The sequence below is a fragment of the Kribbella sp. NPDC051770 genome (assembly GCF_040681455.1).
Taxonomy (GTDB): Bacteria; Actinomycetota; Actinomycetes; order Propionibacteriales; family Kribbellaceae; genus Kribbella.
The window spans coordinates 360,666-470,727 of record NZ_JBFAYT010000004.1 but is presented as its reverse complement, the minus strand read 5'-3'; the positions used below and the strand labels follow the sequence as shown (position 1 = coordinate 470,727).

General features: G+C 70.4%; 116 protein-coding genes and 1 riboswitch (1 of these 117 running past the window's edge). Of the genes, 63 read left to right on the top strand and 53 right to left on the bottom strand.

All coding sequences use genetic code 11. The features are described from left to right. Positions 1-206 carry the 3' portion of a hypothetical protein gene (locus tag AB0M01_RS17105; protein WP_363670307.1) on the top strand. It extends 196 nt beyond the left edge of the window, so the window shows 206 of its 402 coding nt (coding positions 197-402); its start codon lies beyond the left edge, outside the window; it ends in the stop codon at positions 204-206. Here the strand turns inward: AB0M01_RS17105 and AB0M01_RS17100 are convergent. Further along, complete coding sequence (locus AB0M01_RS17100) at positions 203-1,165, bottom strand: YafY family protein (protein WP_363670305.1); 963 nt, start codon at positions 1,163-1,165, stop codon at positions 203-205. The genes AB0M01_RS17105 and AB0M01_RS17100 overlap by 4 nt on opposite strands. Positions 1,166-1,229: 64 nt before the next feature. Here AB0M01_RS17100 and AB0M01_RS17095 point away from each other — a divergent pair, with 64 nt between their 5' ends. Continuing rightward, entirely contained in the window at positions 1,230-2,543 is a 1,314-nt protein-coding gene (locus AB0M01_RS17095; protein ID WP_363670303.1) for an FAD-binding oxidoreductase, read from the top strand. Here AB0M01_RS17095 and AB0M01_RS17090 read toward each other — a convergent pair. Then, a complete protein-coding gene (locus AB0M01_RS17090; RefSeq protein ID WP_363670301.1) occupies positions 2,482-3,030 on the bottom strand; it encodes a GrpB family protein in 549 nt (182 codons plus the stop codon). The genes AB0M01_RS17095 and AB0M01_RS17090 overlap by 62 nt on opposite strands. After that, positions 3,027-3,422 carry a RidA family protein gene (locus tag AB0M01_RS17085; RefSeq protein WP_363670298.1) on the bottom strand — a complete coding sequence of 132 codons (396 nt, stop codon included), beginning with the start codon at positions 3,420-3,422 and terminating at the stop codon, positions 3,027-3,029. The genes AB0M01_RS17090 and AB0M01_RS17085 overlap by 4 nt, the downstream gene beginning before the upstream one ends. 48 nt (positions 3,423-3,470) lie before the next feature. On the opposite strand from AB0M01_RS17085, the gene AB0M01_RS17080 reads away from it, so the two are divergent. Next, entirely contained in the window at positions 3,471-4,280 is an 810-nt protein-coding gene (locus AB0M01_RS17080; protein WP_363670296.1) for a helix-turn-helix transcriptional regulator, read from the top strand. Here AB0M01_RS17080 and AB0M01_RS17075 read toward each other — a convergent pair. The 3 genes from AB0M01_RS17075 to AB0M01_RS17065 form a co-directional block, all read right to left on the bottom strand. Continuing rightward, complete coding sequence (locus AB0M01_RS17075; protein ID WP_363670294.1) at positions 4,256-4,681, bottom strand: protein phosphatase; 426 nt, start codon at positions 4,679-4,681, stop codon at positions 4,256-4,258. The genes AB0M01_RS17080 and AB0M01_RS17075 overlap by 25 nt on opposite strands. 108 nt (positions 4,682-4,789) lie before the next feature. Beyond that, the gene (gene ugpC, locus AB0M01_RS17070; RefSeq protein WP_363670292.1) at positions 4,790-5,869 is read right to left on the bottom strand and encodes a sn-glycerol-3-phosphate ABC transporter ATP-binding protein UgpC; all 1,080 of its coding nucleotides are present in this window, start codon (positions 5,867-5,869) and stop codon (positions 4,790-4,792) included. Between the two features lie 133 nt (positions 5,870-6,002). Next, on the bottom strand, positions 6,003-6,902 hold the full coding sequence (locus tag AB0M01_RS17065) for a LysR family transcriptional regulator (RefSeq protein WP_363670290.1): 900 nt from the start codon (positions 6,900-6,902) through the stop codon (positions 6,003-6,005). An 81-nt stretch (positions 6,903-6,983) separates the two neighbouring features. On the opposite strand from AB0M01_RS17065, the gene AB0M01_RS17060 reads away from it, so the two are divergent. Then, positions 6,984-8,219 carry an MFS transporter gene (locus AB0M01_RS17060; protein ID WP_363670287.1) on the top strand — a complete coding sequence of 412 codons (1,236 nt, stop codon included), beginning with the start codon at positions 6,984-6,986 and terminating at the stop codon, positions 8,217-8,219. 13 nt (positions 8,220-8,232) lie between these two features. Continuing rightward, on the top strand, positions 8,233-8,928 hold the full coding sequence (locus AB0M01_RS17055) for a dienelactone hydrolase family protein (RefSeq protein ID WP_363670285.1): 696 nt from the start codon (positions 8,233-8,235) through the stop codon (positions 8,926-8,928). Here the strand turns inward: AB0M01_RS17055 and AB0M01_RS17050 are convergent. After that, positions 8,925-9,866, bottom strand: a complete 942-nt coding sequence (locus AB0M01_RS17050; RefSeq protein ID WP_363670282.1) for an AraC family transcriptional regulator — start codon at positions 9,864-9,866, stop codon at positions 8,925-8,927. The two genes, AB0M01_RS17055 and AB0M01_RS17050, sit on opposite strands and share 4 nt — an antisense overlap. Before the next feature lie 86 nt (positions 9,867-9,952). Here AB0M01_RS17050 and AB0M01_RS17045 point away from each other — a divergent pair, with 86 nt between their 5' ends. The 5 genes from AB0M01_RS17045 (at position 9,953) to AB0M01_RS17025 (ending at position 14,026) form a co-directional block, all read left to right on the top strand. Then, positions 9,953-10,801, top strand: coding sequence for an NAD(P)H-binding protein (locus AB0M01_RS17045; RefSeq protein WP_363670280.1), 849 nt, complete (start codon positions 9,953-9,955; stop codon positions 10,799-10,801). Beyond that, complete coding sequence (locus tag AB0M01_RS17040; protein WP_363670278.1) at positions 10,798-11,250, top strand: anthrone oxygenase family protein; 453 nt, start codon at positions 10,798-10,800, stop codon at positions 11,248-11,250. The genes AB0M01_RS17045 and AB0M01_RS17040 overlap by 4 nt, the downstream gene beginning before the upstream one ends. A 9-nt stretch (positions 11,251-11,259) precedes the next feature. Beyond that, positions 11,260-12,105, top strand: coding sequence for an alpha/beta hydrolase (locus tag AB0M01_RS17035; protein WP_363670276.1), 846 nt, complete (start codon positions 11,260-11,262; stop codon positions 12,103-12,105). A gap of 40 nt (positions 12,106-12,145) precedes the next feature. Next, a complete protein-coding gene (locus AB0M01_RS17030; protein ID WP_363670274.1) occupies positions 12,146-12,580 on the top strand; it encodes an SRPBCC family protein in 435 nt (144 codons plus the stop codon). A gap of 102 nt (positions 12,581-12,682) precedes the next feature. Further along, entirely contained in the window at positions 12,683-14,026 is a 1,344-nt protein-coding gene (locus tag AB0M01_RS17025; protein ID WP_363670272.1) for an erythromycin esterase family protein, read from the top strand. Positions 14,027-14,074: 48 nt separating this feature from the next. Here AB0M01_RS17025 and AB0M01_RS17020 read toward each other — a convergent pair whose 3' ends face one another. From AB0M01_RS17020 to AB0M01_RS17010, 3 genes are all read right to left on the bottom strand, one after another. Continuing rightward, on the bottom strand, positions 14,075-14,887 hold the full coding sequence (locus AB0M01_RS17020; protein WP_363670270.1) for an ABC transporter permease: 813 nt from the start codon (positions 14,885-14,887) through the stop codon (positions 14,075-14,077). A 1-nt stretch (position 14,888) separates the two neighbouring features. Next, positions 14,889-15,854: an ATP-binding cassette domain-containing protein gene (locus AB0M01_RS17015; RefSeq protein ID WP_363670268.1), complete on the bottom strand. Its 966-nt coding sequence runs from the start codon at positions 15,852-15,854 to the stop codon at positions 14,889-14,891. Between the two features lie 116 nt (positions 15,855-15,970). Continuing rightward, positions 15,971-18,130 carry an alkaline phosphatase family protein gene (locus AB0M01_RS17010; RefSeq protein ID WP_363670266.1) on the bottom strand — a complete coding sequence of 720 codons (2,160 nt, stop codon included), beginning with the start codon at positions 18,128-18,130 and terminating at the stop codon, positions 15,971-15,973. Between the two features lie 202 nt (positions 18,131-18,332). On the opposite strand from AB0M01_RS17010, the gene AB0M01_RS17005 reads away from it, so the two are divergent. Genes AB0M01_RS17005 through AB0M01_RS16990 form a run of 4 tightly spaced genes read left to right on the top strand, consistent with a single transcriptional unit; the run spans position 18,333 to position 22,238 of the window. Beyond that, entirely contained in the window at positions 18,333-19,475 is a 1,143-nt protein-coding gene (locus AB0M01_RS17005; protein ID WP_363670263.1) for an EfeM/EfeO family lipoprotein, read from the top strand. Continuing rightward, on the top strand, positions 19,468-20,637 hold the full coding sequence (locus tag AB0M01_RS17000) for a Dyp-type peroxidase (protein ID WP_363670261.1): 1,170 nt from the start codon (positions 19,468-19,470) through the stop codon (positions 20,635-20,637). The genes AB0M01_RS17005 and AB0M01_RS17000 overlap by 8 nt, the downstream gene beginning before the upstream one ends. A 48-nt stretch (positions 20,638-20,685) precedes the next feature. After that, positions 20,686-21,654 carry a WYL domain-containing protein gene (locus AB0M01_RS16995; RefSeq protein WP_363670259.1) on the top strand — a complete coding sequence of 323 codons (969 nt, stop codon included), beginning with the start codon at positions 20,686-20,688 and terminating at the stop codon, positions 21,652-21,654. Beyond that, complete coding sequence (locus AB0M01_RS16990) at positions 21,651-22,238, top strand: YdeI/OmpD-associated family protein (protein WP_363670257.1); 588 nt, start codon at positions 21,651-21,653, stop codon at positions 22,236-22,238. Before AB0M01_RS16995 ends, AB0M01_RS16990 begins: the two co-directional genes overlap by 4 nt. A gap of 80 nt (positions 22,239-22,318) precedes the next feature. Here AB0M01_RS16990 and AB0M01_RS16985 read toward each other — a convergent pair whose 3' ends face one another. The 5 genes from AB0M01_RS16985 to AB0M01_RS16965 form a co-directional block, all read right to left on the bottom strand. Further along, positions 22,319-23,338, bottom strand: a complete 1,020-nt coding sequence (locus AB0M01_RS16985; RefSeq protein WP_363670255.1) for a phosphatidylinositol-specific phospholipase C domain-containing protein — start codon at positions 23,336-23,338, stop codon at positions 22,319-22,321. Positions 23,339-23,452: 114 nt separating this feature from the next. Continuing rightward, entirely contained in the window at positions 23,453-24,124 is a 672-nt protein-coding gene (locus tag AB0M01_RS16980) for a 2OG-Fe(II) oxygenase (protein ID WP_363670253.1), read from the bottom strand. A gap of 22 nt (positions 24,125-24,146) precedes the next feature. Then, on the bottom strand, positions 24,147-25,058 hold the full coding sequence (locus AB0M01_RS16975; RefSeq protein ID WP_363670251.1) for a UbiA family prenyltransferase: 912 nt from the start codon (positions 25,056-25,058) through the stop codon (positions 24,147-24,149). A gap of 56 nt (positions 25,059-25,114) precedes the next feature. Next, positions 25,115-25,966, bottom strand: coding sequence for a virginiamycin B lyase (locus AB0M01_RS16970; protein WP_363670248.1), 852 nt, complete (start codon positions 25,964-25,966; stop codon positions 25,115-25,117). Next, complete coding sequence (locus tag AB0M01_RS16965; protein ID WP_363670246.1) at positions 25,953-27,536, bottom strand: ABC-F family ATP-binding cassette domain-containing protein; 1,584 nt, start codon at positions 27,534-27,536, stop codon at positions 25,953-25,955. The genes AB0M01_RS16970 and AB0M01_RS16965 overlap by 14 nt, the downstream gene beginning before the upstream one ends. A 109-nt stretch (positions 27,537-27,645) precedes the next feature. On the opposite strand from AB0M01_RS16965, the gene AB0M01_RS16960 reads away from it, so the two are divergent. The 3 genes from AB0M01_RS16960 (at position 27,646) to AB0M01_RS16950 (ending at position 30,250) form a co-directional block, all read left to right on the top strand. After that, on the top strand, positions 27,646-28,260 hold the full coding sequence (locus AB0M01_RS16960) for a TetR/AcrR family transcriptional regulator (RefSeq protein WP_363670244.1): 615 nt from the start codon (positions 27,646-27,648) through the stop codon (positions 28,258-28,260). Positions 28,261-28,352: 92 nt separating this feature from the next. Further along, a complete protein-coding gene (locus tag AB0M01_RS16955; RefSeq protein ID WP_363670242.1) occupies positions 28,353-29,117 on the top strand; it encodes an SDR family NAD(P)-dependent oxidoreductase in 765 nt (254 codons plus the stop codon). 26 nt (positions 29,118-29,143) lie between these two features. Then, entirely contained in the window at positions 29,144-30,250 is a 1,107-nt protein-coding gene (locus AB0M01_RS16950) for a winged helix DNA-binding domain-containing protein (protein WP_363670240.1), read from the top strand. On the opposite strand, the gene AB0M01_RS16945 is transcribed toward AB0M01_RS16950, so the two are convergent. The 4 genes from AB0M01_RS16945 to AB0M01_RS16930 form a co-directional block, all read right to left on the bottom strand. Next, entirely contained in the window at positions 30,238-31,230 is a 993-nt protein-coding gene (locus AB0M01_RS16945; RefSeq protein ID WP_363670578.1) for a LacI family DNA-binding transcriptional regulator, read from the bottom strand. The two genes, AB0M01_RS16950 and AB0M01_RS16945, sit on opposite strands and share 13 nt — an antisense overlap. A gap of 146 nt (positions 31,231-31,376) precedes the next feature. Next, the gene (locus tag AB0M01_RS16940) at positions 31,377-32,870 is read right to left on the bottom strand and encodes an LCP family protein (RefSeq protein WP_363670238.1); all 1,494 of its coding nucleotides are present in this window, start codon (positions 32,868-32,870) and stop codon (positions 31,377-31,379) included. 130 nt (positions 32,871-33,000) lie between these two features. Beyond that, entirely contained in the window at positions 33,001-33,852 is an 852-nt protein-coding gene (locus AB0M01_RS16935; RefSeq protein ID WP_363670236.1) for an alpha/beta hydrolase, read from the bottom strand. After that, complete coding sequence (locus AB0M01_RS16930) at positions 33,849-35,639, bottom strand: protein-arginine deiminase family protein (protein WP_363670234.1); 1,791 nt, start codon at positions 35,637-35,639, stop codon at positions 33,849-33,851. Before AB0M01_RS16930 ends, AB0M01_RS16935 begins: the two co-directional genes overlap by 4 nt. Before the next feature lie 155 nt (positions 35,640-35,794). Between AB0M01_RS16930 and AB0M01_RS16925 the strand changes: the two genes are divergently transcribed. Beyond that, entirely contained in the window at positions 35,795-36,616 is an 822-nt protein-coding gene (locus tag AB0M01_RS16925) for a DUF3152 domain-containing protein (RefSeq protein WP_363670232.1), read from the top strand. Here the strand turns inward: AB0M01_RS16925 and AB0M01_RS16920 are convergent, their stop codons facing one another. The 3 genes from AB0M01_RS16920 to AB0M01_RS16910 form a co-directional block, all read right to left on the bottom strand. After that, a complete protein-coding gene (locus tag AB0M01_RS16920) occupies positions 36,617-36,982 on the bottom strand; it encodes a VOC family protein (protein WP_363670230.1) in 366 nt (121 codons plus the stop codon). A gap of 67 nt (positions 36,983-37,049) precedes the next feature. Further along, positions 37,050-37,595 (bottom strand): MarR family transcriptional regulator, encoded by a 546-nt coding sequence (locus AB0M01_RS16915; protein WP_363670228.1) that lies wholly within the window; start codon positions 37,593-37,595, stop codon positions 37,050-37,052. Continuing rightward, entirely contained in the window at positions 37,592-38,215 is a 624-nt protein-coding gene (locus AB0M01_RS16910; RefSeq protein ID WP_363670226.1) for an NUDIX domain-containing protein, read from the bottom strand. The genes AB0M01_RS16915 and AB0M01_RS16910 overlap by 4 nt, the downstream gene beginning before the upstream one ends. A 251-nt stretch (positions 38,216-38,466) precedes the next feature. On the opposite strand from AB0M01_RS16910, the gene AB0M01_RS16905 reads away from it, so the two are divergent. The 4 genes from AB0M01_RS16905 to AB0M01_RS16890 all read left to right on the top strand — a co-directional run bounded on the left by AB0M01_RS16905 (position 38,467) and on the right by AB0M01_RS16890 (position 41,877). After that, positions 38,467-38,697, top strand: coding sequence for a hypothetical protein (locus tag AB0M01_RS16905; RefSeq protein ID WP_184800512.1), 231 nt, complete (start codon positions 38,467-38,469; stop codon positions 38,695-38,697). A gap of 200 nt (positions 38,698-38,897) precedes the next feature. Then, positions 38,898-39,263 (top strand): VOC family protein, encoded by a 366-nt coding sequence (locus AB0M01_RS16900; protein WP_363670223.1) that lies wholly within the window; start codon positions 38,898-38,900, stop codon positions 39,261-39,263. Between the two features lie 68 nt (positions 39,264-39,331). Next, complete coding sequence (locus AB0M01_RS16895) at positions 39,332-40,738, top strand: PLP-dependent aminotransferase family protein (RefSeq protein ID WP_363670221.1); 1,407 nt, start codon at positions 39,332-39,334, stop codon at positions 40,736-40,738. Then, positions 40,735-41,877 carry an epoxide hydrolase gene (locus tag AB0M01_RS16890; protein WP_363670219.1) on the top strand — a complete coding sequence of 381 codons (1,143 nt, stop codon included), beginning with the start codon at positions 40,735-40,737 and terminating at the stop codon, positions 41,875-41,877. Before AB0M01_RS16895 ends, AB0M01_RS16890 begins: the two co-directional genes overlap by 4 nt. Here AB0M01_RS16890 and AB0M01_RS16885 read toward each other — a convergent pair. Further along, positions 41,871-42,482, bottom strand: a complete 612-nt coding sequence (locus AB0M01_RS16885) for a hypothetical protein (protein WP_363670217.1) — start codon at positions 42,480-42,482, stop codon at positions 41,871-41,873. The two genes, AB0M01_RS16890 and AB0M01_RS16885, sit on opposite strands and share 7 nt — an antisense overlap. Before the next feature lie 138 nt (positions 42,483-42,620). On the opposite strand from AB0M01_RS16885, the gene AB0M01_RS16880 reads away from it, so the two are divergent. After that, entirely contained in the window at positions 42,621-44,381 is a 1,761-nt protein-coding gene (locus tag AB0M01_RS16880; protein ID WP_363670215.1) for a PHP domain-containing protein, read from the top strand. Beyond that, the gene (locus AB0M01_RS16875; RefSeq protein WP_363670213.1) at positions 44,381-44,953 is read left to right on the top strand and encodes a hypothetical protein; all 573 of its coding nucleotides are present in this window, start codon (positions 44,381-44,383) and stop codon (positions 44,951-44,953) included. Before AB0M01_RS16880 ends, AB0M01_RS16875 begins: the two co-directional genes overlap by 1 nt. A gap of 180 nt (positions 44,954-45,133) precedes the next feature. Here AB0M01_RS16875 and AB0M01_RS16870 read toward each other — a convergent pair whose 3' ends face one another. Beyond that, entirely contained in the window at positions 45,134-47,368 is a 2,235-nt protein-coding gene (locus AB0M01_RS16870) for an ATP-binding domain-containing protein (protein ID WP_363670211.1), read from the bottom strand. 159 nt (positions 47,369-47,527) lie between these two features. On the opposite strand from AB0M01_RS16870, the gene AB0M01_RS16865 reads away from it, so the two are divergent. From AB0M01_RS16865 to AB0M01_RS16850, 4 genes are read left to right on the top strand one after another with little or no spacing between them, the layout of a single operon-like run. Next, positions 47,528-48,052 (top strand): NAD(P)H-dependent oxidoreductase, encoded by a 525-nt coding sequence (locus AB0M01_RS16865; RefSeq protein ID WP_363670209.1) that lies wholly within the window; start codon positions 47,528-47,530, stop codon positions 48,050-48,052. A gap of 14 nt (positions 48,053-48,066) precedes the next feature. After that, entirely contained in the window at positions 48,067-49,734 is a 1,668-nt protein-coding gene (locus AB0M01_RS16860; RefSeq protein ID WP_363670207.1) for a right-handed parallel beta-helix repeat-containing protein, read from the top strand. Positions 49,735-49,778: 44 nt separating this feature from the next. Further along, positions 49,779-50,783: an LLM class flavin-dependent oxidoreductase gene (locus tag AB0M01_RS16855; RefSeq protein ID WP_363670205.1), complete on the top strand. Its 1,005-nt coding sequence runs from the start codon at positions 49,779-49,781 to the stop codon at positions 50,781-50,783. 20 nt (positions 50,784-50,803) lie between these two features. Further along, on the top strand, positions 50,804-51,103 hold the full coding sequence (locus tag AB0M01_RS16850; protein ID WP_363670203.1) for a hypothetical protein: 300 nt from the start codon (positions 50,804-50,806) through the stop codon (positions 51,101-51,103). Here AB0M01_RS16850 and AB0M01_RS16845 read toward each other — a convergent pair. After that, on the bottom strand, positions 51,093-51,602 hold the full coding sequence (locus AB0M01_RS16845) for an Lrp/AsnC family transcriptional regulator (RefSeq protein WP_363670201.1): 510 nt from the start codon (positions 51,600-51,602) through the stop codon (positions 51,093-51,095). The two genes, AB0M01_RS16850 and AB0M01_RS16845, sit on opposite strands and share 11 nt — an antisense overlap. 139 nt (positions 51,603-51,741) lie before the next feature. Between AB0M01_RS16845 and AB0M01_RS16840 the strand changes: the two genes are divergently transcribed. After that, positions 51,742-52,878, top strand: coding sequence for a PLP-dependent aspartate aminotransferase family protein (locus AB0M01_RS16840; protein ID WP_363670199.1), 1,137 nt, complete (start codon positions 51,742-51,744; stop codon positions 52,876-52,878). Between the two features lie 40 nt (positions 52,879-52,918). Here AB0M01_RS16840 and AB0M01_RS16835 read toward each other — a convergent pair whose 3' ends face one another. Next, complete coding sequence (locus AB0M01_RS16835) at positions 52,919-53,491, bottom strand: ATP-dependent Clp protease proteolytic subunit (RefSeq protein WP_363670197.1); 573 nt, start codon at positions 53,489-53,491, stop codon at positions 52,919-52,921. Between the two features lie 126 nt (positions 53,492-53,617). Here AB0M01_RS16835 and AB0M01_RS16830 point away from each other — a divergent pair, with 126 nt between their 5' ends. Genes AB0M01_RS16830 through AB0M01_RS16820 form a run of 3 tightly spaced genes read left to right on the top strand, consistent with a single transcriptional unit; the run spans position 53,618 to position 55,327 of the window. After that, positions 53,618-53,977: a helix-turn-helix transcriptional regulator gene (locus AB0M01_RS16830; RefSeq protein ID WP_363670195.1), complete on the top strand. Its 360-nt coding sequence runs from the start codon at positions 53,618-53,620 to the stop codon at positions 53,975-53,977. 3 nt (positions 53,978-53,980) lie between these two features. Beyond that, complete coding sequence (locus AB0M01_RS16825) at positions 53,981-54,934, top strand: pyridoxal-phosphate dependent enzyme (RefSeq protein WP_363670193.1); 954 nt, start codon at positions 53,981-53,983, stop codon at positions 54,932-54,934. Then, complete coding sequence (locus AB0M01_RS16820; RefSeq protein ID WP_363670191.1) at positions 54,935-55,327, top strand: GNAT family N-acetyltransferase; 393 nt, start codon at positions 54,935-54,937, stop codon at positions 55,325-55,327. Here the strand turns inward: AB0M01_RS16820 and AB0M01_RS16815 are convergent. Continuing rightward, positions 55,314-56,186 (bottom strand): hypothetical protein, encoded by an 873-nt coding sequence (locus AB0M01_RS16815; RefSeq protein ID WP_363670189.1) that lies wholly within the window; start codon positions 56,184-56,186, stop codon positions 55,314-55,316. The two genes, AB0M01_RS16820 and AB0M01_RS16815, sit on opposite strands and share 14 nt — an antisense overlap. Positions 56,187-56,288: 102 nt before the next feature. Here AB0M01_RS16815 and AB0M01_RS16810 point away from each other — a divergent pair, with 102 nt between their 5' ends. The 3 genes from AB0M01_RS16810 to AB0M01_RS16800 all read left to right on the top strand — a co-directional run bounded on the left by AB0M01_RS16810 (position 56,289) and on the right by AB0M01_RS16800 (position 59,238). Beyond that, a complete protein-coding gene (locus tag AB0M01_RS16810) occupies positions 56,289-56,855 on the top strand; it encodes a DUF4865 family protein (RefSeq protein WP_363670576.1) in 567 nt (188 codons plus the stop codon). Positions 56,856-56,945: 90 nt separating this feature from the next. Further along, positions 56,946-58,178, top strand: coding sequence for an MFS transporter (locus AB0M01_RS16805; RefSeq protein WP_363670187.1), 1,233 nt, complete (start codon positions 56,946-56,948; stop codon positions 58,176-58,178). A 118-nt stretch (positions 58,179-58,296) separates the two neighbouring features. Next, positions 58,297-59,238 (top strand): DMT family transporter, encoded by a 942-nt coding sequence (locus AB0M01_RS16800; protein WP_363670185.1) that lies wholly within the window; start codon positions 58,297-58,299, stop codon positions 59,236-59,238. Here the strand turns inward: AB0M01_RS16800 and AB0M01_RS16795 are convergent. Continuing rightward, the gene (locus tag AB0M01_RS16795) at positions 59,166-59,927 is read right to left on the bottom strand and encodes a TetR/AcrR family transcriptional regulator C-terminal domain-containing protein (RefSeq protein ID WP_363670183.1); all 762 of its coding nucleotides are present in this window, start codon (positions 59,925-59,927) and stop codon (positions 59,166-59,168) included. The genes AB0M01_RS16800 and AB0M01_RS16795 overlap by 73 nt on opposite strands. Positions 59,928-59,979: 52 nt before the next feature. Here AB0M01_RS16795 and AB0M01_RS16790 point away from each other — a divergent pair, with 52 nt between their 5' ends. Beyond that, entirely contained in the window at positions 59,980-60,894 is a 915-nt protein-coding gene (locus AB0M01_RS16790) for an SDR family oxidoreductase (RefSeq protein ID WP_363670181.1), read from the top strand. Here the strand turns inward: AB0M01_RS16790 and AB0M01_RS16785 are convergent, their stop codons facing one another. Both AB0M01_RS16785 and AB0M01_RS16780 read right to left on the bottom strand, forming a co-directional pair. Next, positions 60,895-61,647: an MBL fold metallo-hydrolase gene (locus AB0M01_RS16785; RefSeq protein WP_363670179.1), complete on the bottom strand. Its 753-nt coding sequence runs from the start codon at positions 61,645-61,647 to the stop codon at positions 60,895-60,897. Positions 61,648-61,664: 17 nt separating this feature from the next. Next, complete coding sequence (locus AB0M01_RS16780) at positions 61,665-62,261, bottom strand: LysE/ArgO family amino acid transporter (protein ID WP_363670177.1); 597 nt, start codon at positions 62,259-62,261, stop codon at positions 61,665-61,667. A gap of 70 nt (positions 62,262-62,331) precedes the next feature. Here AB0M01_RS16780 and AB0M01_RS16775 point away from each other — a divergent pair, with 70 nt between their 5' ends. Further along, positions 62,332-63,219, top strand: coding sequence for a LysR family transcriptional regulator ArgP (locus tag AB0M01_RS16775; RefSeq protein WP_363670175.1), 888 nt, complete (start codon positions 62,332-62,334; stop codon positions 63,217-63,219). Here AB0M01_RS16775 and AB0M01_RS16770 read toward each other — a convergent pair. Next, positions 63,170-64,438: an FAD-dependent monooxygenase gene (locus AB0M01_RS16770; protein ID WP_363670173.1), complete on the bottom strand. Its 1,269-nt coding sequence runs from the start codon at positions 64,436-64,438 to the stop codon at positions 63,170-63,172. The genes AB0M01_RS16775 and AB0M01_RS16770 overlap by 50 nt on opposite strands. A 72-nt stretch (positions 64,439-64,510) precedes the next feature. On the opposite strand from AB0M01_RS16770, the gene AB0M01_RS16765 reads away from it, so the two are divergent. Both AB0M01_RS16765 and AB0M01_RS16760 read left to right on the top strand, forming a co-directional pair. Beyond that, positions 64,511-65,095: a TetR family transcriptional regulator gene (locus tag AB0M01_RS16765; RefSeq protein WP_363670171.1), complete on the top strand. Its 585-nt coding sequence runs from the start codon at positions 64,511-64,513 to the stop codon at positions 65,093-65,095. A gap of 9 nt (positions 65,096-65,104) precedes the next feature. Next, positions 65,105-65,299, top strand: a complete 195-nt coding sequence (locus AB0M01_RS16760) for a hypothetical protein (RefSeq protein ID WP_363670169.1) — start codon at positions 65,105-65,107, stop codon at positions 65,297-65,299. Positions 65,300-65,321: 22 nt separating this feature from the next. Here AB0M01_RS16760 and AB0M01_RS16755 read toward each other — a convergent pair whose 3' ends face one another. Next, entirely contained in the window at positions 65,322-66,191 is an 870-nt protein-coding gene (locus tag AB0M01_RS16755; RefSeq protein WP_363670167.1) for a hypothetical protein, read from the bottom strand. Positions 66,192-66,861: 670 nt separating this feature from the next. Here AB0M01_RS16755 and AB0M01_RS16750 point away from each other — a divergent pair. Next, a complete protein-coding gene (locus AB0M01_RS16750; protein ID WP_363670165.1) occupies positions 66,862-67,257 on the top strand; it encodes a VOC family protein in 396 nt (131 codons plus the stop codon). 9 nt (positions 67,258-67,266) lie between these two features. On the opposite strand, the gene AB0M01_RS16745 is transcribed toward AB0M01_RS16750, so the two are convergent. Together AB0M01_RS16745 and AB0M01_RS16740 are read right to left on the bottom strand one after the other, a co-directional pair. After that, a complete protein-coding gene (locus tag AB0M01_RS16745) occupies positions 67,267-67,773 on the bottom strand; it encodes a GNAT family N-acetyltransferase (RefSeq protein WP_363670163.1) in 507 nt (168 codons plus the stop codon). Then, a complete protein-coding gene (locus AB0M01_RS16740; protein ID WP_363670161.1) occupies positions 67,770-68,495 on the bottom strand; it encodes a class I SAM-dependent methyltransferase in 726 nt (241 codons plus the stop codon). The genes AB0M01_RS16745 and AB0M01_RS16740 overlap by 4 nt, the downstream gene beginning before the upstream one ends. A gap of 96 nt (positions 68,496-68,591) precedes the next feature. Here AB0M01_RS16740 and AB0M01_RS16735 point away from each other — a divergent pair, with 96 nt between their 5' ends. Next, on the top strand, positions 68,592-69,932 hold the full coding sequence (locus AB0M01_RS16735; protein WP_363670159.1) for an ionic transporter y4hA: 1,341 nt from the start codon (positions 68,592-68,594) through the stop codon (positions 69,930-69,932). Here the strand turns inward: AB0M01_RS16735 and AB0M01_RS16730 are convergent. Together AB0M01_RS16730 and AB0M01_RS16725 are read right to left on the bottom strand one after the other, a co-directional pair. Next, a complete protein-coding gene (locus AB0M01_RS16730; RefSeq protein ID WP_363670157.1) occupies positions 69,888-71,432 on the bottom strand; it encodes an ankyrin repeat domain-containing protein in 1,545 nt (514 codons plus the stop codon). The two genes, AB0M01_RS16735 and AB0M01_RS16730, sit on opposite strands and share 45 nt — an antisense overlap. Before the next feature lie 190 nt (positions 71,433-71,622). Then, positions 71,623-71,982 carry a nuclear transport factor 2 family protein gene (locus tag AB0M01_RS16725; RefSeq protein ID WP_363670155.1) on the bottom strand — a complete coding sequence of 120 codons (360 nt, stop codon included), beginning with the start codon at positions 71,980-71,982 and terminating at the stop codon, positions 71,623-71,625. Between the two features lie 256 nt (positions 71,983-72,238). On the opposite strand from AB0M01_RS16725, the gene AB0M01_RS16720 reads away from it, so the two are divergent. Then, entirely contained in the window at positions 72,239-73,279 is a 1,041-nt protein-coding gene (locus tag AB0M01_RS16720) for an amidohydrolase family protein (protein WP_363670153.1), read from the top strand. A 3-nt stretch (positions 73,280-73,282) separates the two neighbouring features. Here AB0M01_RS16720 and AB0M01_RS16715 read toward each other — a convergent pair whose 3' ends face one another. Continuing rightward, a complete protein-coding gene (locus AB0M01_RS16715; protein WP_363670151.1) occupies positions 73,283-73,804 on the bottom strand; it encodes a DinB family protein in 522 nt (173 codons plus the stop codon). Positions 73,805-74,178: 374 nt separating this feature from the next. Here AB0M01_RS16715 and AB0M01_RS16710 point away from each other — a divergent pair, with 374 nt between their 5' ends. From AB0M01_RS16710 to AB0M01_RS16695, 4 genes are all read left to right on the top strand, one after another. After that, on the top strand, positions 74,179-75,771 hold the full coding sequence (locus tag AB0M01_RS16710) for a DEAD/DEAH box helicase (RefSeq protein ID WP_363670149.1): 1,593 nt from the start codon (positions 74,179-74,181) through the stop codon (positions 75,769-75,771). A 117-nt stretch (positions 75,772-75,888) separates the two neighbouring features. Further along, entirely contained in the window at positions 75,889-76,788 is a 900-nt protein-coding gene (locus AB0M01_RS16705; RefSeq protein ID WP_363670147.1) for a hypothetical protein, read from the top strand. 63 nt (positions 76,789-76,851) lie between these two features. Continuing rightward, entirely contained in the window at positions 76,852-77,220 is a 369-nt protein-coding gene (locus AB0M01_RS16700) for a DUF1304 domain-containing protein (protein WP_363670145.1), read from the top strand. Positions 77,221-77,345: 125 nt separating this feature from the next. Beyond that, positions 77,346-78,863, top strand: coding sequence for an MFS transporter (locus AB0M01_RS16695; protein ID WP_363670143.1), 1,518 nt, complete (start codon positions 77,346-77,348; stop codon positions 78,861-78,863). 214 nt (positions 78,864-79,077) lie between these two features. Here the strand turns inward: AB0M01_RS16695 and AB0M01_RS16690 are convergent, their stop codons facing one another. Further along, entirely contained in the window at positions 79,078-79,716 is a 639-nt protein-coding gene (locus tag AB0M01_RS16690) for a LysE family translocator (protein WP_363670141.1), read from the bottom strand. A 218-nt stretch (positions 79,717-79,934) separates the two neighbouring features. After that, positions 79,935-80,002, top strand: a riboswitch (cobalamin riboswitch). 54 nt (positions 80,003-80,056) lie between these two features. Here AB0M01_RS16690 and AB0M01_RS16685 point away from each other — a divergent pair. Genes AB0M01_RS16685 through AB0M01_RS16675 form a run of 3 tightly spaced genes read left to right on the top strand, consistent with a single transcriptional unit; the run spans position 80,057 to position 81,609 of the window. Beyond that, on the top strand, positions 80,057-80,254 hold the full coding sequence (locus tag AB0M01_RS16685) for a CbtB domain-containing protein (protein ID WP_363670139.1): 198 nt from the start codon (positions 80,057-80,059) through the stop codon (positions 80,252-80,254). A 39-nt stretch (positions 80,255-80,293) separates the two neighbouring features. After that, the gene (locus AB0M01_RS16680; RefSeq protein ID WP_363670137.1) at positions 80,294-81,052 is read left to right on the top strand and encodes a CbtA family protein; all 759 of its coding nucleotides are present in this window, start codon (positions 80,294-80,296) and stop codon (positions 81,050-81,052) included. Then, positions 81,049-81,609, top strand: a complete 561-nt coding sequence (locus AB0M01_RS16675) for a histidine phosphatase family protein (RefSeq protein ID WP_363670135.1) — start codon at positions 81,049-81,051, stop codon at positions 81,607-81,609. Before AB0M01_RS16680 ends, AB0M01_RS16675 begins: the two co-directional genes overlap by 4 nt. Here the strand turns inward: AB0M01_RS16675 and AB0M01_RS16670 are convergent. The 3 genes from AB0M01_RS16670 to AB0M01_RS16660 all read right to left on the bottom strand — a co-directional run bounded on the left by AB0M01_RS16670 (position 81,596) and on the right by AB0M01_RS16660 (position 83,636). Further along, on the bottom strand, positions 81,596-81,976 hold the full coding sequence (locus AB0M01_RS16670; RefSeq protein WP_363670133.1) for a VOC family protein: 381 nt from the start codon (positions 81,974-81,976) through the stop codon (positions 81,596-81,598). The two genes, AB0M01_RS16675 and AB0M01_RS16670, sit on opposite strands and share 14 nt — an antisense overlap. 100 nt (positions 81,977-82,076) lie before the next feature. Beyond that, positions 82,077-82,928, bottom strand: coding sequence for a fumarylacetoacetate hydrolase family protein (locus AB0M01_RS16665; protein WP_363670130.1), 852 nt, complete (start codon positions 82,926-82,928; stop codon positions 82,077-82,079). A 9-nt stretch (positions 82,929-82,937) separates the two neighbouring features. Further along, on the bottom strand, positions 82,938-83,636 hold the full coding sequence (locus AB0M01_RS16660) for a GntR family transcriptional regulator (RefSeq protein WP_363670128.1): 699 nt from the start codon (positions 83,634-83,636) through the stop codon (positions 82,938-82,940). Between the two features lie 140 nt (positions 83,637-83,776). On the opposite strand from AB0M01_RS16660, the gene AB0M01_RS16655 reads away from it, so the two are divergent. From AB0M01_RS16655 to AB0M01_RS16630, 6 genes are read left to right on the top strand one after another with little or no spacing between them, the layout of a single operon-like run. After that, positions 83,777-84,889 (top strand): substrate-binding domain-containing protein, encoded by a 1,113-nt coding sequence (locus AB0M01_RS16655; RefSeq protein ID WP_363670126.1) that lies wholly within the window; start codon positions 83,777-83,779, stop codon positions 84,887-84,889. Next, on the top strand, positions 84,886-85,971 hold the full coding sequence (locus AB0M01_RS16650) for a mandelate racemase/muconate lactonizing enzyme family protein (RefSeq protein ID WP_363670124.1): 1,086 nt from the start codon (positions 84,886-84,888) through the stop codon (positions 85,969-85,971). The genes AB0M01_RS16655 and AB0M01_RS16650 overlap by 4 nt, the downstream gene beginning before the upstream one ends. Beyond that, a complete protein-coding gene (locus AB0M01_RS16645; RefSeq protein ID WP_363670122.1) occupies positions 85,968-87,050 on the top strand; it encodes an ABC transporter permease in 1,083 nt (360 codons plus the stop codon). Before AB0M01_RS16650 ends, AB0M01_RS16645 begins: the two co-directional genes overlap by 4 nt. Further along, entirely contained in the window at positions 87,047-88,042 is a 996-nt protein-coding gene (locus AB0M01_RS16640; RefSeq protein WP_363670120.1) for an ABC transporter permease, read from the top strand. The genes AB0M01_RS16645 and AB0M01_RS16640 overlap by 4 nt, the downstream gene beginning before the upstream one ends. Continuing rightward, positions 88,039-89,553, top strand: a complete 1,515-nt coding sequence (locus tag AB0M01_RS16635) for a sugar ABC transporter ATP-binding protein (protein ID WP_363670118.1) — start codon at positions 88,039-88,041, stop codon at positions 89,551-89,553. Before AB0M01_RS16640 ends, AB0M01_RS16635 begins: the two co-directional genes overlap by 4 nt. Next, complete coding sequence (locus AB0M01_RS16630; RefSeq protein WP_363670116.1) at positions 89,550-90,389, top strand: amidohydrolase family protein; 840 nt, start codon at positions 89,550-89,552, stop codon at positions 90,387-90,389. Before AB0M01_RS16635 ends, AB0M01_RS16630 begins: the two co-directional genes overlap by 4 nt. 4 nt (positions 90,390-90,393) lie before the next feature. On the opposite strand, the gene AB0M01_RS16625 is transcribed toward AB0M01_RS16630, so the two are convergent. From AB0M01_RS16625 to AB0M01_RS16615, 3 genes are all read right to left on the bottom strand, one after another. Then, entirely contained in the window at positions 90,394-91,245 is an 852-nt protein-coding gene (locus AB0M01_RS16625; RefSeq protein WP_363670114.1) for a maleylpyruvate isomerase family mycothiol-dependent enzyme, read from the bottom strand. A gap of 87 nt (positions 91,246-91,332) precedes the next feature. Next, entirely contained in the window at positions 91,333-92,019 is a 687-nt protein-coding gene (locus tag AB0M01_RS16620; RefSeq protein ID WP_363670112.1) for a hypothetical protein, read from the bottom strand. A gap of 35 nt (positions 92,020-92,054) precedes the next feature. Beyond that, complete coding sequence (locus AB0M01_RS16615; RefSeq protein ID WP_363670110.1) at positions 92,055-93,122, bottom strand: DNA polymerase IV; 1,068 nt, start codon at positions 93,120-93,122, stop codon at positions 92,055-92,057. Positions 93,123-93,209: 87 nt separating this feature from the next. On the opposite strand from AB0M01_RS16615, the gene AB0M01_RS16610 reads away from it, so the two are divergent. After that, the gene (locus tag AB0M01_RS16610) at positions 93,210-94,070 is read left to right on the top strand and encodes an NAD-dependent epimerase/dehydratase family protein (RefSeq protein ID WP_363670108.1); all 861 of its coding nucleotides are present in this window, start codon (positions 93,210-93,212) and stop codon (positions 94,068-94,070) included. A 1-nt stretch (position 94,071) separates the two neighbouring features. Here the strand turns inward: AB0M01_RS16610 and AB0M01_RS16605 are convergent, their stop codons facing one another. Continuing rightward, the gene (locus tag AB0M01_RS16605) at positions 94,072-94,542 is read right to left on the bottom strand and encodes a GNAT family N-acetyltransferase (RefSeq protein ID WP_363670106.1); all 471 of its coding nucleotides are present in this window, start codon (positions 94,540-94,542) and stop codon (positions 94,072-94,074) included. Between the two features lie 142 nt (positions 94,543-94,684). Between AB0M01_RS16605 and AB0M01_RS16600 the strand changes: the two genes are divergently transcribed. The 5 genes from AB0M01_RS16600 (at position 94,685) to AB0M01_RS16580 (ending at position 99,425) form a co-directional block, all read left to right on the top strand. Continuing rightward, positions 94,685-97,090: an immune inhibitor A domain-containing protein gene (locus AB0M01_RS16600; protein WP_363670104.1), complete on the top strand. Its 2,406-nt coding sequence runs from the start codon at positions 94,685-94,687 to the stop codon at positions 97,088-97,090. Between the two features lie 13 nt (positions 97,091-97,103). Next, complete coding sequence (gene sigJ, locus AB0M01_RS16595; protein WP_363670102.1) at positions 97,104-98,036, top strand: RNA polymerase sigma factor SigJ; 933 nt, start codon at positions 97,104-97,106, stop codon at positions 98,034-98,036. A 46-nt stretch (positions 98,037-98,082) separates the two neighbouring features. Continuing rightward, the gene (locus tag AB0M01_RS16590; protein ID WP_363670100.1) at positions 98,083-98,541 is read left to right on the top strand and encodes a cupin domain-containing protein; all 459 of its coding nucleotides are present in this window, start codon (positions 98,083-98,085) and stop codon (positions 98,539-98,541) included. Beyond that, on the top strand, positions 98,538-98,996 hold the full coding sequence (locus AB0M01_RS16585) for a carboxymuconolactone decarboxylase family protein (protein WP_363670098.1): 459 nt from the start codon (positions 98,538-98,540) through the stop codon (positions 98,994-98,996). Before AB0M01_RS16590 ends, AB0M01_RS16585 begins: the two co-directional genes overlap by 4 nt. 117 nt (positions 98,997-99,113) lie before the next feature. Then, the gene (locus tag AB0M01_RS16580; RefSeq protein WP_184800389.1) at positions 99,114-99,425 is read left to right on the top strand and encodes a WhiB family transcriptional regulator; all 312 of its coding nucleotides are present in this window, start codon (positions 99,114-99,116) and stop codon (positions 99,423-99,425) included. A 12-nt stretch (positions 99,426-99,437) separates the two neighbouring features. Here AB0M01_RS16580 and AB0M01_RS16575 read toward each other — a convergent pair whose 3' ends face one another. Together AB0M01_RS16575 and AB0M01_RS16570 are read right to left on the bottom strand one after the other, a co-directional pair. Then, on the bottom strand, positions 99,438-99,764 hold the full coding sequence (locus tag AB0M01_RS16575; RefSeq protein WP_363670096.1) for a zf-TFIIB domain-containing protein: 327 nt from the start codon (positions 99,762-99,764) through the stop codon (positions 99,438-99,440). Between the two features lie 84 nt (positions 99,765-99,848). After that, positions 99,849-100,259, bottom strand: coding sequence for a nuclear transport factor 2 family protein (locus AB0M01_RS16570; RefSeq protein ID WP_363670094.1), 411 nt, complete (start codon positions 100,257-100,259; stop codon positions 99,849-99,851). A 78-nt stretch (positions 100,260-100,337) separates the two neighbouring features. Here AB0M01_RS16570 and AB0M01_RS16565 point away from each other — a divergent pair, with 78 nt between their 5' ends. Continuing rightward, the gene (locus AB0M01_RS16565; RefSeq protein WP_363670092.1) at positions 100,338-102,065 is read left to right on the top strand and encodes an AAA family ATPase; all 1,728 of its coding nucleotides are present in this window, start codon (positions 100,338-100,340) and stop codon (positions 102,063-102,065) included. A gap of 157 nt (positions 102,066-102,222) precedes the next feature. On the opposite strand, the gene AB0M01_RS16560 is transcribed toward AB0M01_RS16565, so the two are convergent. Together AB0M01_RS16560 and AB0M01_RS16555 are read right to left on the bottom strand one after the other, a co-directional pair. Further along, positions 102,223-104,130, bottom strand: coding sequence for a penicillin-binding transpeptidase domain-containing protein (locus AB0M01_RS16560; RefSeq protein ID WP_363670090.1), 1,908 nt, complete (start codon positions 104,128-104,130; stop codon positions 102,223-102,225). A 153-nt stretch (positions 104,131-104,283) separates the two neighbouring features. After that, on the bottom strand, positions 104,284-105,087 hold the full coding sequence (locus AB0M01_RS16555; protein ID WP_363670088.1) for a VOC family protein: 804 nt from the start codon (positions 105,085-105,087) through the stop codon (positions 104,284-104,286). A gap of 122 nt (positions 105,088-105,209) precedes the next feature. On the opposite strand from AB0M01_RS16555, the gene AB0M01_RS16550 reads away from it, so the two are divergent. Further along, complete coding sequence (locus AB0M01_RS16550) at positions 105,210-105,524, top strand: L-rhamnose mutarotase (RefSeq protein ID WP_363670086.1); 315 nt, start codon at positions 105,210-105,212, stop codon at positions 105,522-105,524. On the opposite strand, the gene AB0M01_RS16545 is transcribed toward AB0M01_RS16550, so the two are convergent. From AB0M01_RS16545 to AB0M01_RS16530, 4 genes are all read right to left on the bottom strand, one after another. Further along, complete coding sequence (locus AB0M01_RS16545; protein ID WP_363670084.1) at positions 105,521-106,228, bottom strand: pirin family protein; 708 nt, start codon at positions 106,226-106,228, stop codon at positions 105,521-105,523. The two genes, AB0M01_RS16550 and AB0M01_RS16545, sit on opposite strands and share 4 nt — an antisense overlap. Positions 106,229-106,233: 5 nt before the next feature. After that, positions 106,234-106,749, bottom strand: a complete 516-nt coding sequence (locus AB0M01_RS16540) for a DinB family protein (protein WP_363670082.1) — start codon at positions 106,747-106,749, stop codon at positions 106,234-106,236. Between the two features lie 42 nt (positions 106,750-106,791). Next, positions 106,792-108,099 carry a glycosyl hydrolase family 18 protein gene (locus AB0M01_RS16535; RefSeq protein WP_363670080.1) on the bottom strand — a complete coding sequence of 436 codons (1,308 nt, stop codon included), beginning with the start codon at positions 108,097-108,099 and terminating at the stop codon, positions 106,792-106,794. Positions 108,100-108,277: 178 nt separating this feature from the next. Further along, positions 108,278-109,714: a trypsin-like peptidase domain-containing protein gene (locus AB0M01_RS16530; RefSeq protein WP_363670078.1), complete on the bottom strand. Its 1,437-nt coding sequence runs from the start codon at positions 109,712-109,714 to the stop codon at positions 108,278-108,280. Positions 109,715-110,062: the final 348 nt, after the last annotated feature.

Genomic DNA, 110,062 nt, shown 5'->3' with positions numbered 1-110,062 from the left:
ACCAGACCGGCCTGAGCGGTTTCTGGCTGTGGGTCGGCCGGCTCGCGCTGCCGGTCGCGGCGATCCTGATGTCCGGCGGGTTCTTCGCGTCGTCGGCCGGCAAGAACGTCAACCAGCCGAACAAGTTCATCGCCATCCTGTGGGTGGGCGCCGCCGCACTCGCCGTCGGCGCGCTGACCCTCGGGATCGGCCTGCTCACCGCCTAACTCGACGACAACCGGGCGCCGACCGACTGGATGATCGCCGCCGTCTCCGGCGGCGCCTCCAGCGTGAAGTCGGCGCCCAGGGCAACCACCCCGGCGACGTACTGGATCAGCAGCTGCGCCGAGTCGGCGCTCAGTGTCAGCACGCAAGACTCCGGCCCGGTCGGTACGACGGTCCCCGGCAGCCACCACCCGTAGAACCCCTCCCGCACTGCCTCCTCCGACAGCTCCACCCGTAGTACCGCCGAGTGCCGGTACGACGCCGCCGCGAACGACTCCGACAAGTACGCCGCGGCGTCGGCCGCCGGGATCTCCCGCCGAACGAACCGGTGCCGGCTCGTCCGGACCTCGCTGATCCGGTCGACCCGGAAGCTGCGCCAGTCGTCGCGGTCCGGGTCGAACGCGAGCAGGTACCAGGTCCCGACCAGCGCGACCAGGTGGTGCGGCTCGACCCGCCGGCTGGTCTTCGCGCCGTGCCGCGACTCGTAGTCGAAGGCAACGATCTCCAGGTCCCGGCAGCAGGCCGCGAGCACCGCGAGCAGCCCGGGATCGACCTGCGGCAGGTCCGCCCGCGCGACCACCGACGCCGCGCCGACCGCCGCGACCTGTGGACGAAGCCGCGGCGGCAGCACCTGCGACAGCTTGGCCAGCGCGCTCATCGAGCTGTCGTACATCCCGGTCACGCCGCCGCTGCCCGCGCTCGCGAGCCCGACCGCGACTGCCACGGCCTCGTCGTCGGACAGCGTCAGTGGCGGCATCGCCTTGCCCGAGACCAGGCGGTAGCCGCCGGCGGTTCCCGTCGTACCGACGACCGGGTAGTCGAGCGCGCGCAGCCGGTCGACGTCGCGGCGGACGGTCCGGCTGGTCACGCCCAGCCGCTCCGAGAGCTCGGCGCCGGACCACTCCCGGCGCGACTGCAGCAGCGAGAGCAGCCGCAGCAGCCGTCCGGGCAGGTCGTTCATATCCACAAAGATATCCACAGCTTGAGGACAAGTCCTGTCCTCAAGCCGTCCTACGGTCGACCGCATGGAGATTTGGACCCCCGAAACCAGCGGCTACGACGACCAGCGGACCGGCTTCCAGCGCCGCAACCCGCACCGCCCGGCGCGGATCTTCGGCGCGACCAGCGCGGCCGACATCCAGGAAGCGGTGCGCTACGCCCGCGACCACGGGCTGCGGCTCGCGGTCCAGGCGAGCGGCCACGGCCACACCACGCCGACCGACGGCGTGCTGCTCACGACCAGCGGCTTCGCCGGCGTGACGGTCGACCCGGAGCAGCGGTCGGCGACGATCCAGGCGGGCGCGACCTGGCAGCAGGTGGTCGCCGCCAGTACGCCGTACGGGCTGGCGCCGCTGTCCGGCAGCTTCCCCGGCGTCGGCGCGGTCTCGTACACGCTCGGCGGCGGCCTCGGCCTGATGGCCCGCAAGCACGGCTTCGCCGCCGACCACGTCCGCCGGATCGACGTCGTGACGCCCGACGGCGAGCTGCGCTCGCTCAGCCCGACCGGGCCCGGCTCGGATTCCCCCGACGATGCGGAACTCTTCTGGGCGCTGCGCGGTGGCGGCGGCAACTTCGGCATCGTCACCGAGCTGGAGATCGACCTGTTCGAGGTCGCGACCGTGTCCGGCGGCAGCCTGTACTACGACCTCGCCACGACGCCCGGCGTCCTGGAGACCTGGCGCGAGTGGACGACGACCGTGCCCGACGAGGTCACCTCAGCAGTCGGCGTACTGGTCCTCCCGGACATCCCAGCCGTCCCGGAGCCACTCCGCGGCAAGCACATCGCGCAGCTCCAGCTCTGCATCCTGAAAGACCTCGAGACCGCCGAGGAACTGATCGCCCCACTCCGCGCCCTCGGCGACCCGGTGATGGACACCTTCGCCGACCTCCCGTACGCCGACTCCGCCCGCATCTTCGCCGAACCCGAGCAGCCGCACGGCTACCGCGCCCAGAACGCCCTGCTCGCCGACCTCGACCCGACCGCCCTCGCCACGATCCCCAAGCTGGCCGGCCCGGAAGCCCCCGCGATGTGCGTGATCGGCATCCGCCACCTCGGCGGCGCACTCTCCCGCGAGCCGGAGATCCCGAACGCCGTCGGCCACCGCGCCGCGCAGTACGCCCTGACCGTCCTCTCACCCGGCGACCAGGACTTCACCGAGCTCCACCGCAGCATCCTGGAGCCCTGGACACCGATCGGCCGCCAACTCAACTTCAGCCTCGGTCCCCTCACCGCAGACGAGGTCGCCGAGGCCTACGAACCGGAAACACTGCAGCGCCTCAAGAAGCTCCGCGCCCAGCTCGACCCGACCGGCCTGCTCCAGCCGAACCACGCGCTCTGAGCAACTCACCGATCAGCGCCGTCTTCCCCGCTCCGTAGGCGGCGCGATCGGTGGTCAACAGAGGAGCCAGTTCGAGCTTGCGCTCCGCGTACCGCGCCCGCGCGACCGCGTCCTCCCGCAGCAGATCGCGCAGCCCGACGTGGTCGCGGTGCGCCTGGTTGCCCTCGACCACGACGTACAGGTGGTGGTAGCGCACCACCTCAGCAGGCAGCTCGAACGCCTCCCGCCCGCTGATGCCGAGGTTGCCTTGGTGCCGGTAGCCACCCGCGCCCAGCGCAGCAACCGCCGCAGATACGTGATCGGCCGACGGTACGACGACGTCCAGGTCGATGATCGGCTTGGCGGCGAGGCCCGGCACGGCCGTGCTCCCGACGTGCTCGACGACGTGCGGTACGCCGGCGAGCAGCGGCTCGAGCCCGGCCCGGAGCTCGTCGAACCAGCGCGGCCAGCGCTCGTCGTACGTGACGACCTCCGCAGGAGCGGTCACAGCGCCGCGGTCACGTCGATCTCTACGAGCTGACCCGGGAAGCCGAGCTGGGCGACGCCGAGCAGCGTGCTGGCGGTCGTGAAAGCCGGAGCCAGCGACGACTCGTTCAGCTGTGTCCACACCGCGGCCAGTTCGTCGCGGTCGGGGCTGGCGACGTAGATGACCGTGCGGACGACGTCCGCCGGCCGCGCGCCGGCCGACTCGAGTGCGGTGAGGATGTTGTCGATGACCTGCGCGGTCTGGCCCGCGAGGCCGCCCTCCGCCAGCGCGCCGTCGGGGGCGAGCGGGCACTGCCCGGCCAGGAAGACGAGGCGGGACGCCTCGACGGTGGTCACGTGGTGGTAGCCGGGGGTCGGGTGCAGGCCTGCGGGATTGCTGCGCTCGATGGTCACCAGGTCAGCCAAGGCCACCGAAGCCGGGCGGGTCAATAGAATTAGCCGATGGCCAACGAGCTGGGCGAGTTCCTCCGCGTACGCCGGTCGCAGGTCGAGCCGGCGGACGTCGGGCTGCCTGTGTACGGCGTACGGCGGGTGGCCGGGCTCCGCCGCGAGGAGGTCGCCGTGCTCGCCGGGGTCAGCGCCGACTACTACAGGCGGCTCGAGCAGGGCCGCGAGCGCAGCCCGTCCGGGCAGGTCGTCGAGGCGATCGCCCGGGCACTGCAGTTCTCCGACGACGCCCGCCTGCACGCGTACCGGCTGGCGGGACTGTTGCCGTCGTCAACGGAGGCGCAGGACGAGGTCGATCCCGCGCTGCGGCAGCTGATGGACGCGTTCCCGACCGCCGTCGCCTACATCGTCAACCGGCGCCTGGAGGTGCTCGCCTCGAACGACCTGGCCGAGGCGCTGCTCGCGCCGCTGGCCGACCGGCGCAACATGGTGCACAGCCTGTTCCACGACCCGGCCGCGCGCGAGCTGTTCGCCGACTGGCCGAAGGTCGCCCGGGACTCGGTCGAGGCGCTCCGCCTGGCCGATGCCGACGACGCCGGAGTACGCGCGGTCGTCGACGAACTACTTGCCTCCAGCAAGGAGTTCGAGCAGCTCTGGAACGACCACGGCGTGAGCAGCCTCGGCATCAAGACCAAGACCTTCGACCACCCCGACCTCGGCCGGATCACGCTGACCTACCAGACCTTCGACGTCCAGCACGCTCCCGGCCAGTCCCTCCTGGTCGGGACGGCGGCCGCCGGCAGCAAGGACGCCGACTCGCTCGCGTTGCTCGGCTCGCTTCACGCGGCGAAGCGGCGTACGTAACGCTTCTGCCAGGGCGTCTCGACGGCGTGCGCGGAGTAGTGCGTGCGCACATAGGCGACGGCCTCGTTGGGTGACACCCCATCGAGGATCGCCAAACAGGCAAGCGCCGTTCCCGTCCGCCCACGCCCGCCACCGCACGCGAACTCGACCCGCTCACCGCGCCCAACCCGCTCCAGCGCGTCGACGAAGACCTCACGCGCTTCACCACGATCAGCAGGCAGCCGGAAGTCCGGCCAGCGCAGCCACCGGCTCTCCCACCCCACGGCCGGCGGCTCCTTGCCGAGCAAGTACACCCCGTACGTCGGCTCAACCGCCGGCATCGGGTTCCGCAGCCCGCGCCCCCGCACCAGCCGCCCCGACGGCAGCCGCAGTACCCCGTGGTCCTCCGCGTCCCATCCCATCGCCCAACCCTAGAACCACCACGGCCCCGGCGGAGATCCGCTCGGGGCCGAGTGGCGTAGTACGTGTCGAGCCGTTAGGCCGTACTACGGGCTGGTGGAGGTCGAACCTCAGGCGGTCAACCGCTGCTCAGTCGTGCTCGAGAACAGGTGCAGCTTGCCGGGCTCCGGCGCGAGATGCACCAGCGACCCCTGCTCCGCCCGCGTCCGCGTCCCGACCCGTGCGATGATGTGCTGCTGCGTCGAGGTGTGCTCCGCGTTCCCGTACATGTACGCGTCCGACCCGAGCTCCTCGATCACCGACACCCGCACCGGCAGGCCCTCGTCGGCGATGTGGAACGCCTCCGGCCGGATCCCCAGCGTCAGCGTCTTGTCGTCACCGGCCTTGGCCAGCAGCGCCCGCTCGATCGGGACCACGAAGTCGCCGATCTTGGCGCCGCCGTCGACGATCTCCGCGTCGATCAGGTTCATCGCCGGGGAGCCCATGAAGCCCGCGACGAACAGGTTCTTCGGGGCGTCGTACAGGTTCAGCGGGGTGTCGACCTGCTGCAGGACGCCGTCCTTGAGGACCGCGACCCGGTCGCCCATCGTCATCGCCTCGATCTGGTCGTGGGTGACGTAGACCGTGGTGACGCCGAGGCGGTGCTGGAGCTCGGCGATCTGGGTGCGGGTCTGGACGCGGAGCTTGGCGTCGAGGTTCGACAGCGGCTCGTCCATCAGGAAGACCTGGGGGTTGCGGACGATGGCGCGGCCCATCGCGACGCGCTGGCGCTGGCCACCGGACAGGGCCTTCGGCTTGCGGTCGAGGTACTCCTCGAGGCCGAGCAGCTTGGCCGCTTCCTGGACGCGCTTGGCGCGGTCGTCCTTGTGGATGCCCTGCATCTTCAGCGCGAAGCCCATGTTGTCCGCGACCGTCATGTGCGGGTAGAGCGCGTAGTTCTGGAACACCATCGCGATGTCGCGTTCCTTCGGCGGCCGGTCGGTGACGTCACGGTCGCCGATGTAGATCGACCCGTCGTTCACCTCTTCCAGGCCGGCCAGCATCCGCAGCGCGGTCGACTTGCCGGAGCCGGACGGGCCGACCAGGACCATGAACTCGCCGTCCTCGATCTCGAGGTCCAGCTTGTCCACAGCCGGGGCGTCGGTCCCGGGGTAGACCCGGGTCGCGCCCTTGAACGAGACAGTGGCCATCGTGCACTTCCTTTCCTTCGCCGGCAGGAACGTGCCGGACGATCCGTAGCAAAGGCCCCCAGGATTTCGGGTGTCTTATTCATCCATCACTGATGCATCAGACCAGAACGCCGACAGGTCTGGCGGCATTCCGCTAGTACGCCGTACCGGCCGGTCGGACACTGTCCGCCATCAGATCGAGCAGCGCCGCCACCGCGCGGCTCGGCGGACGGCCACGCAACGTGACCGCCGACAGGGTCCAGGTCAGCTCGATCCCGGTCAGCGGGAGCCGCGCGATCCCCGGGTGCTCCGGCCCCAGATCCGGTACGACGGCCACCCCGAGCCCCGCGCGAACGTACTCCGGGACGGTCGTCAGGTCCGGCACCTCGACCTGCACCCGCCGCGGCATCCCGGCCGCCTCGAACGCCCGGTCCACGTTGGTCCGGTTCCCGAACCCGGGCAGCATGTCGACGAACCGCTCACCCTTCAGGTCCTCCAGCCGTACGCCGGCCCGCCCGGCCAGCCGGTGCGTCGCCGGGACCATCACCACGAACCGGACGCTCGCCAGCTCGCGCGGCTCCAGGCCGACCAGGTCCTCGCGGTTCGAGCCGACCAGCGCCAGGTCGAGCCGGCCACGGCGTACGTCGTCGGCCAGGCCTGTCGAGCCGGTCTGGGAGGTGGTCACCTGGACATCGACGAGCGGGTAGCGCTGGTAGAAGGCGCCGAGCAGGTCGGCCAGGTCGACGAGCCCGAGCCGGGTCATCGTGCCGATCCGGACGCTGCCGCGCAGCCCGGTCGACGCCTCCTCGACGACCGCGCGGGCCCGGTCGAGCGCTTCGAGCGCGGCCTTCGCCTCGGGGAGCAGCGCCTGGCCGGCGGGCGAGAGGCTCACGCGACGGGTCGAGCGGTCGAAGAGGGTGGTCTTGAGATCGGTCTCCAGGCCGCGGATCGCCGCCGAGACCGTCGACTGGACGGTGAACAGCCGCTGGGCCGCCCGGGTGAAGCTGAGCTCCTCGGCGACGGCGACGAAGTACTCGAGCTGGCGGGAGTCCATCCGTGAATTATCGCCGTGAGCGATAAGAGCCTGCAAGAACTTTCGTTTGATTCGATAGATCAGCGGGGTGAACCTGAAGACATGACAACTCTTGCCGGACCCCGGGCGGTCGACGCCGTCGGGACGAAGGTCCGTTTCGCCCACGGTCCGGGGTTCTGGACGATCGCCGCCGCCTTCCTCACCACGATGGCGTTCTCCACCGTGCCGACCCCGCTCTACGCGCTCTACCAGCAGCGCGACGGCTTCCCGACGTTCCTGATCACGGTGATCTTCGCGGCGTACGCCGTCGGCGTGATGGCCAGCCTGTACCTGGCCGGGCACGTCAGCGACTGGCTCGGCCGCCGCCGGGTCGCGCTGGTCGCGGTGCTCGCCGAGGTGGTGTCGGCGCTGATCTTCCTGTTCTGGCCGGAGGTCCCCGGGCTTCTGCTCGCGCGCTTCATCTCCGGCGTCGGCGTCGGCATCCTGACCGCGACAGCCACCGCGCACCTGTCCGAGCTGCGCCGCATCGCGCGGCCCGACGAGGACCCCGGACGCTCGGCGCTCATCTCCAGCATGGTGAACCTCGGCGGCCTCGCCTTCGGCCCGCTGGTCGGCGGCCTGCTCGCCCAGTACGTCGGCCACCCGCTGCAGCGCCCGTACGAGGTGTTCCTGGTGCTGCTGGTGGTCAGTGCGCTCGGCATCGCCCTGGTCCCCGAGACGGTCGAGCGGCGCGAGACGCGTCCGGCGTACCGGCCGCAGCGGGTCGCCCTGCCGGCGGCCGCGAAGCCGCTGTTCTTCGCCACCGCGATCGGCGCCTTCGCTGCCTTCGCCATCTTCGGTCTGTTCACGTCGCTGGCCCCGACGTTCCTCGCCGGCACGCTGCACCACACCTCGCGCCTGCTGGCCGGTGTCGTCACCTTCGCGGTCTTCATCGCCGGAGCGGTCAGCCAGGTCGTCTTCGTCCGGCTGACCCGAACCCGGCAACTCCAGCTAGGTCTGGTCTCCATGTCCGCCGGCCTGATCGCCATCGCCACCGGCGGCGTCCTCCCCAGCCTCGGGCTGTTCGTCACCGGCGGCATCATCGCCGGCGCCGGCGTAGGCCTGGTCTTCCGAGCCGCCGTGGCCACCGCCGCGGGCTTGGCGGACGCAGGCTCCCGAGGTGAAGTCCTCGCGGCGTTGTTCCTGATCGCCTACGCGGGTCTCGCGGTTCCCGTCCTGGCCATCGGCTTGGGGATCGCAGTACTACCGGCTCAACTGGCCTTGGTCTTGTTCGCCGCCATCATCCTCGTGATGGTGAACGCCGCAGGAATCCGCATGCTGTCGGCCCACCGCCGCTAGTAGCTTTTGCCGCATGGGTGACTACGTTTCCGTCGGCGACCTGACCGCTTACCTCTCCACCGGGCGCACCAACGGCCCCGGCCTGCTGCTGCTCCCGATGATCACCGGGATCGGCGAGCAGGTCCGCGACTGGGCCGACGAGCTCGGCGAGCGCGGGATCACCGCGCTCACCTGGGACCCGTTCCACGGCCGCAGCACCGACGACTCCACCGTCGACGAACTGCACGACCTGCTCCTGCAGATGGACGACGACGCGGCGCTCGCCGAGCAGACCCAGCTCCTCGACCACCTGCTCGGTGAGCTCGGCGCCGCGAAGGCCGGCGTGATCGGCTGGTGCCTCGGCGGACGGTTCGCGATCCTGCTCGCCGCCCGCGACCACCGGCTGGCGAGCGTCACCGCGTTCCACCCGACCGTCCCGTCCGAGCTGCGGCCGAACCAGACGTACGACGCGATCGCCGACGCCGCCGCGATCACCGCGCCGGTGCTCGTCTCCTACCCGGGCGCGGACGCCGCCGTACCGGTCGCGGACTTCGAGGCCCTGCAGACCTCGCTGCAGACCCGCCCGACCGGCGCGACGGTCGTGCTCTTCCACCCCGGCGCCGACCACGGCTTCACCAACCGCGACCGCCACGACAAGGCGGTCAACGCCGACGCCTACCAGCTCGCCTGGCCGCAGGCGCTCACCTTCATCGAGACGACGGGAAGCTAAGCAGCAGTAGACGCCCGCCGGTGGGCCGTCGGATTCGTCCCGCGCAACCGCTTGAACGCAACCGACAGCGCGAACGCGTTCGCATACCCCACTCGGCGGGCGATCGCCTCGACGGTCTGGTTGGTCTCCCGCAGCAGATCAGCCGCCAACGTGATCCGCCACCCGGTCAGATAAGCCATCGGCGCCTCACCGACCAGCGCCGTGAACCGCCGAGCCAAACTGGCCCGCGACACCCCGGTCCGATCCGCCAGCTCCACCACCGACCAGGCATGCGCCGGATCCTCGTGCAGCAACCGCAACGCCAACCCCACCACCGGATCGGCCTGCGCCGAGTACCACCCCGGCGCATGCGACTCGGGTCGAGCGAACCAAGCCCGCAACGTCGTGATCAGCGCCAGATCCAACCACCGATCCAGCACACTCTGCTGCCCGGGCTCGTCGCGCTGGATCTCCCCGAGCACCATCTCCATCACCGGCCCGACCACGTCCTCGGCCGGTACGACGAGCACCGGCGGCAGCGCCGCCAGCAACCGCCGGCTGACGTCTCCCTCCAGCTGATAGGTGCCGCTGACAACCATCGCCTCGCCCTCGGGTCGCCCGCCGTACGTTCGTACGCCGAGCCGCGCGCTGTAGTCGATCGGTGCCCCAGGCAACGGCTCGCAGATCCCACCCGGATGGATCCGCAGCTGCGGCTCGGTCGACGGCGTGTCGGCGACGACGTACGGCTCCGGTCCGCAGAGCACCGCGACGTCCCGCTCGTTCATCCGCACCGGCTCGGACCCCGGCCGCATGATCCACGCCGACCCGCGAACGAGCGTCGCCAGCGCGAGCGGCGCCTCGTCGACGATGTGCAGCCCCCACGGCGGGTCGAGCACGGTCAGGTTGAACACCCCGCCGCGCGCCCGGGTGCCGGCCAGCAGGTCGTCGAGAACATCCATGCCGACCACCATAGCTGAGACGCTCAGACATCGAACTGCGCCGGACAACCATGGTTTGTCTCACCGATCCACGATGAACTCAAGCCATGACAACGACACCGATTCTGATCCTGAGTGGTACGGGCAAGACCGGCCGGCGCGTGGTGGAGCGGCTCCAGCAGCGCGACGTACCGGTCCGGCTGGCTTCGCGATCGAGCGAGCAGCGCTTCGACTGGTACGACGAAGGCACCTGGTCCGGTGCCGCGGCCGGCATCGACACGGCGTACCTGGCACCTCCGGTCGGTCCGACCGGGCTCGCCCAGGCCGGGCGCTTCGTGAAGCAGGCGGCCGCCGAGGGCCTGCGCCGGGTGGTGCTGCTGTCCGGCCGCGGCGTCGGCAGCCCGGAGCGCGAGTTCGCCGTGTACGAGAGCAGCGTCGAGCTGGAGAACGCGGTCCGGGAGAGCGGCGCGGAGTGGACGATCGTGCGGCCGGCCTGGTTCATGCAGGGCTTCAGCGAGGACTTCCTGCTCGAGCACGTGCTCGCCGGCGAGGTCCGGGTCTCGGCCGGCACCGGCGGCGAGGCGTGGATCGACACCAACGACGTCGGCGACGTGATGGCGACCGTGCTGCTCGACGACACGCACAGCGGTCAGCACTACACGCTGTCCGGCCCGCGCACGCTGACGATGGACGAGGTCGCGAGCGAGCTGTCCAAGGCGACCGGCCGTGACATCCGGTACGCCGATCTCGCGCCGGAGCAGCACGTCGAGGAGCTGGTCGGCATCGGCCTGGACCGCGAGGACGCCGAGTCGGTCCGCGACCTGTTCGCGGTGATCCGGCACCACCGGTCGGAGTACGTCTCCGACGACAGCGTCCGCGAGCTGCTCGGCCGCGCCCCGCGCGACTTCTCCGACTGGACCCGCGAGACCGCCGCGACGGGAGTGTGGTCGGCGTGACCAAGATCCTGACCCTCGCGGGTCTGCTCGGGAGTGCCCTGATGGGCGGACTGTTCTTCGCCTTCGGGACGTCCGTGATGAGCTCGCTGCAACGTCTGCCGGCCGGCCAGGGCGCCGCCGCGATGAACCTGATCAACGTCCGGATCCAGAACCCGCTGTTCCTGCTCGTCTTCTGCGGCACCGCGCTGATCTGCCTGGCGCTCCCGGTGCTCGCGCTGGTCCAGAACGCGCCCGGCAAGTGGTGGATCGTCGCCGGTTCGGCGCTCTACCTGATCGGCATCATCGTGATCAGCTTCGCGATCAACATCCCGCTGAACGACGGGCTGGCCGCCGGCACCACGGACTGGACGGCGTACCTGGCCAGGTGGAACCCTGCGAACAACCTGCGGGCCGTCGCCGGGGCGCTCAGCGTCATCGCGTTCGGGCTCGCACTGATCAGGGCCGAGTAGGGAGTACGGATGACCGAGCAGCTGCTGCCCGTGAACGGCGTCGACCTCTGTGTCGAGACCTTCGGCGACCCGGCCGACCCGCCGGTCCTGCTGATCCACGGCGCGGCAGCCTCGATGGACTACTGGGAGACCCCGTTCTGCGAGCAGCTGGCGGCCGGGTCGCGGTTCGTGATCCGCTACGACCACCGCGACACCGGCCGCTCGGTCAGCTACCCACCCGGCGAACCGGCGTACGAGGGGCCTGATCTGTTCAAGGACCCGGTCGGCATCCTGGATGCGCTGGGCATCGACCAGGCGCACGTGGTCGGCCTCTCGATGGGTGGCGCGATCGCGCTGCAGATCGGGCTCGACTTCCCCGACCGGGTGCGCAGCCTGACGCTCGCGTCGACCAGCCCGCTCGGCGACGACCTGCCCGGCCCGGCCGACCGGATCCGGGAGAGCTTCAGCAGCGAGGCCCCGCCGACCGACTGGTCCGACACCGAGGCCGCGCTCGACCAGTTGGTCGCCGACGAGAAGCTGTACGGCGGCACGCACCCGTACGACGAACCCGCCCGCCGCGAGCTGCTCCGCGCGATGATCGCCCGCACCACGAACCTGGCGTCGGCCGTCACCAACCACTGGGTCCTCCCCGACGACGACACCCCGCCGTCCCGCCCGCGCCTCGGCGAGCTGAAGCTCCCGGTCCTGGTGCTGCACGGCACCGAGGACCCGATGTTCCCACCGGCCCACGGCGAGGCGATGGCCCGCGAGATCCCCGGCGCCGAGCTGGTCCTGCTCCAAGGCGCCGGCCACGAACTCCCCGAGGCAGTCTGGCCGGTCGCGATCCCCGCGATCCTCCAGCACACCACTGCGTGAGAACTTCGGCAAAAGTTGTGCGCCCGCTAGCGTGGGTGGTGTGATCACCGTCGAGCGTTCCGTCACCGTGGACCGGCCGGTCGAGGTCGTCTTCGGGTACCTGTCCGACTTCGAGACCACCACCGAGTGGGACCCGGGCACGGTCCGCACCACCCGGGTCTCCGGCGACGGCGGGCCCGGTACGACGTACCAGAACGTCTCGGAGTTCAACGGGAAACAGACCGAGCTCGAGTACGTCGTCCAGCAGCTCACCCCGAACCGTCTCTTCCAGGTCCGCGGCGAGAACAAGACCATCACCGCCGTCGACACGATGACCTTCGAGGGCACCGACCGCACCACGGTCACCTACCGCGCCGAGTTCACGCTGAAGGGCATCGCCCGCCTCGCCGAGCCCTTTCTCAAGAAGCCGTTCAAGAAACTCGGCGACGAGGCCGAAACCGGGCTGCGCGACACCCTGAGCAAGCTCCAGGGGTAGAGCCTGCTCCACCCCGGAAGCGGGCACGGACGGGATGGGAGCGCGAGGCCGCGCGCGGAAGGGTTGGGAGCAACAGATCCCGACTCTCCCGGAGGACCTCCGATGAAGCGAAACAGGCGTGTTGCCGCCGCCCTCACGGCTGCCGCTCTGCTCAGTGTGGCCGCGTTGCCTGCGGCAACGGCCGTGGCGCCGCAGCACAGTGCAGTGAGCGTGGCGCAGAACCCGGTGCCGGCGCTCGACCGGGCGGCGTACCCGTTGCTGTCGACCAAGCCGACTGGGCAGCTGCTCGACCTGCGGGCGCTGACCCGGATGGTCGGGGACGCGCAGGTGGTCGGGATCGGGGAGGCGACGCACAACTCCAGCGAGTTCTTCACGATCAAGCACCGGATCTTCCGGGCGCTGGTCGAGCAGCGCGGGTTCACCACGTTCGCGCTGGAGGCGAGCTGGAGCACTGGCGTCGCGCTCGACCGGTACATCACCACGGGCGTCGGTGATCCGCGCAAGATCATGCAGCACGAGTTCCAGGGGTCGTACGAGTTCTGGAACGCCGAGGAGTACCTCGACCTGATCGAGTGGATGCGGTCCTACAACCAGACCCACGCGCGCAAGCTGCACTTCGTCGGCGACGACGTCGGCTACATCTCCCCGGCCACGCTCGACCTGGTCACGGCGTACGTCGGGAAGGTGCGCCCGGCGCTCGTCCCGCGGATCACCGCCGCGTACGCCGGGCTGCGCTCCGACGCGAACGCGGCGGACTTCCTGACCGGCCTGATCGCGAAGCCGGTCGCCGAGCGGGAGCGGCTCGCGGCCGCGACCCGGCAGGCGCTCGCCCTGGTCGAGTCGTTGCCGAAGACCGAGGCGCAGACCTGGGCCGCGCAGCATGCCCGGGCCGCCTGGCAGGTCGCGAAGCTGGTCTCGTACGACCTCGAGGACCCGGAGGTGCTGCCGTCGGCGATGCGGTTCCGCGACGAGATGATGGCCGCGAACACGCTCTGGTGGACCCGGCAAACCGGCGCGAAGGTGGTGCTCGGCGCGCACAACGGGCACGTCGCGCTGACCTCGTCGATGCCGGCGCAGTACCCGAAGATCCAGGGCGAGTTCCTCCGTGAGCAGCTCGGCCGGCGCTACGTGCCGATCGGGCTGAGCTTCGACCACGGGTCGTTCAACGCGCGCGACGTCAACGACGTGAACGGCGCGATCCGGACCTTCACGATCCCGCCCGCGGCGGCGGGGAACAACGAGCACACGCTCGACAAGGTCGCCTACCGCGACTTCTACGTCGACCTGCGGACGCTGCCGCGGAGCACCAGAGCCTGGCTGCAGCAGGAACGCCCCACCCGCGACATCGGCACCGCCTACCCCTGGCCGGACTCCCCGGTCGCGCTCGGCGCCTCGTACGACGTACTCATCCACTTGAACAAGGTGAGTGCTGCCCACCTGCGCTGAACGCAGTAGTTGCCCCTCGCACCCGACGGTGCGAGGGGCAACTGATGTTCAGTCAGCCGACCGCAGCATCGTCCGGATCCCCACCGTCAGCCCCAGCGCCCCCGTCACGATCGCCGCGACGAAACCCCACAGCACCGGCGCCGACCACACCTCGCCCGCGAACAGCGTCCGCTCCGCCTCGACCAGGTACGACAGCGGGTTGAACTTCGACGCCACCCGCATCCACTCCGGCCCGGTCTCCAGCGGCAGCAGCATCCCGGACAGGATCATCAGCGGGAACAGGAAGGTCTGCTGCACCACCCAGAACATCCAGTCCTGCTTGCGGACGGCGATCGCCAGCGCGTAGCTGAACGAGCCGAGCCCGATCCCGAACGCGGCCAGCAGCACCAGCCCGACGATCGCGCCGTCGAGGTGCAGCGTGAACCCGAACGGCACCATCACCGCGATCACGATCACCGCCTGCCCGAACAGCGGCACCATCTCCTTCAGCGCCCGCCCGATCAGCAGCGACGACCGGCTCAGCGGCGTCACCAGCATCCGCTCGTGCGCGCCGGTCTGGAACTCGAAGAGCAGGTTCGACCCGGTCGCCGAGGTCCCGAACAGCGTCGTCATCACCAGGATCGCCGGGACGAACCACTGCCAGACGCCGCCGTCGAGGTTTCCGCCCATCGAACCGGCGAGCAACGGACCGAACAGCGCCAGGAAGACCAGCGGCTGAATCATCCCGAACAGCAACGAGAACGGGTCCCGCAGGACGGGCCTGAGCTCGCGCGTCATCACGATCCGGATGTCCCGGAGGAAGTTGCGCTCGGGCAGCTGGGCCGGCGGCGTGGCGACGGACGAAACAGTCAGGGTGGTCATGTCAGGCGGCCTTTCCGTTGGAGTCGCGCAGGCTGCGACCGGTGAGGTTGAGGAACACGTCGTCGAGCGTCGGCCGGTGCACCTGAGCAGCAGCCACCGGTACGCCGTACTGCTGCGCCGCGCCGAGCAGCACCGGCAGCGCGGCCGGCCCGTCGGTCACCCGGAGGCTGACCTGGTCTCCCGAGGTCTCGAACTCCTTCGCACCGGGCAGCTTCTCGGCCAGCTCCCGCAGACGGGAGTGGTTGCTGGGAGCAACAGTCAGCGCGAGCCGGTCACCCGCGAGCCGGGTCTTCAGCGCGTCGGCGGTGTCGTCGGCGATCACCTCGCCGTGGTCGACCACGACCACCCGCTCGGCCATCGAGTCGGCCTCGTCCAGGTAGTGGGTGGTGAGCACGATCGTCATCGCGTACTGCTCGCGCATCCGCAGGATGTGGTCCCACAGGTTGGCCCGGTTCTGCGGGTCCAGCCCGGTCGACGGCTCGTCCAGGAACAGCAGGCCGGGCGCGTGCACCAGACCCATCGCGACGTCGAGCCGGCGGCGCTGACCGCCGGACAGCTCGGACACCTTGCGCTGGGCGAGCTCGGTCAGCTCCAGGTTGTCCATCAGCTCGGCGGTCCGCCGCTTCGCCGCACGGCGATCCATCCCGTAGATGACGCCCTGGCCGGACAGCTCGTCGGCGACCCGCTGCTGGTGACCGGCGCCGTTGCCCTGGCCGACGTACCCGATCGCGCGGCGGACCCGCGCGGCGTCCGCCGTCACGTCGTACCCGGCGACGGTCGCGGTCCCCGAGGTCGGCGCGATCAGGGTGGTGAGCATCCGCAGGGTGGTGGTCTTGCCGGCGCCGTTCGGGCCGAGGACCGCGACCAGCTCGCCGGGTTCGACGTCCAGGCTGATACCGCGGACCGCGTGCACGGTCTCGGTGCGGCTCACCACGAAGTCCTTGGTGAGCTGTCGGGTGCTGATCACGATCTTCTCCTTCGTCCGGTTGCTTGAGGACGACACTTCCAGGAGAAGAGGACAGCTTCTGGCCGGTACTGAAACGGGGTGCCCGCGGATCGCGGGCACCCCGGTTCAGGCAGCGATCACAGCTCCGCGGCGCGTCCCGCGTAGCGCTGGGTGAAGTCGGGGGACTGCTGCGCGGTGATCACCACGTCGTAGTACCCGTCCTCGGTCGGCCAGTTGACCACGGTGTGCTTGCCCGCGGGGACCGAGATGGTCCGGGTGCGGCCGTCGTAGTCGTTCGGGGTCAGCGTGAAGGTGACCGCCTGGCGGCCGTCGGCGTACAGGGTGAAGTCGACGGTCGCGTCCTTCGTCCGGCGGCCGTCCGCGCGGGTCTGGCCCTTGTTGAGCCGGACGTCGACCCGCGGTCGCGCCGAGTCGCCGACCGTGCCGGCGAAGGACCGGACGAAGTGGTCGGGCCCGTGGAAGGTGAAGGCGTACTTGCCGCCGGTCGACTTGGTGTCCCAGGTGTACGACGCCTCCTGGCGGGTGGTCGCCGTGAGCGGCAGCGCGTCCTGACCGATGCCGAGCGGCTCGGCGCCGACCAGGGCGGGCACGTACTTGTCGGCCAGCCCGACCAGGCTGACCGCCTTGCCGTGCGGGCCGCCCTCGACCTCGAAGGTCACGGTCGCGGTGCCGGTGGTGTGGTTCTCGACCAGGACGCCGGTGGGCTGGAAGGACAGCGGGCTGCGCCGCGCCTTTCCGGTCACCTTCTGCGTCGGCATCACCTGCGCGCCGACGGCCGGCTGCGGGACGGCCGGCAGGGCGGCGTCGTCGGAGACCGACTTCAGCAGGTCGGCCGGCTTGGGCAGCTTCGGGAACGACGGGTCGAAGCGGCCGAAGTCGATCGCCGAGAGCAGGTTGCCGGAGATCCCGCGGCGCCACTCGTTGATGTTCGTGCACAGGGCCGGCCGGCCCAGGCTCTTGGTCCACTCCTCGATCAGCTGGATCGTCGAGGTGTGGTCGAAGACCTCGGAGTTCACGTAACCGCCGCGGGTCCACGGCGAGATCAGCACGAACGGCACCCGGCCGCCGTAACCGGGCTTGATGCCGGGGGCGCGCTCCCCGGCGGTGCCGACCTCGGGGATCGGCGGCACGACGTGGTCGAAGAAGCCGCCCTCGCCGATCCGGTTCGCGTGGTCGGGCTCGTCGTAGTTCAGGATGATCAGCGTCGACTCCCACAGCTCGGGGTTGTCGTGCACCGCCTGGACCACCCGGTCGAGGTAGACCGCGCCGTGGTTCGGAGCGTACGTCGGGTGCTCGGTCCAGGCCGCCGGCGCGACCACCCAGGACACCTCGGGGAGGTCGCCGGAGGCGCAGTCGGCGATGAAGTCGCCGAGCACGTAGTCGACGTTCGAGGGGTCGTTCTTGATCCCGCCCGGCTGGGTGGTGTGGGCGTGCACGACGTTGCCGCGGGCCAGCAGGCCCTTGCGCGGCATCGTGTTCTCCGGCGTCGCGTTCTTCGGGTCGAACGCCGCGAAGGACCGGACCGTGTTGTCGGTGTAGTCACCGAGGAAGTCGTCGTCGGTGTCGTTGTTGACGTAGATCTGCCAGCTGACGCCGGCCTCCTGCAGCGTCTCCGGGTAGGTCTTGAACTTGTAGGCGTACTTGTAGTCGCCGCCGTTGTTCACCACCGGACCGCCCTGGGTGCCGGCCGCGTCGTTGGTCCCGGCCCACATCATGATCCGGTTCGGGCTGGTGCTGGTGTCCAGCGAGCAGAAGTAGTGGTCGCCGATCGTCCAGGCCTTGGCGATCGCGTGGTGCCACGGCACGTCGGCTTCCATGAAGTACCGGTTGCGCGCGCTGGTGTTCTGGGCGTTGTACTTGAGGCTGTCCGCGTGGTACGGCAGCAGGTAGCCCTCGGCCCGGCTGTTCGGGTCGTGGTAGATGGTCTGGCCGTTCTGCCAGGTCAGCACCTGCTTGTCGCCGAAGCCACGGGCACCGGCCAGGTCGAGCGTGCCGTAGTAGTGGTCGAACGACCGGTTCTCCTGCATCACGATGACGATGTGCTTCAGGTCCTTGATCGTGCCGGTCCGCTTGCCGCGCTGTGCCGACTGTTCGCCGGACGTGCTCCCGGCCGTCCCGGCCGCTGCGACCGACGCGGCCGAGGCCCGCGCGGCCTGGGCCGGAACGCTCGACAGCCCGCCGGCGGCCACCGCGGCGCCGGCCGCTCCCGCGGACTGGATCAGCCGCCGCCGGCTGATCCGGTTGCGCTCCGGGGATGCGGAATCGTGTTCAGACATGGGTGTACTACCTAGCCTTTCGTGGATGGTTGCCTGAAAAGTCAACAACCGACGATCCGGGAAAGGCAGTCACCAGGTCGTGAACGTTCCGGAAAGTCTGGAACCTCGTTGAGGCGGGCCGTGATCGCCGGTAAACCGCTGTTCACCGATGCGTCAGCGACGTCGTCTGAAACGTTCACCGCCGCCCTCCAGGGTCGGTCGGGTGAGCAGCGAGACGGCCTCGGCGGTGCTGCCGCCGACCCGGTCCGTGGAGCTGGTCGTCGGCTCGCCGTACGGCATCGACGACTGGCTGGGCGGACCGGCCGGCCGCTACGACTTCGTCTTCGTCAACGACGAGGGCGCCGGCGCGGAGGTCTACCTGGAGGATCCCGCGACCGAGCGGATCTACCTCGAGGTCGAGCACTTCGGCCGCGGCGTCAGCCGGGCGGTCACGGCGTCGGTGCCGCCCGGGACGTACCGCTGGGTCTGCATCACCGACTACACGATCAAGTACAGCCGGCCGGTCGTCGTCACCGGCGACCCGCTGCCGTACGCCGTGCACGGCATCGTCCCGGTGACCGGGCTCGACCTGCGGATCCCGATCAACTCCTACGTCGCCTGGATCACCGCGCAGCTGCCCGCGCTCACCGAGCAGGTCGAGCAGCTCCGGAACGCCTTGCAGGCGGGCGATCTGGTCAAGGCCAAGCGCGACTGGCTGACCGCGCACGTCACCTACGAGACGCTCGGCGGCGCCTACCGCGCGTACGACGAGACCGGCGACGACATCAACGCCGACCCCCCGCGCGGTCTCACCGGCGAGCGCCTCGCCGACGCGGATTTCGCCGGTTTCCGCAAGATCGAGGCGATGCTGTGGCGCGACCGCCCGGCCGCGACGATCACGCCGTACGCCGACGCGCTGCTCGCGGCGATCGGTGAGCTCGCCGACGAGCTGGCGCTGCCGAACGCGATCACGCCGATCGACATCGGCCGCCGGGCGCACGAGATCCTCGAGGACACCCTGCAGTGGGACCTGAACGGGATCGGTGACGCCGGCAGCGGAACCGAGCTGGCGACCACGGACGCGAACCTCACCGGCGTCTGGCAGGCGCTCGCTCCGCTGCGATCGATCCTGCGCAAGCAGAACCCGTACCTGGACGAGACCGACGAGCAGCTCCGGCGTACCCAGCAGCTGGTCCGCAGCTATCAACACGACGACGGCTGGGTCGCGCTGGCGGCACTGTCCGTCCGGCAGCGGGCCGCGGTCAACGCGGCCGTGCAGCACAGCGTCGAGCTGCTCGCCCACACCGCGGCCATCGTCGACCCGCGCAACGCCGCCCGTGAGCGAGGCCCGATCACCCATGACTGAGCACGACCTCGCCGGACCGGCCGGCCGGCCGTTCGAAGGCGTCCACCAGGACGGCATCCTCGACCCCGCGCAGCCGGCGGCGATCGTCGTCGCGTTCCTGGTCACCGCGGCCGACCGGGCAGCGCTGCAGCGGATGTTCCGGACGCTGACCGACACCATCCGCTACCTGGTCTCCGGCGGTGACGCCCCGGCCGGACGCGGCAGTCACGACGGTCTCGTCTCGACGCCGTACGAGAACGGCGTGCTCGGCCCGGGCACGGTGCCCGACAACCTCACCGTCACGGTCAGCGTCGGTGCGGGCCTGTTCGACGAGCGGTACGGCCTCGCCGACCGCAAACCGGCCCGGCTGCGCGCGATGGACGAGTTCCCGAACGACGCGCTCGACCCCGACCGGTGCGACGGCGACCTGCTGCTGCAGATCTGCGCCGACCACCGGGACACGGTCCTGCACGCGCTGCGCATCTTGATGCGCGCGACCCGCGCCGACCTGCAGGTGCTGTGGCAGCAGGAAGGTTTCACCAGTCCGCCGCGGCCAGTCGGTACGCCGCGCAACCTCTTCGGCTTCAAGGACGGAACGGCGAACCACGAGTTCCTCGACCGTCCCGAGCTGGTCGACCACCTGGTGTGGACGAAACCCGGCGGCGACGAGCCGGACTGGGTAAGCGGCGGTTCGTACCACGTGGTCCGGCTGATCCGGATGTTCGTGGAGTTCTGGGACCGGATCTCGATCAACGAGCAGCAACGGATCTTCGGCCGGGACCGCGAGACCGGCGCTCCGCTGTCCGGGCGGCCGGGCGAGCGCGTCCGCGGCCGGGAGGAGTTCCAGCTGCCCAGCTACTTCCGGGACGCGCACGGCAACACCGTGCCGCTGACCGCCCACACCCGCCTCGCCAACCCGCACGACGGCAAGGCCGACGACCGGCGGATGCTGCGCCGTGGCTTCAACTACAGCGCCGGGATCGAGCCGAACGGCCAGCTCGACCAGGGCATGATCTTCGTCTGCTTCAACGCCGACCTCGACCGCCAGTTCGTCGCCGTCCAGACCCTGCTCATCGACGAACCGCTGGTCGACTACATCTCGCCGTTCGGCGGCGGCTACTTCTTCGCGCTGCCCGGCGTGCGGGACGCCGGCGACTGGCTGGGCCGCGGCCTGTTCGACTGATCGGGGAAGCGGACAGATCCTGGCCGGTACTTCTGGCAACCTGATCTCATGTCCGAGACCTCCGCACGACTCCTCGCGCTGCTGTCCCTGCTGCAGGCCCGCCGCGACTGGCCGGGTGCGCTGCTCGCCGAACGCCTTGAGGTGAGCCCGCGCACCGTCCGCCGGGACGTCGACCGGCTGCGCGACCTGGGCTACCCGGTCCGCGCGAGCAAGGGACCGGACGGCGGCTACCGGCTGGACGCCGGCGCCGATCTGCCGCCGCTGCTGTTCGACGACGACCAGGCGATTGCCGTCGCCGTCGCGCTGCAGACGGCAACCACCACGGTCACCGGGATCGAGGAGGGCGCGTTGCGCGCACTCGCCACGGTTCGCCAGGTGATGCCGGCCCGACTGCGGCAGCGCGTCGACGCGTTGCAGGTGACGACCGTCGACCGCTGGGCCGGGTCGAAGCGGACGAAGGTCGACTCGGAGCACCTGATCGCGATCGGTACGGCGGTCCGCGCGCACGAGGTACTGCGGTTCGACTACGCGTCGCCTGGTGCGTCGGAGGAGGAGTGGGTGCCGCCGCGGAAGGTCGAGCCGCACCACCTGGTGACGTGGGGCGGGCGCTGGTACCTGGTCGGCTGGGACCTGGATCGCAAGGACTGGCGGACGTTCCGGGTCGACCGGATGCAGCCCAAAACGCCGACCGGCCCGCGCTTCACCCCGCGCGAGCTGCCCGAGCCGGACGTCGCGACGTACATCTCGTCGCGGTTCACCGGGCGCGGGGAGTGGCCGTGCCGGGGCGAGGCGATCCTGCAGGCGAAGGCCTCCGACATCGCGCGCTGGGCCGGGCGGGACGCGGTGGTCGAGGAGATCACACCGACGAGCTGCCGGCTGATCCTGCCCGGCTGGTCGTGGACCGGGCTGGCGGCGAACTTCGGGATGTTCGAGTGCGACCTGGAGTTCGTCGGACCGCTGGAGCTCAAACAAGCCGCGGCCACGTTGGCTGCCCGGTACACGGCGGCGGCGTCATGACGCCGGAGCATGTGTTCGCCGATGTGGCGGCTTGGCACGAGTGGTTGACCGCCGAGCACGAGACGTCGGACGGGGTCTGGCTTGTGCTGGCGAAGAAGGGGACGACGGATCCGACCAGCCTGACGTACGACGAAGCGCTGGAGGAGGCGCTGTGCCACGGGTGGATCGACGGCCAGCGGGTCTCGCGCGACGCCCACACGTTCAAGCAGCGCTACACACCGCGGCGCCCGCGCAGCAACTGGTCGCAACGCAACGTCGGGATCATCCAGCGCCTGGAGACCGAAGGGCGGATGCGGCCGGCTGGTCGTGCGGAGGTGGAGCGCGCGAAAACCGACGGGCGGTGGGAGGCGGCGTACGGGCTGTCGACGGGGCGCGACGTGCCTGCCGACTTGGCCGAGGCACTGGCCGCGTCCCCGCGCGCGGAGGCGATGTTCGCGATCCTCACCCAGCAGAACAGGTTCGCGATCCTCTACCGCCTCACCAACGCGAAGCGCGCCGAAACCCGCACGAAGTGGATCACCCGCTACGTCGACGAACTGGGCCGAGGTGAAACGCCCTACCCGCAGAAGCGCACGCTGGACTAGCGCCGACTCCGACTTGGGCGGTGTGCTCGCAAGTAGTCGCCCTGATCCCCGGGGCGGCAGGGATCAGGGCAACCTGATGGTCAGCTGCGCGGTGTGGTGAGCGAGACGATCTGCGGGTTCGTCCAGTCGCTCGACACGATCGTCGCGCCGTGGGCGGCGAGCTGGTTGACCTTGTCCGTGGCCTGCTGGACGGTCGGGTTGCGGCCGTCGATCGCCGGCGCGACGGCGTGCGCGTCGACCATCACCACCAGGTAGTTGTTGCTGGTGTAGAACGCCGTCGACCCGGCGTACCAGCTGCTCGCGTTGCCGTCGAAGGTGACGTACCACGGCGCCCGCGCACCGCCGCGCTCACCGACCCGCGGGTCGGTCGCCGAGGCGCCGTTGATCGTGGTGAACATCGTCGCGCTGGCCAGCTTCCCGGCGGCGTTCAGGCTGATCAGGTGGTCGGCGTACTCGAGATCGGTGTCGTAGCTGTCGAACGGATTACCCGCCTCGAACGCGCCCGTCTCCACCAGTACGACGAACTTCCCGCGCAGGCTCTCCCGGCTCGGCCAGCCACCGGTCCGTACGGCGGTGTCGAGCGACGCCGCCGTTCCCTTCACCTCGGCGGGATGCAGGATCGCCCCCGCGCCGAGCGCGTTGGTCAGCAGCGTGTCGAACTGCGCCGGCCCGAACCCGGCGCGCCCGTCGAACCCGTTCTTCATCTCCAGCTTGAGCACGACCGGCGCGTGGCTCGGGTTCTGGTCGTGCCACAGCCGCAGGTTGCGCAGGCAGGTCTGCAGGCTCTGGTTGCGCGACCCGGACCGCAGCCCGGCGTACGTCGTCGCGGACGAGCAGTTGTTGGCGTTGCCGACCGGGTCGTGCCCGACCCAGTAGGCGCGGGAGCCGAGGAAGTTCTGCCAGACGTCGATCTCCAGCATCGACGCACCGGACTCCAGCGCGTCGACCATCCAGGGGAACGTCGATTGCACGTACGCGTTGTGCACACCGACGCCGGTGACACCGGCCAGCGAGCCGTCGGCGCGCGGCGCGGCCTGAGCAGTGGGGGACAGGGACAACGCGGTGGCCGCAACGGCCACCAGGGCAGCAAGACGCTTCACGAGAGCACTCCTCAAGGGGCGGATCGAGGGGAACTCCCCAATGATCACCCACGGTGCTCCACCACGAACCAAACGTGAGCGAACAACAGTGGACGATCAGCGATCCACCGCCTGTCAGGCAGCGTCGTGCAGCACCAGCCCGAGCGTGTGCCGCAGCCCGGACCGCACCGTGCTCACGCCGTGCCGCACCGGCGCCGCCGACCAGCCGCGGGTCGACCGGACCGGCCGGTCCCGCGTCGTGAAGATCAGCCCCTGGCCTTGCGGCAGCGACGTCACCGTCCCGCGTGACTGTGCCCGCGGGCGTTGCTCCACGAGCAGGAACTCGCCGCCTTCGTAGTCGACGCCGGCCCGGTCCAGCCCGATCACCACCTGCAGCGGGAACACCAGCTCGCCGTACAGGTCGCGGTGCAAGGCGTTCCAGTCACCGGCTTGGTACCGCAGCAGGATCGGCGTCGGTCGCTCCTGCCCGGCGCGGTGACAGTCGTCGAGCCACTCCTCGAACGAGTCCGGCCACGGAGCCTTCTGGCCGAGCTTGTCCGCCCAGTCGCGGGCGACCGGCAGCAGTTGCGTGTAGAACTTCGCCCGGAGCTCGGTGACGACGTCGGGGAGCGGGTGGGCGAAGTACCGGTACTGGCCGGAGCCGAAGCGGTAGCGGGCCATGTCGATCGTCGCGCGGAAGCGCTCGACCTCGGCGTACCAGCTGGTGATCTCCTGGCACTGCGCGGGCGTGAGCAGCGGTGGGGTCAGCGCGCAGCCGACGGCGTTGAGGTCATCGATCCAGTCCATACGAGTGGAACGCGACGGCGGCTCAGAATGTGAGGACGCCGGTGTAGGTGAGCGCGAACGTCCCGCAGGGGAGGAGGAAGAGGCTGGCCAGGATCACCACCTGCTTGAAGGTCTGGCCCGGGCCGATCAGCCGGCGGTAGGCGACGACGAGGACCGGGACCATCACGATCTCGAGCACCAGCATGCCGCGGGGGATGACGTGGTCGAGCGCGGCGAGCACGACCGAGAGCGTCGCCGCGGCGATCCAGGCCGCGTAGCCGATCCGGTACGTCGTCCGCGCGCCCAGGCGGACCGCGATGGTCTGATATCCGGCCGCGCGGTCGGCGGGCAGGTCGGCGAGCGTCGTCGGAAGGTAGAGACCGATCGCGGCGAGCGTGCCCTGCAACGCCATCACCCACGGGAAGGCGCCGAGGTCAGGCGTCACCGCGGCCCAGCCGGCGAGCGGGCCGAAGGCGCCGAGGGCCAGTGAGTTCGAGGCGACGTCGAAACCCGCGCGGGTCTTCAGCCGCAGCGGCGGGACGCTGTACGCGTAGCCGAGCAGCAGCGCGAACAGCACCCCGGCGGTGAACACCCACCCGACGAACGCGCCCACCACCAGCGACGCGACCCCGGCCAGCGCCGCGAGCCGCTTCGCCTCGGCGACCGTGACGCGGCCGTCGAGCAGCGGCGACTTCGACTTGCGCGGGTTGAGCAGGTCACCGGGCAGGTCGTACGCGTCGTTGATCGCGAGCACCGCGAGCCAGAGCAGCGGGCCCATCACCACCGCGCCGAGCAGCAGCCGCGGCCAGGTGTCGACCGGCGGGACCAGCTGGTGCGTGGCCAGCAGGATCCCCACGTAGTACGGCACGACGGACACGATCCAGAACGCCGGCCGCCCGACCAGCAGCACATCCTTCACCCGGGGACCGGGTCGCACCGCAACGAGTGTGGTCACGTCTCCACACTCCTCTCACCCGCCGCGGAGCACCTCCCTCCAGCGGGTGAATCGCCTCACTCCTGAGGCTGAATGTGAGCAACGGAACCCTTCTCCAGCGCCACCCACACCGACCCGTCGTCGGCGACCGCCAGCCCGTGCGGCTCCGCTCCGTCGCCGAGGGCAACGGTCTCCCGTACGCCGCCGGCCGCGTCGAGCCGCACCAGCGCGCTGGACCCCCACAAGGTCACCCAGCACCCGCCATCGGCGGTCGCCACCACCGCGTGCGGCTTCGCTCCACGATCCGCCAACGGGAACTCGGTGATCACCCCGTCCCGGCCGATCCGCCCGACCTGCCCGGCCAGGATCTCCACGAACCACACGCCATCGGGCCCCGCACTGATCCCCACCGGTCCAGCCGCCTCGGTCGGCAACGGATAGGTGGTCACCACCCCGTCCACCGCCATCCGCCCGATCGCGTTCCCTGCGTTCAACGTGAACCACAAGTCCCCACCACCACTGGTGATGTACGCCGGAAATCCCCCCGCCGTCCCGATCGCGAACTCGCTCACCACCCCGTCGGCTCCGACCCGCCCGATCAGATCCGCATCCATCACCGTGAACCACATAGCTCCGTCCGGCCCCACGCACACCCCGTACGGCGACCCGCCGACCGCGACCTTCGACACCACCCCGTCCACGATCTTCCCGATGCTGTTGTCACCCGACCGCGTGAACCAGACCGCCCCGTCCGGCGCGGTCACCATCACACTCGGCCGGCTCTCCGGCGCCTCGAGATCCAGCCGCTCGACCTCGCCGCCGGCCAGCCGCGCGACGACACCGGTGTGCACGAGCGTCGTCCACACCTCCTCGCCGCGCAGCGTCACGCCGTACGCGCCTTCGCCTACCGTGATCTCACTGACTGACAAGGGACTCCTCCTCGATCGTGTGGATGGCGCCGCGCCAGCGGGAGATGAAGCGGCGGTCGTGCGTGACGACGACGAGCGCGCCGGGGTAGTCGTCGAGCGCGGTCTCGAGCTCCTCGACGAGGACGAGCGACAGGTGGTTGGTCGGCTCGTCGAGCAGCATTCCGTCGTACGGCGTGGTCAGCAGTCGCGCGAGCGCGAGCCTGCGCCGCTGGCCGGTGGACAGCGCGCCGACCTTCGTCTGCAGCTGCTCCTGCCGGAACAGCCCCAGCCCGGTCGCGCCTCGGTGCCGCGCGAGCGCCGTCCGCAGCGTCTCGTCCGGCCGCGGCTCCACGACGTCCTGGGCGAGATAGCCCAGCCGGCCGCGCCGCTCGACGTAACCGCTGTCCGGCTTGAGCTGCCCCGCCAGCACGTCGAGCAACGTCGACTTGCCCGCGCCGTTCGCCCCGGTGATCAAGAGCCGCCCACCCGCCGGAACTTCAACGGACACGGGCTGCAGCCGCCCATCGACAGCAACCCCAACGGCCTCTACCAACAACCCACTGGTCGTCCCACTCGTCCGCAGCCTCGCCCCGAACTTCAGCGGCTTCGCCGGCACCGGCGGTGGATCCGCCTCCAGCCGCCGCAGCCGCTCCTTCGCGTTCCGGATCTTGCTCCGCTCGGCCTCGTTCACCCGACCGGTCGCCCGGTCGTACGCGACCTTGTTGTTGTCCTTCATCGCTCGCCCGTGCGCGACCCGGTCCGCGGTCGTCCGCACGGTCACCTTCATCACCGCGACCTCGTCCTCCCAGACCTGCCGCGTCTGCTCGGCCCGAGCCCGCTCGGCGGCCTTCTCGACCAGGTACCCGCCGTACCCGTTCCCGTAGCGCGTCACCCGATGCGTGTCCCCGTCGACCTCGAACAGCGTCGAAGCCACCCGCTCCAGGAAGGCCCGGTCGTGCGACACCACCACGGTCGTCCCCGGGCGCCCGCGCAGGTGCTCCTCCAACCACTCCGTCGCCGACCGGTCCAGATGGTTCGTCGGCTCGTCGAGCAGCAGCACCTCCGCCGAAGCAGCCAGTACGGCGGCCAACTGCAACCGCGCCAGCTCGCCACCGGACAGCTCGCCCAGCACCCGATCGCCAGGCAGCGCCGACAACCCGAGCCCGTGCATCGCCCGCGCCAGCCGCGCGTCGGCGTCGTACCCCTCGCGCGCCTCGAACTCCTGCTGCACCTCGCCGTACTCGTCCATCACCGAAAGGTTGCCATCGGCAAGCATGCCCTCGAGCTCCCGCAGTCGCGCCTCCAGTGCCCGAAGGTCCGCCAGCGCGTGATCGACCACCGCCGAGACGTCCAGCTCCAGCGGCAACGGGCTCTCCTGCGCGAGAAATCCGATGCTCCCTGCCACGACGACCGACCCGTCGTCCGGCGCCTCGACCCCGGCGAGCAGCCGCAGCAGCGTCGACTTCCCGGATCCGTTCTCCCCGATCAGCCCGCTGACCCGCCCCGGCGGGAAAGCGCAGTCGACCTGATCGAGCACGACCTTGTGGTCGTAGGACTTGCTGAGGTGGTGCACAGACAGCTGCGTAGACATACGGGTCCTCCTGACGCGCGGTTCGGACGGTGGAATCACCGGAACATCAGCGGGTCAGAGGATCACGGGCTGCTCCTTAAAGCGACGAATGTTGCGTTAAGATGAAACCATGACCAGCCCGGTGGACGCAACCCCCTTGCCCGGTCCGGCTCGCCCCGGCGGCCGCAGCGCCCGCGTCCGGGCGGACGTCCTGCGCGCGGTCGGCGAGGAGCTGGCCGAGCGCGGGTACGACGCGCTCACCATCGACGCCGTCGCGGCGCGATCGGGCGTCCACCGCACGACCCTCTACCGCCGCTGGAAGACGGTCGACGCGCTGCTCGTCGACCTCCTCGAAGCCAACCGCGACGACACCTGGGCTCCCGCCGACACCGGCGCGCTCACGACCGACCTGATCGCCCTGAATCGCGAGGTCCGCACCGCCGCGCTCGAAGAACCGTCGGTGATGTCCGCGGTGATCGCCGCGTCCTTCCGCTCACCCGCGGCCGCCGCGGCCCAGACCCGGCTGCTGGACGACCGCTACGAACGCTGCGCCGTGGTCGTCACCCGCGCGATCGCCCGCGGCGAGCTCCCCGCCGACACCGACCCTCACCGACTCCTGATGGCCGCAACCTCTCCGCTCTACCACCAACTGTTCCTCCGCAGGCAGCCGATGACCGAGGCCGAAGCGGACCGCTGGGCCACCACGACAGCCGCCGCGGCCGAAGCCGGCGCCTTCCAGGCCTGACCGTCGCCCCGGCCGCGCTCCACGCTGCGGGATCGCTGCAGCGAGCGGCCTTCTCCGCTTAGGCTGCTTCTACACCGTTGAAGGAGGAGCTTGTGGCTGGACGTCTGACCGGCGAGGTCGTACTGGTGACCGGAGCGGCCCGCGGCATCGGCCGCGCGATCGCCGTCAAGGCCGCCGAGGAAGGCGCGGCCGTCGGCCTGCTCGACATCCTCCCCGACGCGCTCGCCGCGACCACGGAGGAGATCGCCGCCACCGGCGCCAAGGTCGCCGCCGCGGTCGGCGACATCACCAACGAGAGCTCGGTCCGCAGCTGCACCGACGACCTCACCGGTCGGCTCGGCGCGATCACCGTCCTGGTCAACAACGCCGGCAAGAACGCGTACGCCGACGCGACCGCGATGACGGTCGAGGAGTGGGACAGCGTCTTCGACGTCGACCTCAAGGGCGCCTGGCTGATGGCCCGTCAGGTGCTGCCCGCGATGATCGCGCACCGCCACGGCGCGATCGTCAACATCGCCTCGATCCACTCCAACCTGACCACCGCCGGCATGTTCCCGTACGCCGCCGCGAAGTCCGGCCTGGTCGGGATGACCCGCAGCCTGGCCCTCGACGTCGCGCCGCACGACGTCCGGGTGAACGCGGTCAGCCCGGGTTTCATCGCCACCGACCTGCTCGAGGAGTTCTTCGACACCATCCCGGGCGCTCGCGACAGCGCGCTCTCGGTGCACCCGCTCGGCCGGATCGGTACGCCGGAGAACGTCGCCGAGGTGGTCTGCTTCCTGGCCTCGTCGGCGGCCGCGTTCGTCACCGGCGCGAACTGGACCGTCGACGGCGGCCTCGGCGTCCGCTACGCCTGACCCACCGCCCGGGCGATGCTGTCCCCATGGATGTCATGGACCGGCGGGCACTCAACCGCGCCACCCTCGCCCGCCAGTTCCTGCTCGCCCGTGAGCAGCTCCCGGCCCTCGACGCCGTCCACGCGCTCGCCGGCCTGAACGCCCAGAGCGCCAAGGACCCGTACCTCGGCCTCTGGGCGCGCCTGACCGACTTCGAACCCGACCAGCTCGCCGACCTCCTGCACGACAAGCAGGTCGTCCGCGCCTGCTTGATGCGCTACACGCAACACCTCGTCACCGCCGCCGACTACCAGATCCTCCGCCCGGTGATCGCGCCCGTCCTCGTGCGCGCCCACCACAGTGCCTGGCGCAAACAGACCGAAGGCGTCGACCTCGACGAGCTCGTCGTACTGGGCAAGGAAGCGCTCAAGGGCGTCACCCTCACCCGCCCCCAGCTCGGCAAGAAGCTCAAGGAGCGCTGGCCCGATCACGAAGGCACCGCCCTCGGCTGGACCTTCCAGTACCTGGCCTCGGTCGTGCACCCGCCACCGGACGGCCTCTGGGGCCGCAAGGGCGGAGTCACCCCGTTCGCGCTGGCCGAGGACTGGCTCGGCATCACCCTCGGCGAACCAGACCCCGGCCGCCTGATCCTGCTCTATCTCGCAGCCTTCGGCCCGGCCTCGCTCCGCGACATTCACGCCTGGTCAGGCCTCAGCCGCCTCGGCGACACGCTCGACGAGTTGAGACCACAGCTCGTCACCTTCACCAACGAAGCCGGCACCGAGCTCTTCGACCTCCCCGACGCCCCACGCCCAGATCCCAGTACGCCGGTCCCGGTCCGCCTGCTGCCGGAGTTCGACAACCTGATGGTCGGCTTCCGCGACCGCTCGCGGGTGATGACGAAGGAGCAGCAGACCCGCGTCTGCGTCGGCGCCTACATCGCGGCCACGCTGCTCGTCGACGGTTTCGTCCGCGGGATGTGGAAGGTCGAACTCAACGGCGACACGGCGACGCTCGCGATCGAACTGCTCGACGACAACGGCGGCGGCGACGTCGTACTGTCTGCCGCCGAACGGAAAGCTGTCGAGGCCGAGGGCATTGCCTTGCTGCGGTTCATGGCGCCTGGGCAGAAGCACCGCGTTCAGCTGGTCTGACAGCCGCACGAGTTGCGGTGCACGAGCGTCGGCTCGACCCGGATCGTGCGCGCCGGCAGCTCCGGCTCGGCGATCCGCGTCGTGATCAGCTCCAGCGCCCGCGACGCCAGTACGGCGTGCGGCTGCGCGATCGTGGTCAGCCGCGGCTCGAACAGGTCGGCCCAGTCGAAGTCGTCGAACGCGACCAGCGCCAGGTCGCCAGGCACCGACACCCCGGCCTGCCGCAGCGCCCGCATCGCGCCGATCGTCATCTGGTTGTTCGCGACGATCAGCGCGGTCGGCGGGTCGGCCAGCGCGAGCAGCCGCGCGGTCGCGCCCTGCGCCGGTACGGCGTCCGACGCGCCGTCGGTGCGCAGCTCCGCGGCGTACGGGAGACCGGCGCGTTCGAGCCCGAGGCGGTAGCCGGCGATCCGCTCCTCGGTCGTCGCGATCCCGGGCAGCCCGGCGACGATGCCGATCCGGGTGTGCCCGAGCCCGGTCAGGTGCTCGACCAGCCGCGCGGTCGCCTCGACGTTCTCGGTACCGACCTCGTCCAGCCCGGTCCCGATCATCCGGTCCACCAGCACCACCGGGACCTTGCGCAACCGCAGGTAGTCCAGCGTCGGCTCCGGCCGGGCCGAGACCGCGATGATGATCCCGTCGGCCCGGCGTTCGTGCAGGTCACGGACCACGGCGAGCTCGCGCTCGGGGTCGTCGTGGGTGTCCGCGATCAGGATCGAGTACCCGCGCCGCTCGGCCTCGGCCTGCAGGTGGTGCGCCAGCTCCCCGAAGTACGGGTTGGAGATCGAAGACAGCGCCAGCCCGATCGTGTCGGTCTTCGACATCACCAGCGACCGGGCCACCGTGTTCGGCACGTACCCGGTCTCCCGCACCGCGGTCAGCACCGCCTCACGCGTCTGCGGCGCCACGAACCGGGTGTCGTTCAGCACGTGCGAAACCGTCGTCACCGAGACGTTGGCCCGCCGCGCCACGTCCGCCATCTTCACCACCCGCCCATTGTCCCCCGACCAAGAGCAAGGAGCTTCCGCTCGCACCCGTGCACCAACTACGACGCCTGACGTTCCATCCGACGGTAGGGGTGGCGAGCCCGGCTTCACCACCCGCCCATTGTCCCCCGGGTAGTACGTCAGCCGGTCGGGTCGTAGGCGCAGGAGTCGCTCAGATCACCGTTGGTCGCCGGCGGCTTGGTCGTGGTGGGCTTCCCGGTCGGCTTGGTCGTGGGCTTGGGCTGCGCGGCCGGCGTACCGGCCAGCGCCTTCTTCACGATCGCCCGCATCCCCGCGTAGTTCGGGTTCCGGCCGTTCGGGAAGTTCTTCTTCTTGTCCAGGTCGATGTTGCGGATCTTCGCCGTCTTCACCTTCGCGCCGAGTCCGGCCAGATCGCCGAGCAGCGTCTGCGGGATGTCGGTGCGGATCAGCTGCTCGCCGGCCGCCGCGATCTCCTTGTAGTGCGTGAGCACGTTCTGCGGTGTCGCCCGCTCGACGATCGCCTTGATCGTGCAGCGTTGCCGGGCCTGCCGGGCCAGGTCCGCGCCCGGCACCTTGTACCGCCCGCGGGCGAACCAGAGCGCGTCGAAGCCGCCGAGCTTGCGGTCCGGACCCGGCTGCAGCCAGCGGCCCGGCGGGATGTGCTTGTCGTCGTCACCGCCGACCGGGACCGGGTAGTTGATGTTCACCGTGATCCCGCCGAGCGCGGTCACCATCTGCTCGAAGCCGGCCAGGTTGATCTGCACGTAGTAGTGCAGCTTCAGCCCGAGCGCCTCCCCGACCGACAGCTTCAGCGCGTCCGCGCCCGGGTTGTCGGTCTCGCCGAGCAGGTCGCCGTACTTCGGGGGAAGGGTGCGGTACATCGCGTCCAGATAGAAGTTCGGCTGCTCCGGGTGCGGGTCGTCGGGGTCCCAGTATCCGGTCGGGAACACCTTGTGCAGCGGGTGGTCCTTCGGGAACGGCATCCGCATGAAGTTCCGGGTCAGCGAGATCAGCGACGTCTCGCCGCTGTGGGTGTCGATGCTGGCCACCATCACCGTGTCGGTCCGCGTGCCGTCGCGCCCCTCGCCGTCGTCGGCGCCGAGCAGCAGCAGGTTGATCCGCGGCAGCTTCGCCCACGGGTCCTTCCGGTCGATCTTCGGCGCGGTCGCGCTCTTCGACTTCTCCCCGGCGAACACCTTGGTCACCAGGCTGCGCTGCGCGACCAGGTTCTGCGCCCCGAGCGCCGACCCCGACGCGATCGAGAAGCAGACCAGCCCGACCACCAGCGCCCCCGCCAGCCGGGCGCCGATCCCGCTCTGCAACGGCCGCAACATCTTGTACGACGTCACCAGCACGACGACCAGGAACAGCCCGGCGGTCCCCAGCCCGACGATCATCCCGAGCAGCACGCCCGGGTCGAGCGCCCACTCGATCACGTCGTCGCGCCGGACCAGTACGACGTACGCCGCCGCGCCGTACAGCAGCACGCTGAGCGTCGTGACCACCGCGCCCAGCCGCTTCCGCCCGGCGGCGAGGTACGCGGTCCCCGGGATCAGCACCCCGAGCACCGCGATCAGCAGCGCCCCACCCTGCCGATGGTGCCGACTCGTCCGGGGTTTGGCTCGACGTGCTCGGGTTGCGCTCGGGGCCATGGCTCCACTCGATGCTCGGCGGCAGGACGCGAGCGCCGCCCCTGATCGGCGCCCTCACGTTCGAATCCGGCCGACCCCGAAAAGTTCGGTGAAATCTTCCGCCGCAGCTAGTTGGTGCTGAGCCAGGCCGTCACTCGCCGCGCAGCCAGGCGAGCATTCGTCCGTACTCCGCTGCGTTCTGGATGTGCCCGCCGATGAACTCGACCACCTCCGCGCCCGAGATCGCCGCCGCCAGGAACTCCGCCTGCCGCCGGTCCCGGTCAGCCTCCGAGCCGAACCACAGACTCACCGGCACCGCGATCGCCTCCAGCCGGAATCCCCAGTCGCTGGCGAACGCCAAATTGTCGTCGATCCACCCGTCGTGGCTGTGGATGAACGTCGCCCGCACCCGAGCCATCGCCCGCGGATCGTCCTTCGCCGGAGGCCCGGCCGGGGAGTGGGCATCCGGAGGGATCTCCGGCCCACCGGCCTCGATCAGCGCGAGGATCTGCTGCACGGTCTCCTCGACACCCGGCCGCAGCGCCGCCTCCCCGCCGTGGGCGGCGAGCCAGGACGTGCGGTTGCGCCGAGGATCGTCCTCGTCCACCGGCTCCGGCCCGTCGACCAGCGGGGGAGCGATCCCGCCCGCCACCGCGCACCGCACCACCCGATCCGGCAGCAGCGCCGCACAGGCCAGCGCATGCGGACCGCCGCCCGATCCGCCAGTGACCGCGAACCGCTCCCACCCCTGCGCGTCCGCGACCAGCCGCACGTCAGCGACCGCGTCGGCGACCGTCCGCCCCGGCTGCCGCGTTGACTCGCCGTACCCCGGCCGGTCGATCGACAGCAGCCGGACCCCGAGCTCCTCCACCGCGCGGACGACGTCCGGCCGCTTCCAGCGCGTCGACGGGGAGCCGTTCTGGGAGACGACCGGGACGCCGCCTGGTGCGCCGTACAGGCTGTAGGCGACGGTCCGGCCGTCCGGCGTACGGAGTGTGGTCACACCCGATCCAACCACCACGCGTCGGTCGCGCGGGTGTCGCGCAGCGCGTTGGTCGCGCAGTGCACCTCGCCGCCGCCGAGGTGCGACCAGAAGAAGTTGTCGACCCAGTGCACCCGTACGCCGGTACGCCGGAGCGCCCGCTCCGCGGTCGCCTTGAACACGTCGACGCCATGCACCTTCGGCCCCTGCGGATCCGGTGCGGCGAAGTCGCGCGCGGTCAGTGACAGCCCGTTCACCAGGCCCGGCGTCATCGCGCGGAGCCCGGGCAGCACCGGGTGCGACTCGAAGAACACCGGCAGCCGGACCAGCTCGTCGCGCCGCAGCCCGGTCTCGCGGAGCAGGATCGCCAGCTGCTCGTCGACGTGCGCGGCCGCGGCTCGGTTGTCCGCGAGATGCTTGCCATCAGCAAGGATCTCGTCGACGGTCGGCTTGCGGGTCGAGTTGGTGTCCGCGAACAACCGCTGCCCGCCGGCGCCGTCGTCGCGCGCGTCGCGCAGCAGCTTCTCCGCCAGCCGCGGGTCGGCGACCGCGAGCGTCCAGCCGCGGGCGTTGTCGGCACGGACGACGTGCGTCGTCTCGTCGGCGTGCCCGATCGCGAGCCAGGAGGTGTCGATCCGCAGCGGGTCCTGGAAACCCTGGCCGGTGACGAGCTCGAGGAACCCGGGGTCGGGCTTCCGCTCGCCGGCGCCGTACAGGACGCGGCCGTGCGGGTGGCCGGCGTACGGCGGGAGGCTCTCGATGTTTCCGCCCATGTTCAGCAGGTCGTTCGCGTTCGAGGAGGCGGTCGGGCTGAGCTCCTGGACGACCCCGACGTCCGGTCCGCGGAGGTCGCGGTAGAGCAGCCGCCCAGCGGGGCGCGGGGTGGGGACGCCGAAGTCCCAGACGTTGCCGGAGCGGATCAGCACCCGCATCGTGTGCGCACCCCCGACCGCCGGCAGGCTCGCGGTCGCCGGCTCGAAGGTGTCCTGCAGCCACATGTCCTTCCAGCCGCCGGGCGTGCCTTGCAACCACTGCAGCTTGGCGCCGCTCGACCGCGTCGCCCTCCCGAGCGTCTTCGCGAACGCATCGAATTCACCCGGCACACCCGGCGGGTACGGCGCATCACCCGGCCAGCCGACGCCCTTGTTCGGCTTGCCGGCGAAGACGGTCTGCGCTCGCTGCAGATCGTTCTGCAGCATCAGCGGCGCGACCCGCAGCTTCACCACGTCGGTCGCGGTTCGCCCGCGGTCGGTGACGGTCAACGTGACGGTGATCGTCCCGTCCCACTTGGTGCGGTCGCGCAGTACGTCGCGCCCTTCCAGCCCGAGTCGCACGCCACGCCGCAACTGGTCGGCCGTCAACTCGCTCGCCACTCGACCGTCCGCGAAGATCCGCGCCTTGTCCGCCGGTACGACGTCCAGCCGACCGGTCGCCGTCCGGCTGAGTCCCCGCGTCGCCGGAATCTCCAACGGTGCAAGGTCTTTCAGATCCTTCGGGCCGTTGATCCGCTCGTCCGCGGCGTCGTTGCACGCGGCAAGCTTCTTGTCGACCGCCGACCCCGCGTCCTCCAGCTCACCTGGATCCACCGTGCACCGCCGCTCGTCGTCGTCGACGTTCGCGAGGAAGATCGCCCCGCGATCAGCCGACCATGACGACTCGCCGGCCTCGTCGGCCGGTGTCACCAGCCCGTCCCGATCCACATCGGCCCGCAGCTCGGCGCCCGTCGTACCGGCGCCCCAGGCCACCATCGCCGGTGTCGCCGCGGTCAGTACCGCGACCGTCACCATTCCTGCCGTCCACCGCTTCATCCCCGACTCCCCAGCTATTTGACACGCCTGTGCTGTTTCCTTGCCCGAAACTAACACACTCGTGTGAAATCAGGCCGGCGAGAAGGGTTTCTGCCCGAACAGGCAAGAACCCGGTGAGGACGCGCCCAGCCCGGGCGCGGTGAGGAGTCCAGCAGATGCGCAAGGCACGGATCGCCGGTCTGGGTGCGGTGGCCGCACTCGTCGTGGTCGGGTTGTTCCAGCTCCCGGCCAGCCCGTTCGCCCGCAACGACGCACCCGACCGCACGCCGGTCGCCGCCTCGGAGCCGCTGGGCGAACCGCCGGTCGACAGCCCGCGCGACAGCACTCCCGGCAAGGGCGGCCCGCAGACCCCCGCGAAGCCCGCCGACTCCGCCGACCCGTCGATCACCTACCCGGAGCAGGGCAGCGTCTCGTACTCCGTCCTGCCCGGCGACCCGACGCCGATCGGCTCCGAGGGCCGGCTGCTCACCTTCGAGATCGACATCGAGAACGGCATCAAGGGCATCGACCGCACTGAGCTGGCCCGCTTCGTCCGCGAGACGTACGGCGCCCCGCAGGGCTGGACCGCCGGCGGCAAGTGGCGCTTCCGTCAGGTCGGCCCGGGCCAGGACCCCGGCTTCAAGCTGATGTTCGTGACGCCCGCGACCCGCGACATCCTCTGCGGTGGCGGCTACGACCACTACACGAGCTGCCGGATCGGCCAGCGCGTCGTGCTGAACATCGCGCGCTGGGTGAACGGCGTCCCGAACTACGGCGCCTCGCTCACGGAGTACCGCAAGTACATGCTGAACCACGAGACCGGCCACCGCCTCGGCGAGGCCCACGAGCTCTGCCCCGGTCCGGGACAGCCGGCGCCGGTGATGCAGCAGCAGACCCTCGGCCTGCACGGCTGCACCCCGTACGCCTGGCCGTACCAGAACGGCACCCGCTACGAGGGCCGCCTCGGCAAGTACAACGACCCGATCCCGGGCACCTGATCACTCCTCGACGATCGAGAGCACGTTGCCGGCCGGGTCCTTGAACCACGCGATCGGCGGTCCGTCGCCGCGCACCACCCCGAGCTCGTCGTGCCGGTCGCCGTACCGCTCGAACGTCACGCCGCGCTCCGCCAGCTCCCGGGCGGCCGCGGCGATGTCGTCGACCGGGAAGTTGAGCGTCGTGTACGCCGCCGGGACGTGATCGTCCTTGGGGTAGACGAGCACCGGGTTGCCGCCCGCGATCCGCAGCTGCAGCATCCCGTACTCCTCGCCGACGTCGAGCCCGAGCGTGCGCGTGTAGAACGCCTTCGCCGCCGGGATGTCGTCCACCGAGAATCCGCTGTACGCCTTCGTCTGTCCGAACATCGTTGCCTCCTACCTGGTGGTTGCTGTCACCAGGTACGTCGGCAGCAGGTGTCCGGTCTCGACATGATCAGTTGTGCAGCTGCGGCGCCACCTGGCTCACGGCCGCGGTCACCGCGGCGGTCTCCAACCCGTCGGCCACCGTGTGCAGCAGCCGCACCAGCTGAGCCGCGTCCGCCGGCCCGAGAATCCCGGTGATCACGTCCAGCACCCGCACGGTCAGCGCATCGAGCTGCGACAACCGCGCCTGACCCATCCCCGTCACCACCAGCTGTGGAGCGGTCTTCACCAGCCCCAACCCAGCCAGCTCCGCGATCGCCAGCTCGGCCTCACCGGTCGTCGTCCCGACCTGCTCGGCCACCGCCGCCGCGGAGTCCCGCCCGTTGGAGATCGCGCTCAGCACCAGCGCCGCCGGCATCTTCATCCCGACCGCGTCCTGCAGCCCCAGGATCAACGGGTGCGCATGCCCCCGAACCCGCTCCACGGCATCCAGCAGCCGCAGCGCGTCTCCCACGTCCCCGATCAGGTGCTCGGTCTGCACCGTCGCGATCCCGCTCAACGGCACATCGCGCTCCGGCACCGCCAGCGCCCTGGTCCCCGTCTCTTCGATGGTCACCGTTCCAGCCTACGGATCCCGTCTGACACTTCGGCGTGTCGTTCCTGAGGAATCCCTGTGAATTCCACCTCGCCCAAGAACCGAGCACCCGTTCGCAGGAACCGGCCGAACTCCGGATCGAAGACTCCGCCCCGCGCGATCTCCGCCCGCGTCCACCACCGCACCTGCGCGAACTCCCCGGACCGGTCCAGCACCGGCATCCCACGCCACCCCTCCAGCACGAACCACAGACTCACGTCGGTGTGATCGCCGACGTCGGTGACGGTCAGAAACGAAGGCCGCCGCTCCGGATCGTTGAACACGGCATCGATCCCGAGCTCCTCCCGCACTTCCCGCGCCGCCGCGTCCGCCGGGTGCTCGTCGATCTCGACGTGGCCACCGGTCGGCAACCACCGTCGCGCGTTCACGTGGTCGACCAGCAGCACGCTCCCGTCCGCCGGGTCGACCACGACGGCGTACGAGACCAGGTGTGGCGAAGGAGTCGCCGGCTTCACTCGCCGCCAGATGTCGTCGGTGCTCGCCAGCCAGCGCAGCGTCCACTCCCGGTCCGCGACCCCGCGTTCGTCGGCCGGCTCCAGGGTGGAGACCAACTGGTGGACTTCTTTCACCGAACTTCGCATTCCGGGACCTTCGCAGCACCCACCGACAATTCCCGCGCGAAAGCTCGCGAATCCACCAAACAAAGGAACACCTGTTCGAGCGAACTGATCAGAAAATCCACCTTTCCGACAGAGAAATCGGAACCCAAGCGTGACCTCCGCTCCCGGTCGTGCGTTGCATCTGACATGACGGGGATCACACGGCTCAACCGTCATCGCGCTCGCTCCGCGTTCCAGGCCGACCACCCCTCAGATCTGCCTCAGGAGGACCTGTGACAACCGCCACCGCCACCCAGACTGCCGAGCGCCGACGCGTGCGAGTCTGGTTCGGTGAGCACGTGATCGCCGACTACAACGCCGAACCGGCGTTGGCCGAGCGGTACGCTCACGCCATGAGCCGCCGCTTCGCCGGACTTCGGGTCACCAACGACCCGATGCCGGCCGTCGACCGGCTCCCCGACCCCCTGCCCGGCGAGCGCATGTGGGACGTAGCCCCCCGCTGAAGCCGACCCGGCGTACTGCGCACTCCCTGTTGCCGCAGCACGCACCGATCGACCCAGTGCGAACCACCAGTACGACGTACCGCCCGTACCGCGGCCCACAAGGCCGGGTGCGGGCGGTTCGTGTCTCCCCACCGTGTCGAGGCCTGCGCGCGGACTCCGACGTCCCCGGCGTGACCGACCCACGACCCGAGGAGACTCCGATGGCCCGGCCCGTTCTGAACAGCATGCTGCTCGGCAGCACCGACCCCGACCGGCTGAAGACCTGGTACCGCGACGCCTTCCACGCGGCCGTCGACGGCTATGGCAACCTCGACCTCGGCGGTTTCGGCCTGGTCATCGAGCACCGCGACGACGTCGCCGCGACCGCGCCCGAGCCCGGCCGGTTCATCGTCAACTTCGCCGTCGACGACATCGAGGCCAGCGCCGCCCACCTGCGCACCCTCGACGTCGACTGGCTGGTCGAGCCCGAGGACCGCGGCGTCGGCACCTTCGCCACCCTCACCGACCCCGACGGCAACTACGTGCAGCTGATCCAGATGAAGCCGGAGTACTACGCGAACAAGTAGCCCACCGCCGGGGCGTTGTCCGGGTTCGGCCCTGACAGCGCCCCGGCGCGCGGATAGGGTCCGATGGCATGAGCCGTTCCAGGACCGGTTCCGGGGAGCTGCTGGTCGAGATCCAGCGCTCCGGCGCCGTACCCCTGCATCAGCAGCTGGAGGCGGGGATCCGCGCCCGGATCCGCGAGGGCCTGCTGCGTGCCGACGCGGTCCTGCCGTCGACCCGCGCGCTCGCCAACGACCTCGGCTTGTCCCGCGGCGTCGTCGTGGAGGCGTATCAGCAACTGGTCGCCGAGGGCTACCTGGTCAGCCGCACCGGCGGCTACACCCAGGTCGCTCCGACGGCCGCACGCACCAGCGGCCAGACCCGCACGAACCAGCAGCCCACCGGCCCGCCCAGGATCGACTTCAAGTACAGCCGCCCCGACGTCAGCCAGTTCCCGCGCGCAGCCTGGCTCCGCTCGGTCCGCCGGGTCCTCAACGAGATTCCGCACAGCACCTTGTCCTACCTGTCCGGCCAGGGCTCGCCAGAGCTCCGCGAGGCCCTCGCCGACTACCTCAACCGCGTCCGCGGTACGTCGGCCCGCCCCGAGAACCTGCTGATCTGCCACGGATTCGCCCAGGGCTCGCGCCTGCTCCTCCAGGTCCTCGTCGCGGCCGGCTACCGCAAGCTCGCCCTCGAGGACCCGTCCGACTACGAGCTCCGCGACATCGCACGAGCCGCAGGCCTCGAGGTCGTCGGCGTACCGGTCCTGGACTCCGGAATCGACGTCGAGGCCCTCGACCGCTCCGGCGCCGACCTCGTCCTGGTCACCGCCGCGCACCAGATGCCGATCGGCGCCGTCGCCTCGCCCGCGACCCGCGCCGCGCTCGTCGAGTGGGCCGTCCGCCGGAACGCCCTGATCATCGAGGACGACTACGACGCCGAGTACCGCTACGACCGCGAGCCGATCGGTGCCGTCCAGGGCCTGGCTCCCGACCGCGTCGTCTACGCCGGTACGGCGAGCAAGACCCTCGCGCCCGGCCTCCGCCTCGGCTGGCTGATCCTCCCCGACGCGCTCGTCGAACCGCTCGCCGCCGCGAAGCTCGCCGACGACCGCGGCTCGTCGGTCCTCGACCAGCTGACCTTCGCCGACTTCGTCAGCCACGGCGAGTTCGACCGGCACCTGCGCCGGATGCGCCCGCGGTACCGGAACCTCCGCGACCTCCTGGTCACGCAGCTCGCCGACCGCCTGCCCGACTTCGAACCGGTCGGCGTCTCCGCCGGCCTGCACATCCTGGTCTGGCTCCCACCGGACCTGCCCGCCGAAACCGTCGCGACCGCGGCCCGCGAGCGCGACGTCGGCGTCCACCCGCTCACGCCGTACTGGTTCACGCCGCCCGGCCCGCCGGGTCTGGTCTTCGGCTACGGCAGCCTCACCGAGAAGGCGGTTGCCGAGGGCATCGATCTGCTGGCCGACGCGGTCGGGACGCTGCGGCCATGATCGACAAGTTCTGGATCGACGTCTCCGAGGACGACCTCGACGACCTGCAGGCCCGGCTGGACCGGATCCGCTGGCCGCGCGAGCTCCCGGCCGCGGACGACTGGTCCCGCGGCGTCCCGGTCCGCGCCCTGCGCCAGGTCGTCCGGTACTGGGTCGACGCCTACGACTGGCGCAGGTGGGAGGCCCGCCTGAACGCGTTCCCGCAGTTCATCACCACGATCGAGGGCCAGCCGGTGCACTTCCTGCAGGTCCACTCGCCGGTCCCGGACGCGCTCCCGCTGATCCTCACCCACGGCTGGCCCGGCTCGGTCGCCGAGTTCCTGGACGTGATCGGCCCGCTCACCGACCCGGCGGCGTACGGCGGCGACCCGGCGGACGCGTTCCACGTCGTCGCGCCCTCGGTCCCCGGGCACGGGTTCTCGGTCCCGCTCCGGGACATCGGCTGGAACCACCTCCGGATCGCCCACGCCTGGGCCGCCCTGATGGACCGCCTCGGCTACGACCGGTACGTCGCCCAGGGCGGCGACACCGGCTCGGTCGTCTCCCCACTGCTCGGCCAGGTCGCCCCCGAGCACGTCATCGGCGTCCACCTGAACGGCGGCCTCGCCCACCCGTCCACCGATCCCGGCTACCGCCCGGGCGACTTTGACGACCTCGACCGCGCCGACCAGGCCAAGCTCGCGGCGGCCGATCACGTCCGAGCGACCGGTACGGCGTACGCGGAACTGCAGGGGACCAAGCCGCAGACGCTCTCGTTCGCGCTCAGCGACTCACCGGTCGGCCAGCTGGCCTGGATCCTGGAGAAGTTCCACGACTGGTCCGACCCACGCCGCCCGCTCACCAGCGCCAGGCTGGACCACATCCTCACCGACGTCTGCATCTACTGGTTCACCAACACCAGCGCCACGTCCGCCAGCCTCTACTCCGAGCCCAGCACCCAGCTCTCCGCCCCGACCGGAGTCCCCACCGGCGTCGCCGTCTTCCCCACCGACCCCGCGATGCGCCACATCCTCGCCCGCACCCACCACCTCACGCACTGGACCGAGCACTCCCGCGGCGGCCACTTCGCCGCCCTCGAGGTCCCGGACCTGCTGGTCGACGACCTCCGTACCTTCTGCCGGCCGCTGCGCGCTCACTGACGCCAGAACGCCTGCACCACGGTCGCCGGGTAGACCTGCTCGCACGGGATCCCGTTGCCGTCGGCATCCAACCGGGCCGGCATCCCGGCGTACCACCAGTACGTGACCGCCTCCCCGTACGACGCCCCGCGGGCGGCCAGGTCACGGCAGAGCAGCCCGTCCGGCACCGAGGCCAGCGAGCTCACCTTCCGACCCTGCCAGTACTTCCCGACCTCGGTCCGGGTGTACTCCGGCTCGCAGGGGATTCCGTTGCGGTCGGCATCCATCCGGTTCGGCTGCGCCTGGACCTGCCAGTACTCGACGGCGGCGGCGTACCCGTAGCCACGCTGTTTCAGGTCGCGGCACACCAGCCCGACCGGCAGCTCCCGGACATCCCCGAACGCCTTCACCGAGGCGGCGGTCGAGCTGGGCCGCGGCGTCTGCGGAGCAGGTTTCGGCGCAGCCGGAGACGGTACGCCGGCCGCCTGCACGCCCGGCCGGACGCTCCCAGAGGGCTCCGTCGCCAGGATGACGACCGCCGTGAGCAGCACCGCGACGACTCCGGCCGTGATCCCGGCCAGGACAGCCAGCAGCGCACTGGTTGCTCTCGACGACGATTTCCCCATGGCGTCCCCCACCTCCCAGTGAAGCCACCACGGCCGCTGTTGTCCATGGCCGGAGCCGACGGTTCACCCGGACAACACCTTCAGGCCATGAAGAAAGGCGATGATCGCGCCGGATTCCGCCCTCCGAGAGGACGCACGATGGGACACTCCCACGACCACAGCGGTCACGGCCACGGCCACGGCCACGGCCACGGACATGGCCACGAGCACGACCACCACCACCCGAACACCGAGCTGGACGCCGCGACGCTGGCCGCGCTGGACGAGTCGATCCCCGACGCCGACCTCTCGCCGTCCGAGGTGAGCCGCCGCTCGCTGCTGCGCTCCGCGGGCATCCTCGGCGGTACGGCGGCGCTGGCCGTCACCGGCGCCTCCGCGGCGGCCGCCGCGGCGCCGAAGAACGTGCCGGGCTGGATCTTCCAGCAGCACCAGCGCCCGAACGTCTGGCTGGCCGGCGACCACCACATCCACACCCAGCTGAGCTCGGACGGCATGTACCGCGTCATCGACCAGGCCCGCCACGCGGCGGCGTACGGGCTGGACTGGCTGGTCATCACCGACCACGGTGGCGCCACCCACGCGCGGATCGGTGTCGACCTGGTCAACCCGCAGATCAAGGCGGCTCGGACCGAGCTGAAGAACACGCTGATCTTCCAGGGCCTGGAGTGGAACATCCCGGCCGCCGAGCACGGCACCGTCTTCGTGGCGCCGGGCTCGCGCGAGGTCGAGGTCCTCAAGCAGTTCGAGAACAGCTACGACGGCAGTGTGAAGAACGCCGGCGGCAACACCCCGGCCAACGAGCAGCTCGCGGTCTCCGGCATCCAGTGGCTCGGCCAGCAGGTCGACCGCCGCCGCGTCCAGGACGCGCTGTTCCTGGCCAACCACCCGGCCCGCAACGGCATCGACAGCCCGCACGAGATCCGCAACTGGCGCGACGCCGACCCGCGGATCGCGATCGGCTTCGAGGGCGCGCCCGGTCACCAGGCCGCCGGCCTCCCGGCCCCGATCGGCGGCGCCGCGGCCCGCGGCTTCTACGGCAACGCCCCGAGCGCGAACTCCTTCGCCGGTTACCCGGCCGAGTCGTACCGGACCTGGGGCGGTTTCGACTGGATGACGTCGACCGTCGGCGGTCTGTGGGACAGCCTGCTCGCCGAGGGCAAGCCCTGGTGGATCAGCGCCAACTCCGACAGTCACGTGAACTGGAACGAGACCTCGGTCCGTCCGCCGGGCTCCGACCAGGCCCAGTTCGACCGCGACGGCCGCTACATGGACCCGGTCTACGGCAACACGATCAACCGGACCGCGGGCGACTTCTTCCCTGGCTACTACAGCCGCACCCACGTCGGCGCCGACCGCCGCGACTACCTCTCGGTGATGGAGGGCCTGCGGGCCGGCCGGATGTGGGTCGACCACGGCATGCTCGCCAAAGGCGTCGAGGTCGAGGTCCGTGAGGCCGGGCAGCGCTACGGCGAGCCGCTCGGCGGCGCGCTGACCGTACGCCGGGGCCGCGCGGTCGAGCTGGTCGTCCGGATCACCACCCAGACGATGCCGAACTGGTCGAACTTCGTGCCGAAGCTGAACCGGGTGGACGCGATCCGCGGCGCGGTCAAGGGCACGGTCAGCAACCGCGACACGTTCACCGCGCCGGACACCAAGGTCGTCCGGCAGTGGGACACCTCCGGCCGGCGCGGGACCTTCGAGCTGGTCCTCCCGCTGGGCAAGGCCGAGGAGCCGTTCTACGTCCGCGTCCGCGGTACCGACGGCAACCGCAGCCAGCCCGGCTACCTCGGCTCGGCGATCGACCCGGCGGGCCCGCAGCTCGACGTGGTCGGGGACGCCGACCCGTGGGTGGACCTGTGGTTCTACACGAACCCGATCTGGGTCCTGCCCAAGCGCTGATGATCATCGCCGTCGACGCGGGCAGCCGCGACACCGCCGCCGCCGAGCACGTTCTGCACGAGCTGCTCGGCCCGGCGGTGACCCCGGTGATCGCCTGCACGCACATGATCACCGGGGCCGAGACCCCGCACCTGGCCGTCTCCATCACCGCGCCGACGGACGAGCTGGAGATCCACGTCCGGACCTGGTGCATCGAGCGCGGCGCCGGTTCCGCGTTCACCCGCCCGGGCGCGACGGCTCCCGACCTGGCCGGCCCGAGCCAGCTCGTCCGCGGCGCGTACGTCGCCGCGGTCGAGACGGCCCTCGGCACCGGCCGCCTGGTCCGCTGGCCGGGCCGCGAGCACGCGTACGGCGTACAGACCGCTGCCGAGCTGCGGGCCAAGGCCGGCATCGACTACGTCGAGGCGCTCGGCGGGCTACCGATCACCGACGACAGCATCATCGACACCCGCGACTTCGTCCGCCCGATCCGCCGCGAGGGCCAGACCATCCTCCAGGTCCAGCCCGCCGCCGGCGGCGTCCTCATCCCCTTCGAGGCCGAGCACCAGCAGAAGTGCTGCGCCGACCACTAGAAACCCCCACCGAAGTCATTCAGGGACAGCTTGTCGCGGCTCGTCCCGCACCGTTGGCACAGCTGGTACCGCTGGCCTTCTTCGTTGCGCTCGGTTCTCCATCTGTGTAAGCCGAGAAGACACATGAGTGGCTTCTTCACCCGTTCGACACTGGCACTCCGCGCACCACTTGCAAACAGCTCAGCGCCGCTCGTCCCAGGCGTCCGAGCCGGCCAGCACCTCGGGTAGTTCACCGATCACACCGAGCCGCTGCGTGCACCGCGTCAGCGCGACGTACAGGTCTCGCAGGCCGCGCGGCGACTCGAGCATGATCCCCTCGGGATCGACCACCAGCACCGAGTCGAACTCGAGCCCCTTCGCGCCGCCGACGGTCAGTACGGTCACGCCCGGCAGCGCGCCGACGGCCTCCTGCACCAGCTCCAGCCGCAGTCGCGAGGTGATCACTCCGACCTGCCCGTGCTGGACCTCCTCGCCGGCGACCTTGCTCACGTACGCCGCCTGCTCAGCCGGTACGACGTCGACGTGCCACGGCTTCACCCCGGTCGACCGCACCGACTCCGGCGCCTTCGCCGTCGGGTCGACCAGCTGCAGCACCTGCCCGGCCAGCTCCATCACCTCGGCCGGGGTCCGGTAGTTCATCGTCAGCTCGGCCAGCCGCCAGCGGTCGCCGAAGGTGGAGCCCAGCGCCTGCCGCCAGCTCGTACCGCCACCGGCCGCGCTCGTCTGCGCGACGTCGCCGACCAGCGTCATCGACCGCAGCGGGCAGCGTCGCGCGATCGCCCGCCACGCCATCGGCGACAGCTCCTGCGCCTCGTCGACGATCACGTGCCCGTACGTCCACCGCCGGTCGGCCGAGGCCCGCTCGGCCAGCGTCCGGTCGTCGTCGGCCTCGTACCGCTCGGCGAGCGCCTCGGCGTCGAGGATGTCGCGCGCGGTCAGCACCTCCGACTCGTCGTCCTCGTCGAAGTCCGTCGAGCCCGAACCGCTCAGCACGTCGAGCGATCCCTGGGCGTACGCGACGGCGCGCGCCCGCTCCGCCTTGAGCCGGGCCGCCTCCTGCCCGTCGTCGCCGAGCAGCTCGGCGGCCTCGTCGAGCAGCGGGACGTCGGCCGGGCTCCAGTCGTCGCCGTACCGGAGGAGGTGCTCGCGGTCGAGCTCGCTCAGCTGCGGCGCCGCCTGCGCCAGCCGCCGCTCGTCGCCGTACAGGTCGATCAGGAGCTCGCGCGGGCTGAGGTTCGGCCAGAGCTGGTCCAGCAGGGCCTGGACGGCCGGCTCGGCCTTCACCTCCGCGCGCAGCTCGGTCAGGTCGTACTCGTCGAGCAGGTTCTCGCCGCCGAGCGGGTCGGCGCCGATGATGTCGGCGTACTGCGCGACCAGCGCGTCGACGATCTCGGTCAGGAAGAACGGCCGGGCCTGGTTGTGCGTCAGCCGCCGCTCACGCGCCCGCTTGCGAGCGGCCTCGGCGACGCTCGGGTCGAGCCGCAGCACGGTCCGGTCGACGGTCACCTCGACCGGCTTCGCAGGCACCCACTGCCGGTCGGCGACCGCCTGCGCGATCACCTCGGCCATCACGGCCCGGCCCTTCACCTCGCCGGCCTCTGCCGACTCGGGCCGAGTCGCCGTGAGCCCCGGGTACAGCTCGGCCAGCGTGACCAGCCGGACGCCGTCCTCACCGAGCGACGGAAGCACCTGGCCGATGAACTTCAGGAACGTCGGATTCGGCCCGACGACGAGAATTCCGCGCTTTTCCAGCTGATCGCGATGGGTGTACAGAAGGTACGCGGCGCGGTGCAGCGCGATCGCGGTCTTTCCCGTTCCCGGACCCCCTTGCACGACCAGTACGCCGGGCAGCTCGGAGCGGATGATCCGGTCCTGGTCGGCCTGGATGGTCTGCACGATCGACTCCATCGTGCCGGTCCGCCGCGCCTCCAGCGCCTTCAGCAGGACCGCCTCGCCCATCACACCGGTGCCGAGCCGCGACTCGCCCTCGGCGGTCCGCGCGAGGTCGAGCTGCTCGTCCTGGACGTCGACGACCTGACGCAGCCGGCTCTGGATGTGCCGGCGGCGGACGACGCCCTGGTTGTGCACGGCCGTCGCCACGTAGAACGGGCGGGCGGCGGGCGCGCGCCAGTCGACCAGGAGCGGTTCGTAGTCCTCGTCGTGCAGCCCGATCCGGCCCAGGTGCAGCACCTCGCCGTCGCTGTCGTCCAGGCGGCCGAAGTACAGGCCCTCCTCGGCGGCGTTCAGCCGGGCCAGCCGCGCGTTCAGGTCGCGGACGCGGCCGTCGCGCTGGTGCAGGGCCTGCGCGTTGCGCGTCCCGGCCACCTGCTCACCCTCGCGGCGCGTCTCCGCGCGCTCCCGCTCGCGGTCCAGCGCCGCGTAGAACGTGGTCAGGTGAATCTGTTCCGACTGCACCGGATTCTGCAATTCCAGCCCCTCATGATAAAATGCACGGCGTTGGTCCCCGGAACATTTCTGCCGGCCGCCACAAATCCTCGATTTTACGGCATTTCGCCCTTTTCTCCAGAGCGGACCTTGACCTCAAGTCCTGTTGAGGTATTACCGTCGCTCGACGTGACCGTTCACCCGCTCCGGCTCGCCTTCCTGGTCCGTACCACGCAGGCCAGCCCGTTCTGCCGGGCGCTGACGGCCTGGTTCGCCCAGCAGGTCGAGGGCCGCGACGACTTCAAGCTCGACCTGATCGACCTGGCCAGCACCACCGACCTGCCGCGCCGGATCGCCGAGGCCGACGCGTACGTCGTGCTGGCGCCGGAGTACAACCACGCCTACCCCGGCGACCTGAAGACCGCGATCGACTCGGTCCGGCACGAGTGGTTCGGCAAACCGGTCGGCTTCGTCGTGTACGGCGGCCGCTCGCGCGGGCTGCGCGCCGCCGAGCAGCTGCGCCTCGTCTTCGGCGAGCTGCACACCGTGACGGTCCGCGAGACGCTGAGCTTCCAGCAGTTCCCGGGGTCCGACGTACCGGAGGACCTCGAGGACATCGCCACGACCCAGGCAGCGCGCGTGCTGCTCGACCAGCTGGCCTGGTGGGGGCGGACGTTGCGCGACGCCCGCTCTCGCGATCCCTACCCGGTTTGATTAGCTAGACCCTTGTGACCCTGGTCGACATCACCGCGTTCGGCGCGGACAGCAGCGGCGTACAGGACAGCACTCCGGCAGTCGTTGCGGCGCTGGAGCATGTTCGGACGCTGAGTGGGCCGGTCCGCTTGGTGTTTCCGCGTGGGACCTACCAGCTCTATCCCGAGCACGCGGTCGAGCGGGAGTTCTACATCTCCAACACGGTCGGCGCGGACCAGGCGCACCGGCTGAAGCGTTTCGCGTTCCTGGTGGAGGATCTGGCCGATCTCACCATCGACGGCGACGGGTCGACGTTCCGGCTGCACGGGCTGATGGGGTTGTTCGCGGTCGTGCGTTCCGAGCGGGTGACGCTCCGGGACTTCGCGTTCGACACGGTGGCGCCGAAGGTCGTCGACGTGACCGTTGCGGAGACCGGGCCGGCGTACCGGGTGCTGAGCATTCCGCCGGGGAACCCGTACGTCGTCGATGGTGCGCTGAGCTTCCTGGGTGAGACCAGCCCGGTCAGCGGTACGCCGTACTGGCGGTATCGCTCGGACGAGATGTGGTACTGCCAGATCCACGACCCGGTCGCGCAGCGGACGTGGCGGGGGCGGAACCCGCTCTTCACCGATGTCGCCGGGCTGACGGATCTCGGTTCGCATCGCGTCCGCGTCGACTACTCCTCGGGTGAGTTCACTGACGAGGGGCTCGTTTACCAGTTGCGCGAGCCGACCCGCGACACCGCGGCCGGCTTCATCTGGGAGTCCGCGCAGGTCACGGTGACGAACCTGCAAGCCGGCTACCTGCACGGTTTCGGGATCGTGGGGCAGCTCAGCACCGACATCACGATCACCGGCAACTCGTTCCACGCCGACCGCGCGAAGGGGCGCAGCACGGCGGCGTTCGCCGACATCCTGCAGATGTCGGGCGTCGGCGGCACGGTGACGATCACCGGCAACCTCTTCGACGGCGCGCACGACGACCCGATCAACATCCACGGGACCTACCTGGAAGTGGTCGGTGTCGCGGGCGCCGCGCTCGACCTGCAGTACATGCACGACGAGACCGGCGGTTTTCCACAGTTCCACGTCGGCGACGTGGTCGAGCTCGTCGACAAGCTGACCATGGTCGGCGTCGCCCAGGCGACGGTGACGGCCGTCGACGGCCCGACCGGCCTCGACAGCAGCAAACCGCTGACCACGATGACGATCACGCTCGACACCGCCGTACCGGAGGTCGTCACGCCCGGCGCGTACGTCGTCGAGAACGTCACCTACACGCCGTCGGTGCGGATCGCCGGGAACACCTTCCGGAACGTCCCGACCCGCGGCGCCCTGGTCACCACGCGGCGCCGCGTCGTGATCGAGGACAACGTCTTCGACGGCATGACCATGGCGAGCATCTACGTCAGCGCCGACGCGCACCAGTGGTACGAGTCCGGGCCGGTCCGCGATCTCGTCATCCGGCGCAACCGCTTCCTGCGGCCCGCGACGCCGGTGATCTGGTTCGACCCGACCAACCAGGTCGAGGGCGAACCGGTGCACCGCGGCGTCCGGATCGAGGACAACGACTTCGAGCTGACCGGCGACGGCGAGGTGCTGCGCGCGAAGAGCGTCGGCGGGCTCGTCTTCACAGGCAATCGCGTGACCGGCGGCGAGCCGGCGTACACGTTCTCGGGCTGCACTGAGGTGTCGGTGGAATAGGAACGGCGTACGAGCGGTTGTCGTTGATCGTGACGAGTGAAGCGATGCCGCTGTCCGTACTCGACCTGTCGCCGGTGCCGACCGGGACCAAGCCGTCGGAGGCGTTGCACGAGACGCTCGAACTGGCGAAGACCGCGGAGGCCGCCGGCTACCACCGGTTCTGGCTGGCCGAGCACCACAACATCCCGAGCGTCGCCAGCTCCACCCCCGAGGTGATGATCGCGGCCGTCGCCGGCGTCACTTCGACGATCCGCGTCGGCGCCGGCGGCATCATGCTCCCGAACCACTCCCCGCTGAAGGTCGCCGAAACCTTCCGCGTCCTGGCCGGCCTCCACCCCGGCCGCATCGACCTCGGCCTCGGCCGAGCCCCCGGCACCGACCAGCGCACCGCGCTGGCTCTGCGCCGCAGCCGCGAGGCCCTGGCCGCCGACGACTTCCCCGACCAGTACGCCGAGATGCGCGCGTACGCCGAGGGCTTCCCCGCGGACCACCCCTTCGCCCCCATCACCGCCCAGCCGTCGGACGTCCCGCTGCCCCCGGTGTGGATCCTCGGCTCCAGCACGTACGGCGGCCAGGCCGCCGCGATCCTCGGCACCGGCTTCGCCTACGCCGGCCACTTCGGCACCCTCGATCCCACCGCCGTCATCGCCAAGTACCGCGAACTCTTCCAGCCGTCGCCCGAGCAGCGCGAGCCCCACGCCATCCTCGCCCTGGCCGCCATCGTCGCCGAAACCGAAGAACGCGCCGAACAACTGGCCCTGGCGAACGCCCTCTCCATCCTCCGCCTCCGCTCCGGCCGCCCCGGCCCCATGCCGTCCCCGGAGGAAGCCGCCGCCTACCCGTGGTCAGAAGGCGAAAAAGCCGCCGTCGAGGAATGGTCCGGCCTGGTGTCGGTCGGCACCCCCGATCAGGTTGCTGCCGACCTCGGCCGCCGAGCCAACAAGGCCGGCGCGGACGAGCTGATCATCACCACGTCGATCCACGACCCGGCGGAGCGGCGTCACTCGTACAACCTGCTGGCTGAGGCCTGGGGGCTGAAACCCCGCTAGCCAGCACCTACCATCCGAAGATGTACTTCCTGGTTCTGCTGCAGCTCGCGCCCGACGGGCCTGCTGACGTGCCTGCGCACGAGCCGTTCATCGACAGCCTGATCGAGCGGCACCTGGTGCTGCTCGGCGGGGGCTTCGACTCGGAGCCGTCCGATGGAGTGATCGGTGGCTACCTCTTGCACGTCACCGATCGTGCTCAGGCTGAATCGATCGTCGCGACCGATCCGTACCTCACCAGCGGCGCCTGCACAGCCACCATCACTCACTGGGACCTGGTCGGCATCGATACCCAGGCTGTGGATCCAGAGCTCACGGTCTGACTGAGTTATCCACAGATCGCACGTGTTCGAAGATCAGGCTGGTCTCCGCGTGCGCGACCGCTGGGTCGGCGGTCAGATGATCGAGGACGAAGTCCCGCAGTTCGTCCGGTGATGCCGCCGCCACATGCAGCAGGTAGTCGTTCGCACCGCTGACGTGGAAGAGGGACAGTACGCCGGGCAACTGCGGGACAAGCGCGCGGAAGCGGTCGATCTCGTCGCGGGAGTGGGCGCCGATGCGGATCGCCACCATCGCCTGCAGCGGCCGACCGAGCGCGGCCAGGTCCACATCCGCGTGAAAGCCGCGGATCACCCCGCGGTCCCGCAGCGCGCGGACGCGCGCCAGGCAGGTTGACGGCGCGATGCCGGTCGCCTCGGCGAGGGCGTTGTTGGGCATCCGCCCGTCCGCGGTGAGCAGCCGGACCAGCTCCAGATCGACCTCGTCGAGCCCCGCGGGCACCGGCCGGGGGGCCGGTCCGGGGGTCCGGCGATCCTTCGGCATGCCCTCACTGTAAAGCCCGTCCACAGAATCCACAGCGTGTGGACAGACCTGTGGACGAATTTTCTTCGGAACTCTTGCCCCGGACTCGCAGAAGATTCCAGCCTGGCGCTACCGCAGACGGAACCGAAGGAGGCTCGAGATGACCGACACCCGCGCTGTCCACGCCGGCCGTGACGACCTGACCGCCCTCGGGGTGCACGTCCCCCCGATCGACCTGAGTACGACGTACCCGCTGACCGACGTCCAGGCTGGTGGCGCCGCCTACGACCGGATGGCGGCCGGCGGCGATCCGGGCGACGGCAGCCTCGTCTACCAGCGGCTGTGGAACCCGAACGTCGCCCGCCTGGAGTCAGCCCTGGCCGAGCTGGAGAGCTGCGACGGCGCCGCCGCGTTCAGCTCCGGCATGGCCGCGCTGGCCGCGGTCCTGCTCGCCACGGTCGCCGCCGGCAAGCCGCACGTGGTCGCCGTCCGCCCCCTGTACGGCGGCTCCGACCACCTGTTGTCCACAGGCCTCCTCGGTACGACGGTCAGCTGGGCGACCCCGCACACCATCGCCGAGGCGCTCCGCCCCGACACCGGGCTCGTGCTGCTGGAGACCCCGGCCAACCCGACCGTTGAGCTCGTCGACATCGCTGATGTGGTCCGCCAGGCGTCCGGCGTACCGGTGGCTGTGGACAACACGTTCGCGACCCCAGTGCTGCAGCAACCGGCGCAGCACGGCGCCACGCTCGTGCTGCACTCGGCGACGAAGTACCTGGGCGGCCACGGCGATGTGATGGGCGGACTGGTCGCCGGCTCGGTGGAGTGGGTCGCGGAGCTCCGGCAGATGCGTGCGGTGACCGGAGCGCTGCTCTACCCGCTGGCGGCCTACGAGCTGCACAGGGGGTTGCAGACGCTGCCGGTGCGCGTCCGCGCTCAGCAGGCGGGTGCGGCGAAGGTGGCTGACTGGCTGAGCACGCACCCGGCTGTGGACAAGGTCTACTACCCCGGCCTGCCCGAGTGCGATCCGCAGGGGCTCGTCGGACGGCAGCAGAGCGGGCCGGGCGCCGTACTGGCGTTCCGGACGAGTCGAGCCGACCAGCTGCTCGGCAGGCTCGAGCTGATCGCGCATGCGGTGTCGCTGGGCGGTGTGGACACGCTCATCCAGCACCCGGCCGCGCTGACCCACCGCCTGGTCGCTGACGACGCCAAGCCGGACCAGGACCTGCTCCGGCTCAGCATCGGCTTGGAGGACCCGGAGGACCTGATCAGGGACCTGCAGCAGGCGCTCGCCTGATCACCTGTGGAGCCCGCGCCGCGGGGGCGGGCTCCACAGGTCACACCGCGACCGGCTGACTCAGCACCCGGTCGACGATCCCGTAGTCCAGCGCCTGCTCCGGCGTGAACCAGCGGTCCCGGTCGAAGTCCTCGGTGATCCTGTCCACCGACTGCCCGGTCCGCCCGCTCAGCAGCTCGGCCAGCTGCCGCTTGGCGAGCAGCGACTGCTCCGCCTGGGTCTTGATGTCGCTGGCCGTCCCGCCCATGCCGCCGGACGGCTGGTGCATCATGATCCGCGCGTGCGGCAGGCTGAACCGCTTGCCCGGCGTACCGCAGGCGAGCAGCACCTGTCCCATCGAGGCGGCCAGGCCCATCGCGTACGTCGCGACGTCGTTGCTGATGAAGTTCATCGTGTCCAGCACCGCCAGCCCGGCTGAGACCGAGCCGCCGGGGGAGTTGATGTAGAGCGAGATCTCCGCCTTCGGGTCCTCGGCGTTCAGCAGGATCAGCTGCGCGCAGACGGCGTTGGCGTTCTCGTCCTTGATCTCGTCGCGCAGGACGACGATCCGCTGCCAGAGCAGGCGCTGGTAGATGTGCTGGTCGAGGTCGGTGGTTCGCTGGTTCTCGCTCATGTCGTCCAGCGTCGCCGCCACCGGGCCGGGAGTCGCGGGAATCTGCCCGTGGCAGATCTGCCCACCGCAGACCTCGCCGGGATGGCACACTCGGTACAGGAGCCACCAAGTCGAGGAGGACCGGACGTGCTGCTACGCCAGGTGATCGGGAACGTCTTCCGCCGGCTGCGCCGCGAGCGGGGGATCACCCTGCGCGAGCTCGCCGAGGTGGCCCAGGTGTCCGTGCCGTACCTGTCCGAGATCGAGCGCGGCCGCAAGGAGCCGTCGTCGGAGATCCTGGCCGCGATCTGCCGGGCGCTCGACCTGGAGCTGAGCGACCTGCTCGCCGAGGTGCAGTTCGACCTGGCGACGGCGGTCCGCTCGACGCTGCCGGTCCGCCTGCAGACGACGTCGATCCGCGTCCAGGAGTCGGGCCCGCAGCGGATCGGCACGTCCGCGCCGCAGTCGTACTCCGCCACCGGTCAGGCGTTCGCCCTGGTCGCGTAGCCGGTGCTCTACCGCGCCGACAGCTCTGGCTCTCGCCGTACGCCGTCAGCTCCGCCCGAGGTGCTGGCGTTCCACCGGAGCCTCCCCGAGTACGCCGTGACGCCGCTGCACGACGTACCGGCTCTGGCCACCGAGCTCGGCCTCGGCCGCGTGCTGGTCAAGGACGAGTCCCACCGTCTCGGCCTCCCCGCCTTCAAGGCCCTCGGCGCCTGGTGGGCCATCCACCAGGCCCGCCAGCCGCACACCGAGACCCTGGTGACCGCGACCGACGGCAACCACGGCCGAGCCGTCGCCCGCCGAGCCCACCAGCTCGGCCTCCGCTCCCACATCTTCATCCCCGACGTCGTCAGCGCCGCAGCGGTCGACGCCATCCGCTCGGAAGGTGCCGAGGTGACTGTCCTCCCCACCTCGTACGACGAAGCAGTGCTCGCCGCCGCGGCCTCAGCAACGGACGAGCGCCTCCTGATCCAGGACTCCGCCTGGCCCGGCTATGAGGAGATCCCCCAGCTCATCGTCGACGGCTACTCCACCCTCTTCCGCGAGCTGGACGTAGCCGCCGACCTCCTCGTCGTCCCGATGGGCGTCGGCTCAGCAGCCCAAGCCGCTGTCGCCCACGGCGGCGATGTCCTCGGCGTAGAGCCCAGCAACGCCGCCTGCATCACCACCAGCCTCCTGGCCGGCCATCCGGTCACAGTGCAGACCAGCAACACCGTCATGGCCGGCCTGAACTGCGGCACCCCGTCCAGCCTGGCCTGGCCGGTACTACGCGACGGCCTGCACGCGTCAGTCACCGTGGACGACCCCGACGCCTTGCAGGCCTCAGAAGACCTTGCAGCGTTGGGCATCTCCTCCGGCCCGAGCGGCGCCGCCACACTGGCCGGCCTGCGCGCAGCACGCGCCTCACTCGACCTGACCGCCGACAGCACCGTCGTACTGATCAGCACGGAGGGCCGCTAGATGGAGCTGCGCGTGCGGTTCGCCGTCGACGACCAGGTGCTGTCAGCCCTGCACGGGTTGGCCTTCGGGTCGCCCAGTGAGGTGCAGCCCTGGGCAGAGCGCCTGGAGCGGCACGCCCTCACCTGGGTCGGCGCGTTCGACGGCGACCAGCTGATCGGCTTCGTGCAGGTCTGCTGGGACGGCGGCGCGCACGCGTTCGTGCTGGACACCGCCGTACACCCCGACCACGGCCGCAAGGGCATCGGCGCCCAGCTGGTCGCCCGTGCCGCCGACGAGGCGCGTGCGGCCGGCTGCGAGTGGCTGCACGTCGACTACGAGCCGCACCTGACCAGCTTCTACGTCGACGCCTGCGGCTTCACCCCCACTGACGCCGCGCTGCTCAAACTGCGCTGAGCGCCGTCAGCCGCTCGGTGGAGATACAGGAGGTCAGGCAGCGCTCCTTGGCGTCGCCCAGCAGGTCAGCGGTCCACCGGGTGAACCCGCCGTCGCCCAGCTCGTTGCCGTCGACACCGATCCCGATCGCCGTGCCGCTGTAGTAGCCGGACCCCTTGGTGCGCACGGTGTCCTCGGTGAACTGCACCGGCAGCCCCGGCCGTACGGTGTCGTCGATCCGCTCCCGAACGGCGCTCGCCGCGAAGCTGGTGAACGTGAACTCCGCCTTCTCACCCAGTACGGCGTACCAGAAGCGCAGGTGATCGAGCAGCAGCTCCGCCTCCGTGCGCCCCGACCCGGTGTCGCGCGCGGACGAGACGAGCGCGAACAGCTGGAAGTGCGCGAACATCCCCGGCCCGTCGTTGACCTGCGCCCGGACGACGCGCTGGCAGGTCGCGAGATCGACGCGTTCCGCGCCTGCGCGGCGGCGTACGGCGGCCTCGAGCGCGAGCTCGTTGGTCGGGTCGCTGGCGACCTCGGTGTTCCGCATCGTGCTCAGGACCATGTTCTGGTGGATCGTGGAGATCGCCGAGCAGGTCCCGAGCGGGGTGACCGGGGACAGCTCGATGCCGTCGAACTGGTCCGGCAGGAGGTCCCAGAGGCGGGCCTGAGTGTGGACCAGCGCGCGCGGATCGACCTGCGACGGCTGGACGAACCGGTCGTTGCGCCAGCGGTCCAGCACGCGGGCCGGCGTCAGCTTCCCGGCGCGCTCGCGGCTGACGTCCAGCAGGGCGCTCTGCAGGTCGGACGGGTTCAGCCCGTCGACCAGCGCCTCCCGGGTCCCGGCGGGCAGCTTCGACCAGATCCGATCGCTCGTCATCGCCCCAGCCTGGCCGAAAGGAGGCACCGGCGCGCGCCAATTAGCTCTGTACCTACTAGTATGTTCGGAACCTGACCGAGAGGGGAGAAGGCCGTGTACGCGATGCAGTACGAGGTGACCTTGCCGGCGGACTACGACATGGGGATCATCCGGCGCCGGGTGCTGGAGCGCGCCGCGGCGACCGACGACTTCGACGGGCTCGGGCTGAAGGCGTACCTGGTCCAGGACCAGGCGAACGGCTCGGCGGTGAACCAGTACGCGCCGTTCTACCTGTGGAACGACTCCGCTGGGATGGGCCGCTTCCTGTGGGGCGGCGGATTCTTCACGGGGATCTGCCAGTCGTTCGGGCGGCCGAGCGTGCGGCACTGGACCGGCGTCGAAACACTGCCCGGCCCGGACGTCGACCAGCCGGCGCTGGCGGCGACGAAGAACACGTTCGCGCTGCCCGCGGAGGTGGACCCGGCCGGGCCGGTCGCCGAGGCAGTCGCTTCGTTGCGTACGACGGCCCGGTTGCCGGGCGTGCACAGCTCGGCGATCGCGGTCGACCCGTCGCGCTGGGAGCTCGTCCACTTCACCCTGTGGAGCGGCGAGCCCGGGATCGTGCCCGGCACGCGGTACCAGGTCCTGCACTTGTCCACACCCGGAACAAAAGAGCTGCTCGCGGGGTGAGGACGCGGGTAAATTCAGTGCATGAGATTCCCGAGCCCGTTCCTTTGACGCCCTGACCGCCTGAGTGTCCGCATCGTCGCCTACGAGGCGTTGCAGGACCTGATTCCGCTGTACCCGCTGTACCAGCTGCTGTTCGAGGACCACGGGCTGTCGCCCACGGAGATCTCGACGCTGTTCATCATCTGGTCGGCGACAGCGTTCCTGCTGGAGATCCCGTCCGGTGCACTGGCCGACGTCTTCTCCCGCCGCAAACTCCTGATGCTCGGCCCTGCCCTGACCGGCCTGGGCTACGCAGCCTGGATCACGCTCCCGTCGTACGTGAGCTTCGCCGCGGGTTTCGTCCTCTGGGGAGCAGGTTCCGCCCTGATCTCCGGTACGTACGAGGCGTTCGTGTACGACGAACTGGCGGCCCGGGGCAGCACGGCCAAGTACGCCAACCTGCTCGGCAAAGCCAGATCAGCAGCCCTGATCGCCAACTTGACCGCCACCCTGGCGGCGATCCCGTTGTTCGCCGTGGGTGGTTACGCACTGGCCGGTGCGGTCAGCCTCCTCAGTTGCCTGGCGCAACTACTGGTGGCCGCGTCACTTCCGGAGGCCACCAGAGCAGTAGCCGCTGACGAGACGGCTCCGGAGAACCTGGGATCGTCGCCCGGCGAAGCCGTGGCGGGGGCGGGCGGGCCCTCCTCCCTCCCCGCCCCTACACCACCGACGCGGGGATGGCGAGGCGCGCTCGAGCGGTATGTCTTCATGCTTCGTGCTGGTTTGGGGGAAGCGGCGACCAGTCGGGTGGTTCGGCGGGCGGTGGGGTTGGTGGCGTTGCTCGGTGGGTTCCTGGCGTTCGACGAGTACTTTCCTTTGCTGGCCAGGGGAGTGGGTGCGTCGAACACCCTGGTGCCACTGCTGATCGCGGTGACCGTCGCCGCGCAGGCGATCGGTGGTGCGCTGGCGGGGCCGGCGTACCGGTTGCCGGCGTCGGTGTTCGCCGTCGGGCTCGGTGCGACCGCGGGGTTGATCTCCTGGGGATCGCTGAGCGGTACAGCGCTCGGGTTCGTGCCGATCGCGCTCGGGTACGGCGTGATGCAGCTGGTCATCGTCGTCTCCGAAGCTCGCCTGCAGGACGCGATCGAAGGGCCGGCGCGGGCGACGGTCACCTCGGTGTCCGGGTTCTTCGCCGAGGTGTTCGCGGTCTCCGTGTACGCCGGGTTCGCGCTCGGCGCGGTCTGGTTCAGTCTGCCGATCCTGGTCGCGGGCCTGACCGTGCCCGTGCTGCTCACCGCTCTCGTCACCCCGAAGGCCCTGCCGCCACCACCCCAGGAGAGCTGACCGACCTCACACCACCGAGTCACCCTTCGTTCCACCTTGGAGACCACCACGAGTTCGGTGACCACCGAACAGTCCCGCGCATACCGTCGAACCACCCGCCAAGCACGAGGAGCCCGCTGTGACCGATCGTCGACAAGCAGTTCTGGCCGCCGCCGCGGCCGCGATCACCGTGGTGCTCTGGGCCTCGGCGTTCGTCGCGATCCGTCACGTCGGCGCCGAGTTCTCCGCCGGTGCGCTCTCCCTCGGCCGCCTGGTCGTCGGCAGCCTCCTGCTCGGCGCGCTCCTCTTCACCCGCCCACGCCGCTGGCCGGCCAAACGCGACTGGAAGCTCCTGCTGGTCTGCGGCCTGCTCTGGTTCGGCGCCTACAACGTCGCGCTCAACGAGGCCGAGCAACGTCTCGACGCCGGCACCGCGGCGATGCTCGTCAACATCGGACCGCTCCTGATCGCCGTACTCGCCGGACTCCTGCTCAGCGAAGGCTTCCCGCGCCGCCTCGTCATCGGCAGCGCGGTCGCCTTCGCCGGCGTCCTCCTGATCGGCACCTCGTCATCGAGCGGCCAAGCCGAAACCCTCGGCGTCGTCCTCTGCATCACGGCGGCCATCGCCTACGCCATCGGCGTGGTCGCCCAGAAACCCTTGCTCGCCAGGCTTCCCGCCCTCGAGGTCACCTGGCTCGCCTGCACGATCGGCGCGATCAGCTGCCTCCCGTTCGCGCCGACCCTGGTCCACGAGACCGCCGAGGCGAGACCGTCCTCGATCTGGTGGGTCGTCTTCCTCGGCGCCTTCCCGACCGCGCTCGCCTTCACCACCTGGGCCTACGCCCTCGCGCGGACGAGCGCCGGCCGGATGGGCGCGACGACGTACCTGGTCCCGCCGCTCGCGATCTTCCTCGGCTGGCTCCTGCTCGACGAATCGCCGGCGCCGCTCGCGTACGCCGGCGGCGCGCTCTGCCTGCTCGGTGTCGCGATCTCCCGCCTGAAATCCGGTCAGCGCAAGGTCGACTCGATCCCGCTCACCAGTACGGCCAATGCCGACTCGAACCCGCTGTCGAAGTCGTAGTGCAGCCCGTCCCGTCCCAGCGCCCGTACGACGCGCGTCAACGTCGGCGCCTTGCCCTCGGGTAGCTTGTCCACCCGGTCGACCAGATCGGGCGCGAGGTCGAAGGTCGCCGCGCGCACCGACAGCTCCCCGAGCATGAACCCGTGCACGAAGTCGACGATCGTGTTCACCGCCTCGAAGATCCCGCGCGGCGCGAGGCCGCCGCGGTCGAGCGCCCGGTAGAACGGCTCGACCGTCACCACCACGACGTCCGACACCGCTGACGGATCCGACAGCACCTGCAGCGCCAGGTTCGGGTGCGCCTGCAACGCGGCCCGGTAGGCCCGCGCCGAGTCCTTCAACTCCTCCTGCCACGACAGCCCGGCCCGCGGCTGCCCGCCGTCGCGCTGCCCGGCACTGCCCTGGCCGACGTCGCGCTGCCCGGCGCCGCCCTGGCCGGCACCGCCCTGGCCGACGTCGTCGAGCCCGGCGAACACCACCTCGGCGAGCCCCGCGAACACCGCCGCCTTGTTCGGCAGGTGGTGGTAGATCGACATCGGGTTCACGCCGAGCGTCCCGGCCAGCCGGCGCATCGTCATCGCCTCGACGCCCTCGTCGTCGACGATCCGCAGTGCGGCGGCCAGGATTGCGTCCCGGCTCAGCCGCTCCGCCCCGGCCCGCGGCCGGCCAGGCTTGCCAGCAGTATTCATACGCCGTATGGTAGCGAAATCGTACAGCGTATGGTTGAGGACGGTGGGTGGGATGGCGAACAAGCCTCTGGACGGCAAGGTGGCACTGGTTGCGGGCGGGACCCGAGCGGCCGGACGGGGAACGGCGGTCGCCCTCGGCGAAGCCGGTGCGACGGTCTACGTGACCGGCCGGACGACCCGCGACCAGCAGTCGGAGATGCAGCGGCCGGAGACGATCGAGGAAACCGCCGAGCTGGTCGACCGTGCCGGCGGCCGCGGGATTCCGGTCCAGGTCGACCACCTCGAGCAGGACCAGGTCCGCGACCTGGTCGCCCGGATCGAGCGCGAGCAGGGCGCGCTGCACGTCCTGGTCAACGACATCTTCGGCCTGACCACGATGGAGTGGGACAAGACCGTCTGGGAGTCGTCGCTCGACATCGGGTTGCGGACGTTCCGGCTCGCGGTCGAGACGCACGCGATCACCAGCCACTTCGCGCTGCCGCTGCTGATCAAGCAGCCGGGCGGCCTGGTGATCGAGATGACCGACGGCACAGACGAGTACAACGCGACCAACTACCGGGTCTCGTTCTTCTACGACCTCGCCAAGGCCGCGGTGAACCGGATGGCCTTCGCGCTCGCCCACGAGCTCAAGCCGTACGGCGGAACCGCCGTCTCGCTCACACCCGGCTGGCTCCGCTCCGAGGCGATGCTCGACGCCTTCGGTGTCACCGAGGAGAACTGGCGCGACGCGACCGAGAAGATCCCGCACTTCGCCATCGCCGAAAGCCCCCTGTACGTCGGCCGAGCGGTCGCCGCGCTCGCGGCCGACCCGGACGTCGCCCGCTGGAACCAGCAGTCCCTGTCGAGCGGTCAGCTCGCCCAGGTTTACGGCTTCACCGACAGCGACGGCAGCCAGCCGGATGCGTGGCGCTACATCGTCGAGGTCCAGGACCCCGGCAAGCCCGCCGACACCACCGGCTACCGCTGATCACAGCCGGCTTACTCCGCCTTCGCACTCGCCAGCTGGGTGTGCCGCGGCGATCGGCACGCCCAGGTCGGCCGCAAGGCGCAGGACCTCCCGGCGGGACGTCGTAGCGACAGCAGGTTCTCGCTCGTACACGTAGACCAGCTCCGGCCACCTGGCCTGCGCCGGATGCACCAGCACGTCCCCAGCGAGCAGCACCTGGTCGGTCAGCACCGACTGGTGGCCCGGCGTGTGCCCGGGCGTCGCCAGCAGCGTCACGCCAGCGACAGACACCTGCCCATCCACAGCCCGCACCTGCTCACCCAGCGGCGCGATCAGCTTCCGGTACGTCGTGCTGCCGCGCGCGTGGTCGAGCTCAGCCTGCTGAACGACATACGACGCGTTGCTGAAGCGCGGCCGGTCCCCGTCGGTGTTCCACCCTGCATGGTCGAGATGGACATGGGTGAGGATCACAGTGTCGATCTCCTCGGCTCCAACCCCGGCCGACTGCAGCAGCTGAGGCAGGCGGCCCGCCGTACCGAGCCACTCCGCTGCCTCCCCGCCCGCCGGCCCAACCCCGGTGTCCACCGGCACCGCATGTCGATCGCTGGTCAGCAGGTACGAGTGGAAGTGCAGCAGCCAACCCCCGTCAGCAGCGACGTTCCCTGGCGCCTCCACCTCGGTCCAGCGCTGCTGCTCCGCCGACCACCCGGGCAGGGCGTCACCGACCGGCTCGGGGAACACCGCCACGGCGTCGCACAGCACGGTCACGTCCACCCGGCCATTGTTGGCGCTCAGGGGAGCAGCATCCAGACGCCCAGCGCGGTCATCACCGCGGCGATCCCGCCGTCCAGGAACTGCCAGGCCCGGGCGCGCGCGAAGACCGGGCCGAGCTTGCGGGCGAAGTAGCCGAGCGAGAAGAACCAGAAGAAGCTGCCGGCGACCGCGCCGACGCCGTACAGCCAACGGCCGTCGGTGCCGTGCTGGTTGGCGAGCGAGCCGAGCAGCACGACGGTGTCGAGGTAGACGTGCGGGTTGAGGTACGTGAACCCGAGACAGGTCAGCAGGACGCTGCGCAGTGCGGCCGGCGCGTGGTCCGCGGCGGTCAGGGTGCTCGGGCGGAACGCGCGGCGGGCCGCGACGACGGCGTACCCGAAGAGAAACAGCGCACCGGCGTACTTGGTGATGGTGAGGGCGGTCGGGTTGCCGGTGAGCAGGGCGCCGAGGCCGGCGATACCGCTGGTGATCAGGACGGCGTCGGACAGCGCGCAGATCAGGACGACCGGCAGGACGTACTCGCGCCGCAGCCCCTGGCGCAGGACGAAGGCGTTCTGCGCGCCGATCGCGACGATCATCGACAGGGTGGTCAGGAAGCCGGCCAGGAGGTTCACAGCTTCGACGGTAGGAAGATCCAGGGCTGTAAACCAGCTAAAGATTCTTCACCGCCATTAGCATCGCTTCATGGAGATCGACTCGTCCCAGCTCGGCACGTTCGCGGCGGTGATCGACGAGGGCAGTTTCGACATGGCCGCGCAGCGGCTGCGGATCACGCCGTCGGCGGTCAGCCAGCGGATCAAGGCGCTCGAGAGCCGGGTCGGGCAGGTGCTGATCCAGCGCGGGAAACCCGCTCGTACGACGGCCGCGGGCGACGCGCTGCTGCGGCTCGCCCGGCAGGTTTCACTGCTGGAGGTCGAGGCGATCGCTGCGGTCAAGGGGACCGTCGAGGGGCTGCGACTGCCGATCGCGGTCAACGCCGACTCGCTGAACGGGTGGTTCCTGCCCGCGCTGCTCGCCGTCCCACGGGAGCTGGTGACCGCGTTCGACCTGCGGCAGGAGGATCAGGACCACTCGGCCGAGCTCCTGCGGGCCGGGTCGGTGCTCGCCGCTGTGACTGCCGATCCGCGAACGGTGCAGGGCTGCCGCGTCGTACCGCTCGGGCGGATGCGGTACCTGTCGATCGCCACACCGTCGTACGCCGAACGCTGGCTCGCCGGGCGTCCGCTGGCCGACGCGCTGGGCGACGCGCCGCTGCTCGTGTTCAACACCAAGGACCAGCTGCAGCACCGGCTGATGCGCAAGGTGACCCGGCGCCGGCTCGACCCGCCGGTGCACTCGATCCCCGCACCCGGCCCGTTCGTCCGGGCGATCCGGCTCGGGCTGGGCTGGGGGATGATCGAGGAGGAGGTGGTCGAAGCCGATCTCGCCGCCGGCACGCTGGTGGAAGTTGCCCAGGGCAAGTACGTCGACGTGCCGCTGTACTGGCAGTACTGGAAGCTCGACTCGCCGGTCCTCGACGCGCTCACCGACGCTGTTCGGCAGGCCGCTGCGGCTGGGCTTCGTACTGCTTGAGCTCGACCGCGTTGCCGACCTTCAGCGGTAGCTCGTCGATCAGCTTGCGCCAGGGCAGGTAGGGCATCAGCCGGAACGTGAGGTTGCGCAGGTGCAGGAACGCCTTGCTGCCCGGGATGAACCAGCGCGCGCCGTCGGTCGCCTGCTTCTGGCAGGCGGCGACGAACGGGCGCATCACGGCGTCGTACGCCGCGAACGCGCGGAGGTGCGCGGGCTCCGCGCCCGTCTCCGCGCTCGTCTCCGCGTCCGGCTCTGCGCCCGGCTCCGCGTCCGCGAGCTGCGCGGCGTGCAGTTCGCCGGCCAGCACGTAAGCGCCCACGATCCCCAGACTCGTCCCCATCCCCGCCAGCGGCGACGCGCAGTACCCGGCGTCACCCACCAGCGAGACCCGCCCGCGGTAGTACCGGTCCAGCTTGATCTGGCTGATCGAGTCGAAGTAGAAGTCCTCCGCGTTGTGCATCTCGCTCACCAGCCGCGGCACCTCCCACCCGAGCCCGCCGAACGTCTCCGCGACCAGCTCCCGCTGCGCCGCCGTGTCCCGCCGATCGACCGTCAGCCCGTCCGTCGCGAAGTAGAACATCGCCTTCGCCTCGGTGTTGTCGCGCGCGGAGTACGCGCCGACCGTCTTGCCCGGCACGCTCAGCAGCCGCCCGGTGTGATCGAGCTCGAGATGGTTCGGCACGGTCGCGACCGACACGGCGTACCCGAGATCGTGCCGGAACGGCGCCTCCGGCCCGAACGCCAGCCGGCGCACGTTCGAGTGCAGCCCGTCCGCACCGATCACGAGATCGAACCGGCGCGCTTCCCCGTGCTCGAACTTGGCCAGTACGCCGTCCGCGTCCTCGTGCAGCCGGGTGATCGAGTCGCCGAACACGTACTCGACGCCCGCGCGGGTGGCGTCGTACAGGATCTCGACCAGGTCGCCGCGCAGCACCTCGAGCTCGCCGCTGAACGCGGTCTCCGAGGTCCTGGCGACGGTCCGGCCGGACTCGTCGACGTAGTGCATCGCGCCCATCCGGGTGGCCCGCGCCTCGACCGCGGCCCGCAGGCCCATCCGGTCGAGCACGGTCAGGGACGCGCCGCGGAAGTCCACGGCGTACCCGCCGGGACGGGGTGCGGGCGCCTTCTCGACCACGGTCACGTGGTGGCCGAAGCGGTGCAACCAGTACGCCAGGGCCGGGCCGGCGACGCTGGCTCCGGAGATCAGGATTGTCGTCATGGCTTCGACTGTACGGAAGTCTTAGACGTTTGTGCAAGACATTCGTGTGAGGATTTTGGCTAGGATCACCGCATGGGCAATCGCGAGGCTTTGATCGAGGGCGCCAAGGTCTGTCTGCGGGAGAAGGGCTACACCCGGACCACCGCACGGGACATCGCCACCGCGGCCGGGGTGAGCCTGGCCGCGATCGGGTACCACTTCGGCTCCAAGGACGCGCTGCTGAACGAGGCGATGCGCCAGGCGCTCGGCGAGTGGGGTGACGAGCTCGGCGCCACGATGAGCGCCGGGCCGGCCGCGGACGCCGTACCGGCGGAGCGCTTCGTAGCGACCTGGGCGCTGGTCGTCGACACGCTCGCCAACCCGGCGAGCCGGGCGCTGTGGACAACCCAGTTCGAGATCCTCAGCCAGGGGGCGCACCTGCCGGATCTGCTGCAGGCTGTCTCGGCGATGCAGGGCGAGGCGCGCGAGGGCCTGGCCGCGCTGTTCGGTGCGACGGACTCGACGACCGACGAGGCGACCACGCAGCAGGTCGGCTCGTTCCTGCAGGCGCTGCTGCTCGGGGTGGTCGCGCTGACGATGTTCAACTCCGAGCAGGCGCCGCGCGGCGAGGACCTCGCCGCCTCGATCCAGCTGCTGGCCCGCAAACTCGGGGGATAGGCTCCCCGGATGAAGAAGATCGTCGCGAGCGCCTTCGGTGTCCTGCTCGCCGTCGCCGGCGTCGTCTGGACCCTCCAAGGCCTCGGCTACCTCAAGGGCAGCTCGATGACCGGTAGCAGTTTCTGGGCGGTCGTCGGTCCGGTCGTTGCCGCCCTGGGTGTCTCGCTCCTCTGGGTCACCTGGCGGGGTCAGCCGAAGCGCTAGTACTGCGTGGCTGCTCCTCGGGTCAGGTGCTGAGCTCCGACTCCGGCCAGCGGAGCGCCATCGGGTTGTCCGGCGGGATCAGCCCCGACGCCATCACCGTCGTACTGATCGGCCTGACAAGCCGCTCCAGCTCCTCGGCCTTCGCATCTCCGAGCACCCGCCATCCCTGCTCGGCCAGCTGATCGGTCGTCTCCTCCACCTCACGCCGCACCGCGTGCCCGCGCTCGGTCAGCGCCGTACCGTCCATCAACCCGCGCTCCCGCAGATCGTCCTCAGCTGCAGCCCACTCGTCGTCACTCCACCGCCGGCTGCGCTGATACACCTCCTTCGACGGCCCACCCGTCGCCGTCATCGTCAGATTCGCCTGACAAGGGCTCAGGCCAGCCGCGACCAGCGCGGCAACATGCCCGTCCCCGCGCGACTCCCGCAGGATCGTCGTCGCCTGCCACAACACCAGATGCGGCTCATCAGCCCACCCCAGTACGGCGTTCGCCGCCGCCAGTGGCCGCCCAGCCACCGGCGCCACCTCAGCCGCCTCCCGAGCCAACTCGGCCGCACGCCGTACGGCGGAACTGCCGACCGCCTCCGGCAGCAACCGCCGTACCGCCGCGTCCACAGCCTCCAGCCGCGCTTGGATCAACCGCTCCGGTGCGGCGTACCCCCAAGCATCCGGCAGCGCCCGCGCCACCATCCCCGGATGGAAGTTGTAGAACACCGCCGCCACGACCTCAGGCCCGACCGTCCCCAACGGCGCCGCCCGGCAGGCGAAGTAACTCATCCACCCGCCCCGCAACCCCATCCCGTCCGTGGCCGCCCGAGTCTCCGGCGCGAAGTAGGTCACCGCATGAACCGGCTCCAACACCCGCCACATCCGCCGCGCCCGAGTCTCCATCCCCCGATCCAAACACGCCCTCAGCCGGAGCACACCCCGGTGTGACAAACCCACCACCCACCGTGCCGCTCCCACCAGGCGTCCGCGGCCGTCGGTCGCGCCCGCGCTGCATCACGCCACGCACCGCCCCGCACGCCCCGCTCCACGCACCACCTCACGCCGCACGCCCCGCGCCGTGCCGTGCCGCATGCTCCGCCCCGCGCCGCACGCCCCGCCCGCCCCGCGCCGCACGCCCTGCGTGTCCTCGCCGGCCGACAGTGCGGCTGTCCTTCGCGCCGCGCCGCGCCGCGCCGCGCCGCGCCGCACGCCCCGCCCGCCCCGCGCCGCACGCCCTGCGTGTCCTCGCCGGCCGACAGTGCGGCAGTCCGCCGCACCGCCCCGCGCCCCGCGCACCACGCTCCGCCCCCGCGCCCCGCGCCCCGCGCTCCGCCCCCGCGCCCCGCGCCCCGCGCCCCGCGCTCCGCCCCGGAGCCCCGCGCCCCGCGCCCCGCGCTCCGCCCCGGAGCCCCGCGCCCCGCGCCCCGTGCACCACGCTCCGCCCCCCGCGCCGCACGCCCCCGCCCTGCGCCGCACTCCCCGCCCCGCGCCGCACTCCCCGCCGGTTCTCGCTGCTGCCTGCTGAGCACCTCTTCCTCGGTTGGTGAGACCTGCCGAATGAGAGAGTCCTCCCATGGGAATCCGGGTGCAGTGTGTGAACTACGACGCGATCGACCCCGCCGCGCAGGCGCGGTTCTGGGCCGAGGTGCTGGGGTGGCGGATCACGTTCGAGCACGAGAAGGAGTACGTGCTGGAGCCGCCGGCCGGCAGCCCGGAGGACGGCATCGTGCCGGACATCCTGTTCCTGCGCGTCCCCGCCGACGAGGTCAAGTCGGTGAAGAACCGCGTGCACATGGATCTGCGCCCCGAGGACCAGGCCGCCGAGGTCGCGCGGATCGAGTCCCTCGGCGGCAAGCAGGTCGACGTCGGCCAGGACGACTCCGCGTCCTGGATCGTGATGAGCGACCCCGAAGGCAACGAGTTCTGCGTCCTGCGCGCGTTCACCGCCGAGGAGCTCGCGTCCTTCTGAGCGAGCCCGTCAGGGCAACGGCCGGTGCATCACGTGCAGCCCGACGTACCCCAACGTCGGGTGCAGGAAGGCTTCCGGCACCGTCCCGATGATCCTGAACCCGAGCGCCTGCCACAGATGAACCGCCGAGGCGTTGCTCTCCACCACGGCGTTGAACTGAATTGACCGGAACCCCTCTGCGGTCGACCACTCGATCATGTCCCCACAGAGGGCCCGCCCAACCCCGCGCCCCCGAGCGCTCCCGGCCACCATGAAGCTCCCGCTCGCCACGTGAGCCCCGGGACCAGGCCGATTCGGATACATGTTGGCCGTCCCGAGAACGATGCCCTCGGCATCGACCGCGACGGTGGTGCGACTCTTCACCGCCCCCGAAGGCGTCATCCACAACGCCCGTGCCTGCTCGTCGGACAGCGTCGGGTCGTACGCGTAGGTCTCCCCGGCGTCCACCACCTCCCGAAAGATCGGGAGAATCGCAGCCCAGTCCTCGGCCACGGCGGTCCTGACCTGAATGCTCATTGCTCTCCTGTGGTCGATCGGCAGACGAGATCAGCTGTATCAGAGGCGTCCAGCACGAGCACCTGGAAACCCGCCGCAGCAAGCTCCGCCCGGAGCGCGTCCGGCGTGAGGTGCCGCCGGTGCGGAACCCAGGCACGCTCCCCGAGCTGCTCGCCTGCACCTGATTCTCGGTACTCGATCCCCGTGCTCTCGTCGTAGTGGTGGCCGGGCGCGGTACGGCGGTCGGGTGTCCGAATCGCCGTTGAGATGACGTAGTACCCGTCCGGCTTCAGCCGCGCTCTGACGGCGGAGAACAGCGCTCCGCGATCCTCATCGGTGACGATCGACTGGAGACAGTAGCTGTCGAGCACCAGGTCGTACGTCGTACCCGACGGCAGGCCGCCGGTGCAGATGTCGCCGACGCTGAACCTCACGTCCACTCCACGCTCCGTGGCCATCCGCCGCCCGATCTCGATGGCTTCGGGAATCAGGTCGACGGCGTCCACCCGAAACCCCCGGGCGGCAAGGAAACAAGCAGCTGTTCCGGTCCCGCAGCCGTACTCGAGCACCCGCAGACCCGTTGGTGAGCTGAAACCGAGCTGGGGAAGGACGCGCTCGAGGAAGGCCCGGTTCTGGAAGTCGTCGTAGGTCCAGGGACCGTCGAACAGGTCGTTCCACTGCGTCTGGCCGCGGCGGGCGAGCTCCCGGTACGCCGACTCGTGCTCCGCTTGGTAGTAGCGCACCTGACCTCCGCGGCTGATGGATCCGATGCGAAAAGGATCACGGCGGGCGCTGGAGATGCCAAGTGGTTTGCCGGGGAGCGAATAGAATCTCGGGGGATGACGAACTCCGTGGTCCATGGGTTGCCGCGCTGGAGTCTGGCCGTGCCCCCGCTCGCGCTCGTTGTGCTGGTGCTGTCCTGGGGACGCGATCTCGGGGCCGTGCTGCTGGTGCTCGTCTGCGTCGGGCTCGGCGCCGCGGTGATCGCGGCGGTGCACCACGCCGAGGTGGTCGCGCACAAGGTCGGCGAACCGTTCGGCACGCTGATCCTCGCGCTCGCCGTGACGGTGATCGAGGTCGCGCTGATCGTCACGCTGATGGCGTCGGGCGGCGACAAGGCCGCGTCGCTGGCTCGCGACACCGTCTTCGCCGCGGTGATGATCACCTGCAACGGGATCCTCGGGCTGTCGCTGGTGGTCGGCTCGCTCCGGCACCGGACGCAGCAGTTCCGAGTGCACGCGTCGGGGAGCGCGCTCGCGGTGATCACGGCGCTGGTGACGCTGAGCCTGGTGCTTCCGACCTTCACGACCAGTACGCCGGGGGCAACCTTCAGCAGCGCACAGTTGGCGTTCGCGGGCGTGGTCTCGCTGGTCATGTACGGCGTGTTCGTGTTCGTGCAGACGATTCGGCACCGGGACTACTTCCTGCCGGTTGAGCCCGAGCAGAAGCCGAGCGACCTGGAGCGCCGCGAGCCCCGCGAGGCCCGGGAGATGCGCAAGGCGCGGGTGGAGGTTGGCCGGCAGCTGCCGGAAGGCGGGGGGTCGGTCGACCAGGAGCTGGGCGGGGGATCGGTCGGCCAAAAGCGCGAGGGGTCGGGCGACCAAAAGCTGGGCGAGGCGCCGGAAGGGCGCGACGAGGAGGACTCCGAGCTCGGGGCCGATGTCGTCGCCGAGGTTGTCGAGAGTGAGGACGACGACCAGGAGACCCACGCGGCCGCGCCCAGCGGGCGGGTGGCTCTGATGAGTCTGGCGATGTTGTTCGTCTGTCTGGTTGCAGTTGTCGGGCTGGCGAAGACCGTGTCGCCGAAGTTGGAGGACGCGGTCGCGTCGGCGGGGGCTCCGGTGGCTGTGGTCGGGGTGATCATCGCGCTCCTTGTCCTGTTGCCGGAGACGGTGGCCGCGATTCGGGCCGCCCTGCGGAACCGCTTGCAGACCAGCCTGAACCTCGCCCTCGGGTCGGCCCTGGCCAGCATCGGGCTGACCATCCCGGCCATCGCGCTCGCGTCGATCTGGCTGGACGGCCCGCTGGTGCTCGGGCTGAGCGGCACCGAGATGGTGCTGTTCGCGTTGACCGTGGTGATCAGCCAACTGACCTTGGCGACCGGTCGGGCCACGCTGCTGCAGGGGGCGACGCATCTAATGGTCTTCAGCGCCTTCCTGTTCCTCGCTGTCAGCCCGTAGGTCCAAGCCGGTCAGGTAGTCGACGACCTCCTGTTGGTGGGAATGCATGGCCCAGTTCAACGGTGTGCCGTTGTAGTTGGGGTCGCGGAGGGTGGGGTCGGCGCCCAGTTCGATGAGTTTGCGGGCGGTGGCCAGGTGGCCGTGCCAGGCGGCTTGGTGCAGGGGCGTGGCCATGGCGAGGATGTTGAGGTTCCAGCCGAGGTCCTTCAACGGTTGCAGGGCTTCGGTGCGGCCCAGTTCGGCGGCTCGGATTGGGAGGTAGGGGTTTCGCTGGATCGCCCGGGCGGCGAGGGCGGGGTCGACGGGGGCTGTTGATCCGTTGAGGACTGCGGCGAAGAGTTCGTGGATGTCGTCGAGGGGTGGGGCTCCGGCTGCTCGGAGGAGGGTGGCGATCTCGGCGTGGCCTTGGACGGAGGCGAGCTCGAAGGCTCGGTGGCCGCAGAAGACGGGGTGTTCGGTGCCGCGGCCTTCGGGGTCGGTACCGGCGTCGAGCATGAGCTGGACGCGGTCGAGCAGGCCTTCTGAGGAGGCGAAGACGAGCTCGTCCTCCAGGAGTTGGCGTGGGGTGGGGTGCGCGACGGTCAGGCGCTGGTGCCAGGGGCCGCCGTCGCCTTGGCCGAGGCCGAACTCCAGGAGCAGGCGGAGGTGGTCGGCGTCGTGCGGGGGTGGGCAGCCGGGGCCGCAGTTGTACATGGTTTGGCTGTCGTTGGGGTCGGCGCCGGCCTCCAGGAGGAGGCGGGCGAGGGCCAGGCGGTTCTGGTGCGGGGGCTGGTTGCCTTCGCCGCGGCCGAAGGCGCCGGTCAGCGCGGTGAAGGGGGAGGGCATTCCGGCCCAGAGGAAGCCGGCGTTCGGGTCGGCGCCGTGCTCGAGGAGGAGGCGGGCGATCTCCAGCGGGGCTTCGGGGGCGACGGGGAGGCGGGAGTAGGTGAGGTAGAGCAGGGGCTCCCAGTCGAAGGGGCCGCCTTGGCGGTTGGCGAGGTGGGGGTGCTGGGCCAGTTGCCCGCGGACGCTCGCGATGTCGCCGGCCACGACCTGGGTGAAGAAGTTGCTTTGGGCAACCTCCGGGTCGGAGGTCAGGAGGGAGCGGGCGGCGTCGGGGCGTTGCGGGTCGTCCTGGCCGTAGTGCAGGGTCGCGAGACGGAGGAACTCGTCGGCGCGCTGGGCGGGGGTCTCGACCGGGTTGCCGGTGGTCTCGCGGTGCGGTGAGCGGGTGTACCGCTCGACGATGCCCAGGTGTCGGTTGAGTTGTGGCCAACTGGGGAATCCGTAGCTCCGCGCGATGACGAGCTGCGCGTCGGCAAGCCCACGAAGAGCATCCGCGGAGGGGCTGCCGAGGTGCTCGGGATCCACTGGAGCAGTCGCTGGTCGCTCAGAAGGGAAGAACTCGGTGACCAGTGCGAGTGCTTGGGCATCACCAGCCCGGACCTGCTTCAGCAGCGTCTTGGCCTGGTTGCGCAGGTGGTCGAGGTTCGGGTCGTCGGGGAGTCGGCGGGTCGGCATGGCGACCTCCTCTCTGTAGGCCTGCTGTCCGCGTGGTCAGGCGAGAAAGGAGGTGGGCTCGGAGCACCCGCACGGCAAACTGCGCCGGACAAGTGTCCCGGTGGTGCACGACCTCGAACCGCTCAGGTGGGCTGAGCCCTTCCCGCGGACCGGAGGCACCCTGCGTGCCGGTTCTCCACAGTACGCCGGATCACGGCGCTTGCATCCACCACTCGGTGAACTCGTGGGCCCGTCCGCCCCGGTCCAGGCGGATCACCCACAGGTTGCTGAACAGCGCCGGCGGACTGGTCAGGTACGTCGTCCAGCCGCGGACGAACCCGACGCCGTCGCCGAAGCCGAGCACCTCGTACTCGAAGGTGGTCTCGCCCGCGGCGTCGGCGACCTCCAGCCAGGCGCGCACGATCGCGTCCCGGCCCTGCACCGGCTCCTCGTCGGGGCGCCGGTAGAAGACGGCGTCCTCGGTCCACAGCGCGCCGATGTCCTGGGGGTCGTTCGACTCCCAGGCCCGCCGGTAGCGCGCGACCCACTTGTCCAGGTCCTTCTCCCGCATGACTGCATTTTGCCTCCATATTCTTAGCGGCGACTTCGGCTGTGCCTTTTGGCGTCGACTTCGTCGCCGCGGGTTTTGGGGCTTTTTCGCCCGCTCTTCCCTCGTCGGTCGGTCGCTGCGCTCCCTCCCTCCTCAGTCCAGAGCGGGCGGCCCCAAAACCTTCGGGGACTCGAAATTGAGCCGTGATCCAGGGCGGCGGTCGTGCTGTGACGTGCGCGAAGCCGTTTCCGGCCCTGTTGCCAGAGAAGATACGGAGATGACGACCTGGACCTTCGACGGAGTTTCGCTGCCTGTGGACAAGTCGGTCCGGCTGCGGTTCGGGGCCGGGGACGAGGAGCGGCTGCCCGGGCGGTTCGCGCTGCCCGGGCTGGTCGACGCGCACTGTCACCTGACTGTGGACGCGGACGAGCAGGGGCCGTTCCTCGCCGGAGGTGAGGCGGAAGCGGTCGCGCGTCTGGACGAGCTCGCGCAGGCGGGGGTGAGCGCGGTGCGCGACGTCGGTGGGCAGCGGGCGATCACGCTCGAGCTGGCGCGTTCACCGCGCGAGGGCCGACCGGTGGTGCTCGCCGCGGGGCGGTTCCTGGCGCCGAAAGGGCGGTACTTCCCGCGGATGCACGATCCGGTCGAGGCTGATGAGCTGCTCGCCGCTGTCGAGGCTGAGCTGAAGGACGGCGCCACCTGGGTGAAGCTCGTCGCGGACTTCCCGGCGGTCGGGCCTGACGGGCCGATTCGTGGGAGCGCGATCGAGGCGTCGTACGAGATCGGGCTGGTCGAGCAGGTGGTCGAGACGGCGCACGCGATGGGTGGGCGGGTTGCGGCGCACACGAACGGTGCCGTGGTGAGCGAGCTGATCCGGGTCGGGGTGGACTCGATCGAGCACGGGACGTTGATCAGCGAGCGGGATCTCGAGGTGCTGGGCGCTCGTGGTGGTGCCTGGACGCCGACGCTGTGCGCGTCGATCGACGTACGGGCTGGTGAGAGTGAGGAGCGTCGGGAGCGCAGACTTGCCAGCGCGAAGTATCTGACGAGCATGCTCGAGCTGGCCGACCAGTACGGCGTGACGGTGCTGACCGGGTCGGACGCCGTGGGGTCGGTCGCGCGGGAGATCGCGTTGCTGGCTCGGCACGGGCTCGATGTCACCCAGGCGATGGCGGCAGCGACGACGAAGGCCTGGGACTACCTCGGGCTACTCGATGACGGTGGCAACCTCGTCACGTATGACGAAGACCCGCGAGAACGTCCCGAGACTCTGGCGACGCCGGCAGCGGTGGTTCTGCATGGTCACCGCATCCGCTAGAGCTCACTCGCCGACTTGGCCGTCGATGCGTTCGCGGAGCAGATCGGCGTGGCCGTTGTGGCGGGCGTACTCCTCGACCATGTGCAGGTAGAGCCAGCGCACCGACAGCTGCGGGCCGCCGCGGGGCCGGGTGAACTCGTGGTCGAGGTCGTAGCCGCGGGCAATCGCGCCGGACTCCGCGACCACCTGGCGGAATGTTTCCAGGTCCGCCTCCGCCTCAGCAGGCGAGACCAGGTCGAAGTCGCCGTCGGGATGCGCGTCCGTCCACAGCTTCAACGCGTCCATGCGCCCGTCCAGGCTCAGCTGGAACCAGTACCGCTCCACCTCGGTCAGGTGCCGGACCAGGCCGAGCAGCGTCATTCCGGACGGATCGACAGTGGGCCGGACCAGTTCCTCGCCGGTCAGCGCGGAGACCTTCCAGAGCAGCGTGCCGCGGTGGAAGTCGAGAAATCCTTGCAGCATGGCGCGTTCGGCACCGGTCGAAGGCGGGTCGGTGCGGAACCGTGCGGAGGTGTCGGTCGTCACAGGCACGACCGTACCGCCACGCAACTCCCTGGGGAGGCGAACCTCGATGCCGTATGCTGGGTGATGACGGTCCGCCCAGTTCTGCCTCGGACCATTTGGCAGTCGACCCCCACGCGCCGCGGCCCACGATGCCGCGCCGGGCAGGACGACCCTTTTCGACTTTCTTGGAGTACCAGATGGCGGTCAGCCGCCCCATGCCCACGCCCGAAACCTCTTCCGCCCGCCCGGACGGACCGGCGCGCCCCCGGCGCCGCCGCCGTTCAGGGGCCAGCGGCAACCAATCCGGCCCGGCGGCCGGAACCACGAAAACCGCACAGAGCAACGAGAACCGCACGCAAGGTGAGCGTCGCCGCGGTGGCAAGAAGACGCCGGCCGTGCAGCCCGCCACCGAGCAGTACGACGAGGTCGCGCCGCTCGTGGTCCCCGACGACCTGACCTTCACCGACCTCGGCCTGCCCGCCGAGCTCGTCGCCGCGCTGTCCTCGAACGGCGTCACCAAGCCGTTCCCGATCCAGGCGGCCACGCTGCCGGACTCGCTGGCCGGCAAGGACGTCCTCGGCCGCGGCCGGACCGGTTCCGGCAAGACCTACGCGTTCGTGCTCCCCGTGATCGCCCGGCTCGCGTCCAGCGGCACCCGCCGCCGGCCGAACCAGCCGCGCGCGCTGATCCTGGCGCCGACCCGTGAGCTGGCCACCCAGATCCAGGCCTCGATCACGCCGCTGACCGACGCGTTCGGGCTGCGCACGATGACCATCTTCGGTGGCGTCGGGCACGGCCCGCAGATCACCGGCCTGCGCAAGGGCGTCGACATCGTCGTCGCCTGCCCGGGCCGGCTCGAGGACCACGTCAAGGCCGGTCACGCCAAGCTCGACGCGGTGGAGATCACCGTGCTCGACGAGGCCGACCACATGGCCGACCTGGGCTTCCTGCCCGCCGTACGGCGCCTGCTGGAGGCGACTCCGGCCGACGCGCAGCGGCTGCTGTTCTCGGCCACGCTGGACGCCGGCGTCGACGTACTGGTCAAGCGGTTCATGCGGAACCCGGTCACCCACAGCGTCGACTCGGCGCAGTCGCCGGTGTCGAAGATGACCCACCACGTCCTGCACCTGCAGGCCGACAGCCGCCTCCCGGTGCTGGTCGACCTGGCCGCGGCTCCTGGCCGCACGCTGGTCTTCACCCGCACCAAGTACGGCGCCAAGTCGCTCACCAAGAAGCTGATCGCCCAGGGCGTGCCCGCGGTCGAGCTGCACGGCAACCTCTCGCAGGGTGCCCGCACGCGGAACCTGGAGGCCTTCTCCGACGGCTCCGCGCGGACGCTGGTCGCGACCGACATCGCGGCGCGCGGGATCCACGTCGACGACGTGTCGCTGGTGATCCACGCCGACCCGCCGATCGAGCACAAGGCGTACCTGCACCGCTCCGGTCGGACGGCGCGGGCCGGCGCCGAAGGCACCGTCGTCACGCTGATGACCGACGACCAGGTCAGCGACGTACGTGACCTGACCCGCAAGGCGGGGATTGCGCCGAAGGTGACCAAGCTGCGGGTCGGCGACCCGCTGCTGACGGAGCTCGCTCCGGGTGAGCGGACGTACGTCGAGCCGCCGGTGAAGGCGGTCAACGACGAGGTACGCCGTGGTGGCGAGTCGTCCGGGCGTGGCCGCGGTCGTGGCCGGCGCGGGAGCTCCGGGCCGGGTCAGGCCGCTCCGGCGGCGCGCGGTGGGTCCGGTGCGGGTGGCCGGGCTTCCGGTGGGGCTCGCAACGGGTCTACCGGTGGCGGTCGTGGCGGGGCTGCTGCTGGTGGCGGTCGCTCGGGTGGAGCCCGAGGTGGTTCCGGCGGCGGTCGCGGTGGCTCCGGTGGGGCGCCGAAGAGCTACACGACGACGACACCGGGCGCGAGCAGCCGAACGGCTGGTGCCGCGGCGTTCTCGGCCGGTACGCGGGCAGGCAGCAGCCGCCGAGGTCGCTAGTACTCACTGATTTGGTGCAGAGGTCGTTGGAATCGGTTCAGAACGACCAGGTGAACGACAGAGCCCAGGTCGCCCGTGGCAGCCTGGGCTTTGTCGTGTCGTGAAGGGGAGAGCCGAATGGCCGTCGTACGGACTGTGCTGGGTGATGTCGCACCGGAGGAGCTCGGGGTGTGCAACGCGCACGACCACCTGTTCATCCGCAGCGCGGTGATGCCGCCGGGGCAGGAGCTGGACGACTACGACGGCGCGCTGCAGGAGGCGACGCTGTACGCCGAGGCCGGTGGTCGCGCGGTGATCCAGTGGACGCCGTACGGGCTGGGCCGGCGGGTGGACCTGCTGCCGAAGCTCTCCCGCGAGACCGGCGTACAGCTGGTCGCTGCCACCGGCATGCACCGAGCTGAGCACTACGGCGAGGTACCCGAGCTCGATCTGGCCGAGCTGTTCGTCCGGGAGCTGACCGAGGGCATCGACAACAGCCAGGTGCGCGCGGGGATGATCAAGATCGCCAGCGGGTTCCATGGGCTCGACAAGCACACCGCCTGGGTGCTGGACGCGGCAGCGGAAGCGCAGCTGGCGACCGGTGCGCCGATCGGGATCCACCACGAGCTGGGGACCGGAGCGGACGTCGTACTGGATCGCCTGGAGGGTCACGGCGTCGCGCCGGACCGGATCGTGCTCGGGCACCTCAACCGCTTCCCCGATCACCAGATCCATCAGGAGCTGGCCGCGCGCGGCGCGTTCCTCGCGTTCGACGGGCCGTCGCGGGCCAACAGCGCGACGGACTGGCGGATGGTCGACTGCCTGGCGGCGCTCGCCGAGACCGGGTACGCCGACCGGCTGCTGCTCGGCGGCGACACCACGAGCGCGCGGGCGCGGCTGGCGACCGGTGAAGGGCCGGGGATGCCGTACCTGTTGACGAATCTGCGGCCGCGGCTGACGCGGCGGCTCGGCGCGGAAGTGGTCGAGCAGATCTTCGTGACCAACCCGGCGCGGGCGTTCGCGACCGACTGGAAATGACGGCAGGAACTCGCCGCTCGTGACATTCTGTTGCCGGAGGCATCCGGGCGGTACGGTTCGCAGGTGAACACCGTCGCGCAGATCTTCGTCGCCCTGGCCGGGGTCCTGCACCTCGTCTTCTTCGCCATGGAGAGCTTGCTCTTCCGCAAGCCCAGCGTCCAGCAGCGGTTCCGGGTCAAGACCGAGGCCGAGGCTGAGGCGGCGCGGCCGTGGGCGTTCAACCAGGGCTTCTACAACCTGTTCCTCGCCGCCGGGGCGATCGGTGGGTTGATCGCGGGTGGGGACCGTGGGTACGCGATCGCGCTGTTCTCGTGCGCGTGCATGCTCGGTGCGGGGTTGGTGCTGATCGGGTCGGACCGGCGGATGGCGCAGTCGGCGGCGATCCAGGCCGGGCCGCCGCTGATCGGGCTCGTGCTGGCTGCGGTGCTCTGACGACAACCGGGCCGGCTCCCCGGCCGCCCCGTCCCGATGCACCGGGCCGCCGCTCGTGGTGGCCGCTGTGTTCTGGCGCGTTGGGTGTTGACTTAAAGCGCACTTGAGCGCTGAGGGTTCAGGGCATGACAACCACCATCGCGCCGACGCGCGCACCCGGAGTTCTTGCCCCGCAGTACCGTGCGCTGACCGTCGGGATGGTCGCGCTGATCACCCTGGTCGCGTTCGAGGCGCTCGCCGTCTCGACCGCGATGCCGACCGTCGCGCAGGCGCTGGACGGGCTGTCGCTGTACGCGCTGGCGTTCGGCGGGCCGCTGGCGTCGGGCGTGGTCGCGATGGTGATCTCGGGGACCTGGTCGGATCTGAAGGGGCCGACCCGGCCGCTGTGGCACGGGACCGGGTGGTTCCTTGCCGGCCTGCTGATCGCGGGGCTGGCGCCGACGATGGAGGTGCTGGTCGTCGGGCGGGCGATCCAGGGGTTCGGGTCGGGGTTGCTGACGGTCGCGCTGTACGTCGTGGTCGGGCGGTTCTACCCGGCTGAGCTGCGGCCGCGGGTGTTCGCGGCGTTCTCGACGGCGTGGGTGGTGCCGTCACTGGTCGGACCGGCGATCGCGGGGCTGATCGTCGAGCACACGAACTGGCGGATCGTGTTCCTGGCGGTGCCGGTGCTGGCGGTGCCCGCGGCGCTGATCATGCGCCCGGGGCTGGCGAGGGGCGAGCGCTCGGCGCCGGTTGGGGAGGTGGAGTCTGCGCGGTCTGGTGAGGTTGTATCTGCGCCGTCTGGTGGGGCGAAGTCGGCACCGTCTGGTGAGGTCGAACCGGCGCGGTCTGGTGGGGCGAACGCGGCGCGGTCTGTCGGGGCGAAATCGGCACCGTCCGGTGGGGTCGAATCGGGCAAGCTCTGGACCGACCAGGCCTGGTACGCCGTGGGCGCGGCGTTCGGCGTCGGGCTGCTGCACTACGGCGGGCAGCAGCGCGGGGCGCTGCAGTTGATCCTGATCGCGGTCGGGCTGGCGGGGGTGGTCGTGTTCGCGCCGAAGCTGCTGCCGAAGGGGACGTTCACGGTGCGCGCGGGGCTTCCGGCGGTGATCGCGTTGCGCGGGCTGGTCGCGGCGGCCGGGTTCGGGGCCGAGGTGTTCCTGCCGCTGATGCTGACCCGGGAGCGAGGGCTGTCGCCGGCGTGGGCGGGAATGGTGCTGACGGTCAGCGCGCTGAGCTGGTCCGCGGCGTCGTGGTACCGGGGCCGGCCGAACCAGCCGTTCGAGCACCACGTGTTCCTGCAGGCGGGCATGCTCTCGCTGCTGCTCGGGATCGGGACCGCCGCCGCGACGCTCGACGACCGGGTGCCGGTGGTCGTCGGCATCCTCGGATGGGCGCTGGTCGGGCTGGGGATGGGCACGGTGTTCCCGACCGTGTCGGTGCTGGTGCTGGAGTACTCCACGGTCGAGCAGCAGGGTGCGAACAGCTCGGCGCTGCAGCTCAGCGACTCCTTGCTGACGGCAACGATCCTGGCGATCGGCGGCTCGCTCTTCGCCGCCATCGAGCCGCACTCCCCGACCACGGCGTACCTGACAGCCTTCGGCTTGCCTGCTGCGCTTGCTGTGGTGGGCGTCTTCGCGGCTCGGCAGACTCGAGTGGTGTGAGGCCGGTGAGTGGTTGAGTCCGGTGCGGGCGGCCGAGTCTCGTTGGCTGCCGTCTGCCGTCTGCTGGGTGGTGCGAATCTGGTGTGGCTGCGGTCGGCTGACTGCGTCCGCTGCCCGCCGCCTGTTCTTTCCTTGTTGAGTTTACAACCGGAGGGGTGGGCGGCCGGGGAGTTGTCCACAGCCTGTAGAGGAGCTGGCGGGGAGCTGCAGCGGACTAGTCCTTCGCTCCCGTGAGGGCGATGCTCGCGCCCAGCGTGATGATCATCAGGCCGCCGGTGCCGCCGACCAGTTCCAGGCGGCGGGGGGAGCGGGCGAACCAGTTGCGGGCGGTGCCGGCGGCCAGGGCCCAGGTGGTGTCGGAGATGAGGGCGATGGTGATGAAGATGAGGCCGAGCAGCAGGATCTGGAGGGTGGGGTTGCCGGCTTCGGGGTCCAGGAACTGGGGGAGGACGGCGGCGAAGAAGACTGCGGTTTTGGCGTTGGTGACGCCGACGAGGAGGCCCTGGCGGAGGACTCGGCGGGTGTTGGCGGGGCGGACGCCTGCGGTCAGGGCCGAGGCCAGGGACTTGCGGGTGCGGAAGGCGTGGATGCCGAGGTAGATCAGGTACGCCGCGCCGGCCAGCTTCACGATGGTGAGGGCCACTGCGCTGGCGGCGATCAGGGAGCCGAGGCCCAGAGCGACCGCGACCAGGAGGACCACGACGCCGGCCATGCTGCCGATCATGGTGAGGACGGCTTCGCGGCGGCCGACGGTCAGGGCCCGGCCGATGATGAACAGGACGCTGGGGCCGGGGACGACGATGACGATCAAGGCGGTGACAGCGAAGGCCAGGAGGTGGTGGGCGGACGGCATGGGGTCAGGGTAAGCGCCCGGTCCGCCGGCCGCTGCACGATCTCGGCACCCGAGGCGGCTCACCACTCTCGTCGACCCACCACGAAACCTCGACCCGTCGCAAGCCTCGAAAGCCGCGCGATCTCGCCAGGTGGGGAACATCACCGGCGCGCCGGGATCCGTTGACCGGTCATGAAAGTGGCCGCTACCGTTCAAAGGTCAACCTGCGGTGCCATGAGGGAAACCGGTGAGAGACCGGTACGGCCGCGCCACTGTGAGCGAGCTTCGGGCTCGTGAGTCAGGACGCTCGGGCACTCGCAGCCTTTCGATGGGGACGCGCACTTCCCCAGGAGGTCCTCAGATGTCTGCTCCTGCTCGCCCGGTCGCCGTACCGGCCGTTTCCCCGCGCCTGCTCGCGGTCGCCCTGCTCACCGTCGGCGTGCTGCTGATGCTGGCCTACCTGGTCGCCTTCGACCAGGGCGCGATCTCGCAGTCGGGCATGTACCTGCACGAGCTGATGCACGACGGCCGGCACCTGCTCGGCGTGCCCTGCCACTGACGTCCTGCAGTACCCACACCACCATCTGACAGGACTGTCATGCGCACTTTCGGGAATCTCCTGGTGCGCGGACTGATCGTCGGCCTCTTCGCCGGCCTGCTGGCCGGAACCTTCGCGTACGTGATGGGCGAACCGCACATCGACGCCGCGATCGCGATCGAGGAAGCCGGCGGCGCCGCGCACACCCACGGCGAAGCGACCGAGGCCCCGGCGGCCGAGGAGGAGGAACCGCTGGTCAGCCGCAACGGCCAGCGGTTCGGGCTCTTCCTCGCCACCAGCCTGTACGGCGTGGCGCTCGGCGGCATCTTCGCCGTCGGGTTCGCCCTGCTCCGCCGCCGCCTCCGCACCACCAGCGACTCGTACGCCGCGCTCGGCCTGGCCGCCGCGGGTTTCGTCGGGATCGTGCTGGTGCCGTTCCTCAAGTACCCGCCGAACCCGCCGGCCGTCGGCGACCCGGAGACGATCACGAAGCGGACCGTCACCTACCTGCTGACGCTGGTGATCGGCCTGCTCGCGGTCTGGGCCGGTGTCGCGGCGTCGCGCTGGGCGCAGCGCTTCGGCGACGCGCCCTGGATCCGGCTCGCCGCAGGCGGTGCCGCGTTCGTGGTGACCGTCGTGGCGGCGTACCTGATCCTGCCGGCGATCAACGAGGTGCCGGGGTCGTTCCCGGCGACGCTGCTGTGGCAGTTCCGGTTCGCCTCGCTCGGCACGCAGGCGGTGCTGTGGACGCTGATCGGATTCGGTTACGCTGCGTTGGTGGATCGTCACTCCAAGGTCGCGGAGCCGGTTGCCGCGTGACCACGACGCTGACCCTCGTCGCGCACGCGCTGACGCCTGGCCTGCGCGGGCTCGTCCTCGGTGGAGAGCCCGCGCCGGACCAGGCCAGCCTGGAGGCGGCGCGTGACCTGCGGGTCGACGCCGGTACGACGTACTGCGGGCCGGAGCCGGCCGCGATCCTGACCGCTGAGGCGATCGGCCTGCAGCCGGTCGTGGTCGGGGCGCTGCGCGATCGGGAGTACGGCGACTGGACCGGGCGCGATCTGGAGGAGCTGCTGGCGACGGAGACCGCCGCGGTCTCGGCGTGGCTGGAGCGGCCGCACACGGCGCCGCCGGGTGGTGAGACCGCGAACGACCTGATCGCGCGGGTCGCCGACTGGCTGGGCGATCTCACCGAAGCGCCGCAGCATGCGGAGCGTCAGACGGTGGTGGCGGTGGTCCATCCGGCGGTCGTCAGAGTTGCCGTGCTCTACGCGCTGGAGGCGCCGGCCGAGTCGCTAAGGCACGTGGACGTGCGGCCGCTGGCGACCGTCAGCCTCTCCGCCCACGCCACCGCGTGGTCACTCAGCCTCCAGTAGCCGCACGCTCAGCGGCCGAGCGGAGCACGCAGAACTCGTTGCCGGCCGGGTCGAGCATCACCACGAAGCCCGTACCGTCCGCTTCCCGGTGATCATGCTCGACCGTCGCCCCGAGCGCGACCAACCGCTCGACCTCCTGATCCCGCGGGATGTCCGGCTCGAGGTCGAGGTGGACCCGGTTTTTGGCCCGCTTCGGATCGTTGTTGCGCTCGAACAGCAGCTTGACCGGGCCGGTGTCGACGGCGGCGTACGGGTCGTCGGGGAAGTCGTCCGACGGGCGCTCCACGCCGAACACCTGCAGCCAGAAGCCGGCCAGCTCGTAGGGGTCGGCCGCGTCGAAGGTCACCGTGCGCACGATCGAGGTCATGGCACAGAAAGATGCCGTACGACGGGACCGCCCCGCCACCGAGATTCGGGTGACGGGGCGGAAAGGCCGACCGAGAGCCGGGCCCGGGCGCGACGCGCGCTCAGGCCTGCCGAAGCTCCTGGCGCTGCCTGCCCAGCCCCTGGATCTCGCACTCGACGACGTCGCCCGGCGCCAGGTACGGGAACCGCCCGGACAGCGCGACCCCCTCCGGCGTACCGGTGTTGACGATGTCGCCCGGGTCGAGCGTCATGTACTGCGACAGGTCGCGGATCAGCGCGGCGACCGAGAAGATCATGTCGCGGGTGTTGGAGTCCTGCCGCGGCTCGCCGTTGACGAACGACTTCAGGTCCAGCGCCTGCGGGTCGCCGACCTCGTCGGCCGGGACCAGCACCGGCCCGAGCGGGTTGAACGTCTCGCAGCACTTGCCCTTCGACCACTGGCCGCCCGACACCTCGAGCTGGAAGGCGCGCTCGGAGACGTCGTTGGAGACCGCGTACCCGGCGATGCAGGCCAGCGCCTCCTCGTCCGAGGTCAGGTACCGGGCGGTCTTGCCGATCACGACCGCGAGCTCGACCTCCCAGTCGGTCTTGCGGCTGTCGCGCGGGACCAGGACGTCGTCGTACGGGCCGACGACGGTGTTCGGGTGCTTGAAGAAGACGATCGGCTCCTTCGGCGGCTCGGCGCCGGACTCGGCCGCGTGCGCGGCGTAGTTCTGGCCGATGCAGACCACCGCGGCCGGCTTGGCGATCGGGGCGCCGATCCGCAGGCCGTCGACCTCGGCCGCGGGCAGCGACCCGGCCTCCAGGGCCGCGCGGGCGCGGGCGATCCCGTCGGCGGCCAGGAAGGCGCCGTCGATGTCGGTGGTGACAGAGCTCAGGTCGTAGGTGGTGCCGTCGGCGGCGCGCACGTAGGGGCGCTCCGCACCGACCGCGCCGAGGCGCAGCAGTTCCACAAACTCTCCTTAGTCTTGTTCTTCGAACTTCGGGCGCAGCCGCGCCCGGGAGGCCTCGATGTGCGAGCGCATCGCGGCGGCGGCCTGCTCGGGATCACCCTTGCGGACCGCGGTGACGACCGCCTTGTGCTCGCGCAGGGCCTGGGTGGCGATGCCACCGCCGTAGTACAGCCGGAACAGGTGCAGGTGGCAGTGCGTCCGGGCGAAGGACTGCCGGGCGGTCTCGTTGCCGGACAGCTCCAGCACCAGGTCGTGGAAGCGCTGGTCGTGACCGGCCATCGCCTTGTACGAGTCGTAGTCGGGGCGCTCGGGGACCTCGGTGTAGCTGAGCATCTCGTCCTTGAGCCGGACCAGGTCCTCGGGCGAGGTGCGTTCGGCGGCCCGGCCGGCCGCCCACGGCTCGATGTGCAGCCGGTACTCGAAGAGGTCCTCGAACTCGGCCCGGGTCAGCGTGGAGGAGACCCGGTAGCCGCGCAGCGGCTCCTTGATCACCAGCCCGTCGGACTCCAGCCGGGCCAGCGACTCGCGGATCGGGGTCTGGGAGATGCCCAGCTCCCGGGTCAGCGCGTCGATGTTCAGCCGGGTGCCCGGGGCCACCACGCTGTCCATGATCAGGCCCTTGACCGTCTCGTAGACGTCGTCGCTCAGTACCTGTCGCTGCGGCAGGCGGGTGAGCTGCCCCGCCAGACCCACATGCGCATCCGTCACCGTCGCTCCTCCCGAAGCACTCATTCTGCCCGACCCCGGAGGTCGTGCTCAGTCGTTACCGGGGCAAGGGTTGACGCCACCAGTGTGAGGCGGCAGCATCAGGTTCGCAATATCCTATAGGATCTTCGAGGGAGCGCCCCATGCCCACGTCCCTGTCCCAGTCCGCCGCCCGGTACCGGAGGTCGGCGATCGCCGGCCTGGCCGTTCTCGCCCTGGCCGCCACCGGCTGCAGCACCAAGAGCTCCAACGACAGTACCGGTGGTACGGCGGGCGACGACGCCTCGACGGGCTCGACCGGCGGCCCGGTCACCCTGAAGGACGCCTCCAGCGTGAAGCTGGCGCTGATCCCGGGGGGCGCGCACCCCTACTTCCAGCCCTGGAAGGCGACCGCGGAGCTGGACAAGACCGAGTTCAAGCTCGGCGACGTCACCTTCGACGAGACCGGCGAGTGGGACCAGAGCAAGCAGAACAACGTGGTCAGCTCGCTGGCCGCCCGCGGCTTCAACGCGTTCGGCATCTTCGGCGTGTCGCCGACCGACATCAACACCACCTTCGAGGACCTCAAGTCCAAGGGGTTCGCGGTCGGCTCGCTGGCCTCCTGCCCGGCCGGTGACACCAACTCGGCCGACTTCTGCCTGTCCACCGACGTCGAGGCGGCGGCGTACAAGGCGGCCAAGGCGACCATCGAGGCGATCGGCGGCGAGGGCACGATCGTGCACCTGACCGGCAACAACGTCGACTCCAACACCCAGCGCCGGATCGCGGGCGTGAAGAAGGCGGTCGGCGAGACCGGCGGCAAGGTCACCGAGCTGCCGGTGGTGACCGACATCGACAAGGACCTGCAGACCGCGCAGCGCTCGGTCGCCGACCTGCTCGCGGCCAAGGGCAAGGACATCAAGGGCATCGTCACCACGGCGTACAACCCGGCGGTGGCCGCCGCGGACGGCGTGGCCAGCAGCAAGCTGCCGATCAAGGTGGTCGCGATCGACGACGACGCGAAGATCCTGTCCGGGATCAAGTCCGGCGGCGTCTCGGCGACCGTCGCGCAGAACCCGGTCGGTCAGGCGTACGTCGGTGGCTGGCTGCTCGCGCTGCTCGGCTCGAAGCAGTGCACGATGAAGACGCCCGGCGTGATCGTCGACTCCGGCTCGTTCGTGGTGACCAAGGACAACGTGGACACCTACGACGACGAGCGCAAGGCCAAGACCAAGGAGCTCCAGACCGAGTTCGCGAGCCAGTTGAGCTGCCAGTGACCATCACCCGCGCCGAGGCGTTCCTGGCCGACCTGGAGGTCGAGACGGTCCGGACGGACGCCGTCCAGGCCTTCCTGAAGCAGGAGACGATCTTCGTCGAGCTGGAGACCTCCGACGGAGGTACCGGGCTCGGCTACTCCTACACCATCGGTACCGGCGGTACGGCGGTGCTGGCGATGCTCCGCGACCACCTGCTGCCGCGGCTGGTCGGTGCCGACGCCCGCAACGTCGAGGGGCTCTGGTTCGACCTGTTCGCCTCCACGCGGGCCACCACGGTCGGAGCGATCACGTCGCTCGCTCTGGCCGCGGTGGACACCGCTCTGTGGGACCTGCGCTGCCGCCGGGCCGGTGAGCCGCTCTGGCGGCTGGCCGGGGGCTTCCGCCGCAACGTCCCGCTGTACGACACCGAGGGCGGCTGGCTGCACCTCAGCACCGAGGAGCTCGTCGCCGGTGCGCTGGCGTCGCAGAAGGCGGGCTGGCCCGGCGTGAAGCTCAAGGTGGGCAAGCCGCGGCTGCACGAGGACGTCGAGCGGCTGCACGCCGTACGGGACGCGGTCGGGCCTGCGCTGGACATCATGGTCGACGCCAACCAGTCGATGACGTACCCGGAGGCCAAGCGGCGTGCTGCCGCGTTCGAGCCGCTCGACCTGAGCTGGTTCGAGGAGCCGCTGCCGGCCGACGACCTGAGCGGGCACGTCCGGCTGGCCGAGTCCACGCCGATCCCGATCGCGGTCGGCGAGTCCATGTACTCGGTGTCGCAGTTCCGCGAGTACGTCGCCGCCGGTGCGGCCGGGATCGTGCAGGTCGACGTGGCCCGGGTCGGCGGCATCACGCCGTGGCTGAAGGTCGCGCACCTGGCCGAGACCTTCAACCTGGAGGTCTGCCCGCACTTCCTGATGGAGCTGCACGTCAGCCTCACGGCCGCAGTACCGAACGGCCGGTACGTCGAGCACATCCCGCAGCTGCGGGCGATCACCCGGACCGAGATGGAGATCTCCGACGGGCACGCGGTCGCACCGGACGAGCCGGGCCTGGGCATCGACTGGGACCGGGACGCCATCGACGATCGGCGCGTCTCGTGAGCGCACCGGTCTCGGAGACGGCCACCGCCGCGCTCCAGGAACCTGACCAGCCGCCGGCCCAGCGGGGCGGCAAGACGCCCTGGTGGGCCAACCAGCGGATCGGTCTGCTGATCCTGGTGGTGCTGCTGGCGATTCTGTTCGGCGTACTGCGCCCTGCGTTCTTCAACCAGCAGCTGGTGGTCTTCCCGTTGCTGCGCGACATCGCGATGTTCACCGTGGTCGGCCTCGCGCAGCTGTGCGTGCTGTCGATCGGGCACATGAACCTCGCGGTCGGCCGGATGGCCGCGTTCTCGATGATGATCACCGGCATCTCCTACGACCTGTGGCACTTCAGCCTGTACGCCGGCCTGCTGGTCGGCCTGATCGCCGGCGCGGCCATCGGCGCCCTGGCCGGCTGGGTGATCGCGCGCACCGGCGTGAACTCGTTCGTCGTGACGCTGGCGCTGGACTTCCTGCTGCTCGGCCTGATCCCGCTGGTCTACACGGCGCTGACCGACAACGCGGCGTTCGTCACCAAGCCCGACGGGATGCGCGAGATGCGCAACTACTCGCTCGCCGACATCTGCATCGGCAACGTCTGCGGCTCGCCCGCGGTGCCGCAGCTGGCGCTGTTCGCGGTGATCGCGATGGGCGTCGTCGGCTGGATCTACAGCCGGACCAAGCTCGGCCGCGAGCTGCTGATGACCGGTACGTCGGTCAAGGCCGCGGAGCTGTCCGGGATCCCGACCGCGCGCCGGGTGATCACCGCGCACGCGATGTCGGGCTGCCTGGCCGCGCTGGCCGGGTTCATGCTGGCGGTCAGCACCGGCTCGATCAAGGCGACTATCGGCGAGGAGTTCATGCTGCCGTCGTTCCTCGGGCCGATCCTCGGCGGGACGCTGCTGGCCGGCGGGTTCATCTCGGTCTGGGGCACGCTGCTCGGGACCGCGCTGACCTCGGTGATCCGCAAGGGCCTGGACCTGCTCGGCGTCGGTCTGGAGAGCCTCAACATCTACCTCGGTCTCATCCTGCTGGTTGCCCTGAGCACCGATCGGGTCCGGACCGTGCTGTCGGAGCGGCAGGAGGTGCGACGACGATGAAGCGTTTCGTGAAGACCACCGAGATGACGCTGCTGGTGATCTGCGTGGTGTTCTTCGTCTTCCTGGTGATCGCCTCCGGCGGTGACCTGGTCGGACAGAATTCCCTGAAAGTGCTGCTTCAGTTCCTGGCCGTGCCCATCCTGATCGGGTTGGCTCAGATGGTGGTCCTCGCAGTGGGCCAGCTGAACCTGGCAGTCGGCGCTGTCGGGGGATTCGCCGCAGCCGCGATGGGGGTGATGATGGCCGACCACGGAGTCCCGGTGCCGCTGGCGCTGCTGTTCGGCTTCCTGCTCGCGACCGCGGCCGGGCTGGCCAACGGGCTGCTCGTCGTGCTGACCCGGATCAACGGGTTCATCGTCACGCTGGCGACGATGACCGTGCTGCTCGGCGTCCAGTACCGCCTGGTCGGCACACGGACGGTCGACGCTTATCCCCAGGGGCTGAAGACGTTCGGGTCGCACGCGCTGTTCGGTGTGCTGCCGCTGATCTTCCTGGTCGCGCTGGTGGTCGCCGGGCTGCTCGCGCTGATGCTGCGGCGGACCGTTCCCGGGCGGCAGCTGCTCGCCTCGGGTGGGAACCCGATCGCCGCCCGGCTGTCCGGCATCTCGAACGACCGGTCGGTGATCCTCGCGCACACGCTGTCCGGTGCGATCCTCGGCGTCGCGGCGATCCTGACCGTCGCGTCCTCGCCGGGGGTGAACAAGAGCATCGGCGGCGACTGGCTGCTGCCGTCGTTCGCGGCGCCGATCATCGGCGGCGCGCTGCTCACCGGCGGGTCCGCGGTGGTGCTCGGGACGGTGCTCGCGGCGTTCATCGTGCGCTTCGTCGACACCGCGCGGGCCGAGTTCTCGCTCGAACCGAGCTGGGTGAACTTCGTCGTCGGCGCGGTGGTGCTCGGGTCGGTCGTGCTCGGACAGGTCCGCGCGCGGCGGCAGGCCCGGCGTACGGTCGTGAAGGCGCCTGATGCCGCGGTGGCGGGAGGGGTGTCATGACGCTGTTCGTGGCGGAGAAGGTCGACAAGCTGTTCCCCGGCGTACGGGCGCTGGACGGGGTGACGCTCTCGCTGGAGGCCGGGTCGGTGCACGCGTTGCTCGGCGAGAACGGTGCCGGGAAGTCGACGCTGATCAAGGTGATCACCGGGCTCTACCGGCCCGACGGCGGCCGGCTGCTGCTCGACGGCGAGGAGGTGACCTTCGGGTCGCCGCACGAGTCCGCGTCGGCGGGCATCGGCGTCGTGCACCAGGAGCGGAACCTGATCCCGGGCTTCACGGTCGGGGAGAACATCCTGCTCCAGAAGCTGCCGACCGCGCGCGGGCTGGTGGATCGGGCCGCGATCCGCTCCGAGGCATCGCGCTGGCTGGCGGAGCTGGAGCTCGACATCGATCCCGACCAGCCGGTGACCGAGCTGTCGGTCGCGCAGGCGCAGCTCGTCGAGATCGCCAAGGCGCTGTCGGTGGAGAGCCGGGTGCTGCTGCTCGACGAACCGACCGCGTCGATCACGCCGAACGAGGCCGAGCGGCTGTTCCGCGTCGTCGACAAGCTGAAGAACGACGGGCGTTCGGTGCTGTTCGTCAGCCACAAGCTCGAAGAGGTCTTCCAGATCTGCGACACCGTCACCGTGCTGCGGGACGGCTCGTCGGTGCTCGAATCGGGTGCGCTGTCCGATCTGACCCGGGACCAGGTCGTCGACCTGATGGTCGGTCGCGTGCACGAGGCGCTCAGCCTGCCGCCGCGCGCTGTCGACGAGTCGGCTGCTCCGCTGCTGGAGCTGTCCGGGGTCGCGACGGCGACCGGCCATGCCGACATCGACCTGGCCGTGCGGCCGGGAGAGATCGTCGGGCTGTACGGGCTGGTCGGCGCCGGCCGGAGCGAGCTGGCCAAAGCGCTGCTCGGGCTGGACCGGATCACTGCGGGGACCGTGCGGGTCCGCGGTCAGGACGTCCGGATCAGGAACGTCCGGGACGCGCTGCGCAACCACAAGATCGGGTACGTCACCGAGAACCGCAAGGAGGAAGGCGTCTTCCTCGAGCAGTCGGTCAGCCGGAACATCGCCGTCACGATCTGGGACCGGCTGCGCAAGCTGCTCGGCTACGTCCCGGCCCGCGCGGAGTCCGAGCTGGTCGCCCGGTACGTCGAACAGCTCGGCATCCGGATCGCCTCGCCGGCCCAGCTGGCCGGCACGCTGTCCGGCGGCAACCAGCAGAAGGTGTCGCTGGCCAAGTGGCTGGCCGCGCAGACCGAGATCCTGATCATCGACGAACCCACGGTCGGGATCGACGTCCGCACCAAGGACGCCTTCCACACGCTGATCTGGGACCTCGCCGCGAACGGGCTGGCCATCCTGCTGATCACGTCGGACCTGCCGGAGATGATCACGCTGGCCGACCGGGTCGTCGTGATGCGCGACCACCGGGTCCAGGGCGAGGTCGCCAACGACCACGACTACGACCGGATCAGCCAGCAGGTGATCCGCCTGATCCACGCCGAGAAGGTGACCACATGAGCAGGGTCGACGCGCACCACCACGTCTGGGACCTGGGCGTCCGGGAGCAGAGCTGGATGGCCGGCGCCGCGATGGACCCGATCCGCCGCAACTTCCTGATCGACGACCTGGCGCCGCTCGCGGCGGCGGCGGACGTGACGCAGACCGTGCTGGTGCAGACCGTCGGCCTGGCCGCCGAGACGCCCGAGTTCCTGGAAGTTGCTGCGAGCAACGACTTGGTGGCCGGGGTGGTCGGGTGGGTCGACCTGACGGCCGACGACGTCGAGGACGCGCTCGCCGGGTTGCTCAACCGGCCGGACGGCCAATGGCTGAAGGGGATCCGGCACCAGGTCCACGACGAGCCCGACGTCGAGTGGCTGAACCGGGCCGACGTACGGCGTGGGCTCGCGGTGGTTGCCGAGGCCGGGCTGGTCTACGACCTGCTGACCAAGGCGCCGCATCTGCCTGCCGCGGTGGAGACCGTGCGGGCGCTGCCGGAGCTGAGCTTCGTCGTCGACCACATCTCGAAACCGGAGATCGGCGGCGATCTGGAGCCCTGGGCGACCGGCCTGCGCGATCTCGCGGCGGAGCCGAACGTGACCTGCAAGCTGTCCGGGATGGTCACCGAGGCGTCGTGGACGGACTGGAAGGTCGCCGACCTGAAGCCGTACGCCGATGTGGTGCTCGACGCCTTCGGGCCGGACCGGGTGATGTTCGGGTCGGACTGGCCGGTGTGCCTGCTGGCCGCGTCGTACGCCGAGGTCGTCGGTGCCGCCGAAGACCTGACCGCGCAGCTCACGGCGGCCGAACGCGATCAGGTCTTCGGGGAGACGGCACGGCGGACGTACCACCTGTGAGGGATCAGAAGCCGGGGAACACCTTGCGCAGGTCGTCGAGGGTGACCTTGTCGCCGGTCAGGGTGACCGACGCCGGGGTGTAGCGCTCCGCGTTACGGCCGGTGACCAGGCGGATCAGGAACTCGGCCGGGACGGTCAGTGCGCCGTCGGCGGCCGGGCCGGTTGTGGCGCCGTCCGTGGCGGGGCCGGTTGTTGTGCCGTCGGTGGCCGGGGTGGTCGGGGACTCGGTCAGCTGGACCGAGTCGGTGATGGCCAGCGTGTACGAGCGGGCCGGCTCGGTCGTGGTGACGGTCAGGATCGCCTCGCCGTCGTACTGGTCGGCCTTCGCGGCCCAGCCGAGCAGGCGCGGGATGGTCTCGAGCAGGATCTCGGTGGCCTCGGGCGCCAGTGTCGCCTCCGGGTCGAGAGCGACGCGGACGTCCCAGCTGTGCAGCGCGAACTCGTTCAGGCGGGCGCCGGCCGCGGTGGCGACGTCGACCGGTTCGGGCATGTAGCCGAGGTCGATGCGCAGGTCGGTGAGCTGTTCGTCGGTCAGGGCTTCGTAGCGCTCGATCAGGGTCCGGCCGGCGCTGAGGAAGTTCTCCGCCTGCTCGGCCGGGCTCATCGCGTTCCAGCGGTCCCAGGTGTTGGTGTTGAAGTCGGCCGGCGGGAGCCCGGAGCCGTCGAGCGCGCCCTCGAGCGCGGCCAGGTTGATCACCGAGCCGCTGCCCAGGTGGCTCAGCACGTCCGCGACCTTCCACTCGCTCGCGGCCGACGGGCGGACCAGGTCCTCCGGCGGGAGGCTGCCGATCAGCTCGGCGAGGGTGTCGAAACCGGTACGCAGGGCGCCGACGGCGCGCTCGGCCTTGCTGGTCATCAGGTGTCTCCCGGTGATGGATGAACGATCAAGTAATGACAGCAACCGGGGTGGCCGATTACTTCCCGATCACCGGGAGAATCTGCGTCAGGGGAGACGGACGTAGCCGAGGGTGGCCTTGGTGGCGATGGTCTCCAGCGCGGCCTGGTCCTCCGGGCGGCCGGAGACCGAGAGCTCGAAGCCGGTGTCGGTGGCCTTGTCGATGGTGACGAACCGGTCGAGGACCAGGCGGGTGCCGCGGGCCGGATCGGTGTAGGTGTAGGTCAGCGTGGTGTGCTGGAAGGTGAGGCCGGCGAACACCTCGCTGGTCGCCTTGCCCGAGCTGTCGGTCTGGGAGAGCAGGCGGAAGCCGGGAGTCGAGCGGAGCGCGGCGAGCTTCTGGGCGACGTACGTCGCGCGGGGTTGCGACTTGGTGAGAACGCCGTCGAGGCGGAGGGTCCAGAGCTTGTTCGGGCTGGTGAAACGGGACTCGAAGGTGGACAGCTTCGCCATCGACCAGGTCGACGGGACGGGGACGATGACGCCGAGCTCGGTCTTGGCGTCGCCCCAGACCCGGTTGGTGTAGGTGAGGCCCGCGGTGGTGAGAGGCGGGACCGTGGGGGCAGCGGTGCTGGGCGCCGGGGTGCTGGGCGTTGGAGCGCTGGGCTTCGGCGTACTGGACGTGTTGGCGGCTGGGGCTGAGCTGGCCGGGTGGGTCAGCAGCAGGGCAGTGGTGACGCCGGCGGCCAGGACGGCGGCTGCGATGGTCGTGGCGACGCGGGTGCGGGTCCTCATGGTGCTCGGTTCGATGCCGGTCGGCCCGGAAAAGTTCACTGCTCCGGAGGCGGCGCGAACTCGGCCCGTACGCCGAGCAGCCGGACCGGCCGCCGCAGCTCGAACTTCGCAAGCACGGTGAGCGCCGCATCCGCGACGACCGCCGGGTCCTGCGTCGGCGCGGGCAGCTTGCGCGACTTGATCGGCGTGAAGAACGTGATGAAGCGGACCTTCACGTGCACGCGCTGGATCCAGCGCCCGTCGGCGACCACCTCGCGGGTCAGCTCCTCCGCGAGCTCGCGGACCCGGTCCTGGATCTCGACCGGATCGGACAGGTCCTCGGGATAGGTGACCTCGTGGCTGCGCGAAACCGGCTCACGCGGGACGTCGGTGACCTCGGTGTCGCCGAGGCCGCGGCCGAGCGCGCCGTACCAGGCCCCCATCTTCGGGCCGAAGCGTTCCTTCAGGCCGTCGAGGTCGGCCGCGGCGAGATCGGCGACGGTCTGCAGGCCGAGGTCGTTCAGGTTCTGCGACATCCGGGCGCCGATCCCCCACAGGTCGCGGACCGGGCGGTGGTGCATCACCTCGGCCCAGTTCTCCTGGGTGAGCCGGAACGTCCCGCCGTCGCCGGCCCGCTGGTCGGGCCCGGGTTTCGCGAACCCGGTCGCGAGCTTGGCGCGGACCTTGTTGTCGCCGATCCCGATCGAGCAGGTCAGCCCGGTCCGCTCGAGCACCGCAGCCTGCATGTCCCGCGCCAGCGCCTCGGGATCAGACGTCGTCGCACCGACGAAGCACTCGTCCCAGCCCCACACCTCGACCGTCACCGGGAACGAGCGCAGCACGTCCATCACCTCGACCGACGCCGCCTCGTACGTCGCCGCGTCCGACGGCAGGAACACCGCGTCCGGACACTTCTTGTACGCCGCCTTCAGCGGCATCCCCGAGTGCACACCGAACGCGCGCGCCTCGTACGACGCCGTCGCGACCACTTGGCGCCCCTGCTGCGGATCGCCCGACCCACCGACCACCACCGGCACCCCGCGCAGCTCGGGCCGCCGCCGGATCTCCACGGCCGCGATGAACTGGTCCATGTCGACGTGCAGCAACCACCAGTCCGCGGTCATACCTCAGGGGTATCACAAGCGACCGAACAGGTCTTGGAAATCCAGCCGCCTGGAACAGCAGAGTGGAAGGCGAGCGAAGGAGACAACATGAAGGTGTTCATCACCGGTGGATCCGGTTACATCGGCCAGGTCGTGATCGAGGCGCTGCTGCGGCACGGCCACGAGGTGACCGCGCTGGCGCGCAGCGATCGGGCGGTCGGGCTGGTGACCGCGCGGGGTGCGAAGGCGGTGGTCGGTGAGCTGACCGACGCCGCCGTACTGCGCGAAGCGGCGGGCGCGGCGGACGGCGTACTGCATCTGGGGGCGTCGGGTGAGCGGAGTGCGGAGGTCGATCGGGCCGCCGCGGACGCGTTGCTCGACGGGCTCGACGGGCGTGGGACGTACGTGCACACCGGTGGGGTGTGGGTGTACGGCGACACGGACGGCGTGGTCGGGGAGGACGCGGTGAAGCAGCCGCCGGCGATCACCGCGTGGCGGTTGGAGAACGAGGCGCGGGTGCTGGAGACGGCCGCGCGTGGGTGGCATCCGGTGGTGGTGATGCCGGCGCTGGTCTACGGGCGGGCGAGCGGGCTGATCGAGACGTTCTTCGTCGAGCCGGCGCGGGCTCGTGGCGCGGTCGGACTGGTTGGCGATGGGTCGAACTCCACGACGCTCGTGCACGTGGACGATCTCGCTGAGCTGTACGTGCTGGCGCTGGAGAAGGCGCCGGCGGGAGTGGAGTACGTCGGGGTGGCGGAGAACCGGACGTTCGCGGAGCTGGCGCCGGCGCTGGCCGCGGCTGCTGGTGTGCAGGAGGTACGGGCGCTGGCGAACGCGGCCGAGGAGGTGGGGCCGATCGCGGAGGCGTTCGGGCTGGATCAGCGGATGACGAGCGAGCGGGCGCGGCGGGAGCTCGGGTGGGTGCCGAAGCACCTGGACGCCGTACGAGATCTCGCGAACGGGAGCTGAGTCAGAGCTGCTTGCGCATCATCTGGCTGACGGTCTCGAAGCCGAGCGACTCGTACAGGTTGATCGCGGGCGCGTTGTTGCCGAAGACGTTCAGGTCGAGCTGGGAGTAGCCGCGGAGCCGGCACTCCTGTTCGGCGGCGATCATGATCGAGCGGCCGTAGCCCCGGCCGCGCTGCTGCTCCTCGACCTCGACGCCGTAGATGTACGGGACCGGGGTGAGCACGCTGATCCACAGGCTGCCGACCAGCGTGCCGTCCGCGGCGAACGCCGACCAGAGCAGGTGCTTGTCGGTGCCGAGCCCGTCCGGGAGCAGCTTGTCGACCTCGGTCCGGGCGAACGCGATCGCGGCCGCGCCGTCCAGGCCGCGCAGCGGGCCGATCCCGGCCGCGAACGAGCGCGCGTTGCGGTCCTGCCAGCCGGCGTACTCGGCGGCGGTCATCGTGCGCAACGTGACCGGGGGCGGGGTGCTCATTGCGCCGACGATAGTCCTCGGGCGGGCAGATGGCGATCGTGTTGCGGTCAGCGCTCTGTTGGCTCACAGCGGGCTCCGTCACGCACAGTGCTCATAGGGTGTCAGCCGAGGTAGTTGCCCTTGGCCACCAGGAGGAGCAGACGTGCGCGTGTCACCTGTACGCACCACGGCGGTCGGCGTGCTCGCCGCGGCAGTCGCGATCGGAATCGGGCAGCTGCCGTCGAGGTCGGCCGCCGCGGACACCACCGGTCCGGCGCCCGGCGGCGGGCCGGTCGCCGTCCAGGGCGGCGGCGGAGCGCACGCCGACGAGCTGGCCAACCCGCTCGAGGACAAGCGCCGGGAGCTGCGCGAAGCGGCGCTGAACGGCGTACTGAACGGGTCGGTCAAGGCCGAGCAGCGCGGCGCCAGCAAGGTGGTCAAGGTCGGCCAGGAGGTCGCCGTCCCGGCGGCCCGGGACGGGCTCGGCAAGATCAAGATCGCCGAGCACCGCAAGGCCCAGTACGTCGAACTGGCCCGCGAGAAGACCGACAAGATCTTCGTGATCCTGGCCGAGTTCGGCACCAAGCGGCACCCGGACTTCCCGGACCGCGACACCGATCCGGACACCGCCGGCCCGACCACCTTCGACGGCCCGGTGCACAACGCGATCCCGGCGCCGGACCGCAAGACCGACAACTCGACGGTCTGGCAGGCCGACTACTCCGCGCAGCACTACCGCGACCTCTACTTCGGCAAGGGCGAGTCGGTCAAGACGTACTACGAGAAGCAGTCGTCGGGCCGGTACAGCGTCGACGGCACCGTCTCGGACTGGGTGAAGGTGCCCTACAACGAGGCCCGGTACGGCCGCTCGAACGGGACGCCGTGCCCGGACACGATCTGCAGCAACACCTGGGCGCTGATCACCGACGCGGTCGGGCAGTGGGTCGCGCTGCAGAAGAAGGCCGGCAAGACCGACGCCGACATCAAGACCACGCTGCAGTCCTACGACCAGTGGGACCGCTACGACTTCGATGCCGACGGCAACTTCAACGAGCCGGACGGCTACCTGGACCACTTCCAGATCGTGCACGCCGGCGGCGACCAGGCCGACGGTGACCCGCACCAGGGCGAGGACGCGATCTGGTCGCACCGCTGGTACGCCGACCAGAACCACACCAGCGGCCCGGCCGCGAACAAGCTCGGCGGCGTCCAGGTCGGCGGTACCGGCCTGTGGATCGGCGACTACACGATCCAGCCGGAGAACGGCGGCCTGAGCGTCTTCGCCCACGAGTACGGGCACGACCTCGGCCTGCCGGACCACTACGACACCTCCGGCCAGCCCAGCCAGAACCCGGTGAACTGGTGGAGCGTGATGTCGCAGTCGCGGTCCGGGGCCAAGGGTGACGTCGGGATCGGCCTCAAGCCGCAGGACCTCGGCACCTGGGACAAGCTGCAGCTCGGCTGGCTCAACCACGTGACGGTGAAGGCCGGGCAGACCAAGACGGTCGAGCTCGGCCCGCACGAGTACAACTCGGCGCGGCCGCAGGGCCTGGTCGTCTCGCTGCCGAAGAAGAAGGTCACCAAGCAGCTGGTCGCGCCGGTGGCCGGCGCGAAGTCGTGGTGGAGCGGGACCGGCGACAAGCTCGACAACACGCTGACCCGCAAGGTGACGCTGCCGGCCGGCAAGGCGTCGCTCGCCTTCCAGGCGAACTGGCGGATCGAGGACTGCGGCGCCGACGCCTGCGACTACGCGTACGTCGAGGTGAACGACGGCAGCGGCTTCAAGGCGATCCCGGGCAGCATCACCAAGGCGGCCGAGGCCAACGGGATCGACGGCAACTCCGGCGGCTGGAAGCCCGCCACCTTCGACCTGTCGGCGTACGCCGGTAAGACGGTCGACCTGCGGTTCCGGTACGCGACCGACTCGGCGACGCACGAGCTCGGCTTCTTCGCCGACGAGATCAAGCTGACCGCCAACGGGCAGGCACTGGTCACCGACGGCGCCGAGAGCGGCGCGGCCGGCTGGACGGCCAAGGGCTTCCAGGCCGCCGGGTCGTCGGTCACCACGGAGTACGACCACTACTACCTGGCGTCGAACTACACCTACAGCTCGTTCAACCGCTACCTGCAGTACGGCCCGTACAACTTCGTCGGCAACCCGCGGCCGAACTGGGTCGAGCACTACCCGTACCAGGACGGCCTGCTGGTCTCGTACTGGGACACCTCGGTGTCCGACAACGAGACCGCCGTGCACCCCGGCCAGGGTCAGTGGCTGCCGATCGACGCGAACCCGGCGCTGCGGCCGAACCCGGCCGGCGGTTTCTGGAAGAGCACGCTGCAGAGCTACGACTCGACCTTCGGGATGCAGCCGTCGGACTCGTTCGACCTGACCGTGAACGGCAAGAAGCACCACTTCGCCGGGCCGCCCGCGGTCCCGACGTTCGACGACCGCAACGAGTTCTGGTCGGCGAAGGTCCCGTCGTACGGCGTGAAGGTGCCGCACGTCGGCGTGAAGATCAAGGTGATCAGCCAGCGCGGGACCAACGTGCGGCTGGTCGTCAGCCCGTAGTTACGCTGAATCCATGGCGGACGACGGTGCGGGCCCGGTCACCGACGAGCCGGCCGCTGCTTCGGCCGGCCGGCTCGCGGCCGAGTGGGAGCAGCACCGGCCCGCGGTGTTCGGCGTCGCGTACCGGCTGCTGGGCAGCGTCGCGGACGCCGAGGACGTCACCCAGGACGTGTGGTTGCGCGCTGCGGGGTCGGACCTCAGCGCGATCGACAGCCTGCGGGCCTGGCTGATCACGGTCGCCGCGCGGCGGTCGTACGACATCCTCAAGAGCGCTCGGGTTCGCCGCGAGACGTACGTCGGGCCGTGGCTGCCGGAGCCGCTGCTGACCGGGCCGGACGCCTCCGAACAGGTTCTGGTCGACGAGTCGGTCAGCGCGGCGATGATGCTGGTGATGGAGGAGCTGAGCCCGCCCGCGCGGGTCGCGTTCGTGCTGCACGACGTGTTCGGCTTCGAGTTCGACCGGATCGCGGAGGTGCTCGACACCACCGCGCCGGCCGCCCGGCAGCTCGCGTCGCGGGCGCGGCGGCGCGTGGCGGACGCCAAGCGGTCGACCGCGAAGACCTCCAAGGCGGAGCGCGAGCGGGTGCTGTCGGCGTTCCGTGCGGCGTACGAGTCGGGTGATCTCGAAGGGCTGGTCCGGGTGCTCGACCCGGACGCGGTCTACGTCACCGACGGCGGCGGCCGGATCAACGCGGCCCGCAAGCTCATCCACGGCGGCGAGCGGATCGCCGAGGTCATGCTCCGGGTCCGCCGCCAGTGGGACCTGGACCGGGTGGAGGTCGTCGAGGTGGGCGGCGAGCTCGGGCTGATGTTCTACCGGAAGGGCCGGCTCTGGTCGGTGGACACCTTCGAGATCACCGACGGGCTGATCACGGCGTACCGGAGAGTGATCAACCCGGACAAGCTCGGGCACGTCACGCCCGGTGGGGCTACCTCGTCCTCCTGACGAGAACGCAACACCGCGTTACCGAGAACCGAACAGGAGCCCCTCCATGCTTGGAGTGCGGATCGCCGTCGGCCTCCTGGCCGTCGTCCCCTTGGCCGCCGCGTGTGCCGCGCAGGACGAACCCGTCCACGCGGCACCGGTCGCGACGACCAGCCCGATCGGCAAGCCCCCCGCCGAAACCCTCACCCCGCTGAAGCAGCTCGCACTGCCGAACGTGAAGGGCAAGACCTTCACCTCGGCGATCGTCGACTTCCCGCCCGGCGCCCAGGCGGCACCGCACCGGCACGGGACGGCGTTCGTCTACGCGTACGTGCTCGAAGGCAGCCTGCGCAACCAGCTCGACGACCAGCCCGCGACGACGGTCAAAGCCGGCGACAACTGGGTCGAGCTGCCCGGCGCGCACCACGGCCGCGCCGAGAACGCGAGCGCGACCGAACCCGCCAAGCTGCTGGTGGTCTTCGTCTCCGACACCGGAGCCCAGGTCAAGATCGACGACCCGTCGTGAGCGGCACCGAGCGGGTCCGGATCGAGAAGCAGCACAGCCCGGCGTACAAGGCGCTGGTCGCGATGTCGGTGGAGGCGGACCGGGCCGCCGAGGTGGCGGGGATCGACCCGCTGCTGGTCGAACTGGTCCGGATCCGGACCTCGCAGCTCAACGGGTGCGCGTTCTGCCTGCGGATGCACACGGGTGACGCGCTGAAGAAGGGCGAGACGGCCGAGCGGCTCGCGGTGCTGCCGGCCTGGCGGGAGACCGGGTACTTCTCCGGGACCGAGCGCGCGGCGCTGCGGCTGGCCGAGGCGGTCACGCTGGTGTCCGACGGGCAGGTGAGTGACGAGGTGTACGACGCCGTGGCCGCGGTGCTGACCGCGGAGCAGATCTCGGCGGTGGCCTGGCTGGTGATCGCGCTGAACGCGTTCAACCGGGTCGCGATCACCGGGCGGTACCCGGTTCACCCCTGATCGGGGCCGCGTCCGGCCGCGGCATGTGACGCGGCCGGACGTTTGCGCTCGGGTACCTGGATCCGTGCCGCGGTTGTGAGGCCGCGGCACCATCCCCGATCCGAGCCGAGGTGAGTCATGAGGCGCAAACCGCCCGCCGGGGCCGTCACCAAGGCCCCCGACGGCCTGCCGTCGGCGATGATCGAGAACTGGGCCTGGCACGACCACGCCGCCTGCCGGGACGTGAACCCGGAGCTGTTCTTCTCCGCCGAGTCCGAACGCGGGCTGCGCAAGCACGCCCGTGAGCTGCTCGCGAAGTCGCTGTGCGGGACCTGCCCGGTCCGGCTGCAGTGCCGCGAGCACGCGCTGATGGTCGGCGAGATGTACGGCGTCTGGGGCGGCACGACCGAGGAGGAACGCGAACCCGCCCTCCACGGCCGGCACCGCTAGCCGCTGCTCAGCTCAGTCGAACAGCTCGTCGAAGAACGACTTCTTCTTCTTGCGCTGCGGGTACTGCTGGCCGTACTTGTTGCGGTCGTCGTACCGGCGGTCGTTGTCGTAGCGCCGGTCGTCGTAGCGCTTCTCCTCGTACCGCTTCTCCTCGTAGCGCGGCTCGGGCGCGCGCTGCTGCTGCGGGCCGTTGTAGGCGACCTCGGCGTCCACCAGCTTCTCCAGCTCACCCCGGTCGAGGAAGATCCCCCGGCACTCGGTGCACTGGTCGACGGTGACGTTGCTGCGCTCGTACGTCCGCATAGCGCCCCGGCACTTCGGACAGATCAGGCTCTCCATCGCACCACCCTAAGTGACGAAAACCCCGTCCTGACGCGGTTTCAGCGAACTCTCAGGAACCCACACAGCGCCTGCCGGAAACTCTTAGGAACGCGTGAACCGGTCCCGCTCGGAGACTCCCTGCTGAGTCAGGTGCTCACGTCCCGCGGGAGCGTCGTACGGCTCCGGCCAGAAGTCGGTCACCCGGGCGACCAATCCGTCCCGCAGCTCGAGGAAGACCAGCGCGACCATCTGCTGATCACCCACGGTGAACAGCAGCGAGGCTGACGCGTTCGCGTCGTCGGCGAGGAGACGGGTGACCTCCAGTCGCCAGTCGCCGGGGTAGTCCTGGTTGAAGCTCAAGTACCGGTCGCGGCCGGTGATCTGCTCGCCGGTCTGCGGCAGCTCGTACCGGACGTCGTCGGTGAGGAGCGTGCCGAAGGCGGACCAGTCGCGGGCGTTCATGGTGCTGAAGTAGCGCTCGGCCACGGCGCGGGTGTGCTCGGTGGTGGTCATGGCGGGACGGTAGACCCGGGGGCCGACATTCTGTGGTGAGAGGATGCAAGCCGGTCCGGGTGACGAGGGAGTTCAGGTATGGGTGAGCAGTCCGCGGGGCTTCTGGGGCGGCGGCGGGCTCGTGGGTTGTGGGTGAAGGGGGCTCGGCAGCTGGGGTTCGCCAAGGCTGACGAGAAGGCGGCGACGGTGGACAAGCCGGCGGCGCTGGAGAACTTCACCAGGGCGGTCGAGCTCGATCCGGGGATGACGGATGCCTGGCTCGGGTTTCATGCGGCCGGTGGGGACGCGGACACCGCGCTGGACAAGCTCGTTGCGGGCGTGAAGCGCTTCGGTGAGGAGCGGGACGCGGACAAGCGGCGGCTGAGCTCCACGTTCCGGGCGGGGTGGTGGTTCACGCACTCGCTCGAGACCACCGACCACGTCTGGCACGCGGAGGCGCTGCGGCGCCTCGGAGCCGGTGACACCGAAGGCGCGGCCGAGGCGACCGGGAAGGTGATCGAGGAGCTGCGGCGCAACTTCCTCGAGGCCGCGGTCGCGATGCATCGGTCCGACTTCGACACCGCGATCGGCATCCTGCGCCGGATCCCCACCGACGGGCACCTCGGCGTCGAGGCGCAGCTGCGGCTCGGGATGCTGCTGGCGACCGTCGAGCAGTGGAGCGAGGCCGAGACGATCCTGCGCCAGGCCGCGGGCCAGCAGCTCAACTCGTTCGTCGCGATGGACGCGGAGTACTACCTCGGCTTCGTCTACCGCGGCACCGACCGCGAGCAGCACGCGATCCGCCAGTTCGAGTGGGTGTACGAGCGCGACAACTCGCACCGTCAGGTCGCCGAGGCGCTCGCCGACACGAACGTCCGCCTCAGCACCCGGCGTACCGAATCCCGCGGTACGGCGTCGCAGCCCGCGCCCGTGATCCGCCGCGGCAACCCGTCAGCGCCCGCGCTGCACCGTCAGCCCGACTGGGGAGCGGTCCAGGGTGTGCTCAACGAGCTCGACCGCAACGTCGGCATGCAGGACGTCAAGCAGCAGGTCTCGGCCGTCGCCGCGCAGGTCCGGGCCGGTCTGATGCGCGCCGAACGCGGCCTGCCGACCGCCAAGCTCGGCGGTCACCTGATCTTCGCCGGCCCACCCGGCACCGGTAAGACCACGGTCGCCCGCGTCGTCGCCCGCCTGTACTGCGCGCTCGGGCTGCTCGCCGCGGACACGGTGATCGAGACCGACCGCTCCGGCCTGGTCGCGGACTGGATCGGCCAGACCGCGACGAAGACCAACGAGGTCGTCGACTCCGCGCTCGACGGCGTGCTGTTCATCGACGAGGCCTACGCGCTGAAGAAGAAGGGCACCAGCACCAACGACTTCGGCACCGAGGCGATCGACACGCTGCTGAAGCGAATGGAGGACGACCGCGACCGCCTGGTGGTGATCGTCGCCGGGTACTCCGAACCGATGGCCGAGTTCCTGGAGGCGAACCCGGGCCTGCGCAGCCGGTTCTCGACCCGGATCGACTTCCCGCGCTACACCGCCGACCAGCTCCGCGAGATCGCGGTCCGGCTGGTCGCGAGCCGCGGCGACCACATCACGCCGGAGGCCACCGCGAGCCTGACCGCCGCGCTCGACCAGGTCTGCGCCAACGGCCGGATCGACGAGCTCGGCAACGCGCGGTTCATCCGGACCGTGCTCGAGACCGCCGGGAAGCACCGGGACCTGCGGCTGTTCCACTCCCCGGGGTTCCCGACCGACCTCGAGCTGGTCACGCTGGACGGCTCGGACCTGAAGTCCGCGATCCAGGAGATCCTGAGCTTCTGACGCTCGCCCAGCCCTTCTCCCGAAACAACTACCAGGCCGACATCCGAACAAGTACCAGCCCTCGATCGGTGGCCGGTACTTGTTCAGGTGTGGCTGGTAGTTGTTTCGGGTGTGGTTGGTGGTTGCTCGGGTGGAGGCCGACGAGCTGTCCGCGGTTCTACTTGAAGCGGGCCAGGAAGTTCTTCAGGATCGGGCCGGCCGTCTTGCCGCCGGACTCGCCACCCTCGATGATCACCGCGAACGCGACGTCACCGCGGAACCCGACCATCCAGGCGTTCGTTCCGACCTTGCCGTTGGTGACGACCTCGGCGGTCCCGGTCTTGGCCGAGACGACGCCGCTGGCGGCCAGCGCGTGCGCCGTCCCGCCGGTGACCGTGGTCCGCATCATCGTCCGCAGCGCGTTGGCCGTTGCCGGGGGCAACGGTGCGGCGGCCGGGCCGGCCGGGTCCTTGCCGGTCACCAGCACCGGCTTCATCGCGGTCCCGTGCTTGACCGTGGCGCCGATCAGCGCGACGCCGAGCGGGCTCGCGGTGACGGTGCCCTGACCGATCATCGAGGCGGCCTCGGCGACGTCGTCCTTGGGCGCCGGCACCTCCCCGCCGTACGCCGGGATCGAGCTCTGCAGCTCCTGGCCGAGGCCGAACATCGCCGCGGCCTTGGTCATCCCGTCCTTGGGCAGCCGCCCGTGCTGGGAGATGAACGCGGTGTTGCAGGACTGGTTGAACGCCTTCTGCATGGTGCCGTTGCCGTACGGCGCGAGGCCGTCGTAGTTCTTGAAGGTCTTGCCGAAGACGTTGATCGTGTTGGTGCAGGGCAGCGCGGAGTTCGCGGTCAGCCCAGCGCCCATCAGCGCGGCCGAGGTGACGATCTTGAACGTCGAACCCGGCGCGTAGTGGCCCTGGAAGGCGCGGTTGTAGTTCGTCGCGGTCGGGCCGTTCGCGGCGGCCAGGATCTGCCCGGTCGACGCCTGTACGGCGACCAGCGACGCGGGCAGCTTGCTGGTGGCCAGCGCGGCCTCGGCGGCGCGCTGCAGGTTGGTGTCCAGCGTGGTGCGGACCGGCGTACCGGCCTTGCCCTCCTGCTTGAACACCTCCTTGATCACCATCTTGGTCTTGCCGTCGCGCAGGTTCACCTCGCCGCCCGGTGTCCCGGCGAGCTGCTGCTGCATCGAGTACTGCAGGCCGGTGGTGCCGACCTGGTCCTGGCTGGAGGCGGTCGGGCCCGCGTTCTTCAGGGTCTCGGCGGTGGCGGTCTTCATGGTGCCGATCACCGAGCGCGCGAAGGTCGAGCTCTCCGGCAGCGACTGGGTGCCGCCCATGGTGAGGACGCCGGGCAGGTTGCCCATGACCGGGCGGAGCTTGTCCCACTCCTCGGCGCGGATCGTGATCGCGTCGACGAACTGGCCGGCCGGGGCCGCCTTCGCCCGGTTCCACAGCTTGGTGCCGTCGACGTCGAGGTTCTTGGTGAACGCGGCGTACGTCGCAGCGGTCGCCTTGTTGCCGGACGCGACACCGACGATGACGACCGGGCGGTTGCTGGTCAGCGGCTTGCCGGTGCGGTCCAGGATCGAGGCCCGGGCCGGGACGGTGCGGACCCGCTTCAGGTAGTTCGCGTCGCCGAGACCGGGGTAGATGGTGTCGCCGGAGGCCTTGATCTTCCAGGCGTCGCCGGTCTTCACGACGGTCGCCGTACTGGTCCACTTCATCGTGCCGATGCCGCGCAGCACGGCCTCGACCGCGAGCTCCTGGGTGCAGTTGCTGTCGTCGGAGCAGTTCGGCTCACCCTGCGGCGTGACGGTCGCCGACTGCGCGACCAGCGCGGTGTCGACGTCGTCGAGCCGCGGGCCGAAGGTCGCCGGGTTGTCGGTCAGCGCAGCGGCCTCGGTCGGCTTGCCCTCCGGCGCCCAGGCCTTCACCCAGCCGGCCGCGAACGCCTTCACGACCTCGGCCGAGGCCTGCTTCTCGTCGTTCGGGTCGGCCTTGCCGCCGTCGGCGGACTTGCTGTCGGAACAACCGGCGGTGACCAGCAGGGCACCCAGACAGACGATGGCAGCAGTTCGCTTCACGATCTCCACTCTCGCACGGCGACGGTTTGACGCTTCCGAACAGTCTTCGGCGTGTGCCCAGCCTGCCACGAGGGGGAAAATACTCAGCCGGCCCACAGGAGTACGACGCCGAGCGGGGCGCCGCGGTTGGTTTTCGGTCTGTCAGAGCTTCGTTCAGACCGCGAGCTGGATCACCGCGAAGACCGCCGACTCCGGGTCGGTGAGCACCGCCATCCGGCCGAAGTCGGTGTCCAGCGGGTCACCGCTCAGGCGCCCGCCGGAGCGTTCGGCGCGGGCGACGGTGGCGTCGAGGTCCGCGGTCGCGAAGTACGGCAGCCAGTGCGCGGGGGTCTCGGCCGGCATCTCCGGGTGGAACTCGCCGGTGCCGGCGACCGGCTTGCCGGCGGCGTACAGGGCGGCGTAGCGGGCGTCGGCGTACTGGTCGCCGGGGCCGCCGAAGTCCTCGGTGCTGCCGATCTCCTCGACGCGGTAGCCGAAGACCTGCGTGTAGAACGCCTTCGCCTCGTCGTACCCGCGACTGAGGGCTTCGCTCCAGACCAGCATGCCCGGGTCGGAGCCGCGGCCGGTGCCGATGTGGTCGGTGGCCTGCCAGAGGCCGAAGATCGCGTCGTTGGGGTCGGTCGCGATCGCCATCCGGCCGTGCACCGAGACGTCGGTCGGGTCGAGCAGCAGCCGGCCGCCGGCCTCGACGACCGCGGCCGCGGTCCGGTCGACGTGGTCGGTCGCCAGGTACGTCGTCCAGCGGCTCGGCAGCGTCTCGGTGCCCGGGTGCTTGCCGCCGATGCCGCCGACGTCCTCGCCGTCGACGCGGCAGATCCAGTAGTCGCGGGTGCTCTGGTGCTCGCACTGCCAGCCGAACAGACCGGCGTAGAACTCGGTCGCCGCGCGGGCGTCGGTCGCGGCCAGGTCGACCCAGTTCGGCGTACCGGCCGGCCAGGGGGCGGTGCGATCGGCCATCGGTGCTCCTGCGGGAATTAGTTACCAGGGGCACTTAACCTGCCAGGCACTACAGGTCACGTCGAGGTGATCGCCGGGGGATCGGGTAACGGTTCGGTCACTCCGGGGTATTCTCCCCGGTTGTGACCCGCCTTGCCCTGCACAGCCGGCTGATCGCCGGCACCGAAGAGTCCTACGCGATCGAGCACGCCCGGGTCTGGCCCGAGCTGATCGTCGTGATGAACAACGCCGGCATCAGCGACTGGAGCATCTGGCGCAGTGGCCGGGACCTGTTCCACCTGGTGACCTGCGACGACTTCGAGGCCGCGGTGGCGCAGCTCCGCGACGACCCGGTCGACCAGCGCTGGCAGCAGCACATGAGCCAGTTCGTCGAGGGGTTCGCCGAGGACGGTGCGCCGCTGCAGCACGTCTGGACGATGTCCGAGCAAACCAGCTAACTACGCATCTCCCAGACCAGGATCTCGGCGCCGTCGGGTCCGGCGGTGACGCGCTGGCCGTCCGCGACCGGGATGCGGGCGGCGTCGGCCTCGCCGAGCTCGCCCGCGCCCTCGAGCGTGACGGAGCCGAGGGCAACGAACAGGTGCACGTACGGCGCCACCGGCAGCTGCACCGCCGTACCGGGTTTCAGTCTGGCGACTGACATCCCGGCGTCGCGCTGGTTGATCCGTACGGCGGTCGTGGCGGCGTGCTTGGCCAGCCCGGACGCCACCGGCACGAGCTCGCCGCTGCTCAGGTCGACCTCCGCCTGCTGGTACGACGGCGGGAGGTCGAGCTCGTCCGGCCGGACCCACATCTGGATGTAGTGGACCGGCTCGCCGCCGTCGTTCCTCTCCGCGTGCCGGACGCCGCTGCCGGCGCTCATCCGCTGCGCGAGCCCGGGATGGACGACGCCGCGGTGCCCCTCGGAGTCCTCGTGGGTGAGCGCACCCCGCAGAACCCAGGTGACGATCTCCAGGTCCTGGTGCGGGTGGCTGCCGAACCCGGTGCCCGGGGCAACCACTTCGTCGTTGTGCACGAGCAGCGCGCCGAAGCCGACGTTGCGCGGGTCGTAGTACGGGCCGAACGAGAACGAGTGCCGCGACTCCAGCCAGTCCTCGGTGGTCCGGAACCGGTCAGCCGCACGGCGTACGTCGATGCTCACACCGACTAGTAATACCCCTTCTCGCCGTCGAGCAGCTCGCGGATCGTGTCCAGGTGCCCGACGTGGCGCGCGGTCTCCTCGATCATGTGCAGCACCATCCAGCGCAGCGTCGCCTGCCCGGACTTGAAGTCGGGGTGCTTCCCGGTCTCGTCCAGCGAGTGCGCGGCGATGATCTCGTTGGACCGCTCGCACTGCGCCTCGAACTCGTCGAGCAGCTGCTTCAGCGGCGCGGTCGGCATCATGTCCGCGTCCTCGGGCAGCGACTCGTCGAACTGCGGGTTCTCCGCGGACGAGCCGTTCAGGAACAGCACCTCGAACCAGCAGTGCTCGACCCAGCGCAGGTGGTAGACCAGCCCCGCCATCGTCATCGCCGGCGACGTCGGTAGCACCGACCGCGTCTCGTCGGCCTCGGCCAGCCCTTCGCACTTCCACCGCACCAGCGCCCGCTGCTGATCCAGCCACCCCACCAACTGGGTGCGCTCATCGGCAACGAAAGGCGGGCGTTCGCGAGAAAACGTCATGGGCGGACCGTACTCGGGCCCTCGGCCCGCCCGCGACGCAATTTAGCGGCCCTGCAACGACTTCACGTTGTCGCCGAAGGTCCAGTTCTTCGAGCCGTCCCAGTTGATCGACCAGGTCATCAGGCCCTTGAGCTGACCGTTGAAGCTGTTCCAGGCCTGGCTGACCAGGGACGGTGACATGTAGCCGCCGCCGGCGCCGTTCTGGGCGGGCAGGCCGGGCACCTGCTTGTCGTACGGGACGCGGATGGTCACACCCTGGATGACCAGGCCGTTGTTGAGACAGGTGGTCTGGGCGACGAAGCCCTGGACGGTGCCCGCGGAGTACGAGTCGCCGGAGCAGCCGTACATGCTGCCGTTGTAGTACTGCATGTTCAGCCACCAGAGGCGGCCGTTGTCGGCGTACTTCTTGATGATCGGGAGGTACGAGCCCCAGATCGAGCCGTAGGTGACGCTGCCACCGGTCACGTACGCCGTCTCCGGCGCCATCGTGAGACCGAAGTTCGACGGCATCTTGGCCAGCACGCCGTCGATGATGCGGATCAGGTTCGCCTGCGAGGTGGACAGCTGGTTGATGTTGCCGCTGCCGGTCAGGCCGGTCTCGATGTCGATGTCGATCCCGTCGAAGTTGTACTGCTTGAGGATCGGTACGACGGTCGCCACGAACCGGTCGGCGACCGCCGACGAGCTCAGGTCGATCCCGGCCGTCGCGCCGCCGATCGACAGCAGGATGGTCTGGCCCGCCGCCTTCGCCGCGCACATCTCGGCCGGCGTCGCGACCTTCACGGTCGCGTCCATGCCGTCCTCCCACTTCACCGTCCCGTCGGACAGGATCACCGGGAACGCCGCGTTGATCACGTTGTAGCCGTGCTGGCCGATCCGGGCGTCGGTGATCGGCGTCCAGCCGAACGGCGGGTGGACGCCGTTGGAGGCGCCGTCCCAGTTCTCCCAGTAGCCGTGCAGGACCTTGCCGGCGGAGCGGGACTTGACGGCGCAGGTCTCGCCGGCGGGTGGGGTCGTGGGCGGGGTGGTCGGTGGCGTTGTGGGCGGGGTCGTCGGGGGTGTGGTGGGCGGCGTGCTGTCGCAGGCGCCTTCGTCGAGCCAGAGGGAGGGAGCGGCGACCGGGTTCCAGCCGGAGCCGGGATGCGCGGTATGCGCTGCCCGGGCGGCGTACGAGCGGTTCTGGTAGGTCACCTTGGCACCGACGGCGTAGCTGACACCTTCAGCCCAGGCGGGTCCCGTGCAGGCCGCTTGGACCGAGGCCTGTCCGGCCTGAGCCACCAGCCCCGCCGACGCGAGCAGCACCCCGGCTGCCACCGCACTCGCGAACGCCGTACCGATCCGTCGGTTCATGGCCGCTCCTCAGCTCAATACGCAGTGACCTGTCGTTTCTCCACGGTAGGCGCTGACGGAGTGCTGGGCTACGACAAGTCGGAAAGCCGACAGCAGAACGGGACTCCGGCCGCTCGGTGGGCGGCCGGAGTCCCGGTTCGTGGGTGCCGGGGGAGGAGGGGCCCCCGGCACCGTCGTGTCACCCCGTGGGGTTGCCGTTGTCTGAGCCGAGCTTGGCCTTGGCCGTCTGGCCGGTCTGGCCGGAGCGGTTGTAGGTGATCGTCACTTCATCGTCCGGGCGGTGCGAACGGACCGCGGCGACCAACGCGTCCCCTGACGCGATCGCCTTGCCGTCGATCGCGGTGACCACGTCACCGCTCTTCAGGCCGGCCTTGTCCGCCGCACCGCCGGACGTCACCTCGCCGAGGGTCGCTCCTTGCGTGAGCCCGTCGGAGGACTGCGCGTCGCCGACCGTCACACCGAGCCGCGCATGTGTGGCCTTGCCCTTGGCCACCAGCTCGTCGATGATCGGCTTGGCCTGGTCGATCGGGATTGCGAAGCCCAGGCCGATGTTGCCGCCTTCGGATTGTCCCGATCCTCCGGCGGTCTTGATCGCGCTGTTGATTCCGACCACCTGGCCGGCGAGGTCGATCAGGGCGCCGCCGGAGTTTCCCGGATTGATCGCGGCGTCCGTCTGGATGGCTGGGAAGACCGTCGTACTGTCCTGCTCCTCGCCGCCCGAGGTGACCGGGCGGTTGAGCGCCGAGACGATCCCACTCGTCACGGTGGCGTCCAGGCCGAACGGCGAACCGATCGCGACCACACCCTGCCCGACGCCGAGGTCCCCGCTCTTGCCCAGTACGGCGGGCGTCAGGTCCTTGGCGTCGGCGCGGATCACCGCGAGGTCGGTCAGCGGGTCGGTACCGACCACGGTCGCGGAGACCGTGCGGCCGTCGTTCAGGATGACGCTGAGCCGGCCGCCCTGACCCGCACCGGCAACCACGTGGTTGTTGGTGACGATCAGGCCGTCCTTGCTGATCACGATCCCCGACCCGGTGCCGGAACCCTGCGAGGTGGTGAAGGCGATCTTCACCACGCTCGGCAGCACCTTCGCCGCGGCCTTCTGCACCGAGCCGTCCGGCGCGGAGACCGGGGCGGCTTGGCTGCCGTTCAGCGGAGCCGTCACCGACGGGGTCGAGCTGGAGTCGTTCGTGGCCGAGTACACAGCCGCACCACCCACACCACCGGCGGTACCGACCAGCAGGGCGGTGAGCGCCACCAGAGCCAGCCCACGCCGCTTCGGCTTGGGAGCCTCCGGCTGCTGAGCCTGCTGCGGGCCGAACGGCGGCGGGGGCCAGCTGGTACCCGGCGACGCCCCCTGATGCGCCCCGGTCGTACCGAACTGACCACCCTGCCCGCCGTGACCGCCCTGGTATCGGCCGTGCCCCTGCGGCGCGTACTGGTGCTGCGAGTGCTGCCCGTACCCACCCATCGGCAGCTGCTGCGTCCGCTCCTGCGGACTCGAGCCGTACGCCGGCGGCGTCCCCTGCGGACCCTGGTTCCCGTACGTCGAACCCTGCGCCGGAGTCTCGTCCCCCGACTGGTTCTGCGGCTGGTGCGGCTGGTTCTCGGTCATGCATCAACCATGAGCGCCGGACCTGAGAGACCCCTGAAGATCCCGTCAAAGCACCCAAAGAACTCCTTGAGGATCCCCTGAGCTTCCTGTGGGGAACCTGTGAAGAGGGTTGTTTTGATGGGTTGATGTGTTCGTCCCACGCGGTGCTACGCCCGCTCCTTCGTCGCGTGCTTCGCGCCGCTCCCACCCTTTCAATGGGTGCGCGTGCTTGCGCGTGCTTGCGCGTGCTTCGTTCGCGCGCTGACGCGTTTCCTGTGCGCCTAGCGGCGCCAGGTGCGCGCTGGCGCGCTGAGTTCCGCGCTGCCGCGCGGGCCGTGTCCGGCTGAGCGCCGCTGTGATGCGGCCGAG

Bases quoted from the DNA above. Each gene is read 5' to 3' on its own strand.
- AB0M01_RS17100 (WP_363670305.1), bottom strand. From the start codon at position 1,165: ATGAACGACCTGCCCGGACGGCTGCTGCGGCTGCTCTCGCTGCTGCAG.
- AB0M01_RS17095 (WP_363670303.1), top strand. From the start codon at position 1,230: ATGGAGATTTGGACCCCCGAAACCAGCGGCTACGACGACCAGCGGACC.
- AB0M01_RS17080 (WP_363670296.1), top strand. From the start codon at position 3,471: ATGGCCAACGAGCTGGGCGAGTTCCTCCGCGTACGCCGGTCGCAGGTC.
- AB0M01_RS17075 (WP_363670294.1), bottom strand. From the start codon at position 4,681: ATGGGATGGGACGCGGAGGACCACGGGGTACTGCGGCTGCCGTCGGGG.
- ugpC (WP_363670292.1), bottom strand. From the start codon at position 5,869: ATGGCCACTGTCTCGTTCAAGGGCGCGACCCGGGTCTACCCCGGGACC.
- AB0M01_RS17065 (WP_363670290.1), bottom strand. From the start codon at position 6,902: ATGGACTCCCGCCAGCTCGAGTACTTCGTCGCCGTCGCCGAGGAGCTC.
- AB0M01_RS17060 (WP_363670287.1), top strand. From the start codon at position 6,984: ATGACAACTCTTGCCGGACCCCGGGCGGTCGACGCCGTCGGGACGAAG.
- AB0M01_RS17055 (WP_363670285.1), top strand. From the start codon at position 8,233: ATGGGTGACTACGTTTCCGTCGGCGACCTGACCGCTTACCTCTCCACC.
- AB0M01_RS17050 (WP_363670282.1), bottom strand. From the start codon at position 9,866: ATGGATGTTCTCGACGACCTGCTGGCCGGCACCCGGGCGCGCGGCGGG.
- AB0M01_RS17045 (WP_363670280.1), top strand. From the start codon at position 9,953: ATGACAACGACACCGATTCTGATCCTGAGTGGTACGGGCAAGACCGGC.
- AB0M01_RS17035 (WP_363670276.1), top strand. From the start codon at position 11,260: ATGACCGAGCAGCTGCTGCCCGTGAACGGCGTCGACCTCTGTGTCGAG.
- AB0M01_RS17025 (WP_363670272.1), top strand. From the start codon at position 12,683: ATGAAGCGAAACAGGCGTGTTGCCGCCGCCCTCACGGCTGCCGCTCTG.
- AB0M01_RS17020 (WP_363670270.1), bottom strand. From the start codon at position 14,887: ATGACCACCCTGACTGTTTCGTCCGTCGCCACGCCGCCGGCCCAGCTG.
- AB0M01_RS17010 (WP_363670266.1), bottom strand. From the start codon at position 18,130: ATGTCTGAACACGATTCCGCATCCCCGGAGCGCAACCGGATCAGCCGG.
- AB0M01_RS17000 (WP_363670261.1), top strand. From the start codon at position 19,468: ATGACTGAGCACGACCTCGCCGGACCGGCCGGCCGGCCGTTCGAAGGC.
- AB0M01_RS16995 (WP_363670259.1), top strand. From the start codon at position 20,686: ATGTCCGAGACCTCCGCACGACTCCTCGCGCTGCTGTCCCTGCTGCAG.
- AB0M01_RS16990 (WP_363670257.1), top strand. From the start codon at position 21,651: ATGACGCCGGAGCATGTGTTCGCCGATGTGGCGGCTTGGCACGAGTGG.
- AB0M01_RS16980 (WP_363670253.1), bottom strand. From the start codon at position 24,124: ATGGACTGGATCGATGACCTCAACGCCGTCGGCTGCGCGCTGACCCCA.
- AB0M01_RS16965 (WP_363670246.1), bottom strand. From the start codon at position 27,536: ATGTCTACGCAGCTGTCTGTGCACCACCTCAGCAAGTCCTACGACCAC.
- AB0M01_RS16960 (WP_363670244.1), top strand. From the start codon at position 27,646: ATGACCAGCCCGGTGGACGCAACCCCCTTGCCCGGTCCGGCTCGCCCC.
- AB0M01_RS16950 (WP_363670240.1), top strand. From the start codon at position 29,144: ATGGATGTCATGGACCGGCGGGCACTCAACCGCGCCACCCTCGCCCGC.
- AB0M01_RS16945 (WP_363670578.1), bottom strand. From the start codon at position 31,230: ATGGCGGACGTGGCGCGGCGGGCCAACGTCTCGGTGACGACGGTTTCG.
- AB0M01_RS16940 (WP_363670238.1), bottom strand. From the start codon at position 32,870: ATGGCCCCGAGCGCAACCCGAGCACGTCGAGCCAAACCCCGGACGAGT.
- AB0M01_RS16930 (WP_363670234.1), bottom strand. From the start codon at position 35,639: ATGAAGCGGTGGACGGCAGGAATGGTGACGGTCGCGGTACTGACCGCG.
- AB0M01_RS16925 (WP_363670232.1), top strand. From the start codon at position 35,795: ATGCGCAAGGCACGGATCGCCGGTCTGGGTGCGGTGGCCGCACTCGTC.
- AB0M01_RS16920 (WP_363670230.1), bottom strand. From the start codon at position 36,982: ATGTTCGGACAGACGAAGGCGTACAGCGGATTCTCGGTGGACGACATC.
- AB0M01_RS16910 (WP_363670226.1), bottom strand. From the start codon at position 38,215: ATGCGAAGTTCGGTGAAAGAAGTCCACCAGTTGGTCTCCACCCTGGAG.
- AB0M01_RS16900 (WP_363670223.1), top strand. From the start codon at position 38,898: ATGGCCCGGCCCGTTCTGAACAGCATGCTGCTCGGCAGCACCGACCCC.
- AB0M01_RS16895 (WP_363670221.1), top strand. From the start codon at position 39,332: ATGAGCCGTTCCAGGACCGGTTCCGGGGAGCTGCTGGTCGAGATCCAG.
- AB0M01_RS16890 (WP_363670219.1), top strand. From the start codon at position 40,735: ATGATCGACAAGTTCTGGATCGACGTCTCCGAGGACGACCTCGACGAC.
- AB0M01_RS16885 (WP_363670217.1), bottom strand. From the start codon at position 42,482: ATGGGGAAATCGTCGTCGAGAGCAACCAGTGCGCTGCTGGCTGTCCTG.
- AB0M01_RS16880 (WP_363670215.1), top strand. From the start codon at position 42,621: ATGGGACACTCCCACGACCACAGCGGTCACGGCCACGGCCACGGCCAC.
- AB0M01_RS16875 (WP_363670213.1), top strand. From the start codon at position 44,381: ATGATCATCGCCGTCGACGCGGGCAGCCGCGACACCGCCGCCGCCGAG.
- AB0M01_RS16855 (WP_363670205.1), top strand. From the start codon at position 49,779: ATGCCGCTGTCCGTACTCGACCTGTCGCCGGTGCCGACCGGGACCAAG.
- AB0M01_RS16850 (WP_363670203.1), top strand. From the start codon at position 50,804: ATGTACTTCCTGGTTCTGCTGCAGCTCGCGCCCGACGGGCCTGCTGAC.
- AB0M01_RS16845 (WP_363670201.1), bottom strand. From the start codon at position 51,602: ATGCCGAAGGATCGCCGGACCCCCGGACCGGCCCCCCGGCCGGTGCCC.
- AB0M01_RS16840 (WP_363670199.1), top strand. From the start codon at position 51,742: ATGACCGACACCCGCGCTGTCCACGCCGGCCGTGACGACCTGACCGCC.
- AB0M01_RS16835 (WP_363670197.1), bottom strand. From the start codon at position 53,491: ATGAGCGAGAACCAGCGAACCACCGACCTCGACCAGCACATCTACCAG.
- AB0M01_RS16820 (WP_363670191.1), top strand. From the start codon at position 54,935: ATGGAGCTGCGCGTGCGGTTCGCCGTCGACGACCAGGTGCTGTCAGCC.
- AB0M01_RS16815 (WP_363670189.1), bottom strand. From the start codon at position 56,186: ATGACGAGCGATCGGATCTGGTCGAAGCTGCCCGCCGGGACCCGGGAG.
- AB0M01_RS16810 (WP_363670576.1), top strand. From the start codon at position 56,289: ATGCAGTACGAGGTGACCTTGCCGGCGGACTACGACATGGGGATCATC.
- AB0M01_RS16795 (WP_363670183.1), bottom strand. From the start codon at position 59,927: ATGAATACTGCTGGCAAGCCTGGCCGGCCGCGGGCCGGGGCGGAGCGG.
- AB0M01_RS16790 (WP_363670181.1), top strand. From the start codon at position 59,980: ATGGCGAACAAGCCTCTGGACGGCAAGGTGGCACTGGTTGCGGGCGGG.
- AB0M01_RS16775 (WP_363670175.1), top strand. From the start codon at position 62,332: ATGGAGATCGACTCGTCCCAGCTCGGCACGTTCGCGGCGGTGATCGAC.
- AB0M01_RS16770 (WP_363670173.1), bottom strand. From the start codon at position 64,438: ATGACGACAATCCTGATCTCCGGAGCCAGCGTCGCCGGCCCGGCCCTG.
- AB0M01_RS16765 (WP_363670171.1), top strand. From the start codon at position 64,511: ATGGGCAATCGCGAGGCTTTGATCGAGGGCGCCAAGGTCTGTCTGCGG.
- AB0M01_RS16760 (WP_363670169.1), top strand. From the start codon at position 65,105: ATGAAGAAGATCGTCGCGAGCGCCTTCGGTGTCCTGCTCGCCGTCGCC.
- AB0M01_RS16755 (WP_363670167.1), bottom strand. From the start codon at position 66,191: ATGGAGACTCGGGCGCGGCGGATGTGGCGGGTGTTGGAGCCGGTTCAT.
- AB0M01_RS16750 (WP_363670165.1), top strand. From the start codon at position 66,862: ATGGGAATCCGGGTGCAGTGTGTGAACTACGACGCGATCGACCCCGCC.
- AB0M01_RS16745 (WP_363670163.1), bottom strand. From the start codon at position 67,773: ATGAGCATTCAGGTCAGGACCGCCGTGGCCGAGGACTGGGCTGCGATT.
- AB0M01_RS16735 (WP_363670159.1), top strand. From the start codon at position 68,592: ATGACGAACTCCGTGGTCCATGGGTTGCCGCGCTGGAGTCTGGCCGTG.
- AB0M01_RS16730 (WP_363670157.1), bottom strand. From the start codon at position 71,432: ATGCCGACCCGCCGACTCCCCGACGACCCGAACCTCGACCACCTGCGC.
- AB0M01_RS16725 (WP_363670155.1), bottom strand. From the start codon at position 71,982: ATGCGGGAGAAGGACCTGGACAAGTGGGTCGCGCGCTACCGGCGGGCC.
- AB0M01_RS16720 (WP_363670153.1), top strand. From the start codon at position 72,239: ATGACGACCTGGACCTTCGACGGAGTTTCGCTGCCTGTGGACAAGTCG.
- AB0M01_RS16705 (WP_363670147.1), top strand. From the start codon at position 75,889: ATGGCCGTCGTACGGACTGTGCTGGGTGATGTCGCACCGGAGGAGCTC.
- AB0M01_RS16695 (WP_363670143.1), top strand. From the start codon at position 77,346: ATGACAACCACCATCGCGCCGACGCGCGCACCCGGAGTTCTTGCCCCG.
- AB0M01_RS16690 (WP_363670141.1), bottom strand. From the start codon at position 79,716: ATGCCGTCCGCCCACCACCTCCTGGCCTTCGCTGTCACCGCCTTGATC.
- AB0M01_RS16685 (WP_363670139.1), top strand. From the start codon at position 80,057: ATGTCTGCTCCTGCTCGCCCGGTCGCCGTACCGGCCGTTTCCCCGCGC.
- AB0M01_RS16680 (WP_363670137.1), top strand. From the start codon at position 80,294: ATGCGCACTTTCGGGAATCTCCTGGTGCGCGGACTGATCGTCGGCCTC.
- AB0M01_RS16670 (WP_363670133.1), bottom strand. From the start codon at position 81,976: ATGACCTCGATCGTGCGCACGGTGACCTTCGACGCGGCCGACCCCTAC.
- AB0M01_RS16655 (WP_363670126.1), top strand. From the start codon at position 83,777: ATGCCCACGTCCCTGTCCCAGTCCGCCGCCCGGTACCGGAGGTCGGCG.
- AB0M01_RS16640 (WP_363670120.1), top strand. From the start codon at position 87,047: ATGAAGCGTTTCGTGAAGACCACCGAGATGACGCTGCTGGTGATCTGC.
- AB0M01_RS16635 (WP_363670118.1), top strand. From the start codon at position 88,039: ATGACGCTGTTCGTGGCGGAGAAGGTCGACAAGCTGTTCCCCGGCGTA.
- AB0M01_RS16630 (WP_363670116.1), top strand. From the start codon at position 89,550: ATGAGCAGGGTCGACGCGCACCACCACGTCTGGGACCTGGGCGTCCGG.
- AB0M01_RS16625 (WP_363670114.1), bottom strand. From the start codon at position 91,245: ATGACCAGCAAGGCCGAGCGCGCCGTCGGCGCCCTGCGTACCGGTTTC.
- AB0M01_RS16620 (WP_363670112.1), bottom strand. From the start codon at position 92,019: ATGAGGACCCGCACCCGCGTCGCCACGACCATCGCAGCCGCCGTCCTG.
- AB0M01_RS16615 (WP_363670110.1), bottom strand. From the start codon at position 93,122: ATGACCGCGGACTGGTGGTTGCTGCACGTCGACATGGACCAGTTCATC.
- AB0M01_RS16610 (WP_363670108.1), top strand. From the start codon at position 93,210: ATGAAGGTGTTCATCACCGGTGGATCCGGTTACATCGGCCAGGTCGTG.
- AB0M01_RS16605 (WP_363670106.1), bottom strand. From the start codon at position 94,542: ATGAGCACCCCGCCCCCGGTCACGTTGCGCACGATGACCGCCGCCGAG.
- sigJ (WP_363670102.1), top strand. From the start codon at position 97,104: ATGGCGGACGACGGTGCGGGCCCGGTCACCGACGAGCCGGCCGCTGCT.
- AB0M01_RS16590 (WP_363670100.1), top strand. From the start codon at position 98,083: ATGCTTGGAGTGCGGATCGCCGTCGGCCTCCTGGCCGTCGTCCCCTTG.
- AB0M01_RS16580 (WP_184800389.1), top strand. From the start codon at position 99,114: ATGAGGCGCAAACCGCCCGCCGGGGCCGTCACCAAGGCCCCCGACGGC.
- AB0M01_RS16575 (WP_363670096.1), bottom strand. From the start codon at position 99,764: ATGGAGAGCCTGATCTGTCCGAAGTGCCGGGGCGCTATGCGGACGTAC.
- AB0M01_RS16570 (WP_363670094.1), bottom strand. From the start codon at position 100,259: ATGACCACCACCGAGCACACCCGCGCCGTGGCCGAGCGCTACTTCAGC.
- AB0M01_RS16565 (WP_363670092.1), top strand. From the start codon at position 100,338: ATGGGTGAGCAGTCCGCGGGGCTTCTGGGGCGGCGGCGGGCTCGTGGG.
- AB0M01_RS16555 (WP_363670088.1), bottom strand. From the start codon at position 105,087: ATGGCCGATCGCACCGCCCCCTGGCCGGCCGGTACGCCGAACTGGGTC.
- AB0M01_RS16540 (WP_363670082.1), bottom strand. From the start codon at position 106,749: ATGACGTTTTCTCGCGAACGCCCGCCTTTCGTTGCCGATGAGCGCACC.
- AB0M01_RS16535 (WP_363670080.1), bottom strand. From the start codon at position 108,099: ATGAACCGACGGATCGGTACGGCGTTCGCGAGTGCGGTGGCAGCCGGG.
- AB0M01_RS16530 (WP_363670078.1), bottom strand. From the start codon at position 109,714: ATGACCGAGAACCAGCCGCACCAGCCGCAGAACCAGTCGGGGGACGAG.